The sequence below is a fragment of the Roseateles toxinivorans genome, from assembly GCF_004362525.1.
In the GTDB taxonomy this organism is placed as follows: Bacteria; Pseudomonadota; Gammaproteobacteria; order Burkholderiales; family Burkholderiaceae_C; genus Paucibacter; species Paucibacter toxinivorans.
The window spans coordinates 336,262-451,604 of record NZ_SNXS01000004.1; the positions used below are offsets into that span (position 1 = coordinate 336,262).

The window sequence follows — 115,343 nt, forward strand, 5'->3', positions numbered from 1 at the left end:
ATGGGGTGGCCCAGAATAGAGGAACTTCCACCGCCCGGGCCGCCATGAGTTCGCATAACGCATTTCCCGATCGCTTGCCGCCGCAGATCGAGGGGCCCTCGGCCTGGTTCGGGCCTGACATGGCGGCGCGCAGCGACGAATGGCTGCTGCACTTCACTGAGACCGAACTGGCCGAGATAGCGTCCGCCAGCCTCGCCTACGGCGAAGCCGACATCGCCTCCATGCGACGCGAGGACTTCCCGCTGCCGAGCCTGAGGCCGCGCCTGCAAGCGATCCTCGCCGAGCTGCTGAACGGCCGCGGCTTCGTGCTGCTGCGCGGGCTGCCGGTGCAGCGCTGGAGCTTGCGCCAGAGCGCCGTAGCCTTCTACGGCCTGGGACTGCACCTGGGCCGGGCCCGGCCGCAGAACGCCCAGGGCCATGTCCTGGGCCATGTGAAGGATCTGGGCCTGAGTTCGGACGACCCCCGGGTGCGCATCTACCAGACCCATGAGCGCCAGACCTTCCACACCGACTCCAGCGACATCGTCGGCCTCTTGTGCCTGCAGACGGCGCGCAGCGGTGGCCGGTCGGCCCTGGTGTCATCGGTGACCCTGTACAACGAGCTGCGGCGCCTGCGGCCCGATCTGGCGGCGCTTCTGTTCCAGCCACTGGCCACCGACCGGCGTGGCGAGGTGCCCGCGGGCGGTAAGCCCTTCTTCGAGATACCGGTGTTCAGCTGGCATGCAGGCCTGCTGTCGGCCATCTATCAGCGCCAGTACATTGATTCGGCCCAGCGTTTTGCCGATGCGCCACGGCTGGGTGCCGAGACGGTCGAGGCGCTGGACCTGTTCGATGCGCTGAGCAACGACACGCGGTTGAACTTCATGATGAGCCTGGAGCCCGGGGACCTGCAGTTCGTGCACAACCACAGCCTGCTGCACGACCGCACCGCCTTCGAGGACTGGCCCGAGCCGGAGCGCCAACGCCATCTGCTGCGGCTGTGGCTGGCGCCCGAGTCGGCCCGGCCCCTGCCGCCGGTTTTTGCCCAGCGCTACGGCAGCCTGGTGCCCGGCGAGCGCGGTGGCGTGACGATGGTCGATCTGGCACTGAATGCGCCGCTGGCCGTCGATTGACATTGGAGGGCTCCGCTCGCCCCCTGATCGCGTGCTCCAACAAAAAAAGCCCACCGAAGTGGGCTTTTGCCTTTGCAGCGCGTGCAACTCAGGGCTTGGAGGCCGCCTCGCTGGCCATCGCTGCAGCGGGCATGGCCGCCGGCATCGCCACCGCTTCCGAGGCCGGGGCTGGCGCGACAATGGCCGCCGGTGCCTCGGCTGCCTTGACCGGCGCCGCACCCATGGGCAGCAGCGGCACGATCAGCAGGGCCACGATGTTGATGATCTTGATCAGCGGGTTGACGGCCGGGCCGGCGGTGTCCTTGTAGGGGTCTCCCACGGTGTCGCCGGTGACGGCGGCCTTGTGCGCTTCCGAGCCCTTGCCGCCGTGGTTGCCGTCTTCGATGTACTTCTTGGCGTTGTCCCAGGCGCCGCCGCCGGTGCACATCGAGATGGCCACGAACAGGCCGGTCACGATGGTGCCCATCAAGAGGCCGCCCAACGCCGCAGCACCGAGCGTCAGGCCGACGACCACCGGCACGATCACCGGCAGCAGCGACGGCACGATCATTTCCTTGATCGCGGCCGTGGTCAGCATGTCCACCGCTGCGCTGTAGTCGGGCTTGCGCTGGCCGGCCATGATCTGGCCGTCGGCGAACTGGCGGCGCACCTCAACCACCACCGAGCCGGCGGCGCGGCCCACGGCCTCCATCGCCATCGCACCGAACAGATAGGGGATCAGGCCGCCGATGAACAGGCCGACGATAACCTTCGGGTCGCTCAGATCGAAGGCCACGCTGATGCCGCGGCCTTCCAGCGAGTGGGTGTAGTCGGCGAACAGCACCAGGGCCGCCAGACCGGCCGAGCCGATCGCATAGCCCTTGGTCACCGCCTTGGTGGTGTTGCCCACCGCGTCCAGCGGGTCCGTCACGTCACGCACGCTGGCGGGCAGCTCGGACATCTCGGCAATGCCACCGGCGTTGTCGGTGATTGGGCCGTAGGCGTCCAGGGCCACGACAATGCCGGCCATGCTCAGCATCGAGGTCGCGGCCACGGCAATGCCGTACAGGCCGCCCAGCTTGTAGGCCGTCAGGATGGCCAGGCAGACGAACAGCACCGGCCAGGCGGTGGAGCGCATCGACACGCCGAGGCCGGCGATGATGTTGGTGCCGTGGCCGGTGGTCGAGGCCTGGGCGATGTGCCGCACCGGGGCGTACTGCGTGCCGGTGTAGTACTCGGTGATCCAGACCATGGCCGCGGTCAGCACCAGGCCCACGGCGCAGGCGCCGAACAGGGCCATGGCCGAGACCGAGCTGCCATCCTTCAGGGTCAGCGCGGTGGGGAACATCGCGTTGGTGACGAAGTAGAAGGCGATCAGCGACAGCACGCCGGCCACCGCCAGGCCCTTGTACAGGGCCGGCATCACATTCTTCATGCCCGGCGAGGCCTTGACGAAGTAGCAGCCGATGATGGACGCGATGATGGACACGCCGCCCAGCATCAGCGGGTAGATCAGCGCATTCATCGTGGCACCGGTGACCATCAGGCCGCCCAGGGCCATGGTGGCGATCAGGGTCACGGCATAGGTCTCGAACAGGTCGGCGGCCATGCCGGCGCAGTCGCCGACGTTGTCACCGACGTTGTCGGCGATCACCGCCGGGTTGCGCGGGTCATCCTCGGGGATGCCGGCCTCCACCTTGCCCACCAGATCGGCGCCGACGTCGGCGCCCTTGGTGAAGATGCCGCCGCCCAGTCGCGCGAAGATCGAGATCAGCGAGGAGCCGAAGGCAAAGCCCAGCAGGGGCTTCAGAGACGCGCTGTCGGTCTTCTCGCCGCCGGTCAGGAACCAGAAGAACAGCGACACGCCCAGCAGGCCCAGGCCCACCACCAGCATGCCGGTGATGGCGCCGCCCTTGAAGGCGACATCCAGCGCCGGGCCAATGCCCTTGGTGGCCGCCTGGGCGGTGCGCACATTCGCGCGCACCGAGACGTTCATGCCGATGAAGCCGCAGGCGCCCGAGAGCACCGCGCCGATGACGAAGCCGATGGCCGAGGTCTTGTCCAGGAACAGGGCGATCAGGATCGCCAGAATCACGCCGACGACCGTGATGGTCTTGTACTGCCGCGCCAGATAGGCCGCGGCTCCTTGTTGAATCGCGTTCGCGATCTCCTGCATGCGCGCGTTGCCCGCGTCCTGACTCAGAATCCAGCTTCGCTGGATGAACCCATAAAGCACTGCGGCGGCACCGCACGCGAGCGCAAAATACAGCGCCAAACTCGTCGACATGTAGCTGTCTCCTCTTTCGTTCTAGCCCTGGGACCGTTGAAACGTCCGTCTCTTCAAGTCGCGCCGCGGCGCCTTGGTACGGGTCGCAAACCCATGCTAAGGGACGGGCAATTCATCACGGCATGGTGTTTTCCAGTGGTGCGGCGGCGAATTGGCGGCCAGCTGCGTCAGGTCATGGCAAGCCGACCCCTTTAGAATGCGGGTTTTCCCCCGCTGTCGAGAAGAACCCCATGAGCCTGCACAACGTGACCCCCGGCGCCAAGGCGCCCGAGCAGTTCAACGTGATCATCGAAATTCCGATGAACGCCGACCCGATCAAGTACGAGGTGGACAAGGAAAGCGGCGCGCTGTTTGTCGATCGTTTCATGACCACGGCCATGCACTACCCCTGCAACTACGGCTACATTCCGCAGACCCTGTCGGACGATGGCGACCCGGTCGACGTGCTGGTGATCACCCCCTACGCGCTGACACCCGGCGTGGTCGTGACCTGCCGCGCCATCGGCGTGCTGCAGATGGACGACGAGGCCGGCGGCGACGCCAAGCTGCTGGCCGTGCCCACCAGCAAGATCCTGCCGATGTACGACCACTGGCAAAAGCCCGAGGACGTGAACAAGATGCGCCTCAACGCCATCCAGCACTTCTTCGAGCACTACAAGGACCTGGAACCGGGCAAGTGGGTCAAGGTCAAGGGCTGGGAAGGCCCCGAAGCCGCCAAGGCCGAGATCGTCTCCGGTCTGAAGGCCTACGCTGCCGCGCAAGCGAAGTAAGCGACAGGCTGTAGCAGTTTGAAAGAGCGCCCACCGTGGCGCTCTTTTGCATGGGGCTGGCTCTACACTCGGCGCTCTTCCGACTCAGGCGCACCCCATGTTCAAGCGTTTCTTGTCCACCGCGACCGTTGTGGCGTTTTCCATGCTGGCCCTGCCTGCCCCGGCGCAGACCAAGCCTGCCAAGCCAGCCAAGGCAGTGGCGACCAAGAAGAGCAGCAAGGCCAAGGCCCCGGCCAGATCCTATTCGAACGATCCGGCCATCAAGGCCGCGCTGCCGCTGGCGTCGAGTGCCGCGCCGCTGCTGGTGCACAGCGTCGAGGGGGTGAGCGAGTACCGCCTTGCCAATGGCCTGCAGGTCTTGCTGATCCCCGATGACTCCAAGCCGACGACGACGGTCAATCTGACCTACCGGGTGGGCTCCAAGCACGAGAACTACGGCGAGACGGGCATGGCCCATCTGCTGGAGCATCTGATCTTCAAGGGCACGCCCAAGAACCCGCGCGCATGGGCCGAGTTCACCAAGCGCGGCCTGCGGGCCAATGGCACGACCTGGCTGGACCGCACCAACTACTTCGCCAGCTTCTCGGCCAATGACGAGAACCTGCAGTGGTATCTGGACTGGCAGGCCGACGCGATGGTCAACAGCTTCATCGCCCGCCGCGACCTCGACACCGAGATGACCGTGGTGCGCAACGAGATGGAGATGGGCGAGAACAATCCCGGCAACGTGATGTTCGAGCGCACGCTGGCCACGATGTACCAGTGGCACAACTACGGCAAGAGCACGATAGGCGCGCGCAGCGATGTCGAGAACGTCAACATCACCCGGCTGCAGGCCTTCTACAAGACCTACTACCAGCCCGACAACGCCACGCTGATCGTCTCCGGCAAGTTCGAGCCGGACAAGACGCTGCGCCTGATCACCCAGGCCTATGGCAAGCTGCCGCGCCCACAGCGCATGCTGCCGCCCATCTACACGATGGACCCGGTGCAGGACGGCGAAAAGAGCGTGACGCTGCGCCGCAACGGCGGCACGCCGGCCGTCTGGGCAGCCTATCACGTGGTGGCCGCGGCGCACCCCGATTACGCCGCCATCGATCTGCTGAACCTGATCATGGGCGACACGCCCTCGGGCCGCCTGCACCGGCAGGTGGTCGAGCGTCAGCTGGCGGCAAATGCCTTCAGCTTCTCGGCCGAGCTGGCCGACCCGGGCTTCCAGATGTTCGGCCTGCAGCTGGCCCCGGGCCAGGATATCGACAAGGCCCGCCAGGGTCTGCTGGCAGTGCTGGAGTCGGTGGCGCGCGAGCCCATCAGCCAGCAGGAGCTGGACCGCGCCAAGCAGAAGTGGCATAAGAAGTGGGCCCAGACCTTTGCCAACCCCGAGACGGTGGGCGTGGCCATGTCCGACATGATTGGCGCCGGCGACTGGCGGCTGTTCTTCCTGAACCGCGACCGCGTCGCCCAGGTCAGCCTGGTCGACGTGCAGCGCGTGGCCACCGAGCGCTACCGCGCCGACAACCGCACGCTCAGCACCTATATCCCGACGGAGCAGGCCACCCGTGCCCCGGCGCCTGTCAAGGTGGATACCGAGGCCGAGCTGAAGAGCTTCGTGCCCAAGAGCGCGGCCGCCAAGGTCGAGGCCTTCGATGCGGTGCCCGCCAATATCGAGGCGCGCACGCAGCGCTTTGCGCTGCCCTCGGGCATGAAGGTGGCGCTGCTGGCCAAGGGCTCGCGCGGCGGCACGGTGCAGGCGCGCATGAGCCTGCACTATGGTGACGAGCGCAGCCTGATGCACCAAGGCATGGTCGCCACCATGGCCGCACAGATGCTGACGCGCGGCACGCCGGCCATGAGCCGCCAGCAGATCCAGGACCGACTCGACGCGCTGAAGGCCGAGCTGGCCATCAACAGCCGGGCCGGCGAGCTGCAGATCACCATCACCACGCTGCGCGAGCACCTGCCCGGCACCGTGGCCCTGGTGGCCGAACTGCTGCAGCATTCGAGCTTCCCGGCCGAGGGGCTGGAGGAGCTGAAGCGCGAGGCCCTGGCCGGGCTGGAGGAGCAGCGCAAGGAGCCCGAGGCGGTGGTGGCCGATGCGATCAGCCGCGAGTTCAGCCCCTATCCCAAGGGCGACGTGCGCTACGTGCCGAGCTTCGAGGAGCAGGAGGCCGAGATCAAGGCCTTGAAGGTCGAGCAGCTGCGGGCCTTCCAGCGTCAGTTCGGCGGGGCCAGCCATGCCGAGTTCGCTGCCGTCGGTGATCTCGATGCCAGCGCCGTGCGCGCCGCGCTGGAGGCCGGGTTCGGCAACTGGCGCAGCAGCGCCGCTTACACCCGCGTGCCGCAACCGCTGGTGGCGCCGCAGCCGCGCCGGCTGGTGTTCAAGACGCCGGACAAGCAGAACGCGACGATGCTGGCGCGCCTGTCGCTGCCGCTGAACGATCTGAGCCCCGACTATCCGCCGCTGATGCTGGCCAACTACATGCTGGGCAGCGGTGGCAGCTCGCGGCTGTGGAAGCGCATCCGCGAAAGCGAAGGCCTGTCGTATGACGTGCGCAGCTGGGTCGAGTGGAGCACCGTCGAGCAGAACTCGGCCTGGCTGAGCAGCGCCATCTTCGCGCCGCAGAACCAGCCCAAGGTCGAGGCCGCCTACCGGGAGGAGCTGGCCCGCGCGCTGGCCGAGGGCTTCAGCGCCAAGGAGCTGGAGGAGGCGCGCCGCGGCCTGCTGGGCTATCGCCGGCTGTCACGGGCGCAGGATGCGGGCCTGGCCGCCGCGCTGGCCGGCAACCTCTTCCTCGAACGCAGCTATCTGGTGTCGCAGCAGGTGGACGACGCGCTGGCCAGGGCGACCTTGACCGAGGTCAACGCGGCCTTCCGTCGCCATATCAAACCCGATCAGCTGGTGATCAGCTTCGGCGGCGACTTCAAGCCCTGAACGGGCTGCGCTCGTTCAGCTCACTGACATACTGCTCGATCGACTGGCCTTCCTGCTTCAGATAGTCGTCGATCGCCTCGGCAAAGCCCGGGTGGCTGAGCTGGTGCGCCGAGTAGGTGCGCACCGGCATCAGCCCGCGCGACATCTTGTGCTCGCCCTGGGCGCCGCCCTCGAACGAGGCAAAGCCCTGCTCGATCACCCATTGCAGTGGCTGGTAGTAGCAGGCCTCGAAGTGCAGGCAGCGCACCTCTTCGATGCAGCCCCAGTAGCGCCCGTAGGCATGGCCGCGTTCGCGGTCTATGCAGATCAGCGAGGCGGCCACCGGCCGGCCTTCTCGCGTGGCGATGAACATCAGCCAGTGCTCGGCCATCGTGTCGGCCATCAGGCGGAAGAACTCGCGCGTCAGATAGGGGGTGGAGCGATGGGCGGCATAGGTCAGCGTGTAGCAGTGGTAGAAGAAATCCCACTGCTCGGTGCTGATCTGCGCGCCCTCGAACACATCGAAGGTGACGCCGGCCTCGCGCACATAGCGGCGCTCCTGCAGGATCTTCTTGCGCTTCTCGCGCTGCAGCGTGGTCAGGAAGTCTTCGAGACTGCCGTAGGGCAGCTCCGGCCGGTTGTGCCAATGGAACTGCACACCGCGGCGCACCAGCCAACCCTGACCCTCGGCCTGGGCCAGGTCATCGGGGCTGGGGAACAGCAGATGTGCCGATGACATCTTGGCCTGCCGGGCCAACTGGCTGATGCCGGCCAGCAACGCCGCCCGCGCGCCGTCATCGACCGCCAGCAGGCGTGTGCCCGGCACCGGCGTGAACGGCACGGCAATCAAAAGCTTGGGGTAGTAGCGCAGGCCGTGGCGCTGGTAGGCGTCGGCCCAGGCCCAATCAAAAACATACTCGCCATACGAGTGGCTTTTCACATACAGCGGGCAGGCGGCGAGCAGCTGGCCGTCGCGTTCAATGCTGAGGAACTGCGCCTGCCAGCCGGTGCTGTCAATGGCGCTGCCCGAGACCTGCAGCGCCGCCAGGTACTCGTGGCGCATGAAGGGTGTGGGATGTGACTGGGTGGCGAGCAGGGCGTTCCAGGCCTCGGCGTCGATGTCACGGGGGTCGTCGTGCACGCGCACGACGTAGTCGTCCGGGCTGCCGCTCATCGGGCGGTAGCTGTTCCGTCAGCCTCGTCTGCGTCGGGAATCGTCTCCAGCTCCGCCAGCCAGGCGGTGGCCTCCGAGTCACTGGGCGCGCGCCAGTCACCGCGCGGTGACAGCGAACCACCGCTGCCGACCTTGGGCGCATTGGGCACGCAGGAGCGCTTGAACTGGCTGCCGCGGAAGAAGCGGGTCACGAAGATGCGCAGCGCGCGCTTGATTTCGGCCAGGCCGTAGCTTTGTGCCCCCTGGTCGGTATCGGACCAGGCGGTGAGCGCGAGAAAGGCGATCTTCGACGGCGCAAAGCCGTAGCGCAGCGTGTAGTAGAGATTGAAGTCCTGCAGATCGTAGGAGCCCAGCGTCGCCTCGCTGCTTTGCAGGGCAGCGCCGTCGGCCGGCACCAGCTCGGGGCTGATCTCAGTGGCGACGATGTCTTCCAGCACCTGGCGGCCATGGGCGTCGTAGTCGCCATTGCCGGCGACCCAGCGGACCAGATGGCGTATCAGCGTCTTGGGCACACTGGCGTTGACGTTGTAGTGCGACATATGGTCGCCCACGCCATAGGTGCACCAGCCCAGGGCCAGCTCGCTCAGATCGCCGGTGCCAACGACGATGGCGCCGTGGAAGTTCGCCAGCCGGAACAGATGGCTGGTGCGCTCGCCGGCCTGCACATTCTCGAAGGTGATGTCGTACTGCTTCTCACCGGCCGCATAGGGGTGGCCCAGGTCGCGGAACATCTGCTCGCAGCTGGGGCGGATGTCGATCTCGCCGGCCGTGCAGCCCACGGCCGCCATCAGGCGCAGGGCCTGGTCTCGGGTGCGCGTGCTGGTGGCAAAGCCGGGCATTGTGTAGCCGAGGATCTGGCCGCGCGGCAGGCCCAACTGGTCCATCGCCTTGGCACAGACCAGCAAGGCATGGGTCGAGTCCAGCCCGCCCGACACGCCCAGCACCAGCTTCTTGATACCGCTGGAGCGCAGCCGCTGCACCAGGGCCTGGACCTGGATGTTGTAGACCTCGCGGCAGCGCTCGTCGCGGTCACCACGGTCGGGCGGCACATAGGGGTGGCGGCCGATATTGCGCCGCAGCGGCAAGGCCTGGCCCCTGTCGACCTGGCCGTCGAAGCGAACCGTGCGGAAGGACCGCAGTTGCTCCGCATGGTGGCGCACCGAATGGCCGAAGCTGGTCTGGCGCATGCGCTCGCGGCCCAGCAGTTCGAGGTCCACATCGGCCTGGATGATCTGCGCCTCGGTCGCGAAGCGCTCCGACTCGGCCAGCATATGGCCGTTCTCGCAGATCAGCGCATGGCCGTCCCAGGCCAGATCGGTGCTCGACTCGCCCTGACCGGCCGAGGAGTAGACGTACGCAGCCAGGCAGCGGGCGGCCTGCTGGCCAACCAGTTGGCGGCGGTAGGTGGCCTTGCCTATTGTGGCATTGGAGGCCGACAGGTTCACCAGCACGGTGGCGCCGGCCAGGGCCGCGTAGGAGGAGGGTGGGATGGGCGCCCAGACGTCTTCGCAGATCTCGACATGGAACTTGAACCCCGCCACCGCTTCCGACGCGAAGATCAGCTGGGAGCCGAAGGGCACGGTCTGGTCGAGCAGGGTGATCTCGCTGCAGAGCGCATCGTCCGCGCAATTGAACTGTCGTGCCTCGTAGAACTCACCGTAATTGGGCAGATAGGTCTTGGGTACTGCACCCAGAATGCGGCCACGGTAGAGCACGATGGCGCAGTTGAACAGGCGCTGCTCGACCCGCAGCGGCATGCCGACGACGATCACGATGCTGCGCTGCGCGGTGGCGGCCAGCACGCTAGCCAGCGCCTGCTCGCAGGCGTCCAGCAGCACGCGCTGGTGGAACAGATCGTCGCAGGTGTAGGCCGACAGACCCAGTTCGGGAAAGGCGATCAGCGACGCACCCTGGTCGGCGGCCAGGTCGGCCAGGCGTATGGTTTCGGCGGCGTTGAAGGCCGGATCCGCCACGCGGCACTGCGGCAGGCCGACGGCGATGCGCGCGAAGTCATGGTTGTACAAATTGCCAAAGTGCCGGTCTTGCTTCAAAGCCGCGTCCTTATCAGTCGGGCCCGGGCTGCAGCGCCAGGGCCTCTATCTTGCTGGCCAGTCTAGCGTCGGTCGGCCCACCACGGCGCAAGCAGGCTCATGAGCCCCTGGAGCCGCCTCGGTTCCGTGCTTAAATCAGGGTTAACGCAATACTTTTCGGGAACCGCCATGAAGCAAATCACCGCCATCATCAAGCCCTTCAAGCTGGACGAAGTTCGTGAGGCCCTTGCCGAAGTGGGCGCCTCGGGCCTGACCGTGACCGAGGTCAAGGGCTTCGGCCGCCAGAAGGGCCACACCGAGCTGTATCGCGGTGCCGAATACGTGGTGGACTTCCTGCCCAAGGTCAAGGTCGAGGTCGTCGTTAAGGACGACGAGGTCGAGCGCTGCATCGAGGCCATCCTGAAAGCCGCCAAGACCGGCAAGATTGGCGACGGCAAGATCTTCGTGACACCGGTCGAGCAGGTGGTGCGTATCCGCACCGGGGAAACGGACGAAGCGGCAGTCTAAGAACTAGATGCGTTGGTAGTCATCGGGCTTCAGCGCCAGCGCTGAAGCTGCTTGAAGCCGGTCAAGCAAGCGGTCGGCCTGGTCATCCACCAGCAGCAACTCCCGCTGCACGGGCTGCACAAAACCCTGAGCGGTAGACTGGTCCAGAAAGCTCAAGAGGCTGTCGTAATAGCCATCCACATTGAGCAGGCCCACCGGTTTGTCGTGATAGCCGAGCTGGCGCCAGGTCCAGGCCTCGAACAATTCCTCGAAGGTGCCTATGCCGCCAGGCAAGGCCATAAAGGCGTCGGCGCGCTCGGCCATCAGCTGCTTGCGCTGGTGCATGGTTTGCACCACATGCAGTTCGTGCAGGCCCTTGTGGCCCAGTTCGCGAGACATCAGGCTGTCCGGAATCACGCCCACCGTGTAGGCGCCTGCTCTCAGCGCGGCATCGGCCACCGTACCCATCAGGCCTGCGCGACCGCCACCATAGACCAGGCCCAGGCCGCGCTCGCCGAGCAGACGCCCGGTCTGTGCTGCAGCCGCCTCATAGGCCGGCGAGGCGCCGGGCCGCGATCCGCAATAGACGCAAAGTGTCCAGGCTGCCACGACGTTCAGCCTGCAAAGCGCGACCACAGGGCCGCCGCCCATATGCCACCACACAGCACCAGCGACAACAGCACCGCCGCACTGGCCAGGTCCTTGGCGCGCTTGGACAGATCGTGCAGCTCGAAGGACACGCGATCGATCGCCGCCTCGATGCCGGAGTTCAGCAGCTCGACAATCATCACCAGCAACACCGATCCCACCAGCAGCACCACCTCGACCCAGCTGCGCCCCAGCCAGAAGGCGCTGGGCATCAGCACCAGGGCCAGCCAGCACTCCTGGCGGAAGGCGTCCTCGCCCTTGTAGGCAGCCTGCAGGCCTGACATCGAATAGCCGAGGGCGCGCCGGATGCGATCCAGCCCTGTGCGGCCTTTGTAGGGGTTGCTCATGGCTTGTTGACGTTCTTCTTGACCGGCAACTGGGTGATCAGCTGGGTCTTGCACACTACGTCATGCAGGAACTGGCGCCGAGGCAGCAACAAGGAGAGCAGGGCGTAAATCAGCATGCCCAGCAACAAGGTGCCCAACACCGGGCCGGTGCCTTTGATGCCGTTGAGCTCGATGACCAGCAGTGCCGGCGCGAACCACAGCAGAGCGGCAGCGTAGCGGGCTAGCGCGCGCACTTGACTCAGAGGGCGGCTCGCTTCGTCCACCACGCGCAGATGCCAGGCTCTCATCGCCACGGTCTGACCGCCATGGGTCCAGAACCAGATGAAGTAAATGCCGAGCACGAGGAATTCGAAGGCCATCAGCCCGTAGCGGCCCTGCATGGCATTGCGCTGCTGGGTCAGGGCAGAGTAGAGGTAGCCGGCCACGAACACGACGCCGAACAGCACCACGCCTTCGTAGGTCAGACTGGCCAAGCGTCGCGCCAGGCCGGGCGCAGCCGCAGCCGGTTTCGAGAGGTCTTCGCTCATGAGCGGTTGGCGTTGACTGATGCCGCCGGGCGCTTGGGCAGCAGGGTGTTCGGGTCCACCAACTCGGGCGAGGCCATGATCTTGGGCATGCCGCTTTGCTGGTGAGCCGGCGGTTTGGAAGTCTGATTGATCAGGGTGGTGGTCGCCCCGGGCTTGTTTTGTACAACCGTGGGCGCCACCGGCTTCGGTTGCGGCGCGCTGGCTCGCTGCGGCACCAGGTTGGACTTGGCCTGGTTGCCCAGCACGGGTTTGGCGATGGGAATGGCGCTCTTGCCGGTTTTGGCCTCGGTCTTCTTGGCCGCTTTGTCAGCCAGCACCTGGCGCTGCTCGGGCGCAAGCGCCTGATAGGCCTCCCATTTGGCCTGCCGTGACTCTGGCGCAATCTGCTGTGCCTGCTGATAGCCGATGCGTGCCTGGTTGCGTTCCACGGGCGACAGCTTGGCCCAACTGCTCATGCGTTCCTGCACCCGAGCCTGCTCGTCCGCGGGGAGGGAGGGGAAGCGGGTGGCAATCTCCAGCCATTTGCGGCGGCGCGACAGGTCCAGGCTGTCCCAGTCCTTGGCAAGCGGTGACAGTGCTAGCTGCTGGCCTGGCGTCAGCTGCTTCCACAGGTAGAGATCTGGCACGGCAGACGTGCCCTGAGTCAGCGGTGTCTTCGGGGCTGGCGCTGCGACGAGTGGTGCAGCCTCGACGGGCGCAACCACGGGTGTCGTCTGCACAGCACTGGCCGCACCAGCGTCCTGGGCAAGTGCCTTGCCCTGCAAGCAGGCAAAGCAAAGCAGCCCCAGAGCGAGGCCGCTGATGAAAGCTGAAATTCGTCCTGAACTGCTGAGAGATCTATCCGCCAGTCGCGTCATGCCCGGTTCCGATTACTCTTCTTCTCCCGCCAGATACTCCGAGAAACCGGGGTCGCTGTAAGCGGTAGGTGGCAGATTGTCGGCCAACAAGGCCGTGTCCACATCGGCGGCGGCAAGGATTTGTTCGTACAACTGGCCCTCGTTGATCAACACCAGGCCCACCACAAGCGCCAGCAGTGGCAGCGCCGAAGCGAACTTGAGCCACCAGGGTGAGCGTTCCGGCCCACCACCGGACAGGGCGGCACTGCGGCCCATGCCCAGCAGGCCAAGGCTTGTTTCGCGTATCGGGTGTGGTTTGGCGCTGCGGACTTCGCGGGCGCGCTGAAGTGCCGATTCCCGCGCGAAGCGCAGGCGCTCACCAATATCGTGCGGCAACTGCTGGGAATGCTCGCTCAGGCATGCGCTGAGTCGCGAGCCAAAGCGCGCTTCCAAGGCTTCGGTGCCGGTATGGGGGCGAGTGATTTGATTCATAGCGTGATTCCCTTTGCCCTCAATGCTTTTGCCAGCGCATGCACCGCCCGTGAGCAGTGGGTTTTGACGCTGCCTTCCGAGCAGCCCATGACGTCCGCCGTCTCGGCAACGTCAAGTTCTTCCCAGTAACGCAGCAAAAAGGCTTCTCGTTGACGTGTGGGAAGCTGCGCGACCTCACCTTCAATGGCAAGCAAGGTCTGTGCCCGTGAAACCTCATCAGCCGGGCTTTCAGCACCCAGCATGCCATCCTGCGACTCCAGTGACTCAAGCAAGTCAAAGTCGCCCTCGCCGTCGGCGCCCTCGAAGGCCGACATGTTCTGCATCACTGCATTGCGCACCTTCTGTCGCCGGAACCAGTCCATCGAGGCGTTGGACAGAATACGTTGGAACAGCAGCGGCAATTCGGCGGGCGGGCGATCGAGGTACTTCTCGGCCAGGCGAATCATGGAATCCTGCACGATGTCGAGCGCGGCATCTTCATCACGCACCAGATAGGCCGTGCGTTTGAAGGCGCGTTTTTCGACGCTCTTGAGAAAGTCGCTGAGTTCTTTGTCGGTGGCCAATGGAGGGGATGAAGCGTTACGCAGCAATGCAAAGCGGGCGCGATTATCGCATTGCAAGCTTCGCTTTCCGATGCGAGAAGCCTGAAGCCTGTTGCGATGTGTTAATGTTGCGTCGCACAACAATTGGTCTCAAGCCGGCCGCCCGACCTGGGCTTCTCGTTTTTGACCGCGCAGGTTCCGAGTCCACCTCACGAGGGTGCGAGAAGGAGCACCAATGGTTTTTCGTCAGAGAAATTCACAAAGGTTCGAAATGGACATGTCTAGCGCGGAAGTCAAGCGTGCCTCTATGGCACAACCGCAAAACACCCCCCCCGTGGAGCCCAATGGCTCCGAAATCCTCGTTCGCAGCCTGCAGGCCGAAGGTGTCAAATACCTTTGGGGCTATCCAGGCGGAGCGGTCCTCTACATCTACGACGCGCTGTACAAGCAAGACAGCATCCAGCATGTGCTGGTGCGCCACGAACAGGCCGCCGTGCATGCCGCTGACGGCTATGCCCGTGCCACCGGCGATGTAGGCGTGGCCCTGGTGACCTCGGGTCCGGGCGTGACGAATGCCATCACCGGCATTGCCACCGCTTATATGGATTCGATTCCGATGGTGATCATCACCGGTCAGGTGCCCACACCTGCGATCGGCCTTGATGCCTTCCAGGAATGCGACACGGTCGGCATCACCCGCCCCATCGTCAAGCACAACTTCCTGGTCAAGGATGTGCGCGATTTGGCCGTCACCTTGAAGAAGGCCTTCCACATTGCCCGCACCGGCCGTCCCGGTCCGGTGGTGGTGGACATCCCCAAGGATGTCTCGATGGCCAAGACGCCCTTCGTCTATCCGACCCATATCGAGATGCGCTCCTACAACCCGGTGCGCAAGGGTCATGCGGGTCAGATCCGCAAGGCCGTGCAGCTGTTGATGACGGCCAAGCGCCCGTACATCTACACCGGCGGCGGCGTGATCCTGGGCAATGCCTCGGCCGAGTTGCGCGAACTTGTCAATCTGCTGGGCTATCCCTGCACCAACACCTTGATGGGCCTGGGCGCGTTCCCGGCCAGCGATCCTCGTTTCCTGGGCATGCTGGGCATGCACGGCACCTACGAGGCGAACATGACCATGCAGAACTGCGATGTGCTGCTGGCCGTGGGCGCCCGTTTCGATGACCGTGTGATCGGCAACCCCAAGCACTTCGGTTCGGTCGAGCGCAAGATCATCCACGTCGACATTGACCCCTCGTCAATTTCCAAGCGCGTGCGCGTGGACATCCCCATCGTCGGTGACGTCAAGGATGTGTTGCAGGAGCTGATCGCCCAGATCAAGGAGGGCCAGGCGCGGCCCGATGCCCAAGCCTTGGCTTCGTGGTGGGGCCAGATCAACACCTGGCGTGGCCGCGAGTGCCTGAAGTACAAGACCTCGCCGGACGTGATCAAGCCGCAGGCGGTGGTCGAGGCACTCTGGAACATGACCAAGGACCGCGACACCTACATCACCTCGGACGTGGGGCAGCACCAGATGTGGGCCGCCCAGTACTACCGCTTCGACGAGCCGCGTCGCTGGATCAATTCCGGTGGCCTGGGCACGATGGGCGTGGGCCTTCCCTATGCAATGGGCATCAAGCTGGCCAAGCCTGAGTCGGATGTGTTTTGCATCACCGGCGAGGGCTCGATCCAGATGTGCATTCAGGAGCTCTCGACCTGCCAGCAGTACAACACGCCGGTGAAGATCGTCTCGCTGAACAACCGCTATCTGGGCATGGTGCGGCAGTGGCAGGAGCTGGACTACGGCAAGCGCTACTCGCACAGCTATATGGATGCGCTGCCCAATTTCGTCAAGCTGGCCGAGGCCTATGGCCACGTCGGCCTGCTGGTCGAGAAGCCGGAGGACGTGGAGCCGGCTTTGCGCGAAGCAATGAAGTTGAAGGACCGCACGGTGTTCCTGGACGTGCGCACCGATCCTTCCGAGAATGTCTGGCCCATGGTGCAGGCAGGCAAGGGCATCTCCGAGATGCTGCTGGGTTCCGAGGACTTGTGATGGGCTGAAGTCCGGGGTCGGGTTCAGGGTTACCGCCCTGAGCCGGACCGCGGGCGAAGGCGCAGCACACCGACGAACATCTTTCTTCCATCGCAAGGCGTGGCCAAGGGCCTGCAGTTACCGCTGCCGGTCTGAAGAGCGCGTCAACACGAGGTTTTCCATCCATGAAACACATCATTGCACTGCTCATCGAGAACGAGCCGGGCGCGCTGTCGCGTGTCGTCGGCCTGTTCTCGGCGCGCGGCTACAACATCGAGAGCCTGACGGTGGCCCCCACCGAAGACCCATCGCTGTCGCGCATGACCATACAGACCTCCGGCTCGGACGAGGTGATCGAGCAGATCACCAAGCACCTGAACCGCCTGATCGAGGTCGTCAAGGTCGTTGACCTGACCGAGGGCCATTACACCGAACGCGAGCTGATGCTGATCAAGGTCCGAGCGGTCGGCAAGGAGCGCGAGGAGCTCAAGCGCACCTGCGATATCTTCCGCGGCCATGTGATCGACGTGACCGAGAAGACCTACACCATCGAGCTGACCGGCGATGCGTCCAAGCTCGATGCCTTCATCGAAGCGATAGACCGCGCCGCGATCCTTGAAACCGTACGCACCGGTGCCAGCGGCATCGGCCGCGGCGAGCGCATCCTTCGAGTTTGAGTTTCAATTTTTCACCCCCCCGTACCCAATTTTTCTGTGGAGACCGACATGAATGTTTACTACGACAAAGACGCTGATCTGAGCCTGATCAAGGGCAAGAACGTGACCATCATCGGCTACGGCTCACAAGGCCACGCCCATGCGCAGAACCTGAACGACAGCGGCGTCAAGGTCACCGTCGGTCTGCGCCGCGGCGGCGCGTCCTGGGCCAAGGCCGAGAACGCCGGCCTGAAGGTCGCCGAAATTGCGGATGCGGTGAAGTCGGCCGACGTGGTCATGATCCTGCTGCCCGATGAGCAGATCGCCGATGTCTACAAGCGCGAAGTCGAACCGAACATCCGCGAAGGCGCCTCGCTGGCTTTCGCCCATGGCTTCAATGTGCATTACGGCCAGGTCGTGCCCCGCGCCGATCTGGACGTCTGGATGGTGGCGCCGAAGGCCCCCGGCCACACGGTGCGCTCGACCTACGCCCAGGGCGGCGGCGTGCCGCACCTGATCGCGATCTATGCCGACAAGACCGGCCGCGCCCGTGATCTGGCGCTGAGCTATGCCTCGGCCAACGGCGGCGGCAAGGCCGGCGTGATCGAGACCAGCTTCCGCGAAGAGACCGAGACCGACCTGTTCGGCGAACAGGCCGTGCTGTGCGGCGGTGCCGTCGAACTGATCAAGGCCGGTTTCGAGACCCTGACCGAGGCCGGCTACGCGCCCGAAATGGCCTACTTCGAGTGCCTGCACGAGTTGAAGCTGATCGTCGACCTGATTTATGAAGGCGGCATCGCCAACATGAACTACTCGATCTCGAACAACGCCGAGTACGGTGAGTACGTGACCGGCCCGCGCGTCGTCACCGAGGACACCAAGAACGCGATGCGCCAGTGCCTGAAGGACATCCAGACCGGCGAGTACGCGAAGAGCTTCATCCTCGAGAACAAGGCCGGTGCACCGACCTTGATCTCGCGCCGCCGCCTGACCTCGGAGCATCAGATCGAAGTCGTGGGCGCCAAGCTGCGCGCGATGATGCCTTGGATCGCGAAGAACCGCCTGGTGGATCAAAGCAAGAACTAAGGACTTCGGGGGCAGACCTTGAGATCCCACGCAATGCGTGGGCCGAGAGCTCTGTCCTCGATTGACTCTACTATGGCCCCAAAGCCGCGTTGCCCTCAGGCACGCGGCTTTTTCTATGCACCCCTGTTGTATCCTTGCGCCCCATGACCGATGCCAAGAACCGAACCCCGACCGAGCGCCACGACGACGAGTACGACGCCGCTCATGAACCGGTCCGGCCGCGCCGCAAAGGCATCTATGTGCTGCCCAATGCGATCACGCTGGCCGCGCTGTTCTCAGGCTTCTACGCCATCGTGGCGGCGATGAATGGCCGCTTCGAATTTGCCTGCATCGCCATTTTCTGCTCCGCCGTGCTCGACAGCCTCGATGGACGGGTGGCGCGCATGACGAATTCGCAAAGTGCCTTCGGCGAGCAGATGGACAGCCTGTCCGATATGGTCAGCTTCGGTGCGGCTCCCGCCTTGATCGTCTATATCTGGGCGTTCAAGGACATGGGCAAGCTGGGCTGGATTCCGGCCTTTGTCTATATCTCCGGTGCGGCCCTCCGGTTGGCACGCTTCAACGTCAATATTGGCGTGGTCGACAAACGCTTCTTCCAGGGACTGCCCAGTCCGGCGGCTGCGGCCATCGTCATCGGCATGATCTGGGCCTTTGACGATGCCGGTTTCAAGGACGTTACCCAGACCCCCTGGGTAGTCTGGACCGCATTCGGCATGACCTTGTTCGCCGGGCTGTCCATGGTCACTAATGCGCCGTTCTACAGCTTCAAGGTCTTTGGCGGCCGCCGCACGGTGCCTTTTGTGGTGCTGGTGGCGATTGCCCTGGCCATTGTGCTGATCAGCCAGAACCCGCCGGTCGGCCTGTTCGCGATCTTCTGCGCCTATGGGCTGTCGGGCTATGTGGTCTATGGCTGGCGGCGCGCCAAGGGCCGGCCGGTGAGCGTGATTTCGACCTCGACGGACGAGCCCGATGAAAAAGGTCTTCATCACTGAGCCCGGACTCAAGTTCCGGAAGGAACTTGAGCCTGGCGAAGGCCAAATGGCGATACAAGCCATTTGGCTGAGGAGCGGCGCAAAGCCCGTGCTATATTGAGTCCACGATGTTGACCACCGCTTACACGCTGCTACTACTACCCGAGGTGCACTGGGCGCGCTGATCGCATTCGTCTTTAGATTTCCCCGCATCAACGGCCCGTTGCAACTCTGCAAGCGGGCCGTTTTGTTTTTGTCTTTCACTTTCTGCTCTGGAGATTCCCATGTCCGACAAGCTCATCATCTTTGACACCACCTTGCGTGACGGCGAACAGTCGCCTGGCGCATCGATGACCAAGGACGAAAAGCTGCGCATCGCGCGCCAATTGGAGCGTCTGCGTGTCGACGTGATCGAGGCCGGCTTCGCTGCTTCCAGCAATGGCGATTTCGAAGCGGTGAAGGCGATTGCCGACGCGGTGCGCGAGAGCACGATCTGCTCGCTGGCCCGGGCCAATGACCGTGATATCGCCCGTGCCGCCGAGGCTCTGAAGGGCGCGCAGCGCGCGCGCATCCACACCTTCATCGCCACCAGCGAACTGCATATGGAGAAGAAGCTGCGCATGACGCGCGAGCAGGTGCTGGAGCAGGCCCGGCTGTCGGTGCGCTTTGCCCGCAATCTGTGCGACGACATCGAGTTCTCGCCGGAGGACGGTTACCGCTCCGATATGGACTTCCTGTGCCGTGTGCTGGAGGCGGTGATCGCCGAAGGTGCGACCACGGTGAACATTCCCGACACGGTGGGCTATGCCATCCCCGAGCTGTACGGTAACTTCATCAAGACCCTGCGCGAGCGGGTGCCCAATGCCGACAAGGCGATCTGGTCGGTGCACTGCCACAACGACCTGGGCATGGCGGTGGCCAATTCGCTGGCCGGTGTGCAGATCGGCGGCGCGCGCCAGGTCGAGTGCACGATCAATGGCCTGGGCGAGCGGGCCGGCAACTGCTCGCTAGAGGAAATCGTCATGGCCGTGAAAACGCGACGCGACTACTTCAAGCTCGACCTGGGCATAGACGCGACGCAGATCGTGCCGGCCTCGCGCCTGGTGTCGCAGACCACCGGTTTCGTCGTCCAGCCGAACAAGGCCGTGGTCGGCGCCAATGCCTTCGCCCACGCCTCGGGCATCCATCAGGATGGCGTGCTGAAGGCTCGCGACACTTACGAGATCATGCGTGCCGAGGACGTGGGCTGGGCGGCCAACAAGATCGTGCTGGGCAAGCTCAGCGGCCGCAATGCCTTCAAGCAGCGCCTGCAGGAACTGGGCATTGCGCTGGAGTCGGAGGCCGAGATCAATGCGGCGTTCGCGCGTTTCAAGGACCTGGCCGACCGCAAGAGCGAAATCTTCGACGAAGACATCCTGGCCCTGGTGATGGACGAGACCGTCACCGCAGAGAACGAGCACTACCGGCTGTTGGCCCTGTCGCAGCATTCCGAGATGGGTGAACGGCCGCACGCCAGCGTGGCGTTCGCGGCGGGTGATCGGGAGTTCCATGCCGAGAGCGATGGCAATGGCCCGGTCGATGCCAGCCTGAAGGCGATCGAGTCCAAGCTGGAAACTGGCGCCGAACTGGTGCTGTATTCGGTCAATGCGATCACCAGCGGCAGCACAGAATCACAGGGCGAAGTGACCGTGCGACTGCAGCACAGCGGCCGGGTGGTCAATGGGGTGGGCGCCGATCCGGACATTGTGGTGGCGTCGGCCAAGGCTTACCTGAGTGCGCTGAACAAGCTGCATAGCAAGGTCGAGCGGGTCGCCGCTCAGGGTTAGTGCTTAATTTGTGAGCACTAGTGCTTGCGAGGCCCAACTTTAGAAGGGCCTCGTAAGCTTTTGATCTTGCGTGGGTTTTTTCTATCGCCTACACTGACTCACAGCTGTTACCGGGGGCTAGTTTGAAATCCATTGCCGCGCTTTTCTCGACCGCCGCGCTAGGCCTGACGCTGTCGCTCTCCGGTGCCTTGCTGCCCGCGCAAAGCGCTCATGCGGCCAAGGCATCAGAGGCTCAGAAGCCGGCGCGCAGCGCCGTCAAATCGCAGCGCAAGGCGAAGCCAGGCGTCAAAGCCCGCCGCGTTTCCGTGGTTGATGTCGCACCGGCCAAACCTTCGTTCGGTCAACTGGCGGGTCTCCACGCCGACCAGGATGAACTGGCACTGAAGTCCAGCGTCGCCCTGGTGCTGGATCAGGACACCAACGAGGTGTTGTTCTCCAAGAACCCGCAGGCGGTGCTGCCGATCGCGTCGATTACCAAGCTGATGACGGCGCTGGTCGTCGTCGAGGCGCATCAGTCGATGAGCGAGATGCTGAGCATCACCAATGATGATGTGGACACCGAGAAGGGCACGGGCTCGCGCCTGGCCATCGGCACGGAGCTGAGCCGCCAGGAGCTGATGCATCTGGCACTGATGTCCTCGGAGAATCGCGCCGCCAATGCCCTTGGCCGCAACTATCCCGGTGGCCTGGCGGCGTTCGTCGCGGCCATGAATGCCAAGGCGCAGTCGCTGGGTATGAAGGACACGCAGTATGTGGAACCCACCGGACTGTCCAGCCGCAACCAGTCCAGCGCTCACGATCTGGCCGTGCTGGTGAAAGCGGCCCACGAGGTGCCGGTGCTGCGCGAGTTCTCGACCTCGGCCGAGCATCTGGTGGCCGTGGGCCGACGCAATATGCAGTTCCGCACCACCAACGGTCTGGTGCGCAACCCGTCCTGGGACATCGGCCTGCAGAAGACCGGCTTCATCAATGAGGCGGGCCGCTGCCTGGTGATGCAGGCGCAGATGGCCGGCCGCAAGCTGATCATGGTGTTCCTTGACTCGACCGGCAAGTATTCGCGGGTCGGTGACGCCGAGCGTGTGCGCAAATGGGTCATGCAGAACGCGGTCAAGGTCTCCGAGTAAGCGCCCAGCTGCTGAAACGAAAACGCCACCGGAAGGTGGCGTTTGTCATTGCGGGGCCGGGCCTACTCCCGATAGCCCAGCGCCGAGGAGATCTGCGCCGCCGTGTCCTTGACACGCTGCAGCCAGCTTTCCTCCAGCCGGTCGGCCGGTGACGAGATCGACAGACCCGCCACCAGCTTGCTCTGGTCGTCGTAGATGGCCGCCGCCATGCAGCGTACGCCCAGCTCCAGCTCCTCGTCGTCACGGGCCAGGCCGCGCTGGCGCACCACGGCCAGCTCGCGCTCCAGCGCGACGATATTGGTGATGCTGTTGCGCGTGTGGCCGGCCAGGCCGGTGCGGGTGGCATAGGCGCGCACGCGCTGAGGGTCATCGAAGGCCAGGAACAGCTTGCCCACCGAGGTCAGATGCAGCGGCGCGCGGCCGCCGATGGCACGCACCACCTGCATGCCTGAGCGCTCGCTGTAGGTGCGCTCGATATAGACGATCTCGTCGCCCTGGCGCACGGACAGATTGACCGGCTGGTGTGTCAGCTTGTGCAGTTCGCGCATCGGGCCCAGTGCTGCGTCGCGCACGTCCAACCGGGCCTTGACCAGATTGCCCAGCTCCAGCAGGCGCATGCCCAACCGGTAGCTGCCGGCCTCGGGCCGGTCCACGTAGCGGCCGGTGACCAGGTCATTGAGAATGCGGTGGGCGGTCGATGGGTGCAGGCCGGTGGTTTCGCTGATCTGCTTCAGCGACACCGGGTCTTGCTGGCCGGCCAGCACGTCCAGCAGGGCGAAGCTGCGTTCCAGCACCTGAATCGTCGGAGTTTGGGCCTCTTTTTTTCGCATGCGGTGATTGTGCGGGCTTTTTTGGGGTTTTGCATCGCGAAATTCAATGTCAAATAGCGGCGATGAGTCCGAATCTCTTGATGCGTTTGTACCTCTGCCTTTGTGCGTGCCTTGCCGCACTGCTGGGCGCCCCGACCGCGGCCATGGCACAGGCGGCGGCGTCCGCGCCCGCTGCCGCGGCCAGTGCCGTTGTCAATCAGCCGCAGCGCCGCTGGATGGCGGTGCCGCGCGTCAGCGGCCGCCTGACGGCGCGCGATCTTGGCTTGGTGATCAACACTGCCGACCCCTATTCGGTCGCCGTTGGCGAGTACTACATCGACAAGCGCGGCATTCCGCCCGAGCAGGTGCTGCGCCTGGAGCTGCCGGTGAAGCCGGTGCTCAGCGCCACCGAGTTCGAGCTGCTCGCCGCCCAGGTGCGCGAACATATGGGGCCGCAGGTCCAGGCCCTGGCCATGGCCTGGAATCAGCCCTGGGCGGTGGAGTGCAACTCGATCACCTCGGCACTGACCCTGGGTTTTCAGCCGGATGCCTGCAAGCAGACCTGCTCGCCGAACCGTCCTTCAGGCTATTTCAATGGCGCGAGCAGCCGGCCCTATACCGAGCTGGGACTGCGGCCGTCGATGCTGCTGGCCACGCGCAGTGTGGAGAGCGCCAAGGCCCTGATTGACCGCGGCGTGGCGTCCGACGGGCAACTGGGGCGGCGCGGCGGGCCTCCGGCCAAGGCGGTATTCATCAGTACGCAGGACCGGGCGCGCAATGTGCGCTCGGTGCTGTTCCCGCCGGAGGGCTTGATTAGCGCGCGCGGCATCGAGGTGGATCTACGGCAGGCCAGCGAGACCACGCAGCTGCGCCGCGTGATCCTGATGCAAACCGGTGTGTCCCGGGTTGATGTGCTGGACAACCTGCAATGGCTGCCCGGCGCGCTGGCCGATCACCTGACCTCCTATGGTGGACAGTTGCTGGGCAGCCATGGCCAGATGAGCGTGCTGGACTGGCTGGAGTCGGGCGCCACGGCCAGCTTCGGCACCGTCAGCGAGCCCTGCAATCATTTGCAGAAATTTCCCCACCCGCAGGTGCTGCTGCTGCACTACCTGCAGGGCGAGACGGCGCTGGAGGCCTATTGGAAGAGCGTGGCTTGGCCGGCCCAGGGGGTGTTCGTTGGCGAACCCTTAGCCGCGCCGTTCGCTCGTTAGGCCGCGGGCCGCCGTGTTGCCGGACATCACCGCACCTTCCAGGGTTGCAGGGTAGGGACCTTGTACGTAGTCACCGGCGGCCATCAAGCCCGGGGCAATGCGGGCTTCAGGTCGCTGCAGGCCGGGTGTGCAGGCAAAGGTGGCACGCTTCTCGGTCAAGGCGCGCAGCAGTTGCGGCGGCCTTGCCCAATGGGCGGGCAGCGCCTGCTGCGCCTGTTGCAAGGTGGCCTCGGCCGTGGCGTCGAGTCCCTGATCCAACCAGCCGCGTGCTCCGCTGATGACGAAGGCAAAACGGCCCGCCGCGTCTTCGCTTTGATGGATCTGGCCGAGGTCGAAGACGAACTGTGCCGGCGCCTGCGGGCCCTCATGCAGCGCCATCATCGGAACCGGCAGATGGCTGCCCGGGCTCTGCAGATAGACGGTGACGATGGGCTCGTAGCGCAGGTCGCGCGCCGTCTGCGCCCAGCCGGCAGCTATCGGCTCGACCAGGCGGGCCGCTTCCGACGCGGTGCAGGCCAGCACCACGGCGTCGAAACGCTCGTCGTCCACCAGCCAGCGGCCATCATCGCTGACGAGGCTGGATACGCGCTGGCCCAGATGCAGCCGCGCGCCCTGGGTGCGTAGCCAGTCGGCTGCCGGCCCGGCCAGCAAGTCGCTGAGCGGCCACCGGGGCAGCAGCAGGTCGGATGATCCCGGCCCCGAGAACAGGGCATCCTTCAACACGCGCAGAAACACGGCTGCGCTGGCCTGATCGGCCGGCGTGTTCAGCGAGGCTACGCACAGCGGGGCTATCAGCTGCTCACGCACAGGCCGGGGCAGGGTGGCGCACAACTGCGCGACGGTGGCCTTAGGATCGCAGCGAAAGCCCTTCAATGCCCACACCGTGCAATGCCTCAGCAGGCTCAGGCGCTCGGGCCAGGTCCAATCGGCACAGGCCAGCACGGCGCGCGCGAAGGCGGGCACAGGATGTCCGGGCATCAGGCTCAGGCCGTCCAGATCGGGGTAGCACAGCCGCAGCGGCAGGCGCTGCAGCAGCTCCTCGGGTTCGGCGCCGACCTGGCGCATCAGGGCCAGGCTTTGCCGGTAGGCGCCGATCAGGATGTGCTGGCCATTGTCCAAGGTCAGGTCCTGTGCATCCACACCCTTGCAGTCGACGCTGCGCGCCCGCCCGCCCAACTGGGCTGCCATTTCGAACAGGCTGACCTGGTGACCATCGCGTATCGCCTGCACGGCTGCGGCCAGGCCGGCCCAGCCGCCGCCTACGACGGCCAGCTTCAGAACTTCTGCCATTAACGCCCGCGCCAGTTGGTGCGCATCGCGATCCAGAGCTTGCGCAGCGGCGTCAGCGAGATGCGCTGGTGCAGCACCTGGAACTGCTCGGCCTCGATCTCGCGCAGCAGGGCCCGGTAGATATTGGCCATCATCAGCCCGGTCTTCTGCGTGCGTCGGTCGGCCTCGGGCAGCAGGGCCAGGGCCTCGTCATAGAGGCGATGGGCGCGCTGGGCCTGGAACTGCATCAGCGCCGTGAAACGCTCGCTATAGCCCCAGGGCTTTTCGCGCTTGAGAATCTCGTGGGCCTTGACGTCGAACTGCTGGAGCTCCGAGACCGGGAGGTAGATGCGGCCACGGCGTGCATCGTCACCGACGTCGCGGATGATGTTGGTCAGCTGCAGCGCCTGGCCCAGCGTGTGCGCATACTTGATGGTGGCGGGCTCGCTGCGGCCGAAGATGCCCGAGGCGACCTCGCCGACGACCCCGGCCACCAGATGGCAGTAGCGCTGCAGTCCGGCGAAGTCGAGGTAGCGGGTCTGGTCCAGGTCCATCTGGCAGCCCTCGATCACGGCCTGCAGATGCTCGGCGCGGATATCGTAGTTGGCCACATGGGGCATCAGCGCCCGCATCACCGGATGGCTGGGCTGGCCGGCGAAGGCGCTGGCCACCTCCTTGCGCCACCAGGCGAGCTTGGTGGCGGCCACGCCGGCATCGCTGGTCTCGTCCACCACGTCATCAACCTCGCGGCAGAAGGCGTAGAAGGCGGTGATCGCAGCGCGGCGCGGCGGCGGCAGGAAAAGAAAGGCGTAATAGAAGCTCGAGCCGCTGCCGGCGGCCTTGTCCTGAACGTACTGCTCGGGGCTCATGCTGCTGAGGCCTTCGTGTTTTTGGTGCTGGGGCGCATGCCGACCGCACGCCAGATCATCATCGCAATATCGGGGGCCTTGATGACAGGACGTTTGAGAAGGGTGGCGTGGTGCATGCTTTCGATTCTCTCAAGAATCCGCAGCCCGCCCTGCACGACTAGGCGCAGTTCCCAGCCGGCCCGACCGGGAACACCGTGCACCAATGGCGCGCCCTCCAGCATCAGCGTCCTGGCCCATGTGCACAGGTCCCGGATCAGCGCTCGGGCGGCCGGCGAGTCCTGGCACTGAAGCACTTGCTGCGGGGTCAGGCCGTGCCGCTGCAGATCGGCCAGCGGCGCATAGAGCCGGCCGCGTGGCCCATCCACGCTGAGGTCCTGCCAGAAGTTGATCAGCTGCAGCGCGCTGCAGATCGCGTCCGAGCGCTGCAGTGACAACGCGTCGTCGACGCCGTACAGATGCAGCAGCAGCCGGCCTACCGGGTTGGCCGAGCGGCGGCAGTAGTCGAGCAGCTCGCCGCGGTCGGCGTAGTCGCTCTTGACCACGTCCTGCATGAAGGCGCTGAGCAGATCGTCCAGCAAGGGCAGGGGCAGATGATGGTCGCGCAGGGCGTGGCCCAGCGGGCCGAACACCTGGGGCCAGGCCGAATCGTTGGGCACGCCCCTTGCGCAGGCATGCAGGGCGTGTTGAAAAGCCTGCAACTGAGCCATTCTTTGTGGCGGCGACGCATCACCTTCGTCGGCAATATCGTCGGCGGTGCGCGCAAAGCCATAAATTGCCATCACCGTGCCGCGCAGATGCGGCGGACACAACCAGGAGGCGACCGGGAAGTTTTCGTAATGTTCTTGACTCACGGCGTGCATTGTCCATGCAGGGCAGGCTCAGCCGGCACTGGCTGGTGCCGATATGAAGAGGCCGGGCATTTGACAGCCAAAGGCGGCCTGAATACATTACTGACCAGTCAGTCAGTTGCTGGTTCAGGCGCCCAAGCCCTGCTCACCGCCCTGCGCTTGTTCCGTTTACGGCTTGTTTCGAGGTTTTCATGCCCAATGCCCGTTTCCCTCTTCGTTTGACGCAGGGCCTGCGCCTCGCGCCCGCCCTGGTTCTCGCGCTGGCCCTGGCGGCTTGCAGCAAGCCTCAGGAGGCGCCAGCCCCTGAGCGGGCGGTGCGCACCCAGGTGGTGCAGGTGGGCAGCGCTGGCGGCACGCATGAATTCGCGGCCGAGGTCCGGGCACGCACCGAGTCGCGGCTGGGCTTCCGGGTGGCGGGCAAGCTGGTGGCGCGTCGCGTCAATCTGGGCGACACGGTGAAGGCCGGCCAGGTCCTGGCCCAGCTGGATCCGCAGGATCTGAAGCTGGCCCAGGACGCCGCCAAGGCCAGTCAGGTGGCCGCGCAGGCCAATTACGACCTGAACCTTGCCGATTTCCGCCGCGCCAAGGATCTGAAAGACCAGGGCTTTGTCAGTGGCGCCGAGCTGGAGCGCCGCGAGACCGCCTTGAAGGCGGCCAAGTCGCAGCTGGACCAGGCCCGCGCGCAAATGAATGTGCAGAGCAACCAGGCCGGCTATGCGGTCCTGCATTCGGACGTCAGCGGTGTCGTCACCGGCATCGAGGCCGAGCCGGGCAGCGTCGTGAATGCCGGCACGCCCATCGTCCGCGTGGCCCAGGACGGCCCGCGCGATGTGGTGTTCTCGGTGCCGGAGGACCGCGTGGCCTCGTTCCGCGCCGCGGCCGCCGTGCCGGGCGCATTGAAGGTCAAGCTGTGGGGGGTGGAAGGCGTCATGCTGGACGCCACCCTGCATGAGGTGGCCGCGGCGGCCGATGCCAGCACCCGCACCTTCCAGGTCAAGGCCGAGGTCAAGTCCCCGGCGGCCAAGCTGGGCCAGACGGCCACCGTGCAGCTGGAGCTACCCAAGCTGGCCGATGTGATCAAGCTGCCGCTCAGCGCGGTGATGGAGTTCCAGGGCAAGTCATCGGTGTGGCTGCTGGACCCGAAGACGATGACGGTCAGCACGCAGGTGGTGCAGGTGCTCAGCGCCGATGGCAATGAGGTGGTGATTTCGGGCGGCCTGCGCGGTGGCCAGGAGGTGGTGACCGCCGGCGTGCACGTGCTGACGCCCGGCCAGAAGGTCAAGCGCTACGGCCTGACCGAGCGAGCCGCGGCTGCGGCCGTCGCTGCATCCGGCGCTTCGCGCTGAAGCCAGGGGTGCTCGCATGAGTAACAAACCGGCTCCCACCGTGCATCACGATTCGTCCACTGCCTCGCGCTTCAATATCTCCCGCTGGGCGCTGGAGCATGCCCCGCTGACACGCTACCTGCTGGTGGTGTTGATGGTGCTGGGCTTTGCGGCCTACTTCCAGCTCGGCCAGGACGAAGATCCGCCGTTCACCTTTCGTGCCATGGTGGTGCAGGCCTTCTGGCCGGGCGCCAGTGCCCAGCAGATGGCCGAACAGGTCACCGACAAGATCGAGAAGACGCTGCAGGAGGCGCCCCACGCCGACAAGATCCGCAGCTATACCAAGCCAGGTGAATCGCTGACGGTCTTCCAGCTGAAGGACAGCTCGCCGGCCAAGGATGTCAGCAACACCTGGTACCAGGTGCGCAAGAAGCTGGGTGATATGCGCCACACCCTGCCGGCCGGGGTGATCGGCCCGGTGTTCAATGACGAGTTCGGCGATGTCTATGGCTCGATCTTTGCGCTGTCTGCCGATGGCTTTACCCGCGAGGAGCTGCGCGAGCATGCCGACGCGGTGCGTCAGCAACTGCTGCGCGTGACCGATGTGGCCAAGGTCGAGGTCTTTGGAGCTCAGCCCGAGAAGCTGTTCATCGAGATCTCGCAGAAGCGCCTGGCCCAGCTGGGCATAGACATGAACCAGGTGTTCGCTCAGTTGGCAGCGCAAAACGCCGTCGAGGGTGCCGGCGTGCTGAATGCCGGCAACGAGAACCTGCAGGTGCGCGTGGCCGGTCAGCTGAACTCGGTCGAGGCCTTGAAGGCGCTGCCGATACGGGCCGTCAACCCGGTCACCGGCATGGCCACCACCTTGCGACTGGCCGACATTGCCAAGATTGAGCGGGCCTATTCCGACCCGCCGGCGGTGATGGTGCGCCACCAGGGCAGGGAGGTGATCGCGCTGGGCATCTCGATGGCCAAGGGCGGCGACATCATTCGCATGGGCAAGGCCCTGAAGGCGGCCACGGCCAAGATCGAGCAGAACCTGCCCGCCGGCGTGCAGATGATGCAGGTGCAGGACCAGCCCTCGGCCGTGTCGCGCTCGGTCGGCGAGTTCGTTCGCGTGCTGATCGAGGCGGTGGTGATCGTGCTGCTGGTCAGCTTCATCGCCCTGGGCCTGCACACCAAGCCGCTGCGCCTGGACATCTGGCCCGGCATGGTGGTGGGCATCACCATTCCGCTGGTCATGGCGATCACCTTCGTGACGATGTTCTATTGGGGGGTGGGCCTGCACAAGATCTCGCTGGGCTCGCTGATCATCGCGCTGGGCCTGCTGGTGGACGACGCCATCATTGCGGTCGAGATGATGGTGCGCAAGATGGAGGAGGGCTACGACAAGATGCGGGCCGCCACCTATGCCTATGACGTGACGGCGATGCCTATGCTGACCGGCACGCTGATCACCGCGGTCGGATTTCTGCCCATAGGCCTAGCGCAGTCCACGGTGGGTGAGTACACCTTCGCGATCTTTGCCGTCACCGCCGCGGCGCTGATCATCTCCTGGTTCGTCTCGGTCTACTTCGTGCCCTATCTGGGCTCGCTGCTGCTGCGCAATCACCCGCGCGCCGAGGGCGAGGCCCATGAGCTGTTCGACACGCCGTTCTACAACCGCTTCCGTCATGCGGTGAACTGGTGCGTGCAGCACCGCCGCATCACCATCGCGTTGACCATAGGCATCTTCGTACTGGGCCTGGTGGGCATGGGCAAAGTGCAGCAGCAGTTCTTCCCGGACTCCAGCCGGCCGGAGATCCTGGTGGACCTGTGGCTGCCGGAGGGCTCGACCATCCAGCAGAGCGAGGAGCAGGCCAAGCGTTTCGAGCAGCGCATGATGAAGGAGCCCGGTGTGGCCTCGGTCAGCACCTGGATTGGCAGCGGCGTGCCGCGCTTCTACCTGCCTCTGGACCAGGTGTTCCCGCAATCCAACGTCAGCCAGGCGATCGTCCTGCCCAAGGACCTGAAGGAGCGTGAGGCTCTGCGCAAGCGCCTGCCCCAGCTGCTGGCCGATGAATTTCCGGATGTGCGTGGCCGCGTCAAACTGTTGCCGAATGGCCCGCCCGTGCCTTACCCGGTGCAGTTCCGCGTGATGGGCACCGATGCCAAGAAGGTGCGGGAGTGGGCCGACCAGGCCAAGGCGGTGATGCGCGCCAACCCGAATATGCGAGGTGTCAATGACAACTGGAACGAATCGGTCAAGGTGCTGCGCCTGGACATCGACCAGGACAAGGCCCGCGCACTGGGCGTCAGCAGCCAGACGATCGCGCAGTCCTCGCGCACGCTGCTGTCCGGCAGCACGGTGGGCCAGTACCGCGAGGGCGACAAACTGATCGACATCGTGCTGCGCCAACCGCAGGACGAGCGCAATGCCATCAGCGACATCGCCAACTCCTATCTGCCCACCAGCACCGGCCGTGCCGTGCCGCTGACGCAGATCGCCAAGATCAGCTTCAACTGGGAGCCGGGCGTGCTGTGGCGCGAGGGGCGCAACTATGCGGTGACGGTGCAGGGTGATGTGATCGAGGGGCTCCAGGGCCCGACCGTCTCGGCCCAGCTGTCGCCGCTGCTGAACGAGCTTGCCGCCAAGATGCCACCTGGCTACACCATCGAGGTGGCAGGCGCGGTGGAGGAGAGCAGCAAGGGCCAGGGCTCGATCGCCGCCGGCGTGCCCATCATGCTGTTCCTGACCTTCACCCTGCTGATGCTGCAGCTGAAGAGTTTTTCGCGGGCGATGCTGGTGTTCCTCACCGGGCCGCTGGGCATTGCCGGCGTGGCCGGGGCCCTGCTGCTGCTGGATAGACCGTTCGGCTTTGTGGCGCTGCTGGGCGTGATCGCGCTGATGGGCATGATCATGCGCAACTCGGTGATATTGATCGACCAGATCGAGCAGGACCGGGAGCGTGGCGTGCCGACCTGGAATGCCATCGTCGAGTCGGCCGTGCGGCGCTTCCGGCCCATCGTGCTGACGGCAGCCGCGGCGGTGCTGGCGATGATTCCGCTGTCGCGCAGCGTGTTCTGGGGGCCGATGGCGGTGGCCATCATGGGCGGCCTGATCGTCGCCACGGCACTGACCCTGCTGGCCTTGCCTGCCATGTATGCGGCCTGGTTCCGGGTCAAGCGGCCCGAGGACGAAGCGTCGACCTTGGCCTCGCACTGAGGCGGCTTTTTGCGGACTGGCGGGGCAAATTGGAATTCTGCCCTCGCCAACCGCTACAATCGCGGGTTTTCCGAATCGCCCCGGGGTGCCGGCTTTGCAAGTAGCAGGGTCGGGGCCCCATACACCTAGCGCGGGTGGCGAAATTGGTAGACGCACCAGGTTTAGGTCCTGACGCCTTCACCGGCGTGCCGGTTCGAGTCCGGCCCCGCGCACCAGACAACACAGTTCTATGAGTCACAACATGGCCGTCACCGTCGAAACCCTCGAAAAGCTCGAACGCCGCATCACGCTCACGCTGGCGGCCGCTGATATCAACACGGAAGTTGAACAGCGCCTCAAGAAACTGGCCCGCACGGTCAAGGCCGACGGCTTCCGCCCCGGCAAGGTGCCGATGAGCGTGGTTGCCCAGCGCTACGCCTACTCCGTCCAGTACGAAGTCATGAACGACAAGCTGGGTGAGGCCTTCGCCAGCGCCGCCAACGAGGCCAAGCTGCGCGTTGCCGGCATGCCCCGCATCGCCCAGAAGGAACAGTCGCCCGAGGGCCAGATGGACTTCGACGCTACCTTCGAGGTCTATCCCGAAGTCAAGCTCGGTGACCTGAGCGGTGCCGAAGTCGAGCGCATCTCCAGCGAAGTCACCGAGGACGCGATCGACAAGACCGTCGAGATCCTGCGCAAGCAGCGCCGTACCTTCGCCCAGCGCCCGGCCGCCGATGTGGCTGCCGATGGCGACCGCGCGACGATCGACTTCGAAGGCAAGATCGATGGCGAAACCTTCCAGGGCGGCAAGGCCGAGGCCTTCCAGTTCCTGATCGGCGAAGGCCAGATGCTGGAAGCCTTCGAAAAGGCCGTGCGCGGCATGAAGGCGGGCGAGTCCAAGACCTTCCCGCTGGCCTTCCCGGCCGATTACCACGGCAAGGACGTGGCCGGCAAGGAAGCAGACTTCATGGTCACCCTGAAGAAGATCGAAGCCCAGCACCTGCCCGAAGTGAACGAAGCGTTCGCCAAGAGCCTGGGCATCAAGGAAGCGACCGTCGAAGCGCTGCGCGCCGACATCAAGAAGAACCTGGAGCGCGAAGTCAAGTTCCGCGTGCTGGGTCGCAACAAGGCCGCTGTGATGGACGCGCTGGTCAGCGTCGCCGAGCTGGACGTGCCCAATGCGCTGATCGCCACCGAAGGCGAGCGCCTGGTTGCCAACGCCCGCGAAGACCTGAAGAAGCGTGGCGTGAAGGATGCCGACACGACGCCGATCCCCGAAGAGATCTTCAAGCCGCAAGCCGAGAAGCGCGTGCGCCTGGGTCTGGTCGTGGCCGAGCTGGTGCGTGCCAACAACCTGCAAGCCAAGCCCGAGCAGCTGCAAGCCCATATCGAAGAGATGTCGCAGAGCTATGAGCGCCCCGCCGACGTGGTGCGCTGGTACCTGAGCGATCGCGAGCGCATGGCCGAGGTCGAAGCCGTGGTGATCGAGAACAACGTCACCGACTTCGTGCTGAGCCGCGCCAAGGTCACCGACAAGGCCCTGCCTTTCGACGAACTGATGTCGGCCTGATTGACGCAACACCGGCCGCGACACCTGTTGTAGTGGCCTCACAGGGCACCGCGCCGCAAGGCCGGTGCCCTGGTCTTTTTCAGGGCCGCTCTTGTGGCCACATAATCAGCCCCCACAACACAAGCATCTCCACAAAGGATTCGTACACCCATGAGCGCGCTGGAAACACAAAACCTGGGCATGGTACCCATCGTCATCGAGCAGTCGGGTCGCGGTGAGCGCGCCTATGACATCTACAGCCGTTTGCTGCGCGAACGCATCATCTTCCTGGTCGGGCCGGTGAATGACCAGTCGGCCAATCTGGTGGTGGCGCAGATGCTGTTCCTGGAAAGCGAAAACCCGGACAAGGACATCTTCTTCTACATCAACTCGCCGGGCGGTAGCGTCAGCGCCGGCATGTCGATCTTCGACACGATGAACTTCATCAAGCCCGAGATCTCGACCCTGTGCATGGGCATGGCCGCCAGCATGGGTGCCTTCCTGCTGGCCGCCGGTGCCAAGGGCAAGCGCCTGGCTCTGCCGAACTCCAAGATCATGATCCACCAGCCCTCTGGCGGCGCCCAGGGGCAGGCCACGGACATTGAGATCCATGCCCGCGAGATCCTCAAGACCCGCGAGCAGCTGAACCGGATACTTGCCGAGCGCACCGGCCAGAGCTACGAAAAGATCGCGCTGGACACCGAGCGCGACAACTATATGAGTGCCGACGAAGCCCAGGTGTACGGCCTGGTGGATCAGGTCATCGCCAAGCGTCCCTGACCCTGCGGGCGCCCCCGGGGCCCCCGGGCGTGCCAATTGCTGCTCGAAGGAGGGCTTATTCCGAATAAGCCCTCCCATTTGTTTGCACTATCATTGAGCAGGCATACCGCCTGACAGACACTCATTCTCATGGCCGACAAAAAAGGCGCTTCCAGCGAAAAAGTCCTCTACTGCTCCTTCTGCGGAAAGAGCCAACACGAGGTAAAGAAGCTCATAGCCGGACCGTCGGTGTTCATCTGCGACGAATGCATAGACCTGTGCATCGACATCATTCGCGATGAAGTCCCGGCCGACGGCGCGACCGCACGCGCGGCCAAGTCGGACCTGCCGGTGCCCAGCGAGATCAAGGAAAGCCTTGACAGCTATGTGATCGGCCAGGACCCGGCCAAGCGCACGCTTGCCGTGGCGGTTTACAACCACTACAAGCGCCTCAAGCACATGGCCAGCAACAAGGAGGAAGTGGAGCTCTCGAAGAGCAACATCCTCCTGATCGGCCCCACCGGCTCGGGCAAGACCCTGCTGGCGCAGACGCTGGCCCGCCTGTTGAACGTGCCCTTCGTGATTGCCGACGCCACCACGCTGACCGAAGCCGGTTATGTGGGTGAGGACGTCGAGAACATCATTCAGAAGCTGCTGCAGAACTGCAATTACGACGTCGAACGCGCCCAGCGCGGCATCGTCTACATCGACGAGATCGACAAGATTTCGCGCAAGGCCGACAACCCCTCGATCACCCGCGATGTGTCGGGCGAGGGCGTGCAGCAGGCGCTGCTGAAGCTGGTCGAGGGCACGATGGCCTCGGTGCCGCCTCAGGGCGGGCGCAAGCATCCGAACCAGGACTTCCTGCAGATCGACACGACCAACATCCTGTTCATCTGCGGCGGCGCCTTCGACGGCCTGGAGAAGGTGATACAGAACCGCTCAGAGAAGTCGGGCATCGGTTTTGGCGCCACCGTCAAGACCAAGTCCGAGAAGCGCGTGTCCGAGGTCTTCCGCGAGGTCGAGCCCGAGGACTTGATCAAATTCGGTCTGATCCCCGAACTGGTCGGTCGCCTGCCGGTGATCGCCACCCTGGGCGAGCTGACCGAAGACGCGCTGGTGCAGATACTGACCGAGCCGAAGAACGCCTTGCTCAAGCAGTACCAGAAGCTGTTTGCGATGGACGGCGTCGAGCTCGAGATCCGCCCGTCGGCGCTTATGGCCATTGCCCGCAAGGCGCTGGCACGCAAGACCGGCGCCCGCGGCCTGCGCTCCATCATGGAGCACTCGCTGATCGACACCATGTTCGAATTGCCCGCCTTGGACGGCGTGGCCAAGGTGGTGCTGGACGAGCACAACATCGATGAAGACGCCAAGCCCCTGCTGGTTTACCGCGAGCAGGCGAAAGTCAGCGCCTGATCCCCAGCGCCTGAGACCTGAGGCCAGACCTCACGCGCTGCCTACCCACGCGTCTTGCAATTTGACCCCTCGGGCCCAGATGGGTTCGAGAAAGAGAGGTTTTCATGTCCGGTCATCCCGTTTTGCCCGCAGAGCCCATCACGCTGCCGCTGCTGCCGCTGCGTGATGTGGTGGTGTTCCCCCACATGGTGATCCCGCTGTTCGTGGGCCGCCCGATGTCGATCAAGGCGCTGGAAGCCGCGATGGAAGCGGGCCGCCAGATCATGCTGGTGGCGCAGCGCGCCGCCGGCAAGGACGAACCCAAGCCCGACGATATGTTCGAAGTGGGCTGCGTCTCCAGCATCCTGCAGATGCTCAAGTTGCCCGATGGCACGGTCAAGGTGCTGGTCGAAGGCATCCAACGCGCTACGACGACCAGCATCACCGAAGCCGAAGAGCACTTCGTCGCCGAGGTCGTGCCGATTCCGCCCGAGGCTGATGCCAAGCCGGAAGTCGAGGCCCTGCGCCGCGCCGTGACGCAGCAGTTCGACCAGTACGTCAAGCTGAACAAGAAGATCCCGCCCGAGATCCTGACCTCGATCGCCGGCATCGACGATCCAGGCCGTCTGGCCGACACCATTGCCGCCCACCTGCCGCTGAAGCTCGAAGCCAAGCAGTCGGTGCTGGACCTGCACGAGACCGCCAAGCGCCTGGAAAAGCTGCTCGAGCTGCTCGAGCACGAGGTCGACATCCTGCAGGTCGAAAAGCGCATCCGTGGCCGCGTCAAGCGCCAGATGGAGAAGAGCCAGCGCGAGTACTACCTGAACGAGCAGGTCAAGGCGATCCAGAAGGAACTGGGCGACGGTGAAGAGGGCGCTGACCTCGAAGAGCTGGACAAGAAGATCCAGGCCGCCCGCATGCCCAAGGAGGCCAAGAAGAAGGCCGATGCGGAGTTGAAGAAGCTCAAGCTGATGTCGCCGATGTCCGCCGAAGCGACCGTCGTGCGCAACTACATCGAGACCATGGTCAACTTGCCCTGGAGCAAGAAGACCAAGATCAAGCACGACCTCAGCAATGCCGAGGTGGTGCTGAACGAAGACCATTACGGACTGGACAAGGTCAAGGACCGCATCCTCGAGTACCTCGCGGTGCAACAGCGCGTGGACAAGGTCAAGGCGCCCATCCTGTGCCTGGTCGGCCCTCCGGGCGTCGGCAAGACCTCGCTCGGCCAGTCGGTGGCCCGCGCCACAGGCCGCAAGTTCGTGCGCATGGCGCTGGGCGGCGTGCGTGACGAAGCCGAGATCCGCGGCCACCGCCGCACCTATATCGGCTCGATGCCGGGCAAGGTGCTGCAGTCGCTGTCCAAGGTGGGCACGCGCAATCCGCTGTTCCTGCTCGACGAGATCGACAAGCTGGGCATGGACTTCCGTGGCGACCCCTCATCGGCGCTGCTGGAAGTGCTGGACCCCGAACAGAACCACACCTTCAGCGACCATTACATCGAGGTGGACTTCGATCTGTCCGATGTGATGTTCGTGGCGACCTCGAACTCGATGAACATCCCGCCGGCCCTGCTGGACCGGATGGAAGTGATTCGCCTGTCGGGCTATACGGAAGACGAGAAGCTCAATATCGCCCAGCGCTATCTGTTCCCCAAGCAGGCCAAGAACAATGGCGTGCTGGAGTCCGAGATGGAGTTGAGCGAGTCGGGCCTGCGCGGCATCATCCGTTACTACACGCGGGAAGCCGGCGTGCGTTCGCTGGAGCGTGAAATCTCCAAGATCTGCCGCAAGGTGGTCAAGGGCGTGCAGCTCAAGACCTATACCGAGAAGGTCGTCATCACCGAAGACAATCTGAACGACTTCCTGGGTGTGCGCCGCTACAACTACGGCCAGGCCGAGAAGGCCAATCAGGTTGGTCAGGTTGTGGGCCTGGCCTGGACCGAGGTGGGCGGCGATCTGCTGACCATCGAGGCCACCGTGATGCCGGGCAAGGGCACCATCATCCGCACCGGCTCGCTGGGCGATGTGATGAAGGAGTCGGTCGAGGCCGCGCGCACCGTGGTGCGCAGCCGAGCCAAGCGCCTGGGCATCAAGGACGAGCTGTTCGAGAAGCGCGACATCCACATCCACGTGCCCGATGGCGCCACGCCCAAGGACGGCCCCAGCGCCGGCGCGGCGATGACGACGGCCTTTGTCTCGGCGCTGACCGGCATCCCGGTGCGGGCGTCGGTTGCGATGACCGGTGAGATCACCTTGCGCGGTGAAGTCACTGCCATCGGCGGCTTGAAGGAAAAGCTGCTGGCGGCCCACCGCGGTGGCATCAAGACGGTGCTGATCCCTGAAGAGAACGCGAAGGACCTGCAGGACATTCCCGAGAACGTGAAGAACCAGATCGAGATCGTCCCCGTCAAGTGGATCGATCAGGTGCTGGAGCTGGCGCTGGAAACCATGCCTCAGCCTTTGCCGGATGAGGAGGTGGTGGCCGTGAAGCCTGCGGTGGCCGAGGCTGCCAAGGCCGAAGCTGCCGCGCCTGCCGCTGGCGTGACGGCTGACTCGTTGAAGCATTGAGTCGGAAAATGCTGCTAAGCCCCGCAAAGGGCTTGCGCAGCAAGTTGAAATCGGCATATAATTCGAGCTTCGGCGGAAACGAAAACGTTGTTTGAGTTGAAGTCGAAAGTAAGGAAAATGCGGGTGTAGCTCAGTTGGTAGAGCGCGACCTTGCCAAGGTCGAGGTCACGAGTTCGAGCCTCGTTACCCGCTCCAGATGTGATCAGAAACTTGTGCTCTGGCAGGCACGCAAGAGTTTCTGAAGTTTGAAAAGAATCCCACCAAAGGTTCTTGGCGCGATAGCAAATCGGTTATGCCCCGGATTGCAAATCCGGTTAGGCCGGTTCGACTCCGGCTCGCGCCTCCAGGCAGTGAATTGCGGGTGTAGCTCAGTTGGTAGAGCGCGACCTTGCCAAGGTCGAGGTCACGAGTTCGAGCCTCGTTACCCGCTCCAAATTCCTGGTTCGCCAGGTACGAAAACGCCCTGCATGCAAATGCAGGGCGTTTTTGTTTGTGTGCTTGATCAGCGCTTGTTGCGCAGTGCCAGCACCGACAGCAGCAGGGTCAGCGCGTACAGCAGGCCACTCCAGATCTCGTAGGGCAGGCCCAGCAGCCGGTATTGCGACGCTTCGCTGCAAGAGGCGGTGACCATGAACAGCGCCGGCACGGCCGACTCCAGCGACAGCTCGGTCAGCACACGGTCGGCAAAAGTCATCGCGCAAGAGGCCATCTGCGAGGCCACCTCGTGCTGGTAGTAGGCTGCAGCCACGCCACCCAGGGCCAGCAGGGCGATCAGACCGAAAGCCGCGACCTGGGCAGCGCGAATCCGGCCGGCCAGCCAGCCCAGGCCGGCCACCGCAGCAATCAGCAGGAATACCAGTCGCTGCAGCACGCACCAGGGGCAGGGCTTCACATCGAACAGATGCTGGGCCACCAGGGCGGCGCCGACGGCGGCCAGGCTGCCCAGGCAGATAAGGGCCAGCAGGCGCTGGCCCTTGAACAGTTCGCCCAGCCTCAAGCTGCGCTCACTTCCGCAATCATGTCGATCTCGACGCAGGCGCCCAGCGGCACCTGGGCCACGCCGTAGGCGGCGCGCGCGTGCGTGCCCTTGTCGCCGAAGATCTCGGCCAGCAACTCGGAGCAGCCGTTGGTGACCAGATGCTGTTCGGTGAAGTCGCCGGTGCTGTTGACCAGGCTCATCAGCTTGACGATGCGGGTGACGCGGTTCAGATCGCCGACGGCAGCGTGCAGGGTGCCCAGCAGATCGATGGCGACCGCGCGGGCGGCCAGCTTGCCGGTGGCGGTATCAACATTCTTGCCGAGCTGGCCGACCCAGGGCTTGCCGTCCTTCTTGGCAATGTGGCCTGACAGGAAGACCAGATTACCGGTCTGCACAAAGGGCACATAGGCGGCGGCCGGCGCGGCGACGGGCGGCAGTTCGATGCCGAGGGACTTGAGACGGTCGTAGATATTGGACATAGGGCAAGCCTGGGTGAGTCGAAGTGGCGGCAATCCTACACTGCTGACCAGGGAGGCATAGAAGCTTGAAGCTCGGCCTGACTGCTCTGATGGGTTCTTGCCTGTCCAGCCTGCTGGGCATGGCCGGCGTGCAGCTGCTCGCCGAGTTGCCAGGCCTGGCTGCGCTGCTCTGGCTGGGTCTTGGCGCCGCTCTGCTGCTGGGCCTTGGATGGCGGTGGCGCCAGCTCACCTCGGTGGTGTTGGCGTTCGCGCTGCTGGGCTTTGGCTACGGCGCCTGGCGTGCTCACCTGGCGATGAGTCAGCAACTGCCTGCCGCCTGGGAAGGACGCGATATTTCGCTGCTGGGCCTGGTCGCCTCGCTGCCCCAGCCGACCGTGGGCATCGCTGGAGACCCGGGCTGGCGCTTCCACTTCGAGGTCGAGGCGGTGCTCACACCGGGTGCGCAGGTGCCCCAGCGCCTGCTGCTGGCGGCCTATGGCCCGGCTGAAGCGGCGCCGTCGCGATGGCGGGTTGGCGATCAATGGCGGCTGACGGTGCGGCTGCGCCGGCCCCACGGTCTGATGAATCCCCACGGCTTCGATTACGAGCTGTGGCTGCTGGAGCAGGGGCTGCGCGCGACCGGCACGGTGCGACCCGGCGCCCAGCCCTTGCAATCGGCCGCGGCCTATCCGGTGGACCGGTTGCGGCAGTCGCTGCGTGACAGGATCTACCGCCACGTGCCCGACAGCAGTGCGGCCGGCGTGCTGGCGGCGCTGTCGCTGGGCGACCAGGGGGCGATCGCTCGTGAGGACTGGGCGCTGTACCGCCAGACCGGCATTGCGCACCTGATGGCCATCAGCGGCCTGCACATCACCATGTTTGCCTGGATCTTCGGCGCGCTGGTCGGGCGGTTGTGGCGCAGGGGGCCAGGTCTGATGCTGTGGCTGCCGGCGCCGCAGGCGGCGCTTTGGGGAGGTGTGTCGGCGGCGCTGGCCTATGCCCTGTTCGCCGGCTGGGGTGTGCCGGCCCAGCGCACGGTCTGGATGCTGGTCACCCTGGTGCTGCTGCGTTCGCTGGGGCGTCTGTGGCCCTGGCCCATGATGCTGCTGGCAGCCGCCTGGGTCGTCTGCGTGATCGATCCCTGGGCGCTGACGCAGGCGGGTTTTTGGTTGTCCTTCGTCGCGGTGGGTCTGTTGATGGCCACCGGCCCGGATCAGCCCGCGATGACAGCCGCGTCGCGCTGGCGGGAGCGCCTGACGCACAGTCTGCGCAGCACCTGGCACACGCAATGGGTGGCCACCTTGGGCCTGGCGCCGCTGAGCCTGCTGCTTTTTCAGCAGGTGTCGGTGGTCGGCATGGTGGCCAATCTGCTGGCCATACCGCTGGTGACCCTGCTGATCACGCCGCTAGCGCTGCTGGGCGCGGCGCTACCCCTGCTGTGGCAGGTGGCCGCCTGGCTGGTGCAGGCGCTGAATCTGGGCCTGCAAGGATTGGCCACCCAGCCGATGGCCGTCTGGTCCGTGCCGGTGGCGCCATTGTGGGCCCAGGCCGGCGGCCTGCTGGCCGGGCTGCTGCTGGTGTTGCCGCTGCCCTGGCGCGTGCGTGCACTGGGCCTGCCGCTGGCCCTGCCCCTGCTGTGGCCGGTGCTGCCGCAAATGGCACCGGGCCGCTTCGAGGTGCTGGCCATCGATGTAGGTCAGGGCACGGCCGTGCTGGTGCGCACCCGTGAGCACCTGCTGCTTTACGACAGCGGCCCGGCCTATGCCTTTGACAGCAATGCCGGTCAGCGGGTGATCCTGCCGCTGCTGCGCGCCCGCGGCGAGCGCCGAATCGACGTGCTGATGCTGAGCCACCGCGACAGCGACCATGTCGGCGGTGCGGCCAGCATCCTGAAGGAGTTCGATGTCCGTGCACTGAGCAGTTCGCTGGAGGCCGAGCATACGCTGCTGCTTGCGGCGCCGCGGGCCACCCGCTGCGTGGCCGGCCAGCAATGGGTCTGGGATGGGGTCAGGTTTGAAGTCTTGCATCCACTGCCCGAAGCTTATGCCGGCCCGAGCAAATCGAATGCGATGTCCTGCGTACTGCGGGTCAGCAGTGCGCAGACCGGCCAGAGCCTGCTGCTGACTGGCGACATCGAGGCGGCGCAGGAGCAGGCCCTGGTGTCGCGATCGGGGCTGGCGCTGCGCAGCCAGGTGCTGACCGCCCCGCACCACGGCAGCAAGACCTCATCGACCGCCGAGCTGCTTGACGCGGTGGCGCCGCAGACTGCTGTCTTCCAGGCCGGCTACCGCAACCGCTTCGGCCATCCGGCTGCCAGTGTGATGGCCCGCTACGAGGCGCGGCATATTGCTGTAGTGACCAGTGCCGACTGCGGCGCCTGGCGCTGGGACGGCCTGACCAGCATCTGCGAGCGCGACCGCCGGCGGCGCTATTGGCATGCACCGCGCCAGGCTGCCGCTGTGTCATCGCCCGGCCACGACGCTCCGGAGTCACCGTTGTGAGGCAATCTCCTGACCCAACGCTATCACCGCCATCGCGTAGTAGCTGGACCAGTTGTAGCGCGTCAGCGCATAGAAGTTGGCCGTGCCGGCCACATAGCTGGGCGCGGCCTCGCCGTTCTGCAGCTCGACCAGGGCCAGAGGACCGGCATGCTGCCTCCCATCCTCGGACAGCACGGCGCCCAGCTCCACCATTTGCGCGGCGCTGAACGAGGGCAGGATGTCGGGCGCCAGCAAGGTGGCGCGGGCGCTGCTGTCCACCGGCACGCGGATCTCGAAGGTGAGGGGCAGGTCGCGCTGCCAGCTATGCTGGACCAGGTAGTGGGCGACGCTGCCGATCGCATCGGCGGGGCTGTTCACCAGGTCGATCCGGCCGCTGCCGTCGAAGTCCACCGCATGGCGGTTCCAGCTGCCGGGCATGAACTGGGGCAGGCCCATGGCGCCCGCGTAGGAGCCCTTGACGGTCAGCGGGTCCAGGCCCTCGCGCTTGCTGAGTATCAGGAACTGGCGCAGTTCCTCGCGAAAGAACTCGGAGCGGTCCTTGCGGCCCGGAGGGAAGTCGAAACCCAGGGTCGTCAGCGCATCGATGATGCGAAAGCCGCCCATGATCTGGCCGTAGAAGGTTTCCACGCCGATCAGGCCGACGATGATGGCCGCCGGCACGCCGTACTGCTCGCTGGCGCGGTTCAAGCTCGCCTCATGCTCGCGCCAGAAGGCCAGGCCGGCCTGTATGCGCCGGGGCTCGACGAACATCGCCCGGTAGGCGGCCCAGTTCTTGGCCGTGCCGGCCGGCGGCGGCATGATCAGACGCTGCACCGTCGGGTGCTTCTGCGCCTGGGCCATCTGGCTCTGCAGCGCTTGCAGCTCGGCCGCATCCCAGCCCTGGGCCTGGGCCAGGTCCTGAGCAAAGCGCATCAGATCCTCGCGGCGGCCATAGGGTTTGGGGGCGGCGTCCTTGACCGCCTTGGCATGGATCTTGGCCTTGCTCTTCTTTTTCTGCGCGGCTTCGGCGCTGGGGGCGAGCAGGGCGAAGGCGCAGACTGTGATGGGGAGCAGCAGGCGGGACAGTGTGGGCATGGATCGGGTTCAGGAAGAGTAGGGGCCCAGCCGGGCGGCGGCTGACTTGAAGTCGCGCCACCAGGGCTTGGGGGCCAGGTGTTGTGCGCCCTGGGCGTAGCGCTGCTTTTCCAGCGCTTCAAGCAGTTGCGCCAGCGGTTCGGCGGCGGCGCCGCGCAGCGTGCGCAGCTGCTGCGCCAGGCTGCGCGGGCCCATATGGGCTTGAGCGTCGAGGCCCAGATCTTGCAAAGCCTTGATCAGTCGGCTGCGCTGGCGCTCCCAGGGGTCGCGGCGGCGCGCGTCCCATTGGGTCCAGGCCATGCCGGCCAGCGCGACGATCACGATCACGCCGGCAATCAGCTGCGTCAGCGCCTGCCAGTCGGGTGAGCTCCAACCCAGCTTGCGCATCAGCTCGAACTGCTGCGCTTTCGAATAGTTGAGCACCCACTGGTTCCAGCGGTTGTTCAGATTCTCCCAGCCGCGCCTGACGCCCAGCCACAGCTCCGGGTTGACCGTGCCAAGGGCTCCGCCGATCAGACCCGGTGCCGGTTGCAACTGGCGGCTGATGCTGATGCGCTCGGGCGCCACCGCCGCGGTCGGGTCGGCGCGCATCCAGCCCTGGCCCTCGGCCCAGAACTCGGCCCAGGCATGGGCATGGCTGTTGCGCACGATCAAGTAGCCGTCCTGAAGTTGCGGATCGGCGCCCTGAAAGCCGGTGACGACACGGGCCGGCACATCCATGGCCCGCATCACGACCACGAAGGCGGCGGCGAAATGCTCGCAAAAGCCCAGCCTGCGGTCGAACCAGAATTCGTCCACCACATGGGGCGAGTCCTCGCCGTAGCGGCCAGGGGCCAGGGTGTAGGTGAAGTCCTCGCGCTTGATATGGCTCATCACCGCAGCGGCCAGCGTGGGTGCATCGGCTTGGGCGAGATCGGGGCGGTTGCGCAGCGCGCTGGCCCAGGCGAGCGTGCGCGGGTTCAGACCGGGCGGCAGCTGGACGTCCTGGCGCAGGCTCAGGTCCGGCTGGAAAGGGCCGGCGCGATAGCCCAGCCAGGCGCTGGCTTCGAAACGCAGACGCTCTGTGACGGTGCGGGCGGCCAGCCATTGCAGGTCGGCACTCCGGGTGACGCGCAGCTCATCCACCATGAAGCTGCTGCCGGGCGGCTGGTCCGATGACTCCAGCAGCGGCAGCACTCTTAGCCGCAGCGGCTCCAGCGTGATCTCGTAGTCCAGCTTCTGACCGCCGGTGCGCCAGCTGGGGCGCCGTGAAGGCAGGCTGGGGTCGCGTTCCGCCGGCAGCCATTGCCGGCCATCGAAGCGGCTCAGCACCGGGCCGCGGAAGTACAAGCTCTCGGGCGGCGGCACAGGCCCTGCGAAGCGCAACCGCATCGCGATGCTCTCGTCATTGGCGATCTCGGACATGGCGCCCAGGCTCAGCTGGTTGGACAGACCGGTGCGCCCGACATTCTCCGAAGGCACGCCCCACAACGGGCCGATGCGGGGAAACAGCAGGAACAGCAGCACCACGGCCGGCGTGCCATACAGCGTGGTGCGTGCGGCCACAAAGGCGGCGCGTTGCAGCGGTGGATGGCCCACCGGCATCTGGGCCAGGACCACGGCCGTCAGCAGGGCCCAGACGGTCAGCAGCATCAGCAGCGCCGTCAGCAACGACTGTGAATACAGGAAGTGGGTCAGCACCAGGAAGAAGCCGAGGAAGAAGACAACAAAGGCGTCGCGCCGTGCGCGCAGCTCCAGCGTCTTCAGCGCCATCAGCATCACCAGCAGGGTGACGCCGGCCTCGCGGCCCAGCAGGGTGCGGTGGGTGGCAAAAGTCAGGCCAACAACGATGGCCAGCACCGCGACCAGAATCCAGCGGCCGGGCAGTGCCGCCCCCAGCAACGCCAGGCGCGCGCGCCAGACCAGCACCGCCGCGGTGATGACGCTGCACCAGGCAGGCAGATGGCTGGCATGGGGCGCGATGGTCAGCGCGATGACGGCCAGCAGAAACATCGTGTCCCGGGTTTCGCGCGGCAGATGCCGCCACCCTGACCAGCTTGGTAACCAGGCTCGCGTCGCACTCATGCCGCGAACCCCCATAGGGCAAGGGCCCGCAAACACTCGCGCTGATGCAACTCGCCCTGGCCGGGCGCGAGCTCCGTGCCGGGCAGGCGCAGTCCGTAGTCCAGGCCCAGGTCCTGCGCGCGCAGCAGCCAGGCGGTCAGGCGCGACAGTCGTTGCTCGGGGTCCAGCCCCGCGCAGTGGCCATAGTCCAGCCACAGTTCATGGCTGACGCTGGTGCTGGTGTCGCGGCTGACCAGCTCGCCGCCGGTCTGCAAGGCCTGGGCGGCCTTCTTCCAGACTACCAGTTTCAGCGGATCGCCGCGCTGGTAGGCGCGCACGCCCTCGTACTCGCCGCCGCTGCTGGCACGCGAGCTGCCGGTATGGCCGTGCAGCGCCGAGGAGGCCGGCAGCGGCGGAGCCTGATCCTCCGGCCTGGGATAGACCAGCACCTGGGCCGCCGGCCGCCAGATCGTCCAGACACCGAACAGGCCCAGCGGGAAGCGGGTCTCGGCACGCAGGGCCGGCACCGGCTGCAGGCCGCGCCGCTCGGGCAGGAAGCTCAATCGCGCTGAGGTCTGCGTGAGCGCCTGGGCATCCGTCCAGGTGATGTCGTGGGCATGCTCATGGCCGGCCAGGCGCAGGCCTATGCCGTGGCGCTGGGCGCCGGGGTTGGTCAGGCGAAGTTCCAGCAGCGCGGGCTGACCGGCAAAGGTCGGGTTGACCGGGCGCAGATGCAGGGTCAGGCCGCGCAGGGTGCCGTGGGTCGCATGCATCGAGGCCAGGCCGCTGCCGGCGAGCAGAAAGGTCAGCAGATAGCCCAGGCTCAACTGGTCGTTGATCGAGGCCAGCAGCAGCAGCAACAGCAACGCAGCAAAGGCCAGGCCGGCCGGCGTGGGCAGGATATAGACATTGCGCTGCGTCAGGGTCAGCGTGTCGTGCGGCGTGTGGCGCAGCTCCCACCACTGGTTGATGCGTCGGCGCAGCGCCCAGCGGGGCAGCGATGTGGGCCGCGACGCGGGCAGGGGCGAAGACATCGCCACGTGCTCCGTCAAGGCAGCGGCACGGCCGCGATCAGCGCGCGTACCTGTTCGACGCGGCCGCGCCCGCTGCCGGCCACCGGCACCAGCCGGTGCCCCACCGTCTGCGGCAGGATGGCCTGCACATCGTCGGGTGCCACATAGTCGCGCTGGTCGAGCAGGGCCCGCGCCTTGGCCGCGCGCAGCACGCCGATGCCGGCACGCGGGCTCAGGCCCTCGGTGAACCACTGGCCGGAGCGGGTGGCGGCGATCAGGTTCTGCAGATAGTCCAGCAGGGCGTCCGAGGCATGGACCTCGCGCACCGCGCGCTGCGCGTCCAGCATCTGCTGGGGCGTCATCAGCGCCGGCAGCTCGCGCAGTGCCTCGCGTCGGTCCTGGCCGGCCAGCAGAGCGCGCTCGGACGCACGGTCGGGGTAGCCCAGGGTGATGCACATCAGGAAGCGGTCCAGCTGCGACTCGGGCAGCGGATAGGTGCCCAGCTGCTCGCTGGGGTTCTGCGTGGCGATGACGAAAAAGGGGGTGGGCAGCGGGCGCGTCTCGCCCTCGACGCTGACCTGCTGCTCCTCCATCGCCTCCAGCAGGGCGCTCTGCGTTTTCGGCCCGGCGCGATTGATCTCGTCGGCGAGCAGCACCTGGGCGAACACCGGGCCCGGGTGGAAGACGAACTTCTCGGCGGCGCGCTCATAGACGCTGACCCCGATCAGGTCGGACGGGATCATGTCCGCGGTGAACTGCACGCGGGAGAACTTCAGCCCCAGCGACACCGCCAGCGCATGAGCCAGGGTGGTTTTGCCGACGCCGGGAACGTCTTCGATCAGCAGGTGTCCACCTGCCAGCAGGCAGGCCAGGCTGTCGGCGATCTGCGGACGTTTGCCCACGATGATCGTGCTAATCTGGTCCACCAACCGGTTCAGTTGTTCGGGCAATGCATGCTTCATGCAGCGCACCATAACCCAAAAAGTCAGCCCTCGTGCCGACTGAGACAAGCATGTCCACCGCCTATTTCAGCCATCCCGACTGCCGCCGCCATGACATGGGCGCCGGCCACCCCGAATGCCCGCAGCGCCTGGACGCGATCGAGGACTGGCTGCTAGCCAGCGGCCTCGATATCGGCCTGGAGCGGATCGAGGCGCCGCCGGCCCGGCTCGAAGACCTGGAGCTGGCGCACAGCGTGTCCTACGTCGCCGAACTGAAGTACGCGCTGGAGCAGCTGCAGGCCAGCGGCGAGTCGCGCGCGATGGACCCCGACACCTTTGCCGGCCCGCACACCTGGAAGGCCGCCCTGCGCGCCGCCGGTGCGGCGGTGGCGGCCACCGATCTGGTGCTCGACGGCGGCGCCGAGAACGCCTTTTGCGGCGTGCGCCCGCCGGGGCACCATGCCACCCGCAGCGAGACCATGGGTTTCTGCTTCTTCAACAATGTTGCGATCGCTGCGCGCCACGCGCTGGACGTGCGTGGCTTGAAGCGCGTGGCGGTGGTGGACTTCGATGTGCACCATGGCAATGGCACCGAGGACATCCTGGCCGGCGACGAGCGTGCGCTGATGGTCAGCATCTTCCAGCACCCGCTGTACCCGTACAGCGGCGGCGTGCCCATGGGTACCAATATGGTCAATGTGCCTATTCCCCCCTACACCAAGGGCGGCGAGGTGCGCGAGATGATAGAGGCGATGTGGCTGCCGGCACTGGAGCGCTTCAAGCCCGAGATGATTTTCGTCTCCGCCGGATTCGATGCCCACCGCGATGACGAGCTGGGGCAGCTGGGCCTGGTCGAGGCCGACTACGCCTGGATCACCCAGCGCATCATGGACGTGGCCCGGCGCCATGCCAAGGGCCGCATCGTCTCCTGCCTGGAGGGCGGCTACAGCCTGCCGGCGCTGGCGCGCAGCGTGGGCGTGCATCTGCAGGTGCTGAGCGGGAACTTGGCCTGAGTTCCTCGACAATAGCGACATGGCAAAAGACAAGTTGTTGATGAGTCAACCCCTGACCCCAGGGGAGTTGAGCCGGCTGGCCGATGATCTGCTCAAGCCCAGCGTGCTGACCGAGGCGGCGCTGCTGCTGGCCTGCCTGCTGTTGGCCTGGCTGATCGTGCGCACGCTGCGCAACACGCTGGATCAGGCCGCCGTGCCCGGCCAGCCGCACCACGCCGCCCCCTCGGTACTGTTCGGCCGCAATGTCATCGACGGCGTGCTCTTTCCTCTGCTGGCCCTGCTGCTGGCCCTTGGGGCCCGCAAGCTGCTGCCCGTTATTGGTGTGCCGCTGGCGGTGTTCAAGCTTGTGTTGCCGGTGCTGCTGTCCCTGGCCGCGATACGGCTGACGGCGCGGGTGATGCGGGCGGCCTTTCCCACTTCTCGCTGGGTGCGGCTGATCGAGCGCACGGTGTCTTGGCTGGCCTGGGTGGGCGTGGTGCTATGGATCACTGGCCTGCTGCCCATCATCCTGGAGGAGATGGACGACATCACCTGGAAGCTGGGTGCCAACCAGGTCTCGCTGCGCAATCTGATCGAGGGTGCCCTGTCTGCCGTGATCGTGCTGATCGTCGCCCTGTGGGTCTCGGCGGCGATCGAGTCGCGGCTGCTGACCGGTGCGACCACCAATATCTCTATCCGCAAGATGGCGGCCAATGCCACCCGCGCGCTGCTGCTGTTCGTGGGCTTGCTGTTCGCGCTGTCGGCCGCGGGCATCGACCTGACCGCGCTGGGCGTGCTGGGCGGCGCGGTCGGCGTGGGCATAGGCTTTGGCCTGCAGAAGCTCGCCTCCAACTATGTCAGCGGCTTCGTGATCCTGGCCGAGCGGTCCCTGCGCATCGGCGACATGGTGGTGGTGGATGGTTTCGAGGGGCGCATCACCGACATCAAGACCCGCTACACGGTGATTCGGGCGCTCAACGGCCGCGAGTCCATCGTGCCCAATGAGATGCTGATCACCCAGCGCATCGAGAACGCCTCGCTGGCCGACTCCCAGGTCTCCGTTTCCACCGGCGTGCAGGTGGCTTACGGCACCGATCTGAACAGCTTGATGCCGCGCCTGGTGGAGGCGGTCAAGGCCGTGCCGCGGGTGCTCCCGGACCCCGGGCCGGCGGTTCAGCTGAAGGGCTTTGGCGCGGACGGCCTCGACCTCAACGTGGCCTTCTGGATCGCCGACCCCGAGGGCGGCCAGGGCAATGTGCGCTCGGACGTCAACCTGGCCATTCTTGCTTGCCTGAACGAGCAGGGCGTGGAGATTCCATTCCCGCAGCGGGTGATGCGCCACATCGGCGTGGCCGCGGGCACCGACGTGGCCGTCGCGGCCAGCCGCGGCGAGTAACGCAGGGACTACTTCACCACACAGTCATTGGTCGGCTGCGGCGCACAGATTTTCGCGTCGTCAATGGTGTAGATCGCCTGCTTCAGCAGCTGGCTCAAGGGCCGCAGGGCATTGGCGCCGCAGACGGTGCGCTGCTGGCCGCAGAGATCACGCGGGTCTGGGGCACAGTTGTCCAACTGCGGCAGTTTGCCGGCCCATGCGCTGGGGAAGCTGGCGGCTTTGCCACCGACGAACACCGCCACCGTCTGCTTCAATGCGGTCTTGTCCAACAGTTCCGACAGCGAGCGCCGGCCCTCGCTGTCGATGATCACCGCATCGGCCAGTTCGCCAACCGCGAGGCGGCCGATCTGGCCCTGCAGGCCCACGGCCTTGGCGCCGTTCTCGGTCAGCATGCGGTGCAGGTCTGCGGCGCTGAGCTGCCCGCCGAGCCTGTCGTGGTTGTAGCGGGCCAGGCAGCGGGCCTCGTCCAGCATCGTGAGAGACCCCGACGGCGACCAGTCGGTGCCCAGTGACAGGGTCACGCCGGCGGCCTTCAGTTGAGTGACCGGTGGCGCCGCAGCATAGAGCTGGAAGTTGGAACGCGGCGACAGCACCACGCCCACGTCCTGCGCCTGCAAACGGGGTATCTGTGCCTCGCTGATGGCCACGCCGTGGATGAAGGCGTTCGGCGTGGTCTTGCCGCGGATCGCGTCAAGCACGCAGTCCACCTCGTACTGCGCACCCTCGTTGGTGCCCTCGCCGACATGGGGCACGAAGGGGTTGTCACGGTTCACGCGCACGCCCGCCACCTGGCCTGCCGTGCAGGGGGCCGTGGGCCATTGCATCGTGCCGGCGTCATTGAGTGGGAAGGTGCTGTCCAGCACCGGCTTGCCGGCGGGGGCGGCCGTCACCGAGCCGACCTCGGCCAGCTTCAGATTGCGCAGATAGGCGCGGTAGTCCTTGGCGCCCGAGACCGCTGTGCTGCCGCTCAAGGCATGGCGCAGCATCGCCCGCTCGCTGACCTCGGCGCGCACCGACTCGTCCTTGGGTGCATCGCCCTCGAAGCCGCGCTCGGCCGCTGGCAGCGGGCGCCACTGGTTGCGGTGTATCCACTTCGAGGTCGGTGGCTGGGCCGGCTGCTGGTAGCTGTAGTCGATGTGCTCATGCAGATTGACGAAGCCGGCCGAGATCACCGCGCCAGGGCAGTCTATCGTCACAGTCTTGGCGGCCTGCAGGGCATTGACGGCGTTCACGGGCACTGCGCAACCGGCCGCCTCGATGCGGCCATCGGCGCCGACCAGCAGGCTGCCGCCGACATACATGCGGCCATTGCTGATCAGATTGCCACGCAGCAGCTGGCGGTCGCCGCTGCCCGAGACCATGCAGGCCGCCGGCCTGCCGGCATAGGCGGCGTCGCAGACGACGACCGGGTAACCCCCGGCATCGAAGCCGTTGGCGACCAGGCCTTGCTGCGTGGCCAGCGGGGCACAGGCCGACAGCAGCAGTGCGCTCAGGGGCAGGAGGGTGAGTTTCACGGCGGCAGTCCAGTCTTGTGGGGTGTTGAAATCAGAGGCGCAAGCTGACCTGGCCCAGGCCGTCGAAGGCCACGCTGATCCTATCGCCGGCGCTGGCCGGCAACAGGCCGCACCAGGTGCCGGTGGTGACGATGGTGCCGGCCGGCACGCTGGCGCCATCGCGGGTCAGATGGCGCAGCCACTGGGGCAGCAGCCAGGCCGGGTCGCCCAGCGAATGGGTGCCGGTGTAGGCTCTGATGGGTTGGTCGCCGATCTGCACCTCGCAGCGTTGCTGCGCCCAGTCACGACGCTGGTAAGGCAGCCACTCGCCCAGCGCCAGCGCGCCATGCGATTGCTGGTCGGCCAGGCGCAAGAGAGCCGGTGCAGCGCCGGCTTCGAGCCAGCGCGAGGCGACGACTTCGACCGAGACGGTCATTGCGGCGATCAATGATTCGGCCGCTGCTGGCGTCAGTTCCGCAGCCAACGCCGGGCTGACCTCGAGGCTCAACCGCAGCGCGACCTCGGCTTCGATGCCTAGGCCATGAAACGTCAAATCCGAGAAGTCGGCAGGGCTGGCCCGCACTGCAGCGGGCGGCAGAGCGGCATGGGTAAGGTCGGTGTCACGCGACGGGCCGCCGGACTTCCAGTAGCGCGGCGGCGCGTCGCCGAACCAGTCCAGCGCCGCGGCCACCCGGTCCTGCACCGCATAGGCTGCTGCCGGGTCATCGAGCGCATCGGCCCAGTCCAGCGCGCTGGGCCTGAGGCCCTGGCGGCGTGCCTGTATCAGGCAATCGGTCAGGCCTTGCTGCGAGATCGGGCTCATGAGGGCGGCTGGTGGGTGAAAACAGCCACCAGCATAAGCCAGAGATCAGCCGAGATCAGGAGTCGGCCGACACCTTGCCGTCCTTCACCACCTTGGACCACTTGGCGATCTCGGTCTGGATGAACTTCTTGAACTTGTCGGTCGAGCCGCCGCCGTCCTCGGCGCCATAGGTGTCCATGCGCTCCTGCACATCGGGCATGGCCAGCACGGTATTGACGTCGCGGTTGATCTTCTGCGCGATCGCGTTCGGTAGCTTGCCCGGGCCGACCAGGCCGTACCAGGTGGTGGCCTCGAAGCCCTCATAACCCAGCTCCTGCATCGTCGGCACGTTCGGATGGCCCTTGGCACGCTTGGCCCGGGTCTGGGCGATGGCGATCACCTTGCCGCTCTTCACATGGGGCGTCGCGGCCGTCATGGTCTCGAAGCTGTAGGGGATCTGGCCACCGATCAGATCGGTGAGCAGCGGGCCGCTGCCCTTGTACGGAATGTGCAGCGCGTCCACCTTGGCCTGCAGCTTGAACATCTCCAGGGCCAGGTGTTGCGCAGAGCCCTGGCCGGCGGACCCGAAGGCGATCTTGCCCGGCTCGGCCTTGCACAGGGCGGCGATGTCCTTGGGCGTCTTGGCGCTGGCGCCGGGGTGGGCAATCAGCAGATTGGGCGTGACGCCGACCAGCACAATCGGCACGAAGTCGCGCTCCACGTCATAGCGCAGCTTGGGTTGCAGGCTCGGCGCCAGCGCATGGCTGTTGATATGGGCCATCAGCAGCACGCTGCCGTCGCTGGGCTGCTGCGAGGTGTACTCCGCCGCCAGCACGCCGGCCACGCCGGCCTTGTTCTCGATCAGCACCTGCTGACCCCACATCACCGACAGCTTCTGCCCCACCACGCGGGCCAGCGCATCGGTGCCGCCCCCGGGCGGAAAGCCGACGATGATGCGCACCGGGCCGGTGGGCCAGTCCGGAGCCTGTGCCTGGGCCATGGCCGTCAGACCGGGCAGTGCCAGACCGGCGGCGGCTTGTATCAGCATGCGTCTTTTCATCGTCTTGTCTCCGTGGGTGTTGTGGGCGCGATCAGGCCGTCAGGGCCGGCGCGGGGTGCTGGGAAAAATGATCCATCGCCGCCTGAATGCCGCTGCTCTGCAGCTTGATGCCGGCCAGCTTCAAGCCCATCTCGCAGCCGGCGACGGTGGCCAGCAGGGTCAGGTCATTGCTGTCGCCGAGATGGCCGATGCGGAACATCCGACCCTTCAGCTTGCCCAGGCCCGTGCCCAGCGACAGATCGAAGCGCTCGTAGATCAGCTTGCGCACCGCGTCGGCATCCATGCCATCGGGCAGGATCACGCCAGTCAGCACCGGCGAATAGACGGCCGGGTCGGCGCACTGTATCGGCAGGCCCCAGGCATTGACGGCGGCGCGCACGCCGGCCGCCCAGCGCTGGTGGCGGGCGAACACCTTGGGCAGACCTTCGGCCTGGATCATGTCCAGCGCCTCGCTCAAGCCGTAGAGCAGATTGGTGTTGGGCGTGTAGGGCCAGTAGCCGGTCGCGTTCATCTCGACGATCTCGTCCCAGGCCCAGAAGGCGCGGGGGAGCTTGGCAGTCTTGCTGGCGTCCAGGGCGCGGGGCGACAGGGCATTGAAGCTGATGCCCGGCGGCAGCATCAAGCCCTTCTGCGAGCCGCTGACGGTCACGTCCACGCCCCATTCGTCATGGCGGAACTCGGCGCTGGCCAGACCGGAGATGCTGTCCACCATCAGCAGGGCAGGGTGCTTGGCCTCGTCGATGGCGCCGCGTACGGCGGCGATGTCCGAGGTCACACCGGTCGAGGTTTCGTTGTGCACCACGCAGACCGCCTTGATGCGGTGCTCGCGGTCCTCACGCAGGCGCTGGGCGATCTGGTCGGCCTGCACGCCGCGGCGCCAGCCGGGTGCGTTGGGCAGCACCTCGTCCGTGCCCTGCCAGCTCAGGAACTCGGTGGACAGGCCCAGCCGCGTGGCCATCTTGGCCCACAGCGAGGCGAAGTGGCCGGTCTCGAACATCAGCACATGGTCGCCGGGGCTCAGCGTGTTGGCCAGGGCCGCCTCCCAGGCGCCGGTGCCGGAAGCGGGATAGATCACGACCGGATGGCGGGTCTGGAAGATCTCGCGTATGCCGCTGATGACCTTGCGGCCGAGCACACCGAACTCGGGCCCGCGGTGGTCTATGGTGGGCAGACTCATCGCCCGCAGGATGCGGTCGGGCACCGGGCTGGGGCCGGGGATCTGCAGGAAATGGCGGCCGGTGGGGTGAGCGTCGAGCTTGAGCATGGGAGCTCCTTTCTAAGTTCAGTTTTGCATGCAAAATGAAATAAGGCACGCGAGTAAACCCTTTATTCATGGTTGATCCATGGTTCAAGATTGCATGCAAAATGCAAGCAAAGGAACTGGAATGGCCGAAATCATTGAAATCTCGCGTCTGGCCCTGCATGACCAGGTGGCGGCACGCTTGCGCACCATGCTGGTCGAGGGCCGTATCGCCCCGGGCGCCAAGCTCAACGAGCGCGAGCTCAGCGAGCTGCTGCAGGTCTCGCGCACGCCGCTGCGCGAGGCCATCAAGCTGCTGGGTGCCGAAGGGCTGGTCGATCTGCTGCCCAACCGCGGCGCGGTGGCGGTGAAGCTGACCGAGGCCGATGTGCTGAACACCTTCGAGGTGCTGTCCGACCTGGAGGGGCTGTCCGGCGAGCTGGCGGCCCAGCGCATCAGCGAGGCCGAGCTGGCCGAGCTGCAGGCGCGCCACTACGAGATGCTGGCCTGCTTCACCCGGCGCGATTTGTCGGGCTATTACCGGCTGAACGCGCTGATCCATGCCGGCGTCAACCAGGCGGCCGGGAACCCGGTCTTGACCAGCACCTACAAGGCCATCAATGCGCGGGTGCAGTCGCTGCGCTTTCGCACCAATCAAAACGAGGACAAGTGGAAGCGCGCCGTCAAGGAGCATGAGCTGATGATGCAGGCGCTGGCCGCGCGTGATGGAGCGGGCCTGCGTGCGGTGCTCATCCAGCACATGCTGCACAAGCGCGACACCGTGCTGGAGCTGCTGCGCGCCGGCGAAATCTATCCCCAGGCGGCCGGCAAATGAGCGGCACCGTCCATAACGATGTCAGCCAGCTGCTGGCCAAGCGTCTGGCCGAGGAAACCCAGGGCCAGGTCTTGTTCGATCTGCCCTCGCGCGGCCGTTATGCCACCGATGCCTCGATCTACCAGATCATGCCGGTGGGCGTGCTGGTGCCGCAGACTGAAGGCGATATCGCCACGGCGATAGCCATCGCCCGCGACCTCAAGGTGCCGGTGCTGGCGCGCGGCGGCGGCACCAGCCAGTGCGGCCAGACCACCGGTGCGGCCCTGGTGATAGACAACTCCAAGCACTTCCGCCGCATCCTGCACGTCAATGCCGAGGAGGGCACGGCCGTCGTCGAGCCCGGGCTGGTGCTGGACCATCTGAACGCCAGGCTGAAGACCCACGGCCTGTGGTTCCCGGTCGATGTCTCGACCAGCGCCCAGGCGACGCTTGGCGGCATGGCCGGCAACAACTCCTGCGGATCGCGCTCGATCGCCTACGGCAATATGGTGCACAACGTGCTGGGTGCCAGCGCCTGGCTGTCGGACGGCACGCTGGCCGAGTTCGGGCCGGTGTCCGGGCTGTCGGGACGCGCGGCCAAGATCGCTGCCTTCGTGCAAGGTCTGGCGCGTCAACACGGCGCCGAGATTGCCGCGCAATGGCCCAAGGTACTGCGCCGCGTCGGCGGCTACAACCTGGACATCTTCGACAACCAGAGCGAACGGCCCTACACGGCGGACGGCAGCGTCAATCTCGCGCACCTGCTTGTCGGTGCCGAAGGCACCTTGGCCTACACCCGCAGCCTGACCCTCAAGCTGGCCGAGCTGCCGCGTGCCAAGGTGCTGGGCGTGGTCAATTTCGACAGCTTCCACGCGGCCATGGATGCGGCCCAGCACATCGTCAAGCTCGGGCCCACCGCGGTGGAGCTGGTGGACCGCACGATGATTGAGCTGAGCCTGGCCAACCCTGCCTTCCGGCCGACGATAGAAACGGCGCTGATCGGCCGCCCGGCAGCGATTTTGCTGGTCGAGTTCGCCGATGCGCACAAGGCCGAGCTGTTGCCGAAGCTGAAGGACCTGGTCGATCTGATGGGCGAGCTGGGCCTGCCCGGCAGCGTCGTGCAGATGGCCGAGGACGCACCGCAGAAGAACCTCTGGGAGGTGCGCAAGGCAGGCCTCAACATCATGATGAGCCTGAAGGGCGACGGCAAGCCGGTCAGCTTCATCGAGGACTGCGCCGTGCCGCTGCAGCATCTGGCCGAGTACACCGATGCGCTGACCGAGGTCTTTGCCCGCCATGGCAGCCGAGGCACCTGGTACGCCCATGCGTCCGTGGGCACCCTGCATGTGCGGCCGATACTGGACATGCGCCGCGATGGCGCCACCAAGATGCGCGCCATTGCGGAGGAGGCCGCCGCGCTGGTCCGGAAGTACCAAGGTGCCTACAGCGGCGAGCATGGCGACGGACTGTGCCGCGGCGAGTGGATCGAGTGGCAATTCGGCCCGGCCATCAACGAGGCCTTCCGCGCGATCAAGCACGAGCTGGACCCGCTGAATCTGTTCAACCCCGGCAAGATCATCGATCCGCCCAAGATGGACGATGCGGCGCTGTTCCGCTTCCCGCCGCCCGTAGCACCGAGGCCCTACAAGCGGATAGCCATCAAGCCGGTGCTGGACTGGTCCGCCTGGGACGTGCAGGCCGATCCGGTCACCGAGGTCACGACCGCGCCGGGCACCGGCGGAGACTCGACCGGCGGCCTGGCCAAGGCCGTCGAGATGTGCAACAACAACGGCCATTGCCGCAAGTTCGATGCCGGCACGATGTGCCCCAGCTACCGAGTCACCCGCGACGAGCAACACCTGACCCGCGGCCGCGCCAACACCCTGCGGCTGGCGCTGTCCGGCCAGCTGGGACCGGACGCCTTCACCAGCGAGGCGATGTTCGAAACGATGGACCTGTGCGTCGGCTGCAAGGGCTGCAAGCGTGATTGCCCGACCGGCGTGGACATGGCCAAGATGAAGGTCGAGTTCCTGGCCCACTACAAGAAGCGCCACGGTCACACCTTGAAAGACCGGCTGGTCGCGCATCTGCCGGCTTACTCGCGACTGGCCAGTCGCCTGCCTTGGCTGCTGAACCTGCGGGATCGCCTGCCCGGTGCGGCGCTGCTGACCGAGCAGTGGCTGGGCCTGTCGGCCAGGCGCAGCCTGCCGCGCTGGCGTGCCGACACCTTCTGGCGCAAGCACGACGCCGCGCTGTTTTCGAGTCTTGATGCCACGCTCGCGGCAGCCAAGGCCGATGGCCGCGCGGCCGTGCTGTTCGTCGATACCTTCAACGGCAGCTTCGAGAGCGAGAACGCGATCGCCGCGGCTCGTGTGCTGAAGGCCGCCGGCTACACGGTCCATACCCTGCAGAAATCGGGCGGCCACCACTGCTGCGGCCGCACCTATCTGGCCCAGGGCATGGTCGATCAAGCCAAGGCCCGTGTCAGTGAACTGATCGAGGCCCTGCTGCCGCTGGCGCGCGCCGGAGTGGCCGTGGTCGGCCTGGAGCCCTCCTGCCTGTTGACCCTGCGCGACGAGGCGCTGGTGATGGGCCTGGGCGAGCCGGCCGAGGCGGTGGCCGCGCAGGCTCTGCTGTTCGAGGAGTTCATCGCGCGGGAGGCCAAGGCCGGGCGCTTTGCGGTCAAGCTCAAGCCCGCCGGCAAGGCCATCCTGTTGCACGGTCATTGCCACCAGAAGGCCTTCGGCGCGGTCAGCCCCATCCTCGATGTGCTGAAGCTGATACCCGAGGCCAAGCCGGAGCTGATCGAATCCTCCTGCTGCGGCATGGCCGGCAGCTTTGGCTACGAGGCCAGCCACTACGAGGTCTCGATGCAGATGGCCGAGGCCAGCCTGCTGCCGGCGGTGCGCAGGGCGCCGGATGCCATCATCGTCGCCGACGGCACCAGCTGCCGCCACCAGATCGCTGATGGCGCGCAGCGCGAGGCGCTGCATGTGGCGCGGCTGCTGGAGTCGCTGTTGCCGGACTGAGGCGCGGCCCCACAGCGGCCCTACAGCGGGGCCAGCAGCGAGGGCCAGTCGTCGTCGGCGAAGCGCTCTCGAATCTCCAGCGCTTCCTCGGTGAGGGCGAGGAAGGCGGCGACGCAGCGGGGGTCGAAGTGGGTGCCGCTCTGCGTGCGCAGGTGCAGCAGGGCCGCCTCCACCGTCCACGCGGGCTTGTAGGGCCGGGCCGAGGTCAGCGCATCGAACACGTCGGCGACGGCGACGATGCGGCTGAAGATCGGGATCGCCTCGCCGCGCAGGCCGTTCGGGTAGCCGCTGCCGTCGAATTTCTCGTGATGGCCCAAGGCGATCGAGGCGCCGGCCTGCAGGATCTCCGAGGCGCTGTCCCTGAGGATTTCATAGCCGTAGCTGGCGTGCAGCTTCATGATCTCGAACTCGTCCACCGTCAGCCGGCCGGGCTTGAGCAGGATGTGGTCGGCAATGCCCACCTTGCCGATGTCATGCAGCGGCGCCGCATTCAGCAGCAGCTCCTGCTCGGCCTCGGACAGTCCAAGTTCGCGCGCGATCAGCTTGGCATAGTGGGCCATGCGCAGGATGTGCGCGCCGGTTTCCGGATCACGGTACTCGGCCGCCTTGGACAGGCGTATTACGGTCTCCCGCTCGCGCTGGACGATCTCGTGGGTGGCCTTGCGCACCTCCTCGGTCAGCCAGGCGGCGCGGTCGGACAGCTTGCGTCGGGCATCGCTGAGCGCCAGCAGATTGGTCACCCGGGCCAGGAACTCCACCCGATCGACCGGCTTGGCCAGAAAATCAGTCGCGCCTGCATTCAATGCCCGGTAGCGCACGTCCTTCTGGTCGTTGGCAGTGATCATCAGCACCGGCACCGACTCCCGGCCGGGTGTGGCGCGCAGCTGCTCGATGAAGGCAATGCCGTCCAGGTCCGGCATCATGTAGTCGACGATGACCAGGTCGCTGTCCTGGGTCTGGGCCCAGACCAGGCCCTCGGTCGATGACAAAAAGGTGTGCGCCTGGCAGGTGCCCAGTCGCTTCACCAGGGCCTCGAACAGGACCAGATTGATCTGCGTGTCGTCAACGATGAGAACGTGCTGTGTCATGGCGGCCCTGGGTTTGATCGTCAATGCGGGGCTCAGCCGGTCAGGCGCTGCGCCGACGCAGTGCCTCGATCAGCACGTCGACCTCGGACAGCAGCCGGGCCACCAGGTCGGGCAGCTCCGCGCTGTGGCCGCTCTCGGCCCGTGCCTCGATGCGGGCTGCCAGCTCGCCGGCCGGCAGCGCGCCGAACATGGCCATCGTCGACTTGGCCGCGTGGCCGATGTGCATCACCGTCACCAGGTCGCCGCGCGCCAGTGCGCTCGCCATGGTCTGGCGGTCCAGCGGCCATTGCTCGAAGAACACGTCGGAGATGATGGCCACGATGTCCTGATCCACCGCGGCCAGCCCCTGGGCATAGTCGAAGTCGGTCGCGACAGCCGGCTCCTGGGCAGGCTCCACAGCGGCGCCCGGCGCCGGCTGCAAGCCCGGCACATAGCGTTGCACCAGGCGCTGGAACTCGGCCACTTCGATAGGCTTGGAGATGTAGTCGTCCATGCCGGCGGCCAGGCAGCTGTCCTTGTCGCCCTGCATGGCCTTGGCCGTCATCGCGATGATGGGCGTGCGCGGTTGCTGCTCGGTGGCGCGGAAACGCCGCGTGGCCTCCAGACCGTCGAGCACCGGCATCATCATGTCCATCAGTATCAGGTCGAACTTGTCACGGGCCAGTTCATCCAGCGCCAGCTGCCCGTTGGCCGCCACCGTGACGCGGTGCCCCCAGCGGGCCAGCAGCTTCACCGCTAGCTTCTGGTTGACGGGATGGTCCTCGACCAGCAGCACCTTCAGCGAGGCGCCGGCCTGCGGCGCGGTGTGGCGGGTGACCAGCTCGACCGGCCGGGCGGGCGCGGCGCTGCCCATCACCCGCGACAGCACCTGCACCAGCTCGTCGCGGGTGAAGGGCTTGGACAGATAGGCGGCAAAGCCGCTGCGGCGCGAGCGCTGGGCCTCGCCCTTCAGTCCGGCCGAGGACAGCATCACCCGTGGCACCTCCGCCAGCCAGGGCAGTTCGGCGGCAATACGCTCGGCCGTGGCAAAGCCATCCTGGTTCGGCATCTGGGCATCGAGCAGTATCAGGTCGCAGGGCCGACCTTCGGCCTGTGCGCGGTGCAGTTCGGCCAGCGCGCCATCGGCTCCATCGGCTACCAACACCTGGACATCGAGGCTTTTCAGCAGGCGGCGCAGCACCTCGCGGTTGACTTGGGTGTCGTCGACGACCAATGCGGTCAGGCCCTGCAACAGGGTCGGCGCGGCTTCGCCCTCGGGTGGCGCCGGGTCGCGGTCCAGCCGCAGGGTGAAGTGGAACTGGCTGCCGCGGCCGGGTTCGCTGTCCACCCAGATACGGCCGCCCAGCGCCTCGACCAGGCGGGACGAGATGGTCAGGCCCAGGCCGGTGCCGCCGTAGCGGCGGGTGATCGAACCGTCCTCCTGCGAGAAGGCGTCGAAGATGGCCTGCAGCTTGTCCGTCGGTATGCCGATGCCGGTGTCGCTGACGCTGAAGTGCAGCTGCTCCTGACCCTCGGCGGTGGACACCAGGCTCAGGCGCAACACAATCTCGCCGTGCTCGGTGAACTTGATGGCATTGCCGATCAGATTGATCAGGATCTGGCGCAGCCGCCCCGGGTCGCCCAGCACCCGCATCGGCACTTCGGAGTCTACGTCGCAGACCAGCTCCAGCCCCTTGTCACCAGCGCGTACGGACATGGCCTTGAGTGTCTCGCCCAGGGTGCTGCCGAGGTGGAAGGGTATCTTCTCGAACAGCAGCTTGCCGGCTTCGATCTTGGAGAAGTCCAGGATGTCGTTGATGACGCGCAGCAGCGACTCCGACGAGGACTTGACGACGCCCAGGTGCTCGCGCTGATCATCGCTGAGCTCACCGTCAAGGGCGAGCTCGGTCATGCCGATGATGCCGTTCATCGGTGTGCGGATCTCGTGGCTCATGTTCGCCAGGAAGTCCGACTTGGCGCGGTTGGCGGCCTCGGCGCCCTCTTTGGCGCGACGCAACTCCTCGGAGACCTGCCTGGCTTCGGAGATGTCGGCCAGATAGCCGTTCCACAGGATGCCGCCGTCCTCCGCGCGCTGCGGCTGCGACTCGCCGTGCAGCCAGACGGTGGCGCCGCTGTGGCGGTGCAGGATGCGGAAGTCCAGCGACCAAGGCGTGAGCTGGTGCGCTGAGGCCATGAAGGAGGCCAGCACCCGGGCGCCGTCGTCGGGGTGCACCCGCGCGGCCATGGCGCTGGCATGGAGCATCACCTCCTCGGCCGGCACGCCGCAAAAGCGCTCCAGGGCCGGGCTGATGAAGGGCACGGTACGCCGGCCGTCGGGGGCCAGATGGGCCTGGAACACGGCCACCGGAATGCTTTGCGTGATCTCGCGCAGCCGCGCGCTGGCCTGCTTGAGCTGGGTCACGTCCTGCCAGATGCCGGTGTAGACGGTCGAGCCGTCATCGGCCAGGGCGGCTTCCGGGCGGATCTCGGCGCGCAGCCAGCGCGGCTCGCCGTTGGGTAGGGTGATGCGGTAGTCGTCCCGCCAGGCGCTGCGCTGGGCGGCGGCCTGCAACACGCCCTGCAGGCAGCGCTCGCGGTCGGCTGGCACGATCTGCTGCGCCGAAAGGCTGCCGTCGGCCAGCAGCTGGGCCGGATCGAGACCGCGGATCTCCTTGAGCCGGTCGCTGACGAAGGTGTAGCGCGTCTGGCCGGTGCTCGGGTTCACCTGGCAGCGGTAGAGCACGCCGGGCACCGCATTGGTGATGTCGCGCAGGCGCGCCTCGGCGGCCTGGATCGCCGCCTCCATCAGCTTGCGCTCAGTGATCTCGGTGCGGATGGCGATGAACTGGATCGGGCGGCCCTGCTTGTCCTTCAGCGGCACGACGGTCGCCTGCACCCAGTAGAGCCGGCCGGTCTTGGCCCGGTTGCAGACCTCACCGTGCCAGACCTCGCCCGACAGGATGGTCTCCCACAGGTGGGCGAAAAAGCTCTTCGGGTGGAAGCCCGAGTTGATCAACCGGTGATCGGCGCCCTGCAGCTCCTCATGGCTGTAGCCGCTGATCTCGCAGAACTTGTCGTTGACGTAGGCGATGCGCCCCGCCACATCGGTGATGCTGACGATGCCGTGCTGGTCCATCGCGAACTTCTGGTTCGCCAGCTCGGCCAGCGCCGCCTGCAGGCTGCGCTGACTTTCCTCGCGCTGGCGCACCAGGTCCGACATCAGGCACGACAGCGACTCCAGGCTGTCGTCACTGAGCGGCGCCAGGTCGGCGTTGATCGACTGCATCAGCCTTTGAGCCGTCTCACGCAGCGACTCGATCGCGCGCATGCGGCTGGACAACTCCTTGCGTATGCGCTCGTTGGTGCTGGTCAGCTCGACCGAGCTGATCTCCAGGCTGCGGCTCTTCAGGTCAAGATCGCGATCGCTCTGCTCATAGGCGCCGTTCACTCGCTCCAGGAGTCCGCCCAGCCCCTGCAGCAGCCTGGCCACCTCGGGCGAAAGCTGGGGCAGGGCGGCCAAGTGGCCGAGTTCTTCCAGTACGGCGGGCAGCCGGCTTTCATCGCAGCCGAGCAGGCGTTTGGTCTGCCTGGCGAGCAGTTTGTGCATGGGCATTGTTGGACGGGCGGTCGGCTCGGTGCGGGTGGGAAGCTCAGCGTTCGGCAATGTGGGTGATGGTCATGGTCTGGTTGTGCAGCTTGCACTCCAGATTGCCGGTGAAGGGGCTGATCTCGCCGTTGGAATAGAAGCCTGCCAGCACCGCTCCCTGGCCAAACACGTCGGCCACCGCCTCGATCTCTTCGTCGACGCGGCCACCCATCACCAGCTTTCGGCCCACGCAGCTGACCAGCAGGGCCAGACCCTCGCCTGAGCCCTGCAGCATCTGCAGGGCGGCCTGGGCCGCGGCCTCGGCGCCCTCGACCAGCGCATCGGTGCTGGCATGCATCAGGCGCAGATAGCCCTCGGGGTCGATGTCACCGGCCAGGGTCAGGCTGCCGTCGGCCTCACTGACAGCGAGGATGGTGCGTATCAGTCCGATCTCGGCATGGTCGCTGCCCAGCATGGCGAAGGGAAACAGCAGGCCGGAGGCGGGCAGGTCCTTGGCATAGTCGCCGAGGTAGCGCTTGTAGACATCCAGCGCCGGCTCGCCGTCGAGCTCGAACAGCACATTGTTCACCGAGCGGGTGACCCGCCGCGCCGGGCCGAAGGGCGACCAGCCGCCGAAGGAGCCGTGCGAGAAGCACAGATCCTCGCCGTAGAGGCCGACGCAGACCAAGCGGTCGTTGTGCAGGCCGCTGCTGTCGAGCACCCAGGTTTCCTGGAAGGCGGCGGCGTCACCGGCCAGCCCGCCGGTGATGGGGATGTGCTGGCCCAGCACCTCGGCCATGCCCAGTATCAGCGCACTGCCATTGACGGCCACGCCCTGACCCAGCACCAGCACCGCGCGCAGACCCTGCTGCGGCAGCTGTTCGCTGAGGCGGCGCCCGGCGGCGTGCGAGTCGGCCATGTCGATCAGCCGGGTCGAGGCCTCGACCGCGCTGGACTTGTCCAGCCGCAGCGCCGTGACCACACAGCTGTCGTCGCTGACGCCTTCGGCGGAGATCTCGCCGGCCGTCGAGCAGCCGATGCGTATGGCCTCCGGAAACTGCGCCGCCAGCGACGCCGCCATGGCTTTGAGCCAGTCGATCGCGCCGAACACGAGCACCAGATCGGGGCCTATGGCGGCCAGGGTTGCCAACTCATCGCCTGCGCTGTCGCGCTTGCGCAGGATCGCTTGTTCGACCTTCATCGGTGACGCCCGGTTGGTGCATCAGACGATCTGACGCTTTGGGTCGATTGTTCACCGGTGAAGTGATAAAAATCCTAGTCAGTCGGGCCGGCTTAGGTCAGATGTCACGGAAATTGCGGCCGCGTGGTGCTGGTCATTCCGCGGAACGGTCTTCCGCATCTTCCGATTCGCGCCGGCTCAGGGCCAGACCCGGCACTGCCAGACCCAGGCCCAGCAACCAGCCCCAATTCATCGCACCGCCGCCACCGCCGCCTGCGGCCGGCGTGGGCGTGGGCGTGGGCGTGGGTGTGGGTGTGGGTGTAGGTGTAGGTGTAGGTGTAGGTGTAGGTGTAGGTGTAGGTGTAGGTGTGGGTGTGGGTGTAGGTGTGGGTGTGGGTGTGGGCGTGGGCGTGGGCGTGGGCGTGGGCGTGGGTGTGGGTGTGGGTGTAGGTGTAGGTGTGGGCGTAGGTGCTGGCGGTGGCTGTACCGCTGCACAGCTCTTCAGGTCTGCATTGCTGAGTGTGACCGCAGGCACGGTCGGGGCCACCCAGCTGGCCGGGTTGCTCGCATAGGCCAGAGCCTGTTCGGCATCCAGCAGACCGGTGCCGCAGGTAGTCGGGGTGCAGCCGCAGCGACTGTTGTTGGTGGTGGTCGAGCATTCGCCCAGATCCGGCACCTTGACGTGGGGGCGGGCTGTGCGCTTTAGGCCATCTTCGAGCTGGGCCAAGGTGAGCGCGGGATTCTGAGCCAGCATCAGCGACGCAACACCGGCCACGGTGGGGGCAGCAAAGCTGGTGCCGCTACCCGCCGAGTAGCCAAAGGTGCCGGGCGCTTTGGCGCCGGTGTTGCTGGTGGTTGCAATGCCGTTGTCGGCCAGCAGCCGGTCGCAGGTGCCTGCACTCGGGCTCTTCGTGCCGTCACCGCCGGTGGCGGCCAGTGCCACCTGGGGGCCGAAGTTGGAGTAGAGCGCCTTGAAGCCCTGTCGGTTCACCGAGGCGATGCCCATCACGCCCTCGCAATTGGCCGGCCGACCGACCTCTCCGCGCAGATTGCCGGCCGAAGCAACGATCAGCACATTGCGGTCGCGCAAGTCCTTGATGGTGTCGCGGTACAGACGGGCCGCGCTGGCCACATCGGCATTCGGGTCGGTGACGCTGCATGAGTTGACGCCGGCAAAGCCGATCACCAGCACCTTGGCGGGGTTCGGGTTCTGCGGCACACCGGCTACCGTCAAGCCGGCGGCCCAGCGCATGCCGTCCACCAAATCGGCCACGTTCGCACCGCACTTGCCTGCCACCCGCACCGGCAGCACGCGGCCACTCCAGCTCATGCCGGCCATGCCGGCGCTGTTATTGGTCACGGCGGCCAACTGGCCCGCGATCATCGTGCCGTGCCAGCTGCTCTCCGGGCTGACCGTGCAGCCATCCCATAGGATCTTGTTGGCGTCGAACTCGGCCTGAGTCAAGGCGTCGCCGGGGTCGGTGGCATCGTTGCTGCGCCCGACGCCGTTGTTGGCGTACTCGATCTTGGACACGAAGTTGTAGCCCTGGCCGACCAGATTGGCATTCAGGTCGGGATGGCTGGTGTAGCCCGAGTCCAGCACGGCGACGATGGGGGTGCTGCCCGATACCGGTGCCCCCTTGTTGATGTCCCAGGCCTTGGGAAAGTTGGCCACCCCGGCGCTGTTGCTTGCGCTGTAGGTATTGAGCCACCATTGCTCGCTGGCGAACAGGGTGTCGTTGGGCACAGCGGCTCGCTGCTCGTGCACATTGGGCACCACATCAAGCACGCGCGGGTCGGCGCGCAGCCGCGCAGCCATGGCTCGGGCCTCGGCGCCTCTTAGAGGCGTAGCGCCTTGCAACAGCTGCCAGCCATTGCCGACCTCACGTATGCGCTGCAGGGGCAGGGCATGCTCCCTCAGCAGGCTGGCGATGCGGTCGGCGGCTGCCAGGGCATGGGCGCGGCCCGTCGCCTCAGGCTTGAGGCGGACGATGAAACCATGCGCAACCGCTTCGGCCGGCTGCGTGGCCACCGGCTGCCGCGCAGCGGCATTGAGCGTGTCCGGCGCCGCCGCTGACAGCAGCAGTGCGACGGCGAGCGCAACCGGGGACCGGCTGAGTGCGCGTTGGGTCCAAATACTGCTGCCATGGAAAGGCATGCCGGTCGAGCGTGATGGGGTGTGAGCTTGATTCATAGCCCTAGGCTAAGACGCGCTCATGAATAGACGGTGACAGGCACGCCTGTGAAGGCGAATTCTCTCCACCATGGCAAGCCTCCGTGGCTTGCCATGGTCCGATTGGCCTATCTGTGCTTGTCGTCATGGCATTCATGCCGCAGTCATATCGGCTCACTAGCATCCAGCGTCCTCTTGCCCTGACCCTGCGTCCTCAATGCCCATCTCCCTTTCAGTTCGGACGTTGATGGTCTTGTTTGCGCTGGCCGCCTGCACCGGATCTGGCGCGCAAGATACGCGGTATCAGACGGCGCACCAGATCCAAACTCCGGCGCTGCAGCAGCCGCCTGCGGTGCTGGCGCAGGCCCTGCAGAAGCGGGTCAACCTGGAGTTCCGCGACGCATCGTTGAGGCAGGTGTTCGAGGCCTTGAGTCGCAGCAGCGGCATCAACTTCGTGTTTGATCGCGAGGTGCGGGAGACCCGGCTGACGGTGCAGCTGCGCGACGTCACGCTCGAGGAGGCCCTGAGCGTGCTGCAGACAACCCAGCAGCTCGAACGCAAGCTGCTGAACGATCGCACGCTGCTGATCTATCCCAACACGCCGCCGAAGCAGCGCGAGCACCAGGAGTTGTTGATACGCAGCTTCTACCTGACCAGCGCCGATGTGAAGCAGGTCCAGACGCTTGTGCGCACGATGGTCAAGACGCGCGACCTGTTCATCGACGAGCGCCTGAACCTGCTGGTGGCCCGCGACACCCCCGAGGTGATCGGCCTGATCGAGCGGCTGATCGCCACGCTGGATCTGCCCGAGCCCGAGGTGGTGATGGAGCTGCAGGTGCTGGAGGTCGCCAACAGCCGGCTGGCCGAGCTGGGTCTTGACTGGCCGAGCGAGGTGCAGTCCGGCTTGCCCGGAGGTGCTCAACGTATCGAATGGGGGCAGCGCCGTCAGCTGCGGGCCAGTGTGCTCAATCCGGCGCTGACCGCAACGCTGAATGGCAGCTCGGGCGACACCACCGTGCTGGCCAAGCCCAGCCTGCGTGCACGCAATCGCGAGAAGGCCAAGATCCAGATCGGCGAGCGGCTGCCGGTCTTCACCAGCACGGTCAGCGCCAGTGTCGGCGTGGCGGCGTCGGTCAGCTATGTGGACGTGGGTCTCAAACTGGAGGCCGAGCCCACGGTGCAGCTCGATGGCGATGTGATCATCAAGCTGAACTTTGAAATCACCAATGTGCTGGAGCGGATCAGCCCCGGTGCAGGCCTGAGCGCCTACCGTGTGGGCACGCGCCATGCGAGTACGTCGCTGCGCCTTCGCGATGGCGAAACCCAGATCCTGGGCGGCTTGATCGGCGACGACGACCGCAAGACGGCGCGTGGCCTGCCCTATCTGTCGGAGGCGCCGCTGCTGGGGCGCTTGCTTGGCGTGCAGGGCGATGCGCGCCAGAAGACCGAGCTGCTGCTGCTCGTCACGCCGCACGTGGTGCGCAGCATGGGAGTGCCCGACGCGGCATCGCGCAGCATTGCCTCGGGCTTTGAACTGCAGCCGGGGGCCGAGTCGGCACGGCTGGGCGTGCGCGGCAGCGCGGCTGTGGCCATGGTGGGTGGCGCTGGCATGGGCGCTGGCCCGCGGGCTGCCCCGGATGCGCCCGTGACTCCTGATCAAGCCGAGGCCGTGGCCGAGGAGAACGTGGCCGTGCTCCAGCTCTCGACCTCGGGCGAGATCACCGTGGGTGACACCGCCGCCGTGACCCTGGTCAACCATTCCGAGGCGACGGTGCGCGGCGAATTGGAGTTCGACGCGGTGATGTTCCAGCCGGCCGAAGCCGGGGCGGCGGGCGCAGGCCAAGGCCGTATCGCTTTTGAGCTGGCGCCGCAGGGCCAACGGGTGCTGATACTGCGCTCGACGCCGGCGGCGGCGGGCAACACGGCGACTTTCAGCCTGACCGGGCTGGGCGGCATCAATGCCAAGGGTGAGGCGGTCAACGTCCGTGTTCAGGGGGAGGGAACCCTCGACGTGTCCGCCCCCTGATTTCAGTCAGCACCATGGTCTGAACAGCGCCTGCGGGCGCCGATCATGAGTCGTTCGGATCATATGACCCTTGACCGTTCAATTAATCGTCACCGACGCTTGCTAGGCTCGCCCACCAATTGCTTGCACTCATGCCATCCATCCTGCCCAACACCGTGCCGAACGCCGAACTTCTTCGCAGCAGTCATGCCGAGGCGATCGTGCGCGTCGTTGAAACCGCGATCGATGTGGGGCGGCGCTACCAGTTTTTTGTCTGGACGCAAAGCCATCTGCAGGTGCTGCTGCCGCATAAACTGGCCGTCTGCGGCGCCTACCAGCGCGCCCGCAGGGAGCTGCATTTCGAGGTCTTCAACAGTGTCTCTCTGCCCGAGCCCGTGCTGGGCTCCTTGGTTGACGGCCGCGGCCCGCTGCTGCAGTACCTGGCGGGCAGCTGGATCGACAAACGCGGCAAGTCGCTGGCCATCGACGTGGCAGCACTGGACGTTCAAGTCTTCGGCAAGCTGCGCGACGATCTGCTGGCCGCCGGCCTGGGCGAACTGCTGGTGCACGGTGTCTCCCGCCCCCAGCGGCCCAGCGAGATCGAAAGCCTGTTCATCTTTGCCTCGCCGGGCCTTTGCAGCAGCGCCGAGCAGCGCATGTACCTGGACCTGCTGCTGCCCCATCTGCACAGCACCTGGCTGCGCGTGCAGGCGGTGGAGCGCGAGATGAAGGAGATGCCTGCGGCCATGCATCCGGTGCAGGGTTTGACCCGCGCCCTTATAACCGAGCGCGAACGGCAGATCCTCAGCTGGGTGCGCGAAGGCATGAGCAACCAGCAGATCGGCGAGGTGCTGGGCATCAGCCCGCTGACGGTCAAGAACCATGTGCAGAAGATTCTGCGCAAGCTCGGCGCCAACAACCGGGCGCAGGCCGTGGCCAGCGCGATGACGATGAATCTGCTCGGGCGTTCACCGCGGAGCGAAGGCTCAGTCTGAAAAGGCGGGGAAGTCCCTTGTTCTAGGGGCTTGTCTGTAGTCCGTTTGGCATCTCTGCCGCCTGAAGGCCGACATCACGAATGTCACGCCTGCGTGCGAAAGTTCCGTTTGTCGATTTTCGCGACCTCGTTCTTTATGCCAGGGCCGCCCTCAGGGGCCCGGCCGCCCAATGTCGCCGCCTCATGCAGCCCATCCGTGTTGCAGACAAGAAGTGGCCGAACGATCAGGCGTTCCAGGCGGCGCAGCGGGAGGGTCCCCGATTGCTGCTACCGCCCATGAGTCACAACCACTATCGGAGTTAAAGCATGAAACTGAAATCCATCGCCATCGCAACCCTGGCTGTTGCCGCTGCCGCACCTGCACTGGCTGCCGTCAACCTGGGCAAATACGACGCTGCTGAGCTGTTCCTGGTCATCGGCGACGAGAACCGTTCGGTCGTCGTTGACACCGGCATCAAGATGAAGGACTTCCTCGACGCTGCCGCTGCCGGCACCAGCCCCTTCCCGATCAACCTGCCGGTGGCCAGCGCCGCCTGGACCAGCTACCTCAGCAACGGCGGCATCACGGCCGGCACCCAATGGGCGCTGACCTCGATCGCCGGTCTTGGCGTGAACGTTGCCGGTATGCACCTGCTGACCACGGTCAACAACAGCAACACGACCGACTTTGCGAACCTGGCCAGCGACAACCTGTACAACAATGCCAACTATCTGGCCTTCCCGGTCGGTTCGGGCAACCAGACCGGCACCCACATCTCGCAAGCCAATGGTTCGAGCTACAACCCCAAGGGCACCGACGCCTATTTCAGCCCTGACTCGTTCACCATCAACACAGCCTTCATCAACATCGGCAGCAAGGTCGGTGAAAGCGCCAACTTTGTACACGTGACCGGCAGCCAGCTCGACGACTTCGAGCCGGTTACTTTCCAAGAGTACAAGAGCGTGACCGCCAAGTTCGACGGCACCACGCTGACCGTGACCACCGCCGTGCCGGAACCCGAGTCCTATGCCCTGATGCTGGCCGGTCTGGCAGCCCTGGGCTTTGTCGCTCGCCGCCGCCGCGCCGACTGATCGGCCGCCTAAGCAGGCTAGCCAGGCAGTTCGCCGCTGCCACCTGAGGCCCCAGGGCCTTGGGTGGCATGCAGGCAGAAGCACCCCCGTTCCCTCTGTCTGTTCATCGATCGGCTGATCGATGCGGACTGACTCGTCCCTCACTTCTCAAAGGTATCCATCATGATGAAATTCCGTCTGATCGCTCTGGCCGCCGGCCTCGTGGCCGCCATGGGCTCCGCCCAGGCCTTGACCCCGGCCGAAATCGTCGCCGCCGGCGCCAACCTGAAGGTCATCCACATGTCTGGCGCCTCGGCTCAGCGTCTGGCCATCGGCAGCGCCTTCAAGGACTTCTGCAACGCCGACAACCACGTCTATTTCAGCAAGTCCACCGGCGGCAGCAATAAGGACGGTGACAACCACCGCGCCTATGCCTGCACCTTAAAGGCTGCCGTCGGCACCTGGGCTGTTGGCACCCCCGTGCTGTTCATCAAGCGCGACCAGGGCGGTTCGGGCCTGGGCGTGAACCAGGTCGCCAAGCAGACCCCCATGGCCTTCATGAAGATCGACAACAACGCCGGCAACTGCGTTGACAAGGGCGTGCCGGTCAATGGCGACATCGAGACGCCGAACTTCGTTTGCCAGTCCACCGAAAACGTGGCACCGAAGGCCGGTATCTCGGACGTCGAGCCGGCAATCATGAACCAGACGGTCAATCTGGAAGCCGGCACTTCCGCCGCCGACCTGACCAAGCTGGACTCGGCCGTGTTCGTGGCCGCCAATTTTGGCGTGGCCGTCAACCTGAACGCCTATCGCAAGCTGCAACAAGAGCAGGGCCTGACCCAGGATGATGCCGACGCCAACATCCCGTCCATCCCCAGCACCTTCGTTCGCGGCGCACTGACCGGCGGCCTGAACGGTTCAGCCGCCGCCAAGCGTGGCTGGAACATGCTGATCAGCGCCGGCACCGATGCCAACATCAATGGCAAGGCCGTCAACGTGTGCCGTCGCGCCAATGGTTCTGGCACCCAGGCCGTCAGCAATATGTACTTCGCCAACACGCCTTGCGGCGGCAGCAATGGCTTGACGGTCACGGGCTCCACCGGTACACCGGTCAGTGTCACGGGCTCCGTCAACGTGATCGAGAGCACCGGTTCCGGCGGCGTCATCAGCTGCCTGAGTGACACCACCCAAGGCCAGCTCGGCACCGCTGCCGACCCTGCCTACGCCCTGGGCGTGCTGAGCCTGGAAAATAACCCCCTTAGCAGCGCCGGCACCAAGGCCTATCGCTTTGTCAAGATCGACGGCAAGCTGCCGCGCCGCTCGGCAGCGCAGACCGGCGCCTATGACTTCGTCTACGAAGCCACGATGCAGTGGAACAAGGACGCAGTGCCGGCCGGTTCGCCCGAAGCCGTGTTCCTGGGCAATATGCGTAGCAACGCCGGCAAGATCGCCAAGATCAAGCTGGTTGACGCCGACTTCCAGAACGGCATGATGGCCACGACCGTCTCCTATTCGGGCGGCTGGAACGCTCTGCCTGCTGCCGACAAGGACTATGCCTCGCGCGTCCAGCGCACGGCACTGAACAGCTGCACGCCGCTGAAGCTGGCCAAGTAAGAACTTTTCCTTAGCGCAGTACCCAAGGGCCGGCCCCCACAAGGGTCGGCCTTCTTTTATTGTGTATCAGCCCGCTGTGGGCAGCGCCACATCTGCGGGGCGGCGATGCCGAACATGCCCTGGGCCAACCAGCCACGGATAACCAGTCGCTGGCCAACGGCCGCGGTGTCCATTACCGATCATGGCCTGCTCTACGACGCCACGATGCAGTGGAACAAAGAGCGGCTGCGCGCGGGCTCGGAGAAGGCCGCCTTTCTGAGCGCCTGGCGTGCCATGGCGGGCAATCTAGCAATGCTCGCGGCGGGCGACCACTTGCCGCCCGCGCGGCGCGTACTGCCATGAACAGCTGCACTCAGCTGAAGCTCGCCAAGTAGGGCGCTGCGAGGCCTGGACTGCAGGGTCGCAGTCGCGTGCCGCAGCCCACCCTGCCATTAGGACTAGTGCACTTGCCCGGCCCTACACAAGCCTGTCAAGCACCACGCCGATGATGGCGCTATTGCCCCGCACCGATCAACCAGATGTAACGCACCCCGATCATGACCCTGACCCCTTCTCCCTTGCGCGCGCTGTGCACGGCGCTGCTGTTCACGCTGCCGAGCCTGGCTCAGGCGGCCTTTTCTACCGGCCCTGGTTCCGAGTTGACGCTGTTTGTGTTCGAGAACGAGGGCAGCGGCAGTGCCGAGGCGTCCTATGCCTTGGATCTGGGCCTTGTGGCCAGGGACTTTTGGGTTCAGGCTCAGCAGAATGGCGGGTACAGCAAATTCATTGAGCTGGACCGCAGCAGCGACGCCAACTTTGCCAAGTTCCTGGATGCGACCAGCGCCACGGCGAGCCAGCGCAAGTGGGCGATTTATGCTCCTGCCGTTGAGAAGGGCGTAGTGGGTGGGTCGCCCTTTATCCAGCGCGAGTTGTACACCACGCTGGCCAACGCGGGCAGCGCCCAGACCCAGTCGCAAAACTTCATGGCAGCGTTTCAGAGTAGTGCATTCACTGCCGCAACTTTTGGTGAATGGCTCAACCTATATGACCCTGCAAATGCCAGCGATGTCAGCATCTTCGCTTCTTTGCAGAACCAGGCTAGTAACAGCACCCATGGGAGCGTCGCCAACGGCAGTAGCTTCTCGTCAAAGGCCGCGGCCGACCCCGGCTATTTTGGACTTGGTACGGCGTTCTCCGCGAGCGCAGCGGGGGCAGGCACCGCTTCCCCTGGAGACTGCCTTAAAGGGTTCGTTTGCATCGGCAACTCGATTGGCCAGTCATCGTGGTTCTACAAGGTGGCCGCACCAGATCCTTTGGATGAAGAGGCTGGCTATGGGAACCCGATGCTCGACGAATTCGATAACGGCAACGGCACCGCCGGCCACGATGGTTATTGGGGCTTTGCCTTCAATGCCACGACCAACAAATATGTGCTGAGCTACACGCTGGCGCCGTTCACGCCCACCGCCCTGGCCAACACGGCCGAAGGCCGCTTGCGTCTGCTGACCACCGACTATTCGGCGCAATCGGGCCCCTCCCGTCTGATCGGTACTCCGGAGGGCGAGTTCGCGGGCTGGGAGGCCGGCCCGCTGGCTCTGGCGCCGGTGCCCGAACCCGCGACCTGGGGCTTGATGGGACTTGGGCTTGCAGTGTTTGCGTTTCTGAGGACGCGTTCCAAGGAGCGTTCCTAATGTCTCGCTTCACCCTGCTTGCCGCGTTGGCGCTGGTCGCACCTCAGTTATCCCAGTCGGCCATGGCTTCGATTGGCTTTGGCGACAAGGCCGAGCTTGTATTCCTGCTTTGGGATCCGATCGCCAAGGTCAGCTACAGCACGGATTTGGGCTTGGATGCTCGATACTTCTGGGGCGACGCCCAACAAGATGCCGGCTATCAGAAGTTCTTTCGCTTGGATCGTGGCGACGCGGCTCTGGCTGAGTTCTTGACCAAGTCCACCGATGTAAGCAATCAACGCTGGGTCGTGTTGGGAATAGATGCCGCAGCCGAAACCGGGGTGCCTGGAACCATGCCGGCGCTCGGGGCAATGAGGTTCTTTACGACCTTAAAGCAAGGCCCCGCTGAAGGTGTCATCAATCCAGATTACTCGGCGATGACCGGCATGAGCAACCAGAATCTCATGCAGGCGATGTTTTCTACCTCCTCCGCATTGCAGGGCCTAAATAACGCGCCCGCCAGTGCCAGGCTGAACACACACCGAGGGGACGTCAGCAGCAATGGATCAAGCATTGACCTTGAAGGCGCCAACGGATACTTCGCAAAAGGCAGCGGTTTCTGGTCCAAGGACGGCGCGACAACGGCTGGCGACGCTTTCTGGGGTGAGTTCTCGGTAAGCAATCGGGTTGGGCAGTCTTCGTGGTTCTACATGCTCAGCAACAGCTCCCAGCTGGGTTTTAGTTCGGCAATTGCCGTTGACGAATTTGACAATCTGGGCGGCAATGGATACTGGGGTTTGGCCGCGCCAGGCGCAGGTTACTACGACCTGAGTTTCACCATGCCGGCAGCATCACCGCAGGCCAGAACGACAACCGAGGAGGGGCTGCGGCGAGTGAGCGCCACAGACTTCGCTGCCAGACTCTCGTCGCGACAAATCGAGTTGCCTTTCGATGAGTTTGGCGTCAGTGCAGCATCGTCGCCAGGCTTGGCCGCTGCGGTGCCTGAACCCGCCACTTGGGCCAGTCTTCTGGCGGGCCTGTTGACGCTGGGATGGACAGCACGAGGTCGTTCATTCAGGCGCTGAAACCCGAGTTGCCCGCCGCTGGGCGGGGATATCGATGCCGGCTACGCCATTGAGTGGCATCGGCCGGTATGAGCCTGCGCGGCTTGCGGCCCGGATAGGCCAAACGGATCAGTTCCTTTCATCGCGGGTTCACTGTCGCTCGCCACACTCAAAGCCATGAATGCATTCTCGGCCCGCGTCGCTCAGGCGCTTGGGGCCATTCTCTTCTGTTGTCTGCTGCTGCTCTCATCCGACGGTCGGGCGAACGCGCAGGCGCCAGCCTCCGTGGCAGAGACGCCGCGCTTCGACATCCTCGAGTTCGAGATTGAGGGCAACACGGTGTTGCCCTTGGCGCTCATTGAGCGTGCGGTACTGCCCTATCTTGGCCTGCAGAAACAGATGCTCGATGTCGAGGCGGCCCGTGCCGAACTGGACAAGGCTTATCAATCGGCCGGTTTCCTGACCGTGTTCGTCGATGTGCCCGAGCAGCGCATCGATGGCGGCCTGGTGCGGCTCAAGGTGGTGGAGGGGCGCGTCGAGCGGCTGAGCGTGACCGGCGCGCGCTATTACTCGCAGGGCCAGATTCGGGCCACCGTGACCGAGCTGGCCGATGGCCAGGTGCCCAATTTCAACACCGTGCAGCGCCAGCTGGCCCAGCTCAACCGCAGCGAGGACCGGCGCGTGCAGCCGGTGCTGCGCCCGGGCCGCCTGCCGGGCACGGTGGAGGCCGAGTTGCAGGTCACTGACAAGCTGCCGCTGTCTGGCTCGGTGGAGCTGCACAACGGCCATGCCGATGGCACCGACCCGACGCGGCTGAGCGCCAATGTGCGCTACGACAATCTGTTCCAGCTGGGGCATGGTGTGTCCCTCACCGGCATCACGGCGCCGCAGAAGCCGGCGCAGTCCAAGGTGCTGGTGCTGAACTACAGCCTGCCGATGGAGGAGGGGCGCACGCTGACCGTCTATGGCGTGGCCTCGGACAGCGCCGTCGAGTCGCTGGGCGGCACCGCGGTGCTGGGCAAGGGCACGACCCTGGGCCTGCGCTATGCGATGCCGGTGCAGGGGCCTGAGAACAGCTATCACAACCTGACCCTTGGCGCCGATTACAAGGACCTGAAGGAGCGCGTCTCCTTCGGCGACGGCAGCATTTCGACGCCGCTTCGCTATCTGCCGATGCAGGTCGCGTACTCGGGTGGCTGGTCGGCGTCTGAGCGCTCGCAGACGCAGCTGGGCGCGACGCTGACCTTCGGCCTGCGCCGCCTGCTGGCGCGCAATGTGGATGACTGCCCGCGTGCCGATGGCACCTTCGGCCCGGCCGATCAGTTCGCCTGCAAGCGCAAGGGCGCTGATGGCGGCTTCAACACGCTGCGCCTGGATCTGCGCCACAGCCAGCGCTTTGCCCTGGGCGAGCAGGCCCTGGGCACCGTGGCAATGCGCCTGACGGGCCAGATCGCCAACCAGGCGCTGACCAGCGCCGAACAGTTCTCGGTCGGCGGCGCGGAGACGGTGCGTGGCTATCTGGAAGGCGCTGCCTCGGGCGATTACGGCTTGCTCGGCTCGCTGGAGTGGCGCAGCCCGAACTTCGCCAGCCGCTGGTTCACGGCACCCGAGGGTGGCACGGCGCTGATCAACGACCTGACCTTGCTGGGTTTCATCGACGTGGCGCGGACCTATGTCTTTGATCCCGATGTCGGCCAGGCCGCCCATGTGTCACTGCTCGGTGCCGGCGTCGGCCTGCGCCTGGCCGGCCGGCATGGCTTGAGCCTGAGTCTTGACGCCGCCCAAATGTTGAAGCGCCTGAGCGCGCAGGGCCGGCGCGAAGCGCGCCTGCATGCCCGCCTGGCCTATCGCTTCTAAGCCTACGCAGTACGAGAGCCACCATGTCCAGCCCCACCCAGCACCGCCAACGCAAGCCAAAACGCCACCGGGCACGCCTGATGCTGCGCCCGCTGCTGCTGGCGCTGGCCGCGGCATTGCCGCTGGCGGTGTCGGGCCAGAGCAAGGTGCCGGCCCTGCCGGCCGTGCCGGCCACTACCCTGCCGGTGCCGGCAGTGGGCTGGCGGGTGCAGGGGCAGGGCCCGAGTGCGCCGTCGTACACCGACCCGCGCGCCAATATGGTGGTGACCCAAGAGAGTCAACGCGCGATCTATCAGTGGGAGAGCTTCAGCATCGGCAGGTCCAGCAGCGTGCTGTTCGACATGCCCAAGACCGGCGGCAGCGCGCTGAACCGGGTGATAGGCAAGGACCCGTCGCAGATCTTCGGCTCGCTGCGCAGCACCAATGGCGGCGAGCTGTTCCTGATCAACCAGAACGGCGTGCTGTTCGGCAACGGCGCCAAGGTGGATGTGGGTTCGCTGGTGGCCTCGACGCTGAACCTCAGCAACGAGGACTTCAACGCCGGCCTGTCACGCAATATCACCGGCCCGACGCCGGCCTTTGCCTACGACCCGAACGACCCGAACGCCACCCCCTTTGTCAATGACAAGCACTTTGTGCGTGTTGAGCCCGGCGCCGAGTTGCGCTCGGCCGAGGGGGGGCGCATCTTCCTGTTCGCCAAGCGGGTCGAGAACGCCGGCCTGATCGAGTCCAAGGGAGGCCAGGTGGTGCTGGCCGGCGGGGGCGATATCCAGCTCAAGCTGCCCACGGCCGAGGCGCTCTATGCCTCCGAGGTGAACCCGAACGTGCCGGCGCTGCGCGGCCTGCTGGTCGAGGTGGGCAGCGCCCGCGACAAGGATGGCAAGCCCCTGGCGGACGCAGGCGGCAGCGTGCTGAACCAGGCCGGCGGCGTGATCTCGACACCGCGCGGCAACACCACCCTGGTGGGCCTGGCGGTGAACCAGTCGGGGCGCATCAGCGCCACCACCAGCGTGGCGCAGAACGGCTCCATCCTGCTGCTGGCCCAGGGCAAGACGCCCGACTCGGTGCGCGACTCGATCTCGCCCGGTGACGACCGCTACAAGCGCGCCACCCTGGGCGGCGAGTTGGTGCTGGGGCAGGGCAGCGTCACCGAGGTGCTGCCCGACAATTTCGGGCCCGATGGCAAGCTGCTGACGGCCGACGACAACGCCACCTTCGTCGGCTCGCGTGTCGACCTGGCCGGCCGCAGCGTTGTGCTGCAGCAACAAGCCAAGCTGCAGGCGCCCGGGGCGCTGGTGAACCTGCGCGCGGGCGCGCCTGACTATCGCGCGCGCCCCGTCAGCGAGGGCAAGTTCGAAGCTCTCGATGCAGGCGCCCGCATCGTGCTGGAGGCCGGCTCCAGCATCGACGTGGCCGGCACGCGTGACACCGAACTCAGCGTGGCGCGCAACTTCGTCACCTCCGAGCTGCTGGGCAGCAATGACCTGAAGGATGCGCCGCTGCAGAAGCTTGGGCCGCTGTTCCGCAACCGCATCAATTTCGACCTGCGCGCCGAGGTGCCGGTGCTGGGCGACCTGAGCAGCTACCGCCGCGCGGTGCAGCGTGGGGCGGGCGAACGCTTGTCAACAGGTGGCAGCGTCAACCTCCGTGCCGAGGGCGCCGTGGTCGCGCATCAGAGCTCGCGCATCGACCTGTCCGGTGGCCAGGTCAGCTACACCGAGGCGCAGGTGCGGCCCAGCAGCCTGGTGTCCGACGGCGGTCAGGTCTTTTCGCTGAATACCGCGCCGAAGGATCTGCTGTACGTGAATCTGCTGGATGCCGGCGTGAGCACCAGCCAGTACGACCGCTGGGGCCCGGTGGTCAAGTTCGGCAGCGTGACGCCGTCGCGCCTCGAATCCGGCTATGTCGAAGGCCGCAGCGCCGGCTCGCTGAGTGTCGTGGCGCCCGCCTTCGCGCTGGAGGGTGCGCTTGCCGCCCAGGTGGTGCAGGGCAGCCGCCAGACCAGCGGCCCCGACACGCCTGCCCTCGGTGGCCAGCTGCAGCTCGGCGCGGCCAAGCATGTGGCTGTCTTCGGCAGCGGCAACTACCAGGGTGCGGTGCTCTCGGCCTTCAGCCTGACCAAGGACGCAAACCTGCTCGGCGAAGCCTTCTGGAACAACCCGCTGAATGGCAGCCTGGCCAGTCTGGTCAGCGGCTCCAGGCTTTGGAAACAGCAGGTCAGCGACGGCGGCTTCTCCAAATTGGGCGTGGCCGGCGACGGCCTTGTGAAGGTTGAGCCTGGCGCCGACCTGGCATTGAGCCCCGGCGGTGGCATCGAGCTGCTGTCGGCCCGCGGCGCGGTGGAGGTGCAGGCCAATCTGAGCTCGGCCGGCGGCAGCATCAATCTGCGAAACCTGGACGGCGGCGACGTCAAGGTCGGCTCCAATGTGCGGCTCGATGTCAGCGGACGCTGGGTCAATGCCTTGGTGGATGGCGCCAGCGCGCGCCCCATCCAGGTGGCTGGCGGCAGCATTGCCATGGACTCGCGACGCAATGTGGAACTGGGCACGGGCTCGGTGCTCGATGTCTCGGGCGGCGGCTTTGTCAGCAGCGCTGGCGCCGTGAGCGGCGGCGATGCGGGCAGGATCACCCTGTCGGCTGGCGCGGGCACGACGGTCGATGACGACCCCAGGGATCGCGTGCTCAAGCTGGGCGGCGAGCTGCGCGGCTATTCGATCGGCAAGGGCGGGGCGCTCAGCCTGACGACCCAGGCGGTGCGCATTGGTGCCGCGCAGGGCAACGCGGCAGCGGCCGATCTGAACCTGTCCGCTGACTTCTTCAGCCAGGGCGGCTTTGCCAGCTTCAGCCTGGAAGGTCGCCGCTTTCTCGATGTGGCGGCCGGCACGCGCATCGAACCCCATGTGCAGAGCTGGCTGGCGGACGGCTCGGCCCGCACGGCTGCCACGGGATCGACCACGCGCGACCTGGTCAGCGCCGGCCTGTCGCCCTTGGAACGCCAGCGGCCGGTGAATCTGGAGCTGCGTTCGAGCGGCCTGGACCGCGGCATTGCCGACGGCGGCCTGCGCGTGGGCAGCGGCGCGGTATTCGACATGAACCCGCTGGCACGCCTGAGCTTCACCGGTGCGGGCACGCTGGAGTTCGACGGCAGCATCAAGGCGCCGGGCGGCAATGTGTCGCTGGGCCTGCTGGGCAACAAGTCGGAGCTGCTGAGCACCTATGTCTGGCTGGGGCCGAACAGCGCCATCGACGTGGCCGGCACGGCCCTGATAACGCCCAGCACCAATGGCCTGCTGCAGGGACAGGTCTTGCCCGGCGGCAGCATTGCCGTCAATGCGGCTGCGGGTTTCGCCACCAGCCTGGTCTGGAGCCAGGGCAGCCGCTTCGATGTCAGCGGCGCCAGCGCTGCTCTGGACGTCAGCGTCAAGGGGGAGTCCGGCGTCAGCACCTCGCGCCGGCAGGTGTCCTCAGCTGGCGGCAGCGTCAGCTTCGCGGGCAACCAGGACATGCTGCTTGAAGGCACGCTGCAAGCCAAGGGCCCTGATGCGCAGACCGCCGGCGGCACCCTGCGGGTGACGCTGGGCGCCGGCCGTGTGTCCGACGATGCCGGCCTGCCGCCACTGCGCGAGCTGGTGCTCGGTGCCGGGCGCGACCAGACCACGGCCGCGCTGACGCCCGCCGCGCTGGGCAAACCCGCCCAGCTCACCGGGCGCGCCAGCATCTCGGCGCAGACGGTGCGCGAATCGGGCGTGGTTGAACTCACCCTGGAGGCTCAGGAGAAGCTGCGCATCGACGATGGCGTGAACCTGACGTTGGGCCGCGAGCTGCGGCTGGACACCCAGGCGCTCAGCATGCCCGGTGGCGCTGCCGCCGAGCTGAGCGCGCCGACCCTGTTCGTCGGCAACCAGCGCAGCCTGGCCAGCACCTCCGGCGGCCAGCCGCGCGAGCTGCCGGCCGCCAGCGGCGGCACCGCCGATCTGCAGCTCAAGAGCGATCTGCTGGTGCTCGACGGCCGCCTGGCCACACAGGGCGTCGGCGATCTGAGCCTGAGCAGCACCGGCGACATCCGCCTGCAAAGCCGCGGCGCCTTAGACGGCAGCCTGACGGGTTCTCTGCTGACCGGCGCCGATCTGACGCTCAGCGCCGGCCAGGTCTATCCGGCGACCGATACGCGCTTTGCCATCGAGGCGACCGGCCGCAAGGTCACTATCAGCGGTGGCCAGCCAGCGCTGGACAAGCCCCTGAGCGCCGGTGGCGCCCTGACCATCAATGCCGCCGACATCACGCAGCGCGGTGTGCTGCGTGCTCCTGGTGGGCAGGTCGAGCTCCATGCGAGCAACACGCTGAGCCTGAATGCGGGCAGCGAGACTTCGGTCTCATCGGCCGGGCAGACCCTGCTCTATGGCAGCACCACCGGCACCAGCTGGAAACTGCCCGGTGCGGTGAATGCACAGACGCTGGCCCTGGCGCCTGCCGCCAAGTCGGTGGTGCTGAAGGCCGACAGCGGCGCGGTCAACGTGGCCAATGGCGCCGAGCTGGACCTCAGCGCGGGCGGCGACCTGCTGGCCTGGCAGTTCGTTCCCGGGCCCGGCGGGTCAAGCGACGTTTTTGCTGGCACCGACGGCGCCTTTGCCGTGCTGCCCGATGTCAAGGGCGCCGCGCCCTTCGACAGGTCGCTGGCCGGCGCACCCTCGCGCATCGGACGCCAGATCACCGTCGGCGCGGGCGGCACGCTGCCGGCCGGTACCTACACGCTGCTGCCGGCCCGCTATGCAGTGCTCGACGGCGCCTTCCTGGTCAAGCCGGTCAGCAGCGGTGCGGCCCTGCAACTGGGTGTGGCCCAGAAGAATGCCGATGGCTCCGAGCTGATGGGCGCGGTGCTGAGCGACGCCAACACAGGTTTCCGTGACAGCTTGGCCGGCACCTGGCAGGTCAGCAGTTCCAGCGTGGCGCGACGCGCCACCGAAATCCGCCTGGCCAGTGCCGACGGCTTCTTTGCCGCACTCAGCCAGGGCAGCAGCACCAGCGCGACGCTGCCCAGCGTGCCGCGTCTGCCGGTCGATGCGGGCGCCTTGCTGGTGGCTGCCAACAGCACCAGCCTGCAGGGGCAGGTGCTGTTTGACGCGACCCAGGCGGTCAAGGGCAAGCCGGTGGGCCGTGGTGGCCAGGCCTTTTTTGCCGCAGACAATATCCGGGTCGGCCGCGCCGATCTCGGCACCGTGCCCGGCGTGCTCACTCTCGATCCGACCCAGCTCAATGGCCTGAACGCCCAGACGCTGGTGCTGGGTGCTGTGCCAGCCAAGCTCAGCGACCTGAGCGAACTGACCGTGCGTGCCAACACCGTGACGCTGGCCAGTGACGCCCAGTTGAAGGTGGCCGATCTGCTGCTCACCGGCAAGCAGCAGGTGCAACTGCAGGATGGCGCCAGTATCGAGGCGCTGCCCGCGAGCCTGGGCCGTTCGAGTGCGACCGAGGGCGTCAAGCTCGCCGGTGATGGCGCCGCGCTGCGCATCAACGCATCCGACCAGGCGCAGGTGCTGCGCACCGGCGCCAGCCGCACCCAGGGCGATCTGGTGGTGGGCGAGCGCGTCAAGCTACTGACGCCCGATGGCGGCGGCGCCTTGACCCTGGACGCGACCCGCGGCACCAGGCTGGCGGCCGACCTGAAGCTCAGCGCGGGCCATGTGACGATGGGCGCGGGCCGCATCGCCGTGGTCGGCAGCGCTGCGGGCGCACCAAGCGACGCACAGACCCTGGTCTTGCAGAAAGACCTGACCGATCAACTGGCCGACGCGCAAGAACTGACCCTTCGCAGCTACTCCAGCATCGATTTCGGTGCGAAAGCCGCCCTGGGCTCGGCCCAGCAGGCCAGACTGGTGCTGGACTCTCCCGAACTGCGTGTGCAGGGCAGCGACACGCTTGCAAGCGTCAAGGCGGGCCAGGTCACATTGACCAACACCACCGGCCTCTCGGCCGAGAGCGTTGGCACGACCAATGCCGGTTCGCTGGAGATTGCCGTCCTGGGCACCGGCGCGGCCGGTCAGGGTAGCCTCACCTTGGCCGCGGGCGCGCAGGCCTGGACAGCCCGGACGGTGGATCTTCACGCGGACAGCGCCATGCTGCTGTCGGGCAGCGGCCAGTTCAAGGCGGCCGGCAACGTGAGCCTGACGGCGCCGAGCCTGAGCGCTGCGGCTGTTGCCGACATCAACGTGGTCAGCCAGGGACGGCTGGAGATACTGCGTGGCGCGGCCACCGCGCCCAAGACCTCGGCGCTGGCGGGCGCTCAGCTCACACTCACCGGTAGCAGCGTCAGCCAGGGTGGCACGATCGATCTGGCCGGCGGCAAGCTCGCCCTGAATGCCATCGGAGCGGCAACGAGCGACGGCGTTGTCTTCGAGACCGGCTCGGTGACCAAGGTCAACGGTTTGACGCGCACCGTGGCCGGCATCGGTATCGACCTGCCGGGCGGCACCATCGTGGCCAGCAGCGCCCATGGCGATGTCAACGTCAAGACGGGCGCACGCGTCGAAGCGTCGGCCAGCGGCCAAGGTGACGCCGGACTGGTGAGCCTGATTGCGCCTGCCGGGCTCGTCGAACTTGACGGCCAATTGCTTGGCACGGCAACGAATCCGGCGCGCGGTGCACGCTTCGCGCTCGATAGCGGCAAGCCCTTGAGCGTGGGCACATTGGCCAATACCCTGGCCGCCAGTGCCAGCGACAATTTCCTGGGCGGCCTGTCGCTGCGCAGCCGCCAGGGCGACCTGGTGCTGGACAGTGGCACGACTCTGCGTGCGCAGGAGATCTCGCTGACCGCCGATGGCGGCGGCCTGCTGATCAAGGGACGGCTTGATGCCAGCGGCGCCAGTGGCGGCGTGATCGAGCTGGCGGCCAAGGGTGATGTGGAACTGCGCGATGGCGCTGAACTGCTGGCGCGCAACACGACCAGCAACGGCAGCGCCGGCCGCATCAGCCTGAACACCGTCGAGGGCGAACTGCGCCTGCTCGACGCGGTGATCGACCTGTCACCCACGGGCGCAGGTGCGGCAACCGGCACCTTGCTGCTGCGTGCACCGCGCACCGATCTGGATGGCAAGAAGCACGAAGGCTCGGATGTCAAGATTGCCGCCATCCAGTCGACCTTGAAGGGCGTGGCCCGCATCGACGTGGAAGCGGTGCGCGTGTATGACAACGTCGTCGAGATCCGTGATGGCGAAACGCCAACGCCAACGCCAACGCCAACGCCAACGCCAACGCCAACGCCAACGCCAACGCCAACGCCTACGCCTACGCCTACGCCTACGCCTACGCCCACGCCCACATCTCCTTCGGCGGGCAATGGCAACGATACGACGAAGGATAAGTTGCCGTCTTCGCCGCCGTTGGTGCCGACACCGACACCGACACCGACACCGACACCGACGCCGACGCCGACGCCGACGCCGACGCCGACTCAGCCCTCCCCGGGCAATGGACCGGACACTGGTAGTGCTCTGCCACCTCCGGCACCCACCCGGCCCGTCGGGCCGACGCCGACGCCGACGCCGACGCCGACGCCGACGCCGACGCCGACGCCGACGCCGACGCCGACACCGACACCGACACCGACACCGACACCGACACCGACACCGACACCGACACCGACCCAGCCCTCCCCGGGCAATGGACCGGACACTGGTAGTGCTCTGCCACCACCGGCACCCACCGGCCCCGTCGGGCCGACACCGACACCGACGCCGACGCCGACGCCGACGCCGACACCCGGAGTGCCGTCGTCCGGAAATGGCAACGAGACGACCAAGACCAAGTTACCTCCAGCATCGCCGATCGCGCCGGCTCTCACCAGGACACCGGCTGTGAGTGGTTCAAACGCGTCAGTCGCTTGGGAACCACTCCGATTGCGAGTCAGCACCTTGGCTGAGGACGGCACCGAGGTCCCGTCTCTGGGGAACGGTTCGGAGTCGACCAAGGACAAGCTGCCACCGGTTCAAGGGCCTTCGACGCCCACGCCCACGCCCACGCCGACGCCGACGCCTACGCCTACGCCTACGCCTACGCCTACGCCTACGCCTACGCCTACGCCTACGCCCACGCCCACGCCCACGCATCCCTCTGCGGGGAATGGCGCAGCGACGACCAGGGACAACTTGCCTCCGCCGCCACCGTTGACGCCAACGCCAACGCCCAGTTCGCCTTCGATAGGCAACGGCAATGAGACCAGCAGGGATCACCTTCCGCCATCACCGCCGTTGACTCTTGGCTCGTCGTCGGGTGCGAATTCGCCCCCTCAAGGCAAGCCCTTGGTCCTGACTGAGTTGCCCGACGGAACGGCGAATCAGCCGTCCGCAGGTAATGGCAACGAGACGACCAAGAACACGCTTCCGCCTGTGGCCGGTGATGTACCGACTCCAACGCCAACGCCAACGCCAACGCCTACGCCAACGCCAACGCCAACGCCGGAGGCACCTTTCCCTGACGTCAAGCTGCCGGTGAACCTCGGTCCCTTGGCTGCGGAAATTGTTCCCGGCAGCGGCAGCCCTTTCCTTAGCGGCGGTGGAGCCATCAGCCTGCGCGCCGGGCGCGATGTGCGCGGGCCCGGCATGGTCGCGGCCACGCAAAGCCATCAGACCGACTGGTGGTGGCGCAGCGGAGGCGAGAACACCCAGGCCTGGTGGTCGCGCTACGACCTGTTCCAGCAGGGCCTGGCCACCTTTGGCGGTGGTCAGATCTCGGTGCAGGCCGGCCGCGACTTGGTCAACCTGCAGGCCGCCACCGCCACCAGCGGTTGGGTCGTGCCTGCCGACAAGACCACCGGCATCGTCGCCTCGACGCGCCAGTTCGGCGGCGACTCGCTCCGGGTTCAGGCCGGCCGCGATGTGGTCAATGGTGCCCTTTACGCCGGTGGCGCCACGCTGGACGTGTTCGCCGGCCGCGATGTGCGTGCCGATCAGACGCTCAGCTCCGAGCGCGATCCTGGCACGCAGCTGATGTACCAGAACACCGAGATCCGTGTGCAGGCCAGGCGCGATCTGGACCTGGCCAGCGTGCGCAGCGCAGGCCTGGCCCTGTCCAACTCTGGTGTGCGCAATGACAGCGGCGAGGGCACCGTGATTGCCGGGCTCGACGGCCGGGCCAGCCTGCTGGTGCAGAGTGCAGGCGGCTCCATCAACTACCGCAACGCCGAACAGGTGCGCGTGGTGGGTTCCGCCGGTGACACTCTGACCGAGGTGGTGCCCGGCCAGGCACGTTTTGCGGCGCCCGAGGGCTCGATCACCCTGAAGGGTCGCGTGGCCCAACAGCCCACGCTGGACGGCTCTCAGCAGTTCCAGGCCGTGGCGCGCCATGATGTGCGGCTGGCCAGCCTGCAGGTCAATGCCACCGGCGGCGCGCCGGGCATCGCCGTGCCGGATCGCGCGGCCTTGGTCGAGGCGCTGGAGAACGGGCGCATGGCCAGCGCCGACGGACTGGACAGCAGTGGCCGCGAGCCTGTCCGCCTGGCTGCCGAGCAAGGCGATGTGGTCGTTGCGGGCGGCATCAGCTCGGCCCGTCCAGTCCATATCAGTGCGGGCCAGGACGTGCGCCTGCTCGAAGGTGGGGTCACAGTCCAGCATCAGGCCTCGCAGCCTGGCGCCGACGGCAAGTCCGCGGTACTGCCGCTGCGCGAGTTGACCCAGATCCAGGCCGGCCGCGATGTGCTGCTGAGTCAGACCAGCGCGGTCGGCGGCGTCGAGGTCGCCGGCCCCGGCGAACTGCTGCTGCTGGCCGGCCGCCACATCGACCTGGGCGTCAGCCGCGGCGTGGTGACGGTGGGCAATATCAACAACAGCACCCTGCTACCCGAGGGGGCTGCGGGCATCACGCTGGTGGCCGGCTATCGCGGCGACGCCAGCGACTATGCCCAGGCTTCGGCGAAGGGCTTCCACGTGCTCGGTGGTTCGGGCCTGACGGATCGCTCTGATGCGCTCTATGCCTTGCTCGCCGGCCAGGCCGATGCAGCGGCCGCGCCGGGCAGCAGTGCGGCACGGGAGTTCAAGGCCTTGTCGGCAGCCGATCAACTGCAGCGCCTGAAAGCGCTGCTTGGAGAGGCCGACTACAACCGGGCCGTGGCCGGCTATGTGCAGGCCCTGCCACGCACGGCCGACAAGCCTGAGCTGAGCCAATCCCAGGCGCTGGCCGCCTTCGCGGCCATGCCCGCGGAGCAGCAGCGCGTGGCCGTCGGACCGGTGCTGGCAGGGGCCTTCGCACGGCTGCCGCAAGCGCAGCGCAATGGCTTGGTCGCGGCACTGGCGACGCCTCAGCAACGGCAGGCGCTGGGCGACTATGTACGCGGCCTGGCCGCCGGCGGCATCAGCGATGTTGATGCCATCGCGGCCTTCGAGACACTGCCGGTCGCACGCCAGATGGTCTGGCTGAACCAGGTGCTGGTGCAGGAGCTGCGCGCCGCCGGCCGTGCCGCCGCCAGCAGCGATGGCGAGGCTCGCACGGCTGCCTATGCGCGTGGCTACCGCGCCATCGAGCTGCTGTTCCCGCTTGATGCCGATGGCCAGCGGCCCAAGGGCGATATCCGCATGCCCACCAGCCAGGTCAAGACGCTGCAGCAGGCCGACATTGCGCTGATGGCGCCGGGCGGGGGCATCAATGCCGGCGAGATTGCCTCCACCGGCATTCCGAAGAAGGCCAGTGATCTGGGCATCGTCACCGTCAATGGCGGCGATGTCTCGGCCGTGGTGAGGAACGACTTCGAGGTCAACCAATCCCGCGTGTTCACCTTGAAGAAGGGCAATGTGCTGCTCTGGTCATCGGTAGGCAATATCGATGCGGGCCGCGGCGCCAAGACGGTGACCGGCGCCCCGGCCCCGGTGCTGCGCCTGGACGACCAGGGCCGCCTGGTGTTCGACACCTCGGGCTCGTTCAGCGGCAGCGGCATTGCCGTGCTCGATGCCGACAGCGACCTCGACCTCTATGCCCCGGCCGGCGAGATCAATGCCGGCGAGGCTGGCATTCGCTCGCAGGGCAACGCGTTCTTCGGTGCGGTGCGCTTCGTCAACGCGATTGACATCCAGGTGGGTGGCGCGGCCGCTGGCGGTCCACCACCCACCGTCACACCTGCCGCGGTCGTGGCACCGGGCGCCTTGCCACTGGCGCCCACCGCCGCCGGCCCGTCCACGGCCAAGGAGGAGGACGACGAGCGCCGCAAGAAGCGCGCGCGTCGCACCCTGCTGCTCGATTTCCTTGGCTTTGGCACCGGCAACTGATACGGCTGCAACAAAGCGCTGCAAACATGACGTCCTTTCCCAGACACCTCCCCATGCGACACGTACTCCTCTCCCTTGCCATCGCCGCCGCCTCCCTGTTGCCCAGCGCCGCCCACGCCTGGTGGAACAAGGACTGGACGCAGCGCACCCGCATCACCCTGAACACCTCGGCTCAGGGCCTGGAAACCAAGGAGCCGGCCAGCAGCGTCAGCGTCGCGGTGCGCCTGCACTCGGGCAACTTCGACTTCGCTGCGGCCAAGGAGGACGGCAGCGATCTGCGCCTGCTGGCCGGTGACGACAAGACGCCGCTGAAGTTCAGCGTCGAGCGCTTCGACGGCATCAACGAACTCGCCGTGCTGTGGGTGCAGGTGCCGGTGGTGGCACCGGGCAGCGAAAAGAACGCGATCTACGTCTATGCCGGCAATCCCAAGGCCGGTGCGGAGGCCGCCGAGGCCGGCGCTCATGATGCGGCCACCCTGGCGGCCATCCAGTTCAGCGACAAGGAGTCCCAGGGCGTTGATGCCCGGGCCGGACTGAAGGCCTCTGCCCCGGTGACGATCGACGCCAACGGCCTGTTGGCCGCCAGCGCCCGGCTGGATGGCACGGCCATCGTCTGGCCCGGCAACGACAAGCTCAAGGTCGAGGCCGGTGGCGCGGTGACAATCAGCCTGTGGGTCAAGCCCGAGTTCGTCAACAGCGGCACCGTGTTGCAGTGGGGCCCGCTGATGGTCAGGCTGGCGGCCGGCAAGGTCGGCGTGCGCGTGGGCAAGACCGAGCTGATCGGTGGCGGCCTGGCGCCGAATGCCTGGACCCAGCTGGCTCTGACCCTGGGCGCCGGCAAGGCCCAGCTCTATATCAACGGCGTGGCAGCCGACCAGGCGGAGCTGGCCACCCCGGCCCTGGCCGGCGAACTGCGCCTGGGCGAGGGCCTGAAAGGGCAGGCCGATGCGCTGCTGATTGCCAACACGGCGCGCAGCGCCGAGTGGCTGCTCGTGGCCGCCGGTGCGCAGGGCGCACAGAGCAAGCTGGTCGCCTCGCTGCGGGAGAACGCCGACGCCGCCGAGGGAGGGGAGGCCGGCCACTTTGACGTGCTGATCAAGAACCTGACCACCGACGCCTGGGTCGTGATCATCGTGCTGGCGCTGATGTTCGTGGTGGCCACCTGGGTGATCGTCAGCAAGGCTCAGTTCGTGGGCCGGGCCGACAAGGCCAACCGAAGCTTTCTTGGCCGTTTTCGCGGGGCCACCCATGACCTGCTGACCCTGGAGCAGGGCGGCGCCCATCCGAACTCGCCTTTGTTCCGGCTCTACACCGCCGGTGTGCGCGAGCTGGCCAAGCGCAAGGTTGGCGAGGCCGGTGCCAAGGCCCTGTCGGGTGCCTCGCTGAGCGCGGTGCGCGCGGCCGTTGATGCCGACCTGGTGCGCGAGAGCCACCGGCTCAACTCGCATATGGTGCTGCTGACGATCGCCATCTCGGGCGGCCCCTTTATCGGCCTGCTGGGCACGGTGCTTGGCGTGATGATCACCTTTGCCGCGATCGCCGCGGCCGGTGACGTCAACGTCAACGCCATCGCCCCCGGCATTGCCGCCGCGCTGCTGGCCACGGTGGCAGGTCTTGCCGTCGCGATACCGGCGCTGTTTGCCTACAACTACCTGGCTGCGCGCATCAAGAACATCTCGGCCGACATGCAGATCTTTGTCGATGAGTTCACCACCCGCGTGGCCGAGATCTACGGCGCGCCCTGAATCGGAACCACCTGAGCCACCGCCATGTCCGCCGATATCAAAGAAGACAACCAGCCCTTCGACGAGATCAACGTCACGCCGATGCTGGACCTGGCCTATGTGCTGCTGGTGGTGTTCATCATCCTGACCACCGCCTCGGTGCAGGGCGTGAAGGTCCAGGCGCCCATCACCGAGGCGGCCAACAACCTGGCCCGGCCGCAGACGCGGGCCATCACCATCACCGCCGATGGTGCGATGTTCCTCGACGCCTATCCGGTCACCCTGGAGCAGCTGAGCACCACCCTGGCCCAGTACAAGTCGGCCAACCCGGCCCTGCCGGTGGTGCTGAAGGCCGACGCTGCCGCCCAGTACGAGGGCGTGATGCAGGTGCTGGAGGTGGCCAAGAAGCTGGACATCACCGAGATCGGCCTGGTCACCAAACGCGCCACGCCGCAGTGAGGCCCAAATGAAACGCCCCCCACACCCCCTCTGCGGCTGCGGTAGTGGCCGCCGACCCAGATCACGGCGCGAGCTCTGCGCGTGGGCGAGCTGGCGCACCCGTGACAGCAGGGGCGAGGGCGGGCCGGTCGCAGCGGGCATAAGGAAGCCGGAGTCCGGGCCTTCCAGGGCCGGGCAAGGCTTCAGCCCGCAGCGGCCGGCGCGCCCTCGTCCCTGCCGCTACACACTTCATATGTCTAGCGTCGCACAAAGCGCGGTGGAGAACTGATATGCAAATCAACACCGAAGCCAAGCCCTTCGACACCATCAACGTCACGCCCATGCTGGACCTGGCCTATGTGCTGCTGGTCGTCTTCATCCTGATGACCACGGCCTCGGTGCAGGGCCTGACGATCAGCATGCCCAAGCCGTCCAACAAGCCCAGCACCGAAAAGCACGATCTGCGCATCGTCCAGGTAATGCCTGGTGGCCAACTGCTGCTCAATGGCGTGGGCCTGAGCATCGAGGAACTCGAGGCGCAGCTGCTGGCGGCCAAGGCGGCCGATGCGCAGATGTCGGTGGCGATCAAGGGCCATGCGAAGGCGCAGTACGCCAGCATCGTCGCGGTGGTGGACCTGTGCAACAAGCTGCAGGTCAATATGGGCCTGATCACGGCCAAGATCGGCAGCTGAGCCATGTCCGCCCTCGCCGAAGACTCCCTGCAGCCGGTCAGCAAGCAGCAATGGCTGCTGCGTGCCGTGATCGCACTCGTGGTGATCGCCCTGGTCGCCGCCCTGGCGATCTGGCTGCGCGGCCTGGGCTCGGGCGACACCGGCCACAAGCGCCAAACCGCCAAGATCAGCATCCTGCCCGACACACCACCGCCCCCACCGCCGCCGCCAAAGGAAGAAAAGAAGCCCGAGCCGCCCAAGGACGAGCCCAAGCAGGCCATGCGCGACGAGCCGCCCAAGCCGGAGGCTCCCAAGGCCGCCAACGAGCCGTTGAAGATGGAAGGTGCGGCCGGTGACGGCCTCAGCGCCTTTGCCGCAGGCAATGTGAAAAGCGAGTACCAGGGCGGCACGCCCAATACCGGCGCGCCGGCTGCAGGCGGTACGCCGGCCGACCGTGCCCAGGAGCGCCTCTATGCCAACAACGCCCGCCAGCTGCTGCGCGACGAGATCGAGAAGCGGCTTAAAAGCGAGTCGGCCCAGCTGACGGCGACGTTCAGCATCTGGCTGGCGGCCGACGGCGCGATCCAGCGCTTCGAACTGCTGCCCAGCGGCGACGCCAAGGCCGATGCCGAGATGCAGGCCGCCCTCAGCGAAACCTCCCGCCTGTTCAAGCTGCCGCCGCCGCCTCACCTGACCCTGCCGATGCGCTTTCGCCTCAGTGTGCGGCCGGCGACCTGAGTCATTCCTATCCATCTTCCCGAACGAATATCGCCATGCTCCCGACTCTTGAACGACGACCACGCCTGAGCTTGCTGAGCGCCGCTATCGCTGCGGGCCTGCTTGGCGCCGGCTCTGCCCATGCCGATGAGCGCACCGAGCTGGCCAGGCAACTGACCGCGCTGGCGGCCAAGCTGATCGCCGAGCCGGCCCCCGCACCGCCCTCGAACGAGCGCGCCGAGCTGGAGCAGTTGCGTGCCACCACCACGTCGCTGATACAGGCGCTGGTGGACCAGGGCCTGCTCAACCGCGAGCGTGCCGAGGCGATGCTGCGCCAGGCCGCGCCCAGGCCGGCGGCTGTGGCCCAGGCACCGGCTGCGGCTGCGGCTGCGGCTGCGGCTGCGGCCGCGGCCGCGACCGATCCCGCCAGTGCCTGGGGCCGGCCACTCGCCGCCACTGCCGCCGCCGGTGTGGCCACCACCTCCAATGGCGTGGTGCGCGTGCCCTACATCCCCGAGACCTTGAAGGCGCAGATCCGCGAGGACATCAAGCTCGATGTGCTGGCCACCGCACGGGCCGAGAACTGGGCCGATGCGCGCAAGTTCCCGAACTGGCTGCGCGGCATCAGCATCGACGGCGATGTGCGGGTGCGCGCCCAGGGCGATATCTTCGACCAGGGCAATCTGCCGGCCGAGGTCTACCGCAACCAGGTCAGTTCGCCGGCCTGGGCTCCTGATCTGACCAATACCCAGCACAGCCGGCAACGCCTGAGCCTGCGCGCAAGGCTGGGCGTCAACGCCAAGGTCAGTGAAGACGTGTCCGGTGGGCTGCGCCTTAGCACCTCCAGCCGTGCCGTCTCGGCGACGCAGACACTGGGTAGCGGCTTCGACCGCTACAGCTTCGCGCTGGATCGCGCCTGGCTGCGCTGGGAGCCGCGCCATGACCTGCGCTTCGAGGGCGGCCGCATGGCCAACCCCTTCTATGGCTCGGACCTGATCTGGCCTGACGATCTGTCGCTGGACGGGGTGGCAGTTCGCGCCGAGCGCAATCTGGCCTCGGGCCTCTATGCCTTCGCCACCTTCGGTGCCTTCCCGCTGCAGGAGTTCGAGCTGAGCAAGTCCGACAAGTGGTTGTACGGTGCCCAGGTCGGCGCCGACTGGGCGGTGATGGACAAGACCCAGTTGCGCGTCGGCGTCGCCGTCTATGACTTCCAGAATGTGCAGGGCGTACGCGAAACCGGCCCGGCGCCGACCGGCCCGCGTGCCGGCACGGTGGCCTATCAGAGCAGCCAGTACCCCGCCGGCCTGCGCCTGAAGGGCAATACCCTGATCAACCTCAATGACCCGACCAGCACCGGCGCGCCGGTCTGGGGGCTGGCCTCGAAGTTCCGGCCGATCAATGTGACGGCGGGTCTGACGCTGAACCACTTCGACCCCTTGCAGGTGGGCCTGGTGCTGGACTATGTGCACAACAGCGGCTTCGACCTGGCCGACATCCGCAAGCGTGCCGGCACCAGCGCGGTGGACATGCTCACCGACAAGGTCAACGGCTACCAGGCGCGGGTCCTCTTCGGCTCGCGCCACCTGGCCGAGAAGGGCGACTGGAATGCCTTCGCCGCCTACCGGCTGTTCGAGCGCGACGCCTGGATCGACGGCCTGACCGACACCACCTGGCATGGCGGCGGCACCAATTACAAGGGCTGGTCGATCGGCGGCGCCTACTTCCTCGACCGCAACACCTCGATCGGCCTGCGCTGGACCAGCACGCGCAATCTGGACGACGGCTACCGCTTCCTGGCCGTGCCCAGCGACCCGCGCTCGATCAGCGGCAATCTGAGCAGCGCGCCGCTGAAGGTCGAGGTGATACAGATCGACGTCAATGCCAGGTTCTAGGAGATGGCCATGAAGAAGCTTGTGCTCGCCCTTTGCATTGCGCTGCTGGCCCTGCCCGCGCTGGCCCAGCAGGATGCCAACCGCACTTCGCGTGAGCGCGAGGCGCTGCGCCGCACACAGGCGGCGCTGAAGGCCGCGCAGGACAACCAGGCCGGCCTGCAGAGCGAGAAGGCCGCTCTCAGCAAGGAGAAGGAGCTGCTGGCTCAGCAGGCCCAGCGCGCGCGCAGCCAGGGCCAGGCCTTGCAGGCCGAGCTGAAGCAGGCGCAGCAGGAGCTGGCGCGGCTGCAGGCCGAGCTGGACGCGCAAAAGCGTCAGACCGCCGAGGCGCAGGCCGCTGCCGAGGCCAACGAGAAACAGGCGCTGTCGCTGCAGCAGCAGGGCCGCGTGCTGCAGGCGCTGGTCGATGAGCGCACCCGCGTCAACCTGAGCCTCACCGCCTTGTTGGAGCGCAGCACCAAGCTGTTGGCCGAGGCCGAGGCCAAGAACCAGCAGATCTATGCCGTGGGTCTGACGCTGATCGAGCATCTGCGCAAGCGCACGCCCTATGACCGCGCGGCCGCCGCCGATCCCCTGTTCGGCCTGGCGGCGGTGCGGCTGGAGAACGAGGCCGAGCAACTGCGCTCGCAGCTGGATCTGCAGCGGCTGGTGCGCTGAACGGCCGTGGACGCATTGCCCGCACACTTCCAGGTCTGGCTGGCCACCAATCTGCTCGCCGGCTGCAGCATCGACACCGTGCAGGCCGCCCTGGTGCAGGCCGGCGTGCCCGCCGAGTTGGCCCAGCAAGAGCTGACCCTGGCCCAGCAGCACCCCTATCTGGCCGTGGCACGCACGCTGAAGGCCAAGCTGGAGCGGCGCGAGTCGCTGCTGAAGACGCTGGACGGTTTGCAGCGCCAGGACCCCGGCTATCTGCGGGTCGAGCGCCAGCCGCTGCCACCCTATGCCGAGTTCCTGCGCCGCTACTTTGTGCCCAGCCGGGTCGGCCTGTTCAGCGGCGCGATCGAGCACTGGGCGGCGCGCCACTGGACCCCCCGCAGCCTGCTGGAGCAGGTGCCGGCCGCGACCCCGGTGGAAATCCAGTTCGACCGCGAGCAGGATCCGCGCTACGAGTCCAACAGCGCCCGACACAAGCGCGAGCTGGCATTTGGCGACTTCATCGCCATGGTCGAGCAGACCAGGGCCTCCAACAACTTCTACCTGACGGCCAACAACCTGGCCCTGCGCAACACCGCGCTGGGCGCGCTGCTGCGCGACACCGCCAATCTCGGCGATGGCTATCTGGACCTGCGCGCCCAGGGCGGCACGCACCTGTGGATAGGCCCGTCGGGCGTGATCACGCCGCTGCACCACGACCTGACGCACAACCTGTTCGTGCAGATCCATGGCCGCAAGCGCTTCCGGCTGATTCCGGCGCTGCAAGCACCATACATGCACAACGAACTGCATGTCTATTCGGAGGTGGATCTGCTGGCGCCGCAACCCGACACCTATCCGCAGTTCGCCCGCACGACGGCGGTCGAGATCGAGGTCGGGCCGGGCGACCTGCTGTTCATCCCGGCCGGCTGGTGGCATCACGTCAGCGGCCTGAGCCCGAGCATCAGCCTGAGCTTCACCAATCTGAGCGGCGTGGCCAACGGCTTCGTCGACTTTCCGGTGGCCTGAGCAGGCGGCCCCCCTGCCGAACGGCCTGGGGGCCACCATCACGCGGCGGTCATAGGGGCTGCCTAGAGTCGGCGACGGCATGCAAGCCAGCGGCATTTCCCGCTTTCGCCAGATCGGCGCCAACCACCCGGCAAGGACACACCATGGGTCGCCCCACACAAGTCAAACCCGCGCGCAGCGGCGGCAATCGCCGCGACTTCTTCAAGCATTCCGGCTCGGCCGCGGTCGCCATCGCCGCCACCCCCTTGCTGCCGCTGACCGGCCAGGCCGCGGTGGCGCTGAATGCGCTGTTCCAGCATGGTGTGGCCAGCGGCGACCCGCTGTCCGACCGCGTGATCCTGTGGACCCGCGTGTCGCCCACCAATGGCCGCAGCGCGCAGGTGGTGGACTATGTTGTCGCCAGGGATCCGGCCTTCACGCAGATCGCCGCCAGCGGCCGGGTCAAGACCAATATCGAGCGCGACTTCACGGTCAAGATCGATGTCGCCCGCCTCGAGCCCAATACGACCTATTACTACCGCTTCGCCGTCGATGGTTCGCAGTCACCGGTGGGCCGCACCAAGACCCTGCCGGTGGGTGCCACGCCCAGCCTGCGCATGGCGGTGGTGAGCTGCTCGAACTTCGCCTACGGCTATTTCAATGCCTATCGCCGCATCGCCGAGCGCGGCGACCTCGACATGGTCGTCCATCTGGGCGACTACATCTACGAATACGGCTCGGGCCAGTACGGCAATGTGCGGGCCTGCGAGCCGGCCACCGAGATCGTCACCCTGGCCGACTACCGCGCCCGCCACGCCCAATACAAGCGCGACCCCGACTCGCAGGAGATGCACCGCCAGCATCCGCTGGTCGCCATCTGGGATGACCACGAGACCGCCAACAACGCCTGGAAAGATGGCGCCGAGAATCACCAGCCCGGCACCGAAGGCACCTGGCCGGCGCGCGTGGCCGCGGCCCTGCAGGCCTATTACGAGTGGATGCCGGTGCGCGTGCCGGATACCGCAAATCCGCAGCGCAACAACCGCAGCTTTGCCATCGGCAATCTGGTCGACCTGATCATGCTGGAGCAGCGGCTTAGCGGCCGATCGGAGCAGCTGGGCACCAACATCGGCCACCCGTCGGGCTACTTCGTTCAGAGCGGTGCCTATGCCGACCCGACACGCCAATTGCTCGGCGCCGATCAGGAGACCTGGCTGTTCAATAAGCTGCGCGGCAGCACCGCAAAGTGGAAGCTGCTGGGGCAGGGCGTGATGTTCGCTCACCTCAAGGTGCAGGGTGCGCCGCTGTCGGCCGGCGGCGGTGTGTTCCTCAACTCCGACCAGTGGGACGGCTACCAGCCGGCCCGCGACCGCGTCTATGAGGTGCTCAAGGGCGGCAACGGCCAGGCGCCGGTGAACAATGTGGTGGTGCTGACCGGCGACATCCACAGCGCCTGGGCCGCCGATCTGACGCAGGATCCGAACAACCCCAACCTCGCCACCGGAGGCTATGACAAGGCCAGCGGCCAGGGTTCGCGGGCGGTCGAGTTCGTCGGCACCTCGATCAGCTCGCCCGGCGTCAATGACCCCAGCGGTGCGGTGGCCAACAGCCTCAAGCCCGCCAACCCGCACCTCAAGTACATCGATCTGCACCGCCGCGGCTACATGCTGATCGACGCCAACGCCAGCCGCTGCGTCTGCGAGTTCTGGAACGTCGACACGGTCGCCAGCCTCAGCAATGTGCAGACCTTTGCCGCGGCCTTCGAGGTGCTGGACGGCACGAACCGGCTGGCGCCCTCGGTGCAGACCCCGGGCCGCGCCAATCCGCCGCCGCTGGCGCCCTGATGCAGCCCCTCACGACATTGGAGTCAGATATGAAATTCGCTAAATTCTTCCGGGGTCTTCCCCTGGCCGCGTTGACTGTTGGCGCGCTGAGCGCACAGGCCGCGGACTTCCATTTCTCCGGCCAGGCCATCTACAACACCAATCTGATACAGCTGGGCTTCGATCTGGATGCAGACAGCACCGGCGTCAAGGTCTGGACCGATTCCTGGCAGTCGGGCCTGAACTTCGACCCTGTCATCGCCGTCTGGGCCAAGACGGCCGACGGCTACGCGCTGCTCAGCGAGGTGGACGACGATGACAGCATCGGCGCGGGTCAGGGGTCGTTCGACGCCGGCATCCAGTTCTCCGCCATGAGCGCGGGTCACTATCTGGTGACCCTGGCGGCATCACCCAACTATGCCAATGGCACAACGCTGGCGGCCGGCTTTGCCTTCGGCGGCCAGCCGCCGGTGGCCCTGGCCGACTGGATCCAGCCCAGCAACAACCCGAACACCAACGACCAGAAGGGTGGCTTCTGGAGCCTGCACCTGACGGGGGTGACACAGGCCGCGCCGGTGCCCGAGCCCGCAAGCTGGGCCTTGCTGGCCGGTGGCCTCGCACTGGCGGCGTTTCGTCGGCGCGGCGTCTGAGCCGATGCGCCATCCAGCGTGATCAAGATCACGCTGGATGGCTGCCTGCAGGTATTGCCGTATTGCTGTCACACCGATTGGAGATCATCCGGCTCGATCAACCCAACCGGAGCCCTCCATGTTCACCGACAGCACCCAGATCGCCGCCCGCCACAAGCAGTTGCGCGAGGAGTTGAAGCAGCGTCTGGCCGACACCGGCAAGTGGACCGGCCTGCCACACCTGCTCGATGAGCTGCACGCGTTGAAGCATCAGCATGCCGCCGCACTGGCCCGCGCCAGCACGGCGCAGGCCTGACCGGTGTCTCGCGTTACAGCGAGGCCGGGCGTGTCACGTCCTCGTCATAACGGCTGAAGCGGCTGGGGGCCTGCCGGCTGTCCTGACGGTAATTGCGCCGCCAGGTGTAGATGCGCAGCGCGGCCAGTGCCAGCAGCATGGCGCAGAAGCCGCCCAGGCCCTTGAGGCCCAGGTTCATGAAGGTCAGCAGGCTGATGGCCAGATAAATGTGCGGCAGCTTCTCATACAGGCTTGCAGGTATCCACATGACGACGTACTCCCTCTTTTGTTGTCTGTGCCCGATGGCCGGGCTGAGCCCGCACGGACGACACGGAAGGGTCGGCCCGGCTGGCGAAGGCCTTGCGGCGATACCGGCCGCAAGGCTGAGGGCAGTGTAGGGAGGGTACCTGCCTGGCGCATCCCCTCAGAGCAGGGGGCAAGCACATTATTTACACGTGTTCTGGCGCTGAAAATGCTGCAAACGAACACTGTGAATAAAACTCAGCGCTGCAGCGTCAAAGTGAGCGCAATCGGCTTGTCGGTCTTGTTGCTCCACATCCAGCAAAAGTCCTGATCCAGCGCCGGATTCAACTGACCTTCGGCGGCGCTGGCACCGTCCACCTTGGCCGGATAGACCACCTGCTTGCTCTCGTGGTAGTGGATGTTGAACTGGGTCGGGCGCTCGGCCCTGAAGGACCAGTCCACCCGTTGGCCCTTGCCCAGCTTGCCGCAGACCTCGGCGAACTTGGCCGGCGCGATCTGCGCCTGGTACTCAAAGCGGCCTGCGTCATTCCAGCGGATGTCCACCAGCTCGGCATGGGCGGTTCCCAGGGCCAGCAGGCCCAGGCCGGCGCAGATCAGGGGGCTGTTCATCAGGCCTGCACCCGCACGGGCGTATAGCCGGCTTCCGCAATGGCCTCGCCGAGCTGCGCCGCATCGGCCGTGACCGGCTCGACCTGCACGCGGTGCGTGGCCAGGTCGATCTGCACATGGGCGCCGGCGTCCACGGCCTGCAAGGCCTTGGTAATGGCGCCCACGCAGTGGCCGCAGCTCATGTCCTTGACTTCAAATGTGATCATCATGGTCGTAACTCCGTTTCAGAAGATGCCACTGCCAGGCTTGCCACCGTTGTAAGGTCAAGCCGTTTCTTCAGACCACGGCGACCGGAATGCCGGCAATCTTGGCCGACCACTCTTTCGGGCCGGTGTTGTGCACGCTGATGCCGCCGGCATCAACCGCCACCGTCACCGGCATATCCTTGACGTCGAACTCGTAGATCGCCTCCATGCCCAGATCGGCAAAGCCGACCACCTGGGCACCCTTGATCGCCTTGGCCACCAGATAGGCGGCGCCGCCGACAGCCATCAGATAGGCCGACTTGTGCTGCTTGATCGATTCGATCGCCACCGGGCCGCGTTCGGCCTTGCCGATCATCGCAATCAGTCCGGTCTGCTCCAGCATCATGTCGGTGAACTTGTCCATGCGGGTGGCCGTCGTCGGACCGGCAGGGCCGACCACCTCGTCGCGCACCGGATCGACCGGACCGACGTAATAGATCACGCGGTTGGTGAAGTCCACCGGCAGCTTCTCACCCTTGGCCAGCATGTCCTGGATGCGCTTGTGGGCTGCATCGCGGCCGGTCAGCATCTTGCCGTTCAAGAGCAGGGTCTCACCCGGCTTCCAGCTCGCCACCTCTGCCTTGGTCAGCGTGTTCAGGTCGACGCTGCGGCTCTTCTTGTAGTCGGGTGCCCACTGCACATCGGGCCAGAGGTCCAGGCTGGGCGGGTCGATATAGGCCGGGCCCGAGCCGTCGAGCACGAAATGGGCGTGGCGGGTGGCCGCGCAGTTCGGGATCATCGCCACCGGCTTCGATGCAGCGTGCGTCGGGTAGGTCTTGATCTTGATGTCCAGCACCGTGGTCAGGCCGCCCAGGCCCTGGGCGCCGATGCCCAGGGCATTGACCTTCTCGTACAGCTCGATGCGCAGCTCTTCGAGCTTGTTCTGAGGGCCGCGGGCCAGCAGCTCGTACATGTCGATGTCGTCCATCAGAGACTCTTTGGCTAGCAGCATGGCCTTCTCGGCCGTGCCGCCCACGCCTATGCCCAGCATGCCCGGCGGGCACCAGCCGGCGCCCATCGTCGGCACCGTCTTCAGCACCCAGTCGACCAGGCTGTCGCTGGGGTTCATCATCACGAACTTGCTCTTGTTCTCGCTGCCGCCGCCCTTGGCCGCCACCATCACGTCGATGGTGTTGCCGGGAATCAGTTCCATATTGACGATGGCCGGCGTGTTGTCCTTGGTGTTGTTGCGCAGGAACAGCGGGTCGAACAGCACCGAGGCGCGCAGCTTGTTGTCCGGGTTGTTGTAGGCCTGGCGGACGCCCTCATCGACGGCCTCCTGGACCGAGCCCTTGAAACCGTCGAAGCGCACGTCCATCCCAATCTTCAGGAAGACATTGACGATGCCGGTGTCCTGGCAGATCGGGCGGTGGCCCTCGGCGCACATCTTGGAGTTGGTCAGGATCTGCGCGATCGCGTCCTTGGCCGCGGCGCTCTGCTCGCGCTCGTAGGCGCGGGCCAGGTGCTGGATGTAGTCGGCCGGGTGGTAGAAGCTGATGTACTGCAGCGCCGCAGCGATGCTTTCAACGAAATCGGCGTACTTGATCTGGGTGGTGCTCATGGCGGAGGGCTCGCAACAACTTGGGGGCGGGGAGGGCAGCAAGCCTGCCAGCGCAGCCTTACGGTAGGCTCACAGGGGGCGTTGCATCAAACGTCTAAGTGTACTGAAAGGGATTTTTCCTGATGACCGCAGCTTTCAAGCGTTTCTTTGCCAGTGAATCGGCCGGGGGCATCGTGCTGGCCCTGGCCGCAGTGCTGGCCCTGATCGTCAGCAACTCGCCCTGGGCCGAGAACTACCTGGGCTTCATCCGCCTTCCCGGCGAGCTGCGCATCGGTGGCGACTGGCTGGTGCTGAGCAAACCGCTGCTGGTCTGGGTCAATGACCTGTGGATGGCGGTGTTCTTCTTTCTGGTCGGGCTGGAGATCAAGCGCGAGTTCGTCGAGGGCGAGCTGGCTTCGCGGTCGCAGGCGGTGCTTCCGGCGGTCGCCGCGCTGGGGGGCATGATCGCGCCGGCACTGATCTATGCCGCGATCAACCATGCCGACCCGGTGGCCCTGCGCGGCTGGGCGATTCCTGCCGCCACCGACATCGCCTTTGCCATCGGCATCGTCATGCTGCTGGGCTCGCGGGTGCCGCTGTCGCTGAAGATCTTCCTGACGGCGGTGGCCATCATCGATGACCTGGGCGCCATCGTCGTGATCGCGCTGTTCTACACACAAAACCTGTCCCTGCCGATGCTGGCGGCGGCCGGTGTCGGACTGGCGGTGCTGTTCGCGCTGAACCGGGCCGGCGTCACGCGGGTCGATGTCTATATGCTGGTGGGCCTGCTGCTGTGGCTGTGCGTGCTGAAGTCGGGCGTGCACGCGACGCTGGCCGGCGTGGCCACGGCGCTGGCCGTGCCCATGCGCGACAAGGCCGGCAACTCGCCGCTGGAGACCATCGAGCATGGCCTGCACCCCTGGGTGGCCTTCATGGTGCTGCCGATGTTTGCCTTTGCCAATGCCGGCGTGTCGCTGCAGGGGCTGAGCTTCGAGGCGCTGCTGCAGCCCATCCCGCTGGGCATTGCCGCCGGCCTGGTACTGGGCAAGGTGATCGGCGTGTTCGGCAGCAGCTGGCTGATGATCAAGCTGGGCTGGGCCGCGCGCCCGGCCGGGGCCACCTGGACCCAGTTCTTCGGCATCTGCGTGCTCTGCGGCATCGGCTTCACGATGAGCCTGTTCATCGGCGGCCTGGCCTTTGTGGGCCTGGACGCCGGCTATGAGACCAGCGTCAAGCTCGGCGTGCTCAGCGGCTCCCTGGTGGCAGGGGTGCTGGGCGCCGCGATACTGAGTCGTGGCAGGACCTGAGGCCTGCCGCCGACCGATCAGCCTCGGCCCCGAGCGGGGGGGGGCTCGCTCAGTGCTGTGCCGGCTCCGAGGCGCCGGTCGGACGTAGCTGGTGCTTCTTCAGATCGCCCAGCCAGTGGCTGCCGCCCAGCAGGCGGTCGGTCAGGGCAATGGCCAGGGCCGAGAGCAGGAACACGACGTGGATGGTGGTCTGCCACAGCAGCACCTTCTCCTCGTAGTTGCCAGCATTGATGAAGGTCTTCAGCAGGTGGATGGACGAGATGCCGATGATGGCCGTGGCCAGCTTGACCTTCAGCACCGAGGCATTGACGTGGCTCAGCCACTCGGGCTGATCCGGGTGGTCTTCCAGGCCCATGCGCGAGACAAAGGTCTCGTAGCCGCCAACGATGACCATGATCAGCAGATTGCTGATCATCACCACGTCGATCAGGCCGAGCACCACCAGCATCAGGATGGTCTCGTTGAGCTTCATCGGCGTCATGTCGCCCTTGTAGCCGATGCTCTTGATAAGGATGTCCAGGGCCGCCGTGTTGCCGAAGGCGGCCTCGATCAGGTGCACCAGCTCGGTCCAGAACTGGAACACATACACACCCTGCGCCAGGATCAGGCCCAGATACAGGGGCAGTTGCAGCCAGCGCGTGGCGAAGATCAGATTCGGCAGGGGGCGCAGCTTGCGGGGAGTGTTCGGCTTGGGGCTGGTCATGGCGGGCTTGTCGGTACTGCGTTGGGGAGGGCGATTCTAGGGGTTGCGCATGACAAGACCTTTGCAAGCGGGCAAACCCCGGCACCAGGGCGCGCGGAAAAACGCTAGCGAGGGGCTGAGTTTCAAGCGGTTTCGCTCTAGAGTAAGGGCTTAGTCAGAGAGGCGCGCCACAGTCTGGGCCAGCCACGAACAACATCCAGGAGACTGCTATGTACTACCCCACCGAGGCCGCGATGAAGTCCGCCCATGTCGCCGGCATGGCCGCCTACGAGAAGCTCTGCGCCGAAGCGGAGTCCGACTACGAGGGCTACTGGGCGCGCCTGGCGCGTGAGCTGGTGAGCTGGAAGACGCCGTTCACCAAGGTGTTGAACGAGGAGAACGCGCCGTTCTTCAAGTGGTTCGAGGACGGCACGCTGAACGTCTCCTACAACTGCCTGGACCGCAATGTCGAGGCCGGCCTGGGTGACAAGACGGCCATCATCTTCGAGGCCGATGATGGCCAGGTGACGCGCGTCAGTTACAGCGAGTTGCTGAGCCGCACCTGCCAGCTGGCGAATGCGCTGAAGGCCCGCGGGGTGAAGAAGGGCGACCGCGTCGTCATCTACATGTCGATGTCGGTCGAGGGCGTGGCCGCGATGCAGGCCTGCGCGCGCATAGGCGCCACCCACTCGGTGGTGTTCGGCGGCTTCTCGGCGCAGAGTCTGCGCGACCGCGTGCAGGATGCGGGCGCGGTGATGATCATCACCGCCGACGAACAGCTGCGCGGCGGCAAGCAGCTGCCGCTGAAGGCTATCGTCGATGAGGCGCTGGAGGGCGGCAGCTGCCCGACTTGCAAGGATGTGATCGTCTACAAGCGCACCGGAGGCAACATCGCCTGGGTCGAGGGCCGTGATGTCTGGCTGCACGACGCACTGGCCGGCCAGGCCACGACTTGCGAACCCGAGTGGGTCGGCGCCGAGCACCCGCTGTTCCTGCTCTACACCTCGGGCTCCACCGGCAAACCCAAGGGCGTGCAGCACAGCACCGGCGGCTATCTGCTGCATGCGGCGCTGACGACCAAGTGGACCTTCGACCTGAAGCCCGACGATGTGTTCTGGTGCACGGCCGACATAGGCTGGGTCACTGGCCACACCTATATCAGCTACGGGCCCCTGGCCCTGGGCGGCACCGAGATCGTGTTCGAGGGCGTGCCCACCTACCCCGATGCGGCGCGTTTCTGGAAGACAATAGAGAAGCACAAGGTCACGATCTTCTACACCGCGCCGACGGCCATCCGCTCGCTGATCAAGGCAGCCGAGAGCAACGAGGCGGTGCATCCGAAGCAGTCCGACCTCAGCAGCCTGCGCATACTCGGTTCGGTCGGCGAGCCGATCAACCCTGCCGCTTGGGAGTGGTACCACCAGCACGTCGGCGGCGGTCGCTGCCCCATCGTCGACACCTTCTGGCAAACCGAGACCGGCGGCCACATGATCACGCCGCTGCCGGGCGCCACGCCGCTGGTGCCGGGCTCCTGCACCTTGCCCTTCCCGGGCATCACCGCGGCCATCGTGGACGAACTGGGCAATGATGTGCCCAATGGCCAGGGCGGCATCCTGGTCGTCAAGAAGCCCTGGCCCAGCATGATCCGTACGATCTACGGCGATCCGGAGCGCTTCAAGAAGAGCTACTACCCAAGCGAGCTCAAGGGCTATTACCTGGCCGGCGATGGCGCGATCCGCGATGCCGACACCGGCTATTTCACGATCACCGGCCGCATCGACGATGTGCTGAATGTCTCCGGCCACCGCATGGGCACGATGGAGATCGAGTCGGCCCTGGTCAGCTGCACCGAGCTGGTGGCGGAGGCTGCCGTGGTCGGCCGCCCGGACGACACCACCGGCGAGGCGATCTGCGCCTTCGTGGTGCTCAAGCGCCCGCGTCCCAGCGGCGACGAGGCCAAGGCGATTGCCAAGACCCTGCGCGACTGGGTGGCCAAGGAGATCGGCCCGATCGCCAAGCCCAAGGACATACGCTTCGGCGACAACCTGCCCAAGACCCGCAGCGGCAAGATCATGCGCCGCCTGTTGCGCTCGGTAGCCAAGGGCGAGGCCGTCACGCAAGACACCTCGACCTTGGAGAACCCGGCGATTCTGGAGCAGCTGGGCCAGGCCTATTGAGGCTGGCAGACCACACATGGCAAAGCAGAGCGGGGCGGGTGCGGGGGGCGGAGACCCGCCCGTCACGGGCCTCAGCGAGCCTGCGGCACAGGTCCTGCGCCGCTTTCGCCTGGTCTTCAATGCGGTCAAGTCGCACTTCCAGCAGGTCGAGAAGAAGGCCGGCATTGGTGGCGCTCAGCTGTGGGCGCTGAGCATCATCGGCGCCCGCTCGGGCATCGGCGTCACCGAGTTGGCGAGGGCGATGGATGTGCACCAGTCGACCGCCAGCAATCTGGTCAAGGGGCTGATCGATCGTGAGCTGGTCACGGCGGCCAAGGACGGGCCCGACCGTCGCACCGTGCAGCTGCGTGTGCTGCCCGGCGGCACCCGGGTCCTCAAGCGCGCGCCAGGCCCGTTCGCCGGTGTGCTGCCGCAGGCGCTGGCCAGCCTGGACGCGAGCACGCTGGCGCGCCTGGATGCCGATCTGGGCCTCTTGATCAGCGCCCTTGGCGCCGACGAGCGCGGCGCCAGTATCCCGCTCGGTCAGTAGGAGTTCCACCTACGGCTCAGGGCCCGAGCGCGCGTTGGACGCGCTCCAGCAGGGAGCTCATCTCGGCCGTGCTGTCGAGGAAGAACATGGCGCTGCTGTGACCCTGCGCACGGCCGATGCGCACCGTCAACCAGCCGGGCAGGGCACGCTCGAACACCGCCTCATCGTTGACGTCATCGCCGACGAACAGCAGCGCTTCACAGCCACTGGCCCGCAGCAGGGCCAACGCGGCATCGCCCTTGTCGGGTGCATGACGGGCGACGATGTTGACCACGCACTTGCCACCAAAACTGCGCAGGTCCGCCGGCAACTCGGTCAGCAGCTCCGAGATCGTGCGCAGGGCCGCGTCGCGGTCACGCGCCAGGCGGTAGTGCAGCGCCAGCGACAGGCCCTTGTCCTCGACCTGAACGCCGGCGGCATGCAGGGCAGCGGCGTGCGGCTGCAGGCGCTGCAGCAGCAGGGACAGACCCGGGGCCTGAACGCCGTGGTCCAGGCCTTCGGCGCCATGGTTGCCGACGACATAGGCCGGCTCGAAGCCCAGCCGCGGTCGCACATCGGCAATGGAGCGGCCGGTGATCACGGCCACCGGACAGCGCTGTGACAGCGCGGCCAGGCGGCGTGCAATGCCGGTCGGTACCTGGGCGTCATCGGGGCGGGCCACGATGGGCGCCAGCGTGCCATCGACATCGAAGCCCAGCAGGACGGGGCGCTGCATCAGTTGCACGATGGCCTGCTCACCGGCCGCGCAGAACAGGTGGCGCATGGGAGGGCCGCCTTCAGTCATGGGAGGGGCGCTGCATGCGCGCCTCGATGCGCTCTCGCAGGCGCCAGCGGGCGGCGTCGGCCAGCATGCGCCCGGCCCAGCGAAACACGTTGTAGTCACGCACGGTGATGCGCAGATTGCCCATCCGCTCGCGCTGCTCCGGTGCGGGCATGGTGATGGCCTTGAGCAAGGCATCGGCGCTTTCCTCGACGTGATAGGGGTTCACGATCAGGGCCTCGGTCAACTCCGCTGCAGCCCCGGCGAAGCGGCTCAGCAGCAGCACACCCTGCTCGTCGTCGCGGGCGGCGATGAACTCCTTGCAGACCAGGTTCATGCCGTCATGCAGGCTGGTCACCACGCACACATCGGCGGCGCGGTAGAGCTCGTTCACTGCCGCGTGTTCATGGTGCTCGGCCAGCAGGTAGACGGCCAGACAGCCTGGCCGGCCGAAGCGTGTGTTGACGCGCTCGGTGACCTGGCGGATGCGCTGCTGAAAGAGCTTGTATTCATCGAGCTCGCTGCGCGAGGGCGCCGCCACCTGCAGCAGGCTGAAGCGTCCTACCCAGTCCGGGTGCTTCTCGAGCATGCGCTCGACCGCATGGATGCGCTCCAGAATGCCCTTGGTGTAGTCGAAGCGGTCCACCCCCACGGCCAGCTTGTGGTCGGCCGGCAAACCCAGTCGGCTGCGCACGGCGCTACGGCAGTCGGCCACGCTGGGCCAGGCGGCGCGCTCGGCCTCGTCGGGCCAGGCAATGGAGATCGGGTAGCTTTCGACCAGGGTGGTCTGCTTGTTGGACGTGATGGTGGAGTGCTCGACCTCGATGCGGGCCTCCAGGTTGCGGTCCACCGTCTCCATGAAGTTCTTGCAGTGGAAGCGGGTGTGGAAGCCGATGATGGTGCTGCCCAGGAGCCCCTCCAGCAGCTCATTGCGCCAGGGGCAGATGCCGAAGGACTCGGGATTGGGCCAGGGGATGTGCCAGAAGGTCAGGATGGTGGCGCGTGGCAGGCGCTTGCGTATCAGCGCGGGCAGCAGGGCGAAGTGGTAGTCCTGCACCAGCACCACCGGGTCTTCGCTGCGTGCCTCGGCCACCACGGCGTCGGCGAAGCGTTCATTGACCCGGCGGTAGGCCTCCCAGTCCGATTCGCGGAACACCGGCCGCACGTGGGCCACATGACACAGCGGCCACAGGCCCTCGTTGGCAAAGCCGTAGTAGTAGCCCTGTTCCTCCTCGGGGGTGAGCCAGATGCGGCGCAGGGTGTATTCATCGCTGCCCGGCGGCACCATCACGCGGTCCTGTCTGTCCACCACCTGGCGGTCGGCGCCGCCGCTGCCATGGGCGATCCAGGTGCCGGAGCAGGCCCGCATCACCGGTTCGACGGCCGTCACCAGCCCGCTGGCCGGGCGTTTGCAGACCACGCCGCCGTCCCCTTTCTCGTGGATATAGGGCTCGCGGTTGGAGACCACGATCAGCTCGTCACCGCGCAGCTGTGAGCGCAAAAGGGCGCGCAGGCGCTCCGGATCCCAATGGTCCTCGCGGTCGAGCGAGCGCCGGTAGGCGTCTTCCAGATCACGCAGGCGCTCGCGGAAGTCGGCCGCCAACGGGGCCAGCTCGCGCTGGTTCAGCAGGGGCGTCACCAGGCCCTCGCCGCGCAGCAGTGCCCTCGCGCCGGACACCCAGCCGCGCCAGCTCAGCTGGGCCACGACGACGGTGATCAGGGCAATGATCACGCCCAGGGCTGCCATGAAGGCGATCAAGTATTTTTGCGTATCCTGGCTGCGCCGCTCGACGAAGCTCAGGTCGTGCAGCAGCACCAGGTCGGCCTGGTGGCTGCCCTCGACCATGACCGGGTGCACGCCGACATGCACCATGCCGCCTGCCAGCGGCAGCTTTGGCACGACCTCGGCGAACAGCTCGCGCGCATGGGCGCAGCCCAGGTCCATCGGGTAGGCCGCACTGCGCTGCAGCAACTCGCCATTGAGCTTGCACAGACCGACCGCGACCAGGCGCTCGTCCTGCACGGCGCGGATGAACAGGCCCTGCAGCCGCAAATCGCCTCCCTCCTGCAGCGCGGCCGCGAGCGAGTCGGACAGGGTGTTGGTCACCAGCGCGCCGCGCAGCGTAAGGTCGCGCGAGAACCAGCGCAGTGTCACGCTGTCCAGCAGGGGCAACGCCAGATAGGCTGCGGCCACCAACGTCAGCACCAGCGGAACGAGAAACCGGAACTGCAGACGCAGGGTGTTCATCATGATGGGGGCCGCGGCTGATCCGGAACACTGACGGTGAAACGCTGTCAGAATGAATTTGGTCAAATGTACATCGACCGCTATGGACAGCGGTTGACGCCATTGGTTCCCTGATGACCGGAGGTTCGTGATGATCCAACCGTCCCGCGAGGCCAGCTTGGCGCTGGCCCTGATCGGCAATTGCGCCGTCAATGCACTGGTGGATGCTCAGGCGCGCATGGTCTGGTGCTGCATGCCGCGACCCGATGCCGACCCGGTGTTCCATGCGCTGCTGGACTCGGCCGAGGGCATCGCGCTGGACGGCACGATGGCCGTCGAGCTGGAGGGGCTGGCGCAGAGCACGCAGCAGTACGAGCCCGGCACGGCGGTGGTGCGCACGCGCATGTTCGCAGCCGACGGCTCGGGCGTCGAGGTGCTGGACTTTGCGCCCCGCTACCGCAGACATGACCGCATGTTCCGCCCGGCCCAGCTGGTGCGGCGTGTACGGCCTCTGGCCGGCCATCCGCGGGTGCGCTTCATCGTGCGCCCCCGTGCCGATTGGGGCGCCACCACGCCGGTGACGACGCGCGGCAGTAACCACCTGCGCTTTGTCGCCCCTGAGTGGACCCTGCGGCTCAACACCAATGTGCCGCTGACCTATCTGGTGGACGAGACCTGGTTCTCCTTGCATGGCCCGGTGAGCCTGCTGCTGGGGCCAGATGAGTCGCTGGCCGGAGGCATCGAGGAAACCGCCAGAGAGTTCGAGGAGCAGACCTTGGCCTACTGGCGCCACTGGACCTCGCGCCTGGCCCTGCCGCTGGAATGGCAGGATGCGGTGATACGTGCGGCCATCACGCTCAAGCTGTGCCAGTTCGAGGAGACCGGCGCCATCATCGCCGCTGTCACCACCAGTATTCCCGAGGCGCCCAGCAGCCAGCGCAACTGGGACTATCGCTACTGCTGGCTGCGCGATGCCTTCTTCGTCGTGCGCGCGCTGAACAGCCTGTCCGAGGTCGGCACGATGGAGGACTACCTGCGCTGGTTACAGGACGTGGTGCGCGGGGCGCGCGGCCATGTGCAGCCGCTTTATGGCATCGGTCTGGAGGCCGCGCTGCCCGAGCGCCTGGTCGTAGGCCCGTCCGGCTACCGAGGCATGGGACCGGTGCGGGTGGGTAATCAGGCCCACGAGCATTTTCAGCATGATGTGTACGGCAATATCGTGCTCGGGTCGGCCCAGGCCTTTCACGACCATCGCCTGCTGCGGCGCGCCGATGCCGACGACTTCGCCAACCTGGAGCACATCGGCGAGCAGGCCTGGCTGCTGCATGAGCAACCCGATGCCGGCATGTGGGAGTTGCGCACGCGCGCGCGCATCCACACCTCGTCCTCGCTGATGTGCTGGGCCGCCTGCGACCGGCTGATGAAGATCGCCCAGGCTCTCGGGCTGGCGGAGCGCGGGCACTTCTGGGCGCAGCGCGCCGAGGTCATTCGCGAGAAGATCCTGCGCCTGTCGTGGAGCGAGAGCCGTGGGGCATTTGCCGAGAGTTTCGGTGGGCAGGAACTCGACGCCAGCGTGCTGCTGATGTGCGAGGTCGGCTTCATCAATCCCCGCGATCCGCGTTTCGTCAGCACCGTGCGCGCGATGGAGCACAGCCTGTGCGACGGCCCCTTCATGCGCCGCTATGAGGCGCCGGATGACTTCGGTCGCCCCGAGACCGCCTTCAACGTCTGCTCGTTCTGGCGCATCGACGCACTGGCCCGCATCGGTCGTATCGACGAGGCGCGGGCGATTTTCGAAGCGATGCTGGAGCGGCGCAACCATGTCGGTCTGCTGTCCGAGGATCTGTCGCCGGCCACCGGCGAGCTGTGGGGCAATTTCCCGCAGACCTATTCGATGGTGGGCATCATCAATGGCGCGATGCGCTTGTCAAAACCCTGGGATCACATGGTCTGAATGGCGCGACGGACGGACAATGGGCGCTCACTGCCAGACGTCTTGCTTGCTGAGAGACGCTGCAGAGACGCTACTCGGGAAAATTGCACACAGGGTCGCCGACCAGGCCTGCCGGATGTCCCCGGCGGCCGGTCGCGCATCCATCGATGCATGAAGCGAGGAACCCTAGATGCGTGCAACGCTTCTTGCCTGGCCAGCACCTGCGTTGGCCGCTCCGGTCTGGGCCAGCATCGGCTTCACCCAGATGATTTCAACGTTGCCGACTGGCGGCAACGGGTGCTGACCGACGACGGTGTGGCCCAGCGGAGCTGGCACTTGGTCAATGGCTTTGGCAACCCGGGCCAGTACGCCACGCTGAGCCTGTTCAGCACCCGGACCTGGCCATTCAGCGCCAGCGACAACTGGGTGACGGCCGATGGGCCCGCCCGCCTGCTGATCTATCTCTTTTCGCGGCCAAGCCGCTGCTGCGCGACAGCAGCGGCCCGTTGCGGATTTCGCAGTATGCCGTCACCGGCGTGCTGAGCCGGATCACGCTGGACGAGCCGCCCGATCGTTCGCTGCGCCGGCGCCTGGCCGTCATCAGCGAGAGCAGCAGCCATCCCAATCTGCTCGCCCGCATCGCTCGGCTGGACTGTGCATTGGCGCAATTCGATGGAGACAATGTTGCAGCCGCCGGTGCTGCGCGGTGTCAAGCCGACATGGCCCGTGCCGCAGGCCTGCAGGAGTTGGTGTCTGAAGCCTTGCGATTGCAGGCACGCCTTGCGGTGCGGTCGTGGCTGCCAGCCCTAGGGCGCTCGATCGCCTGGCCAGCGAAGCCCTCAGTCGATGGTGGCCAGCGCCCTCACAAAGCCCTTGCTGCGCAGCCGGCTGGGATCCGCGTCGTCGGTGTGCGTGCCGGGCCCGTCCTCCATGCCGCCTACCCACCACTTGCCGCCCCATTGCGCCAGGGTCCAGGCCTGGTTGTGGCGAGCGCCGGCCGTAAGGGCCAGGCGACGTGCACCGCTTCCGTCGGCTGCGCTGACGGCGAGCAGGGGCGCCGCCTCTTCGGATACGCTGCGCCCGCTGGGATTTTGCGTGTAGCCCGTACTGCCGGCAAACAACAGCCGGCCATCCGGCAGGCGCGCCACATCGAGCAGCAGGTCGCTGCGGTCGATGTCTATCAATCGGTAGCTGTCCGGCGTCTGCCTGCCTTGGCTGACCAGGCCGACAAAGCCGTCCCAGCCGGTACTTTCGGCCCGCGTGCGCACACGCCCGACCAAGGCGATCTGCGCGCCGATCCAACGCAGGCCGTGCAGCTCCGAGAAGTGGGCGGTGTCGATCACCGTCGTGTGCAGTCTAAGACCATCCGCCCGGAGCTGGGTCAGCAACACGCCGTTCAGCAAGGTGCCGGGCAGGTTGGCATTGAATTGCCGGTTGTGACCATAGACCAGCTCGGTGCGGGTCAGTGCCACACCGATGGCGACCTGTCCGGCGGCATCGACGTCGAGCGCCACATGGAACTGGTTCTCCATGCCATTGAAGGGATCGAAGGTTCCGCTGCCGCCACGATACGCTTCGGCGTCAATGGCGACGCCTGGCTCGACCAAGGTGCGCCAGCCGATCGTGAAGTCGCCCTGCTCACGCGCATACCTCAGGCCGTAGGCGACGACCGCATGGCGGCCGGTCCGCAGGGCCATCACCAGGTTCTCTCCGGCCGCCGCTATGCGCACCGCGTCGCGCGTGGCGAAGGGCAGCTGTGAACTGGAGTCATGAACGAAGCTGCTGCCGCCTTCGCTGAAGATTGGGTCGGTTGCCGTCAGCGGATCGACGAAGTCCGCATTGCCGATCTGCTGTGCCTGTGCGCCCAGCCGCAACAGGCGCAGCTGTCTGGCAGTCGCCAGCACCACGCTCAGCTCGCCTGAAGGGTGCAGCACCGAATCGATCAGCGCCCAGCCGGCCGGTGGCGTGAATTCCAGGGCAGCGCTCGCTCCGGGCGGTGCCACCAGCAGGTGGCGGTCGGGCGCCGTGTTGTCTTCATGCGGACGCGGCTTCTCTGCCACCGCCATCCAGGCATTGCCCGAAGCCCGCAGCTTCACGATCCGCCGGTCCTGAAGCGCCAGCTCGGTCGACAGCGGCGGCAACGGCTCTGGCGTTGGCGTTGGCGACTCTGTGCCTGACCCGCCGCCGCATGCCAGCAGGGCCAGTCCGAGTGCGCCTATTGCCATCCACTTCGAAACGCTCACGATCTCTCCCTGTGTTCTCCGCGACAGGACGGAAGCGGCAGATTAGGGAGAAGCGGAGGCACAGGCAATGGCCCAAAAGAATCAGTGACAGGCATTGAGGCCTCAGCCCCGCCGGTCTTCCCAGTCCACCCATTCGACCGCGTTGGCCTTCAGATAGGCACTGACCGACTCGCCCAGGGTGCGGAAGAAGCGCTGCTCACCGAGTTGCGAGAACAGGCCGAAGCGCTTGAGCTTGTCTTTCACCGGCCCCTTCAGCTCGGCAAAGCACAGCTGAACGCCTGCCGCTTGCAGGCTATGGTCCAGTTCGTCCAGCATGTCGGCAGCGGTGATGTCGATGTTGGTGATGGGTTCGGCACCCACCACCAGCCAGCGCACCGGGGTCGGCGAGGCCGCAGCGGCTTCCAGTGCCCGGTTGTGGAACAGCTCGGCGTTGGCGAAGAACAGCGGCGCGTCCCAGCGGAACAGCACCAGGCCGGGGACGACCCTGGCCTCGGGGTGGCGGACGATGTCGTGGTAGCCCTTGATGCCATCGACCCGGCCCAGCACGGCGAAATGCGGGCGCCAGGCGGCCCAGAGGAACTCGATCAGCGCCATCGCGATGGCCAGGCCTATGCCCTGTATCGGCCCGAGCACGACCACGCCGGCCGTACAGACGATCGACAGCCAGAACTCCCAGCGCTGGACGCGATAGATGCGCTTCAGGTCGGCAACCGTCAGCATCGCCAGGGCAGCGGTCACCACCACGGCGGCCAGGCTGGCCTTGGGCAGGTGCTGCAGCAAGCCGGGGGCGAACAGCAGCATCAGTCCCACGGCGAGGGCGCCTATCACCCCGGCCAACTGGGTACGTGCGCCCGCTGCTTCGGCCACCGGCGTGCGCGAGGCGCTGGCGCTGACCGGAATGCCCTGGAACAGCCCGGCGCTCAGGTTGGCGGCACCCAGCGCGATCATCTCCTGATTGGCGTCCAGCCGGCTGCCCGAGCGCGCCGCATAGCTGCGCGCCAGCACGCTGGTGTCGGCGAAGGACACCAGGGCCACGGCCAGGCCACCGAGCAGCACCGGCACAATGTCACCGACGTTGAGCAGAGGCAGGGCAAGGCTCGGCAGGCCCTGGGGCAGCGGGCCGACGACGGCCAGGCCGGTGCGTGCTCCCAGATCGAGCAGGGCCGAGACCGCGGTGGCGCAGATGACGACGATCAGCACGCCGGGCAGGCGCTCGCGGCGCCTGAATACCGCCAGCACGGCCAGGGTGGCCAGGCCCAGCACCAGGGCCACAGGCTGGGTCTGGCCGGTGCGCAGGGCCTCCAGCAACGCCTGGGTCTGGGCTACGATGCCTGTGCCGTCGGCGGAAATGCCCAGCAATGCGGGCAGCTGGCTGACGACGACGGTCAGTGCAATACCGTTGAGGTAGCCGTAGCGAATCGGCTTGGACAGCAGTTCAGTGACAAAGCCCAGCCGCGCCAGGCCCGCCATCACACACAGTCCACCGGACACGATGGCCAGCATGGCGGCCAGGGCCATCGCACGGGCGGGGTCGCCGCCGGAAAGGGGCAGCACCACGCCGATGACCAGGGCGACCAGGGTCGAATCTGGCCCCAGAACGAGTACTCGGCTGGGGCCGAACAGGGCATAGGCCAGCAGTCCGAAGATGGTGGCATACAGGCCGCAGATCGCGGGCACGCCCGAGGCCAGAGCGTAGGCGATGCCGACCGGCACCATCACCGCCGGTAGTACCAGGCCGGCGAGCAGGTCATGGCGCAGCCAGGCCGGGTCATAGCGGCTCAGCAGATGCAGGCCCGGCAGCCAGCGCCGCCAGCCACTGGGGCGCGCGGACTGCAGTCCTTGTCGTGCGGCCGGGACGGGGTCCGAATCGCTCATGGGTCCTGTTCGATGCGGTGTGGTCGGCAACAATGAAAAAGCCCCGCGGGCGGGGCTTTGTCTCTCAGCGCCACAGGCGCATCAAGGCCATCACTTGGTGGCCATCACCCACTGGGCCAACTGCTTGGCCTCGTCGGCGCTGACCTGCGTGTTGGCAGGCATGGGCACTGGGCCCCAGACGCCCGAGCCGCCCTTGACGATCTTCTCGGCCAGCTTGGCTTCGGCGTCCTTCTGGCCCTTGTACTTGGCGGCCACATCCTTGTAGGACGGGCCGACGACCTTTTTGTCCACTGCATGGCAGGCCATGCAGTTCTTCTTCTGGGCCAGCTCGGCGTTGGCAAGTGCGGAGCTGGAGCTCAGGGCGGCGGCCACAGCGGCCAGTGCAAACATCATCGTCTTCATGGGTACCTTTCGGGAGCCTTCAACAGGTGGAGAGGAACTAGAACCTGGATCATTGTAGGGTCAGCGGCGAAAAGCCGTATCCTCGCCACTCAATGCTTCAGAGGTGAATTCCATGTGGTTCGTCGTGGTCGGGGTGCTGTTGCTGGTGATGAAGTTCGGCGAGGTCTCGCCGGTCGCCGGCTGGAGCTGGTTCTGGGTGCTGCTGCCCTTTGGCCTGGCCGTGCTGTGGTGGGCCTGGGCCGACAAGGTGGGCTACACCCAGAAACAGGAAATGAAGAAGCTCGACGAGCGAAAGGACGCCCGCCGGAACAAATCACTTGAGGCGCTGGGCATAGACACGACCAAACGCAAGCGCAAGTAAGTGGTGCTTCAGAACTTGTCCAGCACAGCCCCTTCGCTGGCGCTCGACGCATTCTTCGCGAACTTGGCCAGCACACCGCGGGTGTAGCGCGGCGCCGGTGCCGTCCAGGCGGCTCGGCGCCTGGCAATCTCCTCGTCGGAGACGTTCAGCTGCAGCAGCAGCTTGTGGGAGTCGATGGTGATGCTGTCGCCTTCCTGCACCAGGGCAATGGTGCCGCCGGCATAGGCCTCGGGTGCGACGTGGCCCACCACCATGCCCCAGGTGCCGCCGGAGAAGCGGCCGTCGGTGATCAGGCCCACGCTCTCGCCCAGACCCTGGCCGATCAGCGCGCCGGTCGGTGCCAGCATTTCGGGCATGCCCGGCCCGCCCTTGGGGCCCAGATAGCGCAAGACCATCACGTCGCCGGCGACGATTTTGTTGGCCATGATGGCGGCCAGCGCCGATTGCTCGTCCTCGAACACGCGGGCCGGGCCTGTCATCACCGGCACCTTCAGACCGGTGATCTTGGCCACGCAGCCCTCGGGCGACAGATTGCCCTTCAGGATGGCCAGATGCCCCTGGGCATAGATGGGATTGTCGTGGTTGCGGATGACCTTTTGGTCGGCGCGTGGCACATCGGGCACATCGGCCAGCACCTCCGCCACCGTCTTGCCGGTGATGGTGATGCAGTCACCATGCAGGGCGCCGGCGTTCAGCAGCACCTTCATCACCTGCGGAATGCCGCCGGCGTGGTGCAGGTCGATGGCCAGGTACTGGCCGCTGGGCTTGAGGTCGCACAGCACCGGCGTGCGCTGGCGCACGCGCTCGAAGTCGTCGATGGTCCACTCGACCTCGGCCGCATGGGCGATGGCCAGGAAGTGCAGCACCGCATTGGTCGAGCCGCCGGTGGCCATGATCACCGCCACCGCGTTCTCGATCGCCTTCTTGGTGACGATGTCGCGCGGCTTCAGGTCCATCTTGATGGCCTCGACCAGCACGCGGGCGCACTCCTTGGTGTTGGCGACGATCTCTTCTTCCACATTCGCCATCGTCGACGAGTAGGGCAGGCTGATGCCCAGCGCCTCGAAGGCCGAGCTCATCGTGTTGGCTGTGTACATGCCGCCACAGGAGCCGCTGCCGGGGATGGCACGGCGCTCGATCTGGCAGAAGTCTTCCTCGTTCATCTTGCCGGCGCTGAACTGGCCCACGGCCTCGAACACGCTGACGATGTTCAGGTCCTGGCCCTTGTACTTGCCAGGCAGTATGGTGCCGCCATAGACATAGATGGCCGGCACATTGGCGCGCAGCATGCCCATCAGGCCGCCGGGCATGTTCTTGTCGCAGCCGCCGATGACCAGCACGCCGTCCATCCACTGGCCGCCGACGCAGGTTTCGACGCAGTCGGAGATCAC

The 115,343-nt window shown here is 66.3% G+C and carries 85 protein-coding genes and 4 tRNA genes (1 of these 89 running past the window's edge); 51 read left to right on the top strand and 38 right to left on the bottom strand.

Annotated elements, in window-relative coordinates; all coding sequences use genetic code 11:
- Positions 1-44 precede the first annotated feature (44 nt).
- Positions 45-1,112 carry a TauD/TfdA family dioxygenase gene (locus DES47_RS16720; protein ID WP_133701872.1) on the top strand — a complete coding sequence of 356 codons (1,068 nt, stop codon included), beginning with the start codon at positions 45-47 and terminating at the stop codon, positions 1,110-1,112.
- 88 nt (positions 1,113-1,200) lie between these two features.
- Here the strand turns inward: DES47_RS16720 and DES47_RS16725 are convergent, their stop codons facing one another.
- Positions 1,201-3,378, bottom strand: coding sequence for a sodium-translocating pyrophosphatase (locus DES47_RS16725; protein ID WP_133701873.1), 2,178 nt, complete (start codon positions 3,376-3,378; stop codon positions 1,201-1,203).
- 230 nt (positions 3,379-3,608) lie between these two features.
- On the opposite strand from DES47_RS16725, the gene ppa reads away from it, so the two are divergent.
- Both ppa and DES47_RS16735 read left to right on the top strand, forming a co-directional pair.
- Positions 3,609-4,148 carry an inorganic diphosphatase gene (gene ppa, locus DES47_RS16730; RefSeq protein ID WP_133701874.1) on the top strand — a complete coding sequence of 180 codons (540 nt, stop codon included), beginning with the start codon at positions 3,609-3,611 and terminating at the stop codon, positions 4,146-4,148.
- 97 nt (positions 4,149-4,245) lie between these two features.
- On the top strand, positions 4,246-7,080 hold the full coding sequence (locus DES47_RS16735) for a M16 family metallopeptidase (protein WP_243748340.1): 2,835 nt from the start codon (positions 4,246-4,248) through the stop codon (positions 7,078-7,080).
- Here the strand turns inward: DES47_RS16735 and DES47_RS16740 are convergent.
- Both DES47_RS16740 and DES47_RS16745 read right to left on the bottom strand, forming a co-directional pair.
- On the bottom strand, positions 7,070-8,233 hold the full coding sequence (locus DES47_RS16740) for a GNAT family N-acetyltransferase (RefSeq protein WP_133701875.1): 1,164 nt from the start codon (positions 8,231-8,233) through the stop codon (positions 7,070-7,072). The two genes, DES47_RS16735 and DES47_RS16740, sit on opposite strands and share 11 nt — an antisense overlap.
- Positions 8,230-10,284 carry an NAD(+) synthase gene (locus tag DES47_RS16745; protein WP_133701876.1) on the bottom strand — a complete coding sequence of 685 codons (2,055 nt, stop codon included), beginning with the start codon at positions 10,282-10,284 and terminating at the stop codon, positions 8,230-8,232. Before DES47_RS16745 ends, DES47_RS16740 begins: the two co-directional genes overlap by 4 nt.
- Positions 10,285-10,452: 168 nt before the next feature.
- On the opposite strand from DES47_RS16745, the gene DES47_RS16750 reads away from it, so the two are divergent.
- On the top strand, positions 10,453-10,791 hold the full coding sequence (locus tag DES47_RS16750; RefSeq protein WP_133701877.1) for a P-II family nitrogen regulator: 339 nt from the start codon (positions 10,453-10,455) through the stop codon (positions 10,789-10,791).
- A 3-nt stretch (positions 10,792-10,794) separates the two neighbouring features.
- On the opposite strand, the gene DES47_RS16755 is transcribed toward DES47_RS16750, so the two are convergent.
- The 6 genes from DES47_RS16755 to DES47_RS16780 are packed head-to-tail and all read right to left on the bottom strand — an operon-like array spanning position 10,795 to position 14,183.
- Positions 10,795-11,421 carry an LOG family protein gene (locus tag DES47_RS16755; RefSeq protein WP_133701878.1) on the bottom strand — a complete coding sequence of 209 codons (627 nt, stop codon included), beginning with the start codon at positions 11,419-11,421 and terminating at the stop codon, positions 10,795-10,797.
- Positions 11,385-11,765, bottom strand: coding sequence for a diacylglycerol kinase (locus tag DES47_RS16760; RefSeq protein WP_133701879.1), 381 nt, complete (start codon positions 11,763-11,765; stop codon positions 11,385-11,387). Before DES47_RS16760 ends, DES47_RS16755 begins: the two co-directional genes overlap by 37 nt.
- A complete protein-coding gene (locus tag DES47_RS16765) occupies positions 11,762-12,292 on the bottom strand; it encodes an RDD family protein (protein WP_133701880.1) in 531 nt (176 codons plus the stop codon). Before DES47_RS16765 ends, DES47_RS16760 begins: the two co-directional genes overlap by 4 nt.
- A complete protein-coding gene (locus DES47_RS16770) occupies positions 12,289-13,149 on the bottom strand; it encodes a DUF3106 domain-containing protein (RefSeq protein ID WP_133701881.1) in 861 nt (286 codons plus the stop codon). The genes DES47_RS16765 and DES47_RS16770 overlap by 4 nt, the downstream gene beginning before the upstream one ends.
- Positions 13,150-13,161: 12 nt before the next feature.
- Positions 13,162-13,620 (bottom strand): DUF3619 family protein, encoded by a 459-nt coding sequence (locus DES47_RS16775; RefSeq protein WP_133701882.1) that lies wholly within the window; start codon positions 13,618-13,620, stop codon positions 13,162-13,164.
- On the bottom strand, positions 13,617-14,183 hold the full coding sequence (locus DES47_RS16780; protein ID WP_133702174.1) for an RNA polymerase sigma factor: 567 nt from the start codon (positions 14,181-14,183) through the stop codon (positions 13,617-13,619). Before DES47_RS16780 ends, DES47_RS16775 begins: the two co-directional genes overlap by 4 nt.
- 250 nt (positions 14,184-14,433) lie before the next feature.
- Between DES47_RS16780 and DES47_RS16785 the strand changes: the two genes are divergently transcribed.
- From DES47_RS16785 to pbpG, 6 genes are all read left to right on the top strand, one after another.
- A complete protein-coding gene (locus DES47_RS16785; protein ID WP_133701883.1) occupies positions 14,434-16,209 on the top strand; it encodes an acetolactate synthase 3 catalytic subunit in 1,776 nt (591 codons plus the stop codon).
- A 164-nt stretch (positions 16,210-16,373) separates the two neighbouring features.
- Positions 16,374-16,865 carry an acetolactate synthase small subunit gene (ilvN, locus tag DES47_RS16790; RefSeq protein ID WP_133701884.1) on the top strand — a complete coding sequence of 164 codons (492 nt, stop codon included), beginning with the start codon at positions 16,374-16,376 and terminating at the stop codon, positions 16,863-16,865.
- 48 nt (positions 16,866-16,913) lie between these two features.
- Positions 16,914-17,930: a ketol-acid reductoisomerase gene (gene ilvC, locus DES47_RS16795; RefSeq protein WP_133701885.1), complete on the top strand. Its 1,017-nt coding sequence runs from the start codon at positions 16,914-16,916 to the stop codon at positions 17,928-17,930.
- Between the two features lie 143 nt (positions 17,931-18,073).
- Entirely contained in the window at positions 18,074-18,922 is an 849-nt protein-coding gene (gene pssA / locus DES47_RS16800) for a CDP-diacylglycerol--serine O-phosphatidyltransferase (RefSeq protein ID WP_133701886.1), read from the top strand.
- 263 nt (positions 18,923-19,185) lie between these two features.
- Positions 19,186-20,727, top strand: a complete 1,542-nt coding sequence (locus DES47_RS16805; RefSeq protein WP_133701887.1) for a 2-isopropylmalate synthase — start codon at positions 19,186-19,188, stop codon at positions 20,725-20,727.
- 122 nt (positions 20,728-20,849) lie between these two features.
- Entirely contained in the window at positions 20,850-21,851 is a 1,002-nt protein-coding gene (pbpG, locus tag DES47_RS16810; RefSeq protein WP_133701888.1) for a D-alanyl-D-alanine endopeptidase, read from the top strand.
- A 62-nt stretch (positions 21,852-21,913) separates the two neighbouring features.
- Here the strand turns inward: pbpG and DES47_RS16815 are convergent, their stop codons facing one another.
- Positions 21,914-22,681, bottom strand: coding sequence for an IclR family transcriptional regulator (locus DES47_RS16815; protein ID WP_133701889.1), 768 nt, complete (start codon positions 22,679-22,681; stop codon positions 21,914-21,916).
- A gap of 80 nt (positions 22,682-22,761) precedes the next feature.
- On the opposite strand from DES47_RS16815, the gene DES47_RS16820 reads away from it, so the two are divergent.
- Entirely contained in the window at positions 22,762-23,874 is a 1,113-nt protein-coding gene (locus tag DES47_RS16820; protein ID WP_243748341.1) for a TIGR03790 family protein, read from the top strand.
- Here the strand turns inward: DES47_RS16820 and hpnE are convergent.
- Genes hpnE through hpnC form a run of 3 tightly spaced genes read right to left on the bottom strand, consistent with a single transcriptional unit; the run spans position 23,851 to position 26,872 of the window.
- Positions 23,851-25,164, bottom strand: coding sequence for a hydroxysqualene dehydroxylase HpnE (gene hpnE / locus DES47_RS16825; protein WP_208115033.1), 1,314 nt, complete (start codon positions 25,162-25,164; stop codon positions 23,851-23,853). The two genes, DES47_RS16820 and hpnE, sit on opposite strands and share 24 nt — an antisense overlap.
- Complete coding sequence (hpnD, locus tag DES47_RS16830) at positions 25,164-26,012, bottom strand: presqualene diphosphate synthase HpnD (RefSeq protein WP_133701890.1); 849 nt, start codon at positions 26,010-26,012, stop codon at positions 25,164-25,166. Before hpnD ends, hpnE begins: the two co-directional genes overlap by 1 nt.
- Positions 26,009-26,872 (bottom strand): squalene synthase HpnC, encoded by an 864-nt coding sequence (hpnC, locus tag DES47_RS16835; protein ID WP_133701891.1) that lies wholly within the window; start codon positions 26,870-26,872, stop codon positions 26,009-26,011. The genes hpnD and hpnC overlap by 4 nt, the downstream gene beginning before the upstream one ends.
- A gap of 179 nt (positions 26,873-27,051) precedes the next feature.
- On the opposite strand from hpnC, the gene DES47_RS16840 reads away from it, so the two are divergent.
- The 10 genes from DES47_RS16840 to DES47_RS16885 all read left to right on the top strand — a co-directional run bounded on the left by DES47_RS16840 (position 27,052) and on the right by DES47_RS16885 (position 38,078).
- Positions 27,052-28,206 (top strand): efflux RND transporter periplasmic adaptor subunit, encoded by a 1,155-nt coding sequence (locus DES47_RS16840; RefSeq protein WP_133701892.1) that lies wholly within the window; start codon positions 27,052-27,054, stop codon positions 28,204-28,206.
- Positions 28,207-28,222: 16 nt separating this feature from the next.
- Positions 28,223-31,390: an efflux RND transporter permease subunit gene (locus DES47_RS16845; protein WP_133701893.1), complete on the top strand. Its 3,168-nt coding sequence runs from the start codon at positions 28,223-28,225 to the stop codon at positions 31,388-31,390.
- Between the two features lie 128 nt (positions 31,391-31,518).
- Positions 31,519-31,605 (top strand) — tRNA-Leu (locus tag DES47_RS16850).
- 26 nt (positions 31,606-31,631) lie between these two features.
- Positions 31,632-32,939 carry a trigger factor gene (tig, locus tag DES47_RS16855; protein WP_133701894.1) on the top strand — a complete coding sequence of 436 codons (1,308 nt, stop codon included), beginning with the start codon at positions 31,632-31,634 and terminating at the stop codon, positions 32,937-32,939.
- Positions 32,940-33,089: 150 nt separating this feature from the next.
- The gene (clpP, locus tag DES47_RS16860) at positions 33,090-33,698 is read left to right on the top strand and encodes an ATP-dependent Clp endopeptidase proteolytic subunit ClpP (protein WP_133701895.1); all 609 of its coding nucleotides are present in this window, start codon (positions 33,090-33,092) and stop codon (positions 33,696-33,698) included.
- A gap of 129 nt (positions 33,699-33,827) precedes the next feature.
- Entirely contained in the window at positions 33,828-35,096 is a 1,269-nt protein-coding gene (gene clpX / locus DES47_RS16865) for an ATP-dependent Clp protease ATP-binding subunit ClpX (RefSeq protein WP_133701896.1), read from the top strand.
- Positions 35,097-35,200: 104 nt separating this feature from the next.
- Positions 35,201-37,645, top strand: coding sequence for an endopeptidase La (gene lon, locus DES47_RS16870; RefSeq protein ID WP_133701897.1), 2,445 nt, complete (start codon positions 35,201-35,203; stop codon positions 37,643-37,645).
- A 119-nt stretch (positions 37,646-37,764) separates the two neighbouring features.
- A tRNA-Gly gene (locus DES47_RS16875) sits at positions 37,765-37,840 on the top strand.
- A 77-nt stretch (positions 37,841-37,917) separates the two neighbouring features.
- Positions 37,918-37,991 (top strand) — tRNA-Cys (locus DES47_RS16880).
- Positions 37,992-38,002: 11 nt separating this feature from the next.
- Positions 38,003-38,078 (top strand) — tRNA-Gly (locus DES47_RS16885).
- A gap of 69 nt (positions 38,079-38,147) precedes the next feature.
- Here DES47_RS16885 and DES47_RS16890 read toward each other — a convergent pair.
- Together DES47_RS16890 and DES47_RS16895 are read right to left on the bottom strand one after the other, a co-directional pair.
- A complete protein-coding gene (locus DES47_RS16890) occupies positions 38,148-38,642 on the bottom strand; it encodes a disulfide bond formation protein B (protein WP_243748343.1) in 495 nt (164 codons plus the stop codon).
- The gene (locus DES47_RS16895) at positions 38,639-39,103 is read right to left on the bottom strand and encodes a RidA family protein (RefSeq protein ID WP_133701898.1); all 465 of its coding nucleotides are present in this window, start codon (positions 39,101-39,103) and stop codon (positions 38,639-38,641) included. Before DES47_RS16895 ends, DES47_RS16890 begins: the two co-directional genes overlap by 4 nt.
- 89 nt (positions 39,104-39,192) lie before the next feature.
- On the opposite strand from DES47_RS16895, the gene DES47_RS16900 reads away from it, so the two are divergent.
- Complete coding sequence (locus DES47_RS16900; RefSeq protein ID WP_133701899.1) at positions 39,193-41,583, top strand: DNA internalization-related competence protein ComEC/Rec2; 2,391 nt, start codon at positions 39,193-39,195, stop codon at positions 41,581-41,583.
- On the opposite strand, the gene mltB is transcribed toward DES47_RS16900, so the two are convergent.
- Genes mltB through DES47_RS16920 form a run of 4 tightly spaced genes read right to left on the bottom strand, consistent with a single transcriptional unit; the run spans position 41,572 to position 46,675 of the window.
- Positions 41,572-42,657, bottom strand: a complete 1,086-nt coding sequence (mltB, locus tag DES47_RS16905; RefSeq protein WP_133701900.1) for a lytic murein transglycosylase B — start codon at positions 42,655-42,657, stop codon at positions 41,572-41,574. The genes DES47_RS16900 and mltB overlap by 12 nt on opposite strands.
- 9 nt (positions 42,658-42,666) lie before the next feature.
- Positions 42,667-44,721: a transglutaminase TgpA family protein gene (locus DES47_RS16910; protein ID WP_243748344.1), complete on the bottom strand. Its 2,055-nt coding sequence runs from the start codon at positions 44,719-44,721 to the stop codon at positions 42,667-42,669.
- A complete protein-coding gene (locus DES47_RS16915; RefSeq protein ID WP_133701901.1) occupies positions 44,718-45,734 on the bottom strand; it encodes a DUF58 domain-containing protein in 1,017 nt (338 codons plus the stop codon). The genes DES47_RS16910 and DES47_RS16915 overlap by 4 nt, the downstream gene beginning before the upstream one ends.
- 14 nt (positions 45,735-45,748) lie before the next feature.
- Positions 45,749-46,675 (bottom strand): AAA family ATPase, encoded by a 927-nt coding sequence (locus tag DES47_RS16920; protein ID WP_133701902.1) that lies wholly within the window; start codon positions 46,673-46,675, stop codon positions 45,749-45,751.
- Between the two features lie 50 nt (positions 46,676-46,725).
- Between DES47_RS16920 and DES47_RS16925 the strand changes: the two genes are divergently transcribed.
- Positions 46,726-47,667, top strand: a complete 942-nt coding sequence (locus tag DES47_RS16925; RefSeq protein WP_133701903.1) for a histone deacetylase family protein — start codon at positions 46,726-46,728, stop codon at positions 47,665-47,667.
- Between the two features lie 40 nt (positions 47,668-47,707).
- On the top strand, positions 47,708-49,042 hold the full coding sequence (locus DES47_RS16930) for a mechanosensitive ion channel family protein (protein ID WP_133701904.1): 1,335 nt from the start codon (positions 47,708-47,710) through the stop codon (positions 49,040-49,042).
- An 8-nt stretch (positions 49,043-49,050) separates the two neighbouring features.
- Here DES47_RS16930 and DES47_RS16935 read toward each other — a convergent pair whose 3' ends face one another.
- Genes DES47_RS16935 through DES47_RS16950 form a run of 4 tightly spaced genes read right to left on the bottom strand, consistent with a single transcriptional unit; the run spans position 49,051 to position 53,661 of the window.
- A complete protein-coding gene (locus DES47_RS16935; RefSeq protein WP_133701905.1) occupies positions 49,051-50,556 on the bottom strand; it encodes an amidohydrolase family protein in 1,506 nt (501 codons plus the stop codon).
- A 31-nt stretch (positions 50,557-50,587) separates the two neighbouring features.
- On the bottom strand, positions 50,588-51,358 hold the full coding sequence (locus DES47_RS16940; protein ID WP_133701906.1) for a fumarylacetoacetate hydrolase family protein: 771 nt from the start codon (positions 51,356-51,358) through the stop codon (positions 50,588-50,590).
- A gap of 55 nt (positions 51,359-51,413) precedes the next feature.
- Positions 51,414-52,397 carry a Bug family tripartite tricarboxylate transporter substrate binding protein gene (locus DES47_RS16945; RefSeq protein ID WP_133701907.1) on the bottom strand — a complete coding sequence of 328 codons (984 nt, stop codon included), beginning with the start codon at positions 52,395-52,397 and terminating at the stop codon, positions 51,414-51,416.
- Positions 52,398-52,428: 31 nt separating this feature from the next.
- Positions 52,429-53,661, bottom strand: a complete 1,233-nt coding sequence (locus DES47_RS16950) for a pyridoxal-phosphate-dependent aminotransferase family protein (protein ID WP_133701908.1) — start codon at positions 53,659-53,661, stop codon at positions 52,429-52,431.
- Positions 53,662-53,782: 121 nt separating this feature from the next.
- Between DES47_RS16950 and DES47_RS16955 the strand changes: the two genes are divergently transcribed.
- Together DES47_RS16955 and DES47_RS16960 are read left to right on the top strand one after the other, a co-directional pair.
- The gene (locus DES47_RS16955) at positions 53,783-54,472 is read left to right on the top strand and encodes a GntR family transcriptional regulator (RefSeq protein ID WP_133701909.1); all 690 of its coding nucleotides are present in this window, start codon (positions 53,783-53,785) and stop codon (positions 54,470-54,472) included.
- Entirely contained in the window at positions 54,469-57,480 is a 3,012-nt protein-coding gene (locus DES47_RS16960) for an FAD-binding and (Fe-S)-binding domain-containing protein (RefSeq protein WP_133701910.1), read from the top strand. Before DES47_RS16955 ends, DES47_RS16960 begins: the two co-directional genes overlap by 4 nt.
- Before the next feature lie 20 nt (positions 57,481-57,500).
- On the opposite strand, the gene DES47_RS16965 is transcribed toward DES47_RS16960, so the two are convergent.
- From DES47_RS16965 to DES47_RS16980, 4 genes are all read right to left on the bottom strand, one after another.
- Entirely contained in the window at positions 57,501-58,568 is a 1,068-nt protein-coding gene (locus DES47_RS16965) for an HD domain-containing phosphohydrolase (RefSeq protein WP_133701911.1), read from the bottom strand.
- Between the two features lie 40 nt (positions 58,569-58,608).
- Positions 58,609-62,154, bottom strand: coding sequence for a response regulator (locus tag DES47_RS16970; RefSeq protein WP_166652040.1), 3,546 nt, complete (start codon positions 62,152-62,154; stop codon positions 58,609-58,611).
- Between the two features lie 43 nt (positions 62,155-62,197).
- Entirely contained in the window at positions 62,198-63,334 is a 1,137-nt protein-coding gene (locus DES47_RS16975; RefSeq protein WP_133701913.1) for an FIST signal transduction protein, read from the bottom strand.
- Positions 63,335-63,467: 133 nt separating this feature from the next.
- Positions 63,468-65,507: a S8 family serine peptidase gene (locus tag DES47_RS16980; protein ID WP_133701914.1), complete on the bottom strand. Its 2,040-nt coding sequence runs from the start codon at positions 65,505-65,507 to the stop codon at positions 63,468-63,470.
- A gap of 226 nt (positions 65,508-65,733) precedes the next feature.
- On the opposite strand from DES47_RS16980, the gene DES47_RS16985 reads away from it, so the two are divergent.
- The 19 genes from DES47_RS16985 (at position 65,734) to DES47_RS28765 (ending at position 96,819) form a co-directional block, all read left to right on the top strand.
- Positions 65,734-67,512 (top strand): secretin N-terminal domain-containing protein, encoded by a 1,779-nt coding sequence (locus tag DES47_RS16985; RefSeq protein ID WP_243748372.1) that lies wholly within the window; start codon positions 65,734-65,736, stop codon positions 67,510-67,512.
- A gap of 131 nt (positions 67,513-67,643) precedes the next feature.
- Positions 67,644-68,486, top strand: a complete 843-nt coding sequence (gene epsA, locus DES47_RS16990) for an XrtB/PEP-CTERM-associated transcriptional regulator EpsA (RefSeq protein ID WP_133701916.1) — start codon at positions 67,644-67,646, stop codon at positions 68,484-68,486.
- Positions 68,487-68,791: 305 nt separating this feature from the next.
- Positions 68,792-69,556, top strand: a complete 765-nt coding sequence (locus DES47_RS29375) for a PEP-CTERM sorting domain-containing protein (protein ID WP_243748345.1) — start codon at positions 68,792-68,794, stop codon at positions 69,554-69,556.
- A gap of 162 nt (positions 69,557-69,718) precedes the next feature.
- Positions 69,719-71,152 carry a hypothetical protein gene (locus DES47_RS17000; RefSeq protein WP_133701917.1) on the top strand — a complete coding sequence of 478 codons (1,434 nt, stop codon included), beginning with the start codon at positions 69,719-69,721 and terminating at the stop codon, positions 71,150-71,152.
- Between the two features lie 114 nt (positions 71,153-71,266).
- A complete protein-coding gene (locus DES47_RS17005; RefSeq protein ID WP_133701918.1) occupies positions 71,267-71,494 on the top strand; it encodes a hypothetical protein in 228 nt (75 codons plus the stop codon).
- Between the two features lie 194 nt (positions 71,495-71,688).
- Positions 71,689-72,822 (top strand): PEP-CTERM sorting domain-containing protein, encoded by a 1,134-nt coding sequence (locus tag DES47_RS17010; RefSeq protein WP_133701919.1) that lies wholly within the window; start codon positions 71,689-71,691, stop codon positions 72,820-72,822.
- Positions 72,822-73,886, top strand: coding sequence for a PEP-CTERM sorting domain-containing protein (locus tag DES47_RS17015; protein ID WP_133701920.1), 1,065 nt, complete (start codon positions 72,822-72,824; stop codon positions 73,884-73,886). Before DES47_RS17010 ends, DES47_RS17015 begins: the two co-directional genes overlap by 1 nt.
- A gap of 264 nt (positions 73,887-74,150) precedes the next feature.
- Entirely contained in the window at positions 74,151-75,722 is a 1,572-nt protein-coding gene (locus DES47_RS17020; protein ID WP_208115034.1) for a ShlB/FhaC/HecB family hemolysin secretion/activation protein, read from the top strand.
- A 23-nt stretch (positions 75,723-75,745) separates the two neighbouring features.
- Positions 75,746-86,971, top strand: coding sequence for a filamentous hemagglutinin family protein (locus tag DES47_RS17025; protein WP_133701922.1), 11,226 nt, complete (start codon positions 75,746-75,748; stop codon positions 86,969-86,971).
- 53 nt (positions 86,972-87,024) lie between these two features.
- The gene (locus DES47_RS17030) at positions 87,025-88,716 is read left to right on the top strand and encodes a DUF2341 domain-containing protein (RefSeq protein ID WP_133701923.1); all 1,692 of its coding nucleotides are present in this window, start codon (positions 87,025-87,027) and stop codon (positions 88,714-88,716) included.
- Positions 88,717-88,740: 24 nt separating this feature from the next.
- Complete coding sequence (locus DES47_RS17035; protein WP_133701924.1) at positions 88,741-89,154, top strand: ExbD/TolR family protein; 414 nt, start codon at positions 88,741-88,743, stop codon at positions 89,152-89,154.
- Between the two features lie 269 nt (positions 89,155-89,423).
- Positions 89,424-89,825, top strand: a complete 402-nt coding sequence (locus DES47_RS17040) for an ExbD/TolR family protein (protein WP_133701925.1) — start codon at positions 89,424-89,426, stop codon at positions 89,823-89,825.
- A gap of 3 nt (positions 89,826-89,828) precedes the next feature.
- Positions 89,829-90,542: a TonB C-terminal domain-containing protein gene (locus DES47_RS17045; protein WP_133701926.1), complete on the top strand. Its 714-nt coding sequence runs from the start codon at positions 89,829-89,831 to the stop codon at positions 90,540-90,542.
- 35 nt (positions 90,543-90,577) lie between these two features.
- Positions 90,578-92,413, top strand: a complete 1,836-nt coding sequence (locus tag DES47_RS17050; RefSeq protein ID WP_133701927.1) for a putative porin — start codon at positions 90,578-90,580, stop codon at positions 92,411-92,413.
- A gap of 9 nt (positions 92,414-92,422) precedes the next feature.
- Positions 92,423-93,067 (top strand): hypothetical protein, encoded by a 645-nt coding sequence (locus tag DES47_RS17055; protein WP_133701928.1) that lies wholly within the window; start codon positions 92,423-92,425, stop codon positions 93,065-93,067.
- Positions 93,068-93,073: 6 nt separating this feature from the next.
- A complete protein-coding gene (locus DES47_RS17060) occupies positions 93,074-94,072 on the top strand; it encodes a cupin-like domain-containing protein (protein WP_133701929.1) in 999 nt (332 codons plus the stop codon).
- A gap of 143 nt (positions 94,073-94,215) precedes the next feature.
- Positions 94,216-95,895, top strand: a complete 1,680-nt coding sequence (locus DES47_RS17065; RefSeq protein ID WP_133701930.1) for an alkaline phosphatase D family protein — start codon at positions 94,216-94,218, stop codon at positions 95,893-95,895.
- Between the two features lie 29 nt (positions 95,896-95,924).
- Positions 95,925-96,524, top strand: coding sequence for a DVUA0089 family protein (locus DES47_RS17070; protein ID WP_166652043.1), 600 nt, complete (start codon positions 95,925-95,927; stop codon positions 96,522-96,524).
- Positions 96,525-96,642: 118 nt separating this feature from the next.
- On the top strand, positions 96,643-96,819 hold the full coding sequence (locus tag DES47_RS28765; protein ID WP_166652044.1) for a hypothetical protein: 177 nt from the start codon (positions 96,643-96,645) through the stop codon (positions 96,817-96,819).
- A gap of 13 nt (positions 96,820-96,832) precedes the next feature.
- Here the strand turns inward: DES47_RS28765 and DES47_RS17075 are convergent, their stop codons facing one another.
- The 4 genes from DES47_RS17075 to DES47_RS17090 form a co-directional block, all read right to left on the bottom strand.
- On the bottom strand, positions 96,833-97,066 hold the full coding sequence (locus DES47_RS17075; RefSeq protein ID WP_133701932.1) for a hypothetical protein: 234 nt from the start codon (positions 97,064-97,066) through the stop codon (positions 96,833-96,835).
- Between the two features lie 233 nt (positions 97,067-97,299).
- The gene (locus DES47_RS17080) at positions 97,300-97,671 is read right to left on the bottom strand and encodes a hypothetical protein (protein ID WP_133701933.1); all 372 of its coding nucleotides are present in this window, start codon (positions 97,669-97,671) and stop codon (positions 97,300-97,302) included.
- Entirely contained in the window at positions 97,671-97,880 is a 210-nt protein-coding gene (locus DES47_RS17085) for a heavy-metal-associated domain-containing protein (protein WP_341800629.1), read from the bottom strand. Before DES47_RS17085 ends, DES47_RS17080 begins: the two co-directional genes overlap by 1 nt.
- A gap of 67 nt (positions 97,881-97,947) precedes the next feature.
- Positions 97,948-99,477 carry a fumarate hydratase gene (locus DES47_RS17090; protein WP_133701934.1) on the bottom strand — a complete coding sequence of 510 codons (1,530 nt, stop codon included), beginning with the start codon at positions 99,475-99,477 and terminating at the stop codon, positions 97,948-97,950.
- Between the two features lie 122 nt (positions 99,478-99,599).
- Here DES47_RS17090 and nhaA point away from each other — a divergent pair, with 122 nt between their 5' ends.
- Positions 99,600-100,763 (top strand): Na+/H+ antiporter NhaA, encoded by a 1,164-nt coding sequence (nhaA, locus tag DES47_RS17095; RefSeq protein WP_133701935.1) that lies wholly within the window; start codon positions 99,600-99,602, stop codon positions 100,761-100,763.
- 49 nt (positions 100,764-100,812) lie between these two features.
- On the opposite strand, the gene DES47_RS17100 is transcribed toward nhaA, so the two are convergent.
- The gene (locus tag DES47_RS17100; RefSeq protein WP_133701936.1) at positions 100,813-101,466 is read right to left on the bottom strand and encodes a TIGR00645 family protein; all 654 of its coding nucleotides are present in this window, start codon (positions 101,464-101,466) and stop codon (positions 100,813-100,815) included.
- Positions 101,467-101,675: 209 nt separating this feature from the next.
- Here DES47_RS17100 and acs point away from each other — a divergent pair, with 209 nt between their 5' ends.
- Both acs and DES47_RS17110 read left to right on the top strand, forming a co-directional pair.
- Positions 101,676-103,622: an acetate--CoA ligase gene (gene acs, locus DES47_RS17105; RefSeq protein WP_133701937.1), complete on the top strand. Its 1,947-nt coding sequence runs from the start codon at positions 101,676-101,678 to the stop codon at positions 103,620-103,622.
- 16 nt (positions 103,623-103,638) lie between these two features.
- A complete protein-coding gene (locus DES47_RS17110) occupies positions 103,639-104,151 on the top strand; it encodes a MarR family winged helix-turn-helix transcriptional regulator (protein ID WP_133701938.1) in 513 nt (170 codons plus the stop codon).
- A 16-nt stretch (positions 104,152-104,167) separates the two neighbouring features.
- Here DES47_RS17110 and otsB read toward each other — a convergent pair whose 3' ends face one another.
- Positions 104,168-104,914, bottom strand: a complete 747-nt coding sequence (gene otsB / locus DES47_RS17115) for a trehalose-phosphatase (protein WP_243748346.1) — start codon at positions 104,912-104,914, stop codon at positions 104,168-104,170.
- A 13-nt stretch (positions 104,915-104,927) separates the two neighbouring features.
- Entirely contained in the window at positions 104,928-107,159 is a 2,232-nt protein-coding gene (locus DES47_RS17120; RefSeq protein ID WP_133702181.1) for an alpha,alpha-trehalose-phosphate synthase (UDP-forming), read from the bottom strand.
- 130 nt (positions 107,160-107,289) lie between these two features.
- Here DES47_RS17120 and DES47_RS17125 point away from each other — a divergent pair, with 130 nt between their 5' ends.
- Positions 107,290-109,092 (top strand): glycoside hydrolase family 15 protein, encoded by a 1,803-nt coding sequence (locus DES47_RS17125; RefSeq protein WP_133701940.1) that lies wholly within the window; start codon positions 107,290-107,292, stop codon positions 109,090-109,092.
- Between the two features lie 150 nt (positions 109,093-109,242).
- Positions 109,243-109,614: a hypothetical protein gene (locus DES47_RS17130; protein ID WP_133701941.1), complete on the top strand. Its 372-nt coding sequence runs from the start codon at positions 109,243-109,245 to the stop codon at positions 109,612-109,614.
- Positions 109,615-109,910: 296 nt separating this feature from the next.
- Here DES47_RS17130 and DES47_RS17135 read toward each other — a convergent pair whose 3' ends face one another.
- From DES47_RS17135 to DES47_RS17145, 3 genes are all read right to left on the bottom strand, one after another.
- Positions 109,911-111,167 carry a hypothetical protein gene (locus DES47_RS17135; protein ID WP_208115035.1) on the bottom strand — a complete coding sequence of 419 codons (1,257 nt, stop codon included), beginning with the start codon at positions 111,165-111,167 and terminating at the stop codon, positions 109,911-109,913.
- Between the two features lie 249 nt (positions 111,168-111,416).
- Positions 111,417-113,189 carry a SulP family inorganic anion transporter gene (locus DES47_RS17140; protein ID WP_133701943.1) on the bottom strand — a complete coding sequence of 591 codons (1,773 nt, stop codon included), beginning with the start codon at positions 113,187-113,189 and terminating at the stop codon, positions 111,417-111,419.
- A 90-nt stretch (positions 113,190-113,279) separates the two neighbouring features.
- The gene (locus DES47_RS17145) at positions 113,280-113,591 is read right to left on the bottom strand and encodes a c-type cytochrome (protein WP_133701944.1); all 312 of its coding nucleotides are present in this window, start codon (positions 113,589-113,591) and stop codon (positions 113,280-113,282) included.
- Positions 113,592-113,703: 112 nt separating this feature from the next.
- Between DES47_RS17145 and DES47_RS17150 the strand changes: the two genes are divergently transcribed.
- Positions 113,704-113,952: a TIGR04438 family Trp-rich protein gene (locus DES47_RS17150; protein WP_133701945.1), complete on the top strand. Its 249-nt coding sequence runs from the start codon at positions 113,704-113,706 to the stop codon at positions 113,950-113,952.
- A gap of 8 nt (positions 113,953-113,960) precedes the next feature.
- Here DES47_RS17150 and ilvD read toward each other — a convergent pair whose 3' ends face one another.
- A protein-coding gene (ilvD, locus tag DES47_RS17155) for a dihydroxy-acid dehydratase (protein WP_133701946.1) crosses the window boundary here: on the bottom strand, positions 113,961-115,343 show its 3' portion. It continues 297 nt past the right edge of the window; 1,383 of the gene's 1,680 nt are visible here — the last part of the coding sequence; its start codon lies beyond the right edge, outside the window; its stop codon occupies positions 113,961-113,963.

Excerpts from the sequence above, each read along its gene's own strand:
- DES47_RS16720 (WP_133701872.1), top strand. The coding sequence starts at position 45 with ATGAGTTCGCATAACGCATTTCCCGATCGCTTGCCGCCGCAGATCGAG.
- DES47_RS16725 (WP_133701873.1), bottom strand. The coding sequence starts at position 3,378 with ATGTCGACGAGTTTGGCGCTGTATTTTGCGCTCGCGTGCGGTGCCGCC.
- ppa (WP_133701874.1), top strand. The coding sequence starts at position 3,609 with ATGAGCCTGCACAACGTGACCCCCGGCGCCAAGGCGCCCGAGCAGTTC.
- DES47_RS16735 (WP_243748340.1), top strand. The coding sequence starts at position 4,246 with ATGTTCAAGCGTTTCTTGTCCACCGCGACCGTTGTGGCGTTTTCCATG.
- DES47_RS16740 (WP_133701875.1), bottom strand. The coding sequence starts at position 8,233 with ATGAGCGGCAGCCCGGACGACTACGTCGTGCGCGTGCACGACGACCCC.
- DES47_RS16750 (WP_133701877.1), top strand. The coding sequence starts at position 10,453 with ATGAAGCAAATCACCGCCATCATCAAGCCCTTCAAGCTGGACGAAGTT.
- DES47_RS16755 (WP_133701878.1), bottom strand. The coding sequence starts at position 11,421 with ATGGGCGGCGGCCCTGTGGTCGCGCTTTGCAGGCTGAACGTCGTGGCA.
- DES47_RS16760 (WP_133701879.1), bottom strand. The coding sequence starts at position 11,765 with ATGAGCAACCCCTACAAAGGCCGCACAGGGCTGGATCGCATCCGGCGC.
- DES47_RS16765 (WP_133701880.1), bottom strand. The coding sequence starts at position 12,292 with ATGAGCGAAGACCTCTCGAAACCGGCTGCGGCTGCGCCCGGCCTGGCG.
- DES47_RS16770 (WP_133701881.1), bottom strand. The coding sequence starts at position 13,149 with ATGACGCGACTGGCGGATAGATCTCTCAGCAGTTCAGGACGAATTTCA.
- DES47_RS16775 (WP_133701882.1), bottom strand. The coding sequence starts at position 13,620 with ATGAATCAAATCACTCGCCCCCATACCGGCACCGAAGCCTTGGAAGCG.
- DES47_RS16785 (WP_133701883.1), top strand. The coding sequence starts at position 14,434 with ATGGACATGTCTAGCGCGGAAGTCAAGCGTGCCTCTATGGCACAACCG.
- ilvN (WP_133701884.1), top strand. The coding sequence starts at position 16,374 with ATGAAACACATCATTGCACTGCTCATCGAGAACGAGCCGGGCGCGCTG.
- ilvC (WP_133701885.1), top strand. The coding sequence starts at position 16,914 with ATGAATGTTTACTACGACAAAGACGCTGATCTGAGCCTGATCAAGGGC.
- pssA (WP_133701886.1), top strand. The coding sequence starts at position 18,074 with ATGACCGATGCCAAGAACCGAACCCCGACCGAGCGCCACGACGACGAG.
- DES47_RS16805 (WP_133701887.1), top strand. The coding sequence starts at position 19,186 with ATGTCCGACAAGCTCATCATCTTTGACACCACCTTGCGTGACGGCGAA.
- DES47_RS16815 (WP_133701889.1), bottom strand. The coding sequence starts at position 22,681 with ATGCGAAAAAAAGAGGCCCAAACTCCGACGATTCAGGTGCTGGAACGC.
- DES47_RS16820 (WP_243748341.1), top strand. The coding sequence starts at position 22,762 with ATGCGTTTGTACCTCTGCCTTTGTGCGTGCCTTGCCGCACTGCTGGGC.
- hpnE (WP_208115033.1), bottom strand. The coding sequence starts at position 25,164 with ATGGCAGAAGTTCTGAAGCTGGCCGTCGTAGGCGGCGGCTGGGCCGGC.
- hpnD (WP_133701890.1), bottom strand. The coding sequence starts at position 26,012 with ATGAGCCCCGAGCAGTACGTTCAGGACAAGGCCGCCGGCAGCGGCTCG.
- hpnC (WP_133701891.1), bottom strand. The coding sequence starts at position 26,872 with ATGCACGCCGTGAGTCAAGAACATTACGAAAACTTCCCGGTCGCCTCC.
- DES47_RS16840 (WP_133701892.1), top strand. The coding sequence starts at position 27,052 with ATGCCCAATGCCCGTTTCCCTCTTCGTTTGACGCAGGGCCTGCGCCTC.
- DES47_RS16845 (WP_133701893.1), top strand. The coding sequence starts at position 28,223 with ATGAGTAACAAACCGGCTCCCACCGTGCATCACGATTCGTCCACTGCC.
- tig (WP_133701894.1), top strand. The coding sequence starts at position 31,632 with ATGGCCGTCACCGTCGAAACCCTCGAAAAGCTCGAACGCCGCATCACG.
- clpP (WP_133701895.1), top strand. The coding sequence starts at position 33,090 with ATGAGCGCGCTGGAAACACAAAACCTGGGCATGGTACCCATCGTCATC.
- clpX (WP_133701896.1), top strand. The coding sequence starts at position 33,828 with ATGGCCGACAAAAAAGGCGCTTCCAGCGAAAAAGTCCTCTACTGCTCC.
- lon (WP_133701897.1), top strand. The coding sequence starts at position 35,201 with ATGTCCGGTCATCCCGTTTTGCCCGCAGAGCCCATCACGCTGCCGCTG.
- DES47_RS16895 (WP_133701898.1), bottom strand. The coding sequence starts at position 39,103 with ATGTCCAATATCTACGACCGTCTCAAGTCCCTCGGCATCGAACTGCCG.
- DES47_RS16900 (WP_133701899.1), top strand. The coding sequence starts at position 39,193 with ATGGGTTCTTGCCTGTCCAGCCTGCTGGGCATGGCCGGCGTGCAGCTG.
- mltB (WP_133701900.1), bottom strand. The coding sequence starts at position 42,657 with ATGCCCACACTGTCCCGCCTGCTGCTCCCCATCACAGTCTGCGCCTTC.
- DES47_RS16910 (WP_243748344.1), bottom strand. The coding sequence starts at position 44,721 with ATGAGTGCGACGCGAGCCTGGTTACCAAGCTGGTCAGGGTGGCGGCAT.
- DES47_RS16915 (WP_133701901.1), bottom strand. The coding sequence starts at position 45,734 with ATGTCTTCGCCCCTGCCCGCGTCGCGGCCCACATCGCTGCCCCGCTGG.
- DES47_RS16920 (WP_133701902.1), bottom strand. The coding sequence starts at position 46,675 with ATGAAGCATGCATTGCCCGAACAACTGAACCGGTTGGTGGACCAGATT.
- DES47_RS16925 (WP_133701903.1), top strand. The coding sequence starts at position 46,726 with ATGTCCACCGCCTATTTCAGCCATCCCGACTGCCGCCGCCATGACATG.
- DES47_RS16930 (WP_133701904.1), top strand. The coding sequence starts at position 47,708 with ATGAGTCAACCCCTGACCCCAGGGGAGTTGAGCCGGCTGGCCGATGAT.
- DES47_RS16940 (WP_133701906.1), bottom strand. The coding sequence starts at position 51,358 with ATGAGCCCGATCTCGCAGCAAGGCCTGACCGATTGCCTGATACAGGCA.
- DES47_RS16945 (WP_133701907.1), bottom strand. The coding sequence starts at position 52,397 with ATGAAAAGACGCATGCTGATACAAGCCGCCGCCGGTCTGGCACTGCCC.
- DES47_RS16950 (WP_133701908.1), bottom strand. The coding sequence starts at position 53,661 with ATGCTCAAGCTCGACGCTCACCCCACCGGCCGCCATTTCCTGCAGATC.
- DES47_RS16955 (WP_133701909.1), top strand. The coding sequence starts at position 53,783 with ATGGCCGAAATCATTGAAATCTCGCGTCTGGCCCTGCATGACCAGGTG.
- DES47_RS16960 (WP_133701910.1), top strand. The coding sequence starts at position 54,469 with ATGAGCGGCACCGTCCATAACGATGTCAGCCAGCTGCTGGCCAAGCGT.
- DES47_RS16965 (WP_133701911.1), bottom strand. The coding sequence starts at position 58,568 with ATGACACAGCACGTTCTCATCGTTGACGACACGCAGATCAATCTGGTC.
- DES47_RS16970 (WP_166652040.1), bottom strand. The coding sequence starts at position 62,154 with ATGCACAAACTGCTCGCCAGGCAGACCAAACGCCTGCTCGGCTGCGAT.
- DES47_RS16975 (WP_133701913.1), bottom strand. The coding sequence starts at position 63,334 with ATGAAGGTCGAACAAGCGATCCTGCGCAAGCGCGACAGCGCAGGCGAT.
- DES47_RS16980 (WP_133701914.1), bottom strand. The coding sequence starts at position 65,507 with ATGAATCAAGCTCACACCCCATCACGCTCGACCGGCATGCCTTTCCAT.
- DES47_RS16985 (WP_243748372.1), top strand. The coding sequence starts at position 65,734 with ATGGTCTTGTTTGCGCTGGCCGCCTGCACCGGATCTGGCGCGCAAGAT.
- epsA (WP_133701916.1), top strand. The coding sequence starts at position 67,644 with ATGCCATCCATCCTGCCCAACACCGTGCCGAACGCCGAACTTCTTCGC.
- DES47_RS29375 (WP_243748345.1), top strand. The coding sequence starts at position 68,792 with ATGAAACTGAAATCCATCGCCATCGCAACCCTGGCTGTTGCCGCTGCC.
- DES47_RS17000 (WP_133701917.1), top strand. The coding sequence starts at position 69,719 with ATGATGAAATTCCGTCTGATCGCTCTGGCCGCCGGCCTCGTGGCCGCC.
- DES47_RS17005 (WP_133701918.1), top strand. The coding sequence starts at position 71,267 with ATGCCCTGGGCCAACCAGCCACGGATAACCAGTCGCTGGCCAACGGCC.
- DES47_RS17010 (WP_133701919.1), top strand. The coding sequence starts at position 71,689 with ATGACCCTGACCCCTTCTCCCTTGCGCGCGCTGTGCACGGCGCTGCTG.
- DES47_RS17015 (WP_133701920.1), top strand. The coding sequence starts at position 72,822 with ATGTCTCGCTTCACCCTGCTTGCCGCGTTGGCGCTGGTCGCACCTCAG.
- DES47_RS17025 (WP_133701922.1), top strand. The coding sequence starts at position 75,746 with ATGTCCAGCCCCACCCAGCACCGCCAACGCAAGCCAAAACGCCACCGG.
- DES47_RS17030 (WP_133701923.1), top strand. The coding sequence starts at position 87,025 with ATGCGACACGTACTCCTCTCCCTTGCCATCGCCGCCGCCTCCCTGTTG.
- DES47_RS17035 (WP_133701924.1), top strand. The coding sequence starts at position 88,741 with ATGTCCGCCGATATCAAAGAAGACAACCAGCCCTTCGACGAGATCAAC.
- DES47_RS17040 (WP_133701925.1), top strand. The coding sequence starts at position 89,424 with ATGCAAATCAACACCGAAGCCAAGCCCTTCGACACCATCAACGTCACG.
- DES47_RS17045 (WP_133701926.1), top strand. The coding sequence starts at position 89,829 with ATGTCCGCCCTCGCCGAAGACTCCCTGCAGCCGGTCAGCAAGCAGCAA.
- DES47_RS17050 (WP_133701927.1), top strand. The coding sequence starts at position 90,578 with ATGCTCCCGACTCTTGAACGACGACCACGCCTGAGCTTGCTGAGCGCC.
- DES47_RS17055 (WP_133701928.1), top strand. The coding sequence starts at position 92,423 with ATGAAGAAGCTTGTGCTCGCCCTTTGCATTGCGCTGCTGGCCCTGCCC.
- DES47_RS17065 (WP_133701930.1), top strand. The coding sequence starts at position 94,216 with ATGGGTCGCCCCACACAAGTCAAACCCGCGCGCAGCGGCGGCAATCGC.
- DES47_RS17070 (WP_166652043.1), top strand. The coding sequence starts at position 95,925 with ATGAAATTCGCTAAATTCTTCCGGGGTCTTCCCCTGGCCGCGTTGACT.
- DES47_RS28765 (WP_166652044.1), top strand. The coding sequence starts at position 96,643 with ATGTTCACCGACAGCACCCAGATCGCCGCCCGCCACAAGCAGTTGCGC.
- DES47_RS17075 (WP_133701932.1), bottom strand. The coding sequence starts at position 97,066 with ATGTGGATACCTGCAAGCCTGTATGAGAAGCTGCCGCACATTTATCTG.
- DES47_RS17080 (WP_133701933.1), bottom strand. The coding sequence starts at position 97,671 with ATGAACAGCCCCCTGATCTGCGCCGGCCTGGGCCTGCTGGCCCTGGGA.
- DES47_RS17085 (WP_341800629.1), bottom strand. The coding sequence starts at position 97,880 with ATGATGATCACATTTGAAGTCAAGGACATGAGCTGCGGCCACTGCGTG.
- DES47_RS17090 (WP_133701934.1), bottom strand. The coding sequence starts at position 99,477 with ATGAGCACCACCCAGATCAAGTACGCCGATTTCGTTGAAAGCATCGCT.
- nhaA (WP_133701935.1), top strand. The coding sequence starts at position 99,600 with ATGACCGCAGCTTTCAAGCGTTTCTTTGCCAGTGAATCGGCCGGGGGC.
- DES47_RS17100 (WP_133701936.1), bottom strand. The coding sequence starts at position 101,466 with ATGACCAGCCCCAAGCCGAACACTCCCCGCAAGCTGCGCCCCCTGCCG.
- acs (WP_133701937.1), top strand. The coding sequence starts at position 101,676 with ATGTACTACCCCACCGAGGCCGCGATGAAGTCCGCCCATGTCGCCGGC.
- DES47_RS17110 (WP_133701938.1), top strand. The coding sequence starts at position 103,639 with ATGGCAAAGCAGAGCGGGGCGGGTGCGGGGGGCGGAGACCCGCCCGTC.
- otsB (WP_243748346.1), bottom strand. The coding sequence starts at position 104,914 with ATGCGCCACCTGTTCTGCGCGGCCGGTGAGCAGGCCATCGTGCAACTG.
- DES47_RS17120 (WP_133702181.1), bottom strand. The coding sequence starts at position 107,159 with ATGAACACCCTGCGTCTGCAGTTCCGGTTTCTCGTTCCGCTGGTGCTG.
- DES47_RS17125 (WP_133701940.1), top strand. The coding sequence starts at position 107,290 with ATGATCCAACCGTCCCGCGAGGCCAGCTTGGCGCTGGCCCTGATCGGC.
- DES47_RS17130 (WP_133701941.1), top strand. The coding sequence starts at position 109,243 with ATGAAGCGAGGAACCCTAGATGCGTGCAACGCTTCTTGCCTGGCCAGC.
- DES47_RS17140 (WP_133701943.1), bottom strand. The coding sequence starts at position 113,189 with ATGAGCGATTCGGACCCCGTCCCGGCCGCACGACAAGGACTGCAGTCC.
- DES47_RS17145 (WP_133701944.1), bottom strand. The coding sequence starts at position 113,591 with ATGAAGACGATGATGTTTGCACTGGCCGCTGTGGCCGCCGCCCTGAGC.
- DES47_RS17150 (WP_133701945.1), top strand. The coding sequence starts at position 113,704 with ATGTGGTTCGTCGTGGTCGGGGTGCTGTTGCTGGTGATGAAGTTCGGC.